The organism is Vogesella indigofera (assembly GCF_028548395.1).
GTDB classification, from domain to species: domain Bacteria; phylum Pseudomonadota; class Gammaproteobacteria; order Burkholderiales; family Chromobacteriaceae; genus Vogesella; species Vogesella indigofera_A.
Map to the genome: position 1 here is coordinate 679,034 of NZ_JAQQLA010000003.1, position 104,786 is coordinate 783,819.

The following is a 104,786-nucleotide window of genomic DNA, read 5'->3' on the forward strand; positions in this document are numbered from 1 at the left end:
GTGCTGGACATCCCGCTGTCGCCCAAGGTGACCAAGCCGGTACAACAGTCGCTGTTTGCCGCGCCCGGCGACGACACCCTGCCCGGCCTGCCACTGTTGGCCGCACCGAAGGAACAGGGCGAGCCGGTCTCCGCCGAGACGGTGGAGTACACCTCGCGCCTGATCGAACGCAAGCTGGCCGATTTTGGCGTCGACGTGAAAGTGGTCGCCGCCTACCCCGGCCCGGTGATCACCCGTTACGAGATCGAGCCGGCCATCGGCGTCAAGGGTGCGCAGATCGTCAACCTGATGCGTGACCTGGCACGCGCGCTGAGCCTGGTGTCGATCCGGGTGGTGGAAACCATCCCCGGCAAGACTTACATGGGTCTGGAGCTGCCCAACCCGAAGCGCCAGATCGTGCGCTTGTCGGAGATCGTCGGCTCCGACAGCTACCAGAACATGAGTTCGCGACTGGCGATGGCGCTGGGCAAGGACATTGCCGGCCAGCCGGTGTCCGCTGACCTCGCCAAGATGCCGCACGTGCTGGTGGCCGGCACCACCGGCTCCGGCAAATCGGTAGCCATCAACGCGATGATCCTGTCGGTGCTGTACAAAGCGACGCCGAAGGAAGCACGCCTGATCATGGTCGACCCGAAGATGCTGGAGCTGTCGGTGTACGAAGGCATCCCACACTTGCTGGCACCGGTGGTCACCGACATGAAGCAGGCCGCCAACGCGCTGAACTGGTGTGTCGGCGAGATGGAAAAACGCTACCGGCTGATGTCCAAGCTCGGCGTGCGCAACCTCGCCGGCTACAACCAGAAGATCCGCGACGCGGAAAAGGCCGGTGAAAAGCTGCCCAACCCGTTCAGCCTGACCCCGGAAACGCCGGAGCCACTGGAGACCATGCCGATGATCGTGGTGGTGATCGACGAGCTGGCCGACCTGATGATGGTGGCCGGCAAGAAGATCGAGGAACTGATCGCCCGGCTGGCGCAGAAGGCGCGCGCCGCCGGCATCCATTTGATCCTCGCCACGCAACGGCCGTCGGTGGACGTGATCACCGGCCTGATCAAGGCCAACATCCCGACGCGGATCGCGTTCCAGGTATCCAGCAAGATCGACAGCCGTACCATTCTCGACCAGATGGGCGCCGAGACCCTGCTCGGCCAGGGCGACATGCTGTACCTGCCGCCTGGCACCGGCTACCCGCTACGCGTGCACGGCGCCTTTGTGGCCGATGACGAGGTGCACCAGGTGGTGGAATTCCTCAAGACCACCGGCGAGCCGGACTACATCGAGGGCATTCTCACCGGCGGCACCGAAACCGAGGCCGGTGACGGCGGCGACGGCCTTTCCGGCAGCAACGACACTGAAGCCGATCCACTGTACGACGATGCTGTCGCCATTGTGCTGAAAACGCGCAAGGCGTCGATTTCGTCGGTACAGCGCCACCTGCGCATCGGCTACAACCGTGCCGCACGCCTGATCGAACAGATGGAAGCCAGCGGCATCGTCTCGGCCATGGAGACCAACGGCAACCGCAGCGTGCTGGTGCCGGCGCGAGAGGAATAAGCCGCGCCATTCGTGGAGCAAGGTTGGCCGCAGCGATGCGGCCATTGTCTTTCAAGGCTGCAAGGCAAGTTGCACCCTTATTTATTCGTACTGGAAAAAAACATGGCCGTACCGCTCACAGAACCGGCTTTCCGCCACAGCTACACGCCCAAAACCGGCGTGCTGCTGATCAACCTCGGCACCCCCGACGCGCCGACCGCCAAGGCCCTGCGCCCTTACCTCAAGCAATTCCTGTCCGACCAGCGCGTGATCGAAATTCCGAAGGCACTGTGGTGGCTGATCCTCAACGGCATCATCCTCAATTTGCGCCCGCGCAAGAGCGCCGAGAAGTACGCCAGCATCTGGAGCAGCGAAGGCTCGCCGCTGCTGGTGCATACCCGCAACCAGACCAGGCTGCTGACCGAGCAGCTGGCTGCCGCCGGACTGGAAAACCTGGTGGTCGATTTCGCGATGCGCTACGGCAACCCGTCGGTCGACAGCGTGCTGCGCGGCATGCGCGAGCAGGGTGTCGAGCGCCTGTTGGTGGTGCCACTGTATCCGCAGTACGCCGGTTCATCGGTGGCGACCGCGCTGGACGAGGTATTCCGCAGCCTGCTGCGCATGCGCAACATGCCGGAAATCCGCACCGTGCGCCATTTCCACGACTTTCCACCTTATATTGAAGCGCTGGCGCGACAGGTGGAGGCGCACTGGCTGGCAAACGGCCGTGGTGACAAGCTGCTGATGTCGTTCCACGGGGTGCCGCGTTTCACGCTGGACAAGGGCGATCCCTATCACTGTGAATGCCTGAAAACCGGTCGCCTGCTGGCAGAGCGGCTGCAACTGGACAAGGAACAGTATGTGGTGGCATTCCAGAGCCGCTTCGGCAAGGCAGAGTGGCTCAAACCCTACACCGTCGACACACTGACGGCACTGGCCAAGGCCGGCACGCAAAAACTGGACGTGATGTGCCCCGGCTTTGTCGGCGACTGTCTGGAGACGCAGGAAGAAATCGCCATGGAAGGCAAGGAGATTTTCCTGACCAATGGCGGCGGCGAATACCGCTATATTTCCTGTCTCAATGAAGATCCAAACTGGCTGAATGCGCTAACAGCACTGGTACAGCAGCATCTTGGTGGCTGGATAACAACACCGGATGATCCGGTGCTGCGTTTTCAGCGTGCGCAAGATTCAGGCGCAAACGGCTAGTAAAAACGATTTTTTCACCCCAATGGCGCACCAACATGGTGCGCCATTGTTCATTTTATACTTTATCCGCCTGGCAATCTGACCAATGCAGTGCAGCAAATATGTCATAACCTTTGACGTGTCCGACAATCTCCAAATTGGTGAAATCAAACTTCGTTGACACTGCATAGGGTGCTACGCATAATCAGTCCGCATCTGCTCTTTCCAAAAGAACTGAGCGGATCTTACAAGTCACATGACTAAGATCAGGGGAAACACAAGATGAATAAATTCGCACGCCTTAGCCTTTTTGCAGCAGCCGCCATCGCACTGACTGCCTGCGGCAACAAAGAAGAACAACCAGCTGCTGATGCTTCCGCTGCCGCGGCCGATGCCGGCGGTGAAGTGGTAGTCAAAATCGGTCAAGTATCGCCAATGACCGGTCCGATTGCTCACCTGGGCAAAGACAACGAATTTGGCGCGCGTCTGGCCATTGAAGACCTGAACGCCGAAGGCGTCGAGATCGGTGGCAAGAAAGTCAAGTTTGAACTGGTCTCCGAAGATGACCAGGCTGACCCGAAAATCGGCACCCAGGTTGCACAGCGTCTGGTTGATGCCCAGGTTGTCGGCGTGGTTGGTCACCTGAACTCCGGTACCACCATCCCAGCATCCAAGATCTACTCCGATGCCGGCATCCCACAGATCTCCCCTTCTGCGACCAACCCTGACTACACCAAGCAAGGTTACAAAACCACCTTCCGCGTGATTGCCAACGACGTACAGCAAGGCAAGGCACTGGGCGAGTTTGCCGTGGACAACCTGAAAGCGAAAAAAGTCGCCATCATCGACGACCGCACCGCTTACGGCCAGGGTCTGGCTGACGAATTCGAAAAAGCAGTTAAAGCCAAAGGTGGCGCGATCTCCAAGCGCGAGTTCACCACCAACACCGCTACCGACTTCAACGCCATTCTGACCTCGATCAAATCGACTCAGCCTGACGTGATTTTCTACGGCGGTATGGATGCACAGGCAGCACCACTGGCCAAGCAGATGCAGCGTCTGGGCATCAAGGCCAAGCTGATGGGCGGCGACGGCTGGCAGACTCCGGAGTTCATCAAGCTGGCTGGCGAAGCATCTGAAGGTCAGTACTCCTCCAGCTGCGGCGTGCCACGCGACAAGATGCCAGGTTTCGCGGCATTCAACGACAAGTTCAAAGCCAAGTTCAACACTGACGTACAGATCTATGCTCCTTACGAGTACGATGCTGTAAAAGTCCTGGTTGACTCCATGAAGCGTGCCGGTTCGACCGATCCTAAGGTCTACCTGCCAGAAGTGGGCAAGACCAAGCTGACCGGCGTGACCGGCGAGATCTCCTTTGACGAAAAAGGCGATATCAAGAACGGCGCAGTCACCGTTTACCAGGTTAAAGGCGGCAAGTGGGAAGTGGTTTCCACTGTTGGCGGCCCAGCCCAGTAAGCTGATCTGACAAGCTTGTTGCATGTGAAAATGGCGCCCTGACGGGCGCCATTTTTTATGCTTGCCATATCGCAGTGCACCATTTAAGATCATTGCAACACGCGTCGATTGTATCCAGTCGCCGCTCCCCTTTGTCTCCACGACTGCCACCACCCCGCGCGGTCCGGACACAATGTCACGACAACAGGCGCCCGAACCGGGCCCGGTTCGGCTGACCATAAAACCACCTGCATTTTACAAACAAAATGTTCCCGCTATGAGGAACAGGGACACGTTTTCACCATGAATCCATATCGCATCTCCGCTATCGCCGCGGCCGCACTGACGCTGGCCGCCTGCAACAATGCCGAACCACAACAAGACGCCGCTGCCAGCGCTCCCGCTACCGCACAGGAACACGTGGTCAAGATCGGCTCCGCCAACCCGCTGACCGGCCCGTTCGCACACTGGGGCCGTGACGCCGACAATGGCGTGCAACTGGCTGCCGAAGAAGCCAACGCGGAAAAGCTGACCCTGGACGGCAAGCCGGTCCGTTTTGAAGTGATCTCCGAAGACGACCAGGCCGACCCGAAAGTCGCCACCCAAGTTGCCCAGCGCTTTGTTGATGCCGGCGTTGCCGCCGTGATCGGCCATCTGACCTCCGGCGCCGCCATCCCGGCCTCGCGCCTGTACAACGATGCCGGCATCACCATGATCGCCGGTTCGGTGACCAGCCCGAAATTCACCGAGCAAGGCTACAACAACACCTTCCGCATCATCGCCAATGACCTGCAACAGGGGCAGGCGCTGGCCAAGTACGCGGTGACCGAGCTGAAGTCGAAGCGCATCGCCGTCATCGACGACCGCACCACCTACGGCCAGGGCCTAGCCGACGACTTTGCCAAGGCCACCGAAGCAGCCGGCGGTACAATCGTCAAGCGCGAATACACCACCAACAGCGCCACCGATTTCATGGCGATCCTGACCTCGATCAAGGGTGAGAAGCCGGAACTGATCTTCTACGGCGGCATGGATGCACAAGCCGGCCCGCTGGTGAAACAGATGCGCAAGCTGGGCATCACCGCAGTATTCATGGGTGCCGACGGGGTCAACACCGCCGAGTTCGCCAAGCTGGCGGGCAAGGATGGTGAAGGCGCCTACGCATCCAGCGCCGGCGCCTCGAAAGAGCTGATGCCGGGCTATGCCGCGTTCAACACCAAGTACAAGGCACGCTTCAACGGTGAAATCCAGGCCTACGCACCGTATACCTACGACGCGACCCGCGTGGTGATCGACGCGATGAAACGCGCCAATTCTGCCGACCCGAAGAAATACCTGGCCGAAGTCGGCAAGACCTCGCTGCAGGGCGTGACCGGTCCAATCGCCTTTGAAAGCAATGGCGACATCAAGAACGGCACCGTGACCCTTTACCGCCTGGAAGGCGGCAAGTGGGCCGGTGTGGCCAAGCCGGCCGGCGACGCTTCCGCCGCGCAATAAGCCCGACCGCAACGCAACAACGCCGTTCCCGCTACAGCGGGAACGGCGTTTTTTGTGGCCATATCAGCTTCGGCGCAGCGGCACCGAAATCGTCCGGCACCCCGTGCCCGCGCTTTAGCCGGTCAGATCCTTGACCGTGGTTGAGGTGCCGTTGGTCTTGACGCTGTCGATGCCGTTATCGCGTGCCGCCTCACTGCCATACATCTGGCTGCTGCCGATGACCTGGTAGTTGCCGGCCTTGAGATTGAAAAACGCCTTGCCGTTGGCCGCGGTCTTGCGCTCGTAGCGCTCCTCCAGCGGACTGTTGGCCTGCACCGAGGCGATACCGTTTTCCGCGGCGGCGCGGGTGTGGTATAGCTCGCTGCTAAGAATGGTTTCCGCATTGCCCGCCTTCAGCACGAAACGGAACTGCCCGTCGCTGCTTTTGCTCAATTCGAACCAACCTGCCATGTGACGACTCCTTGTTGTGACGTTGACAAACACCCCAAGACAAGCGGCGACTACCGCTCTGCGTACCACCGCCTGGCGGCAGTCCATGCCAAACAGCTTAGCAGAGCCGGCACGCCAGCACCAAGCCCGAGACACACCGCGAGCAAAGACACACCATAAAGAAGCCCACCATGAAAAACGCCCCGTGAGCACACGGGGCGTTTGGGCAGGCCAAGTTGGCCGCGATCAGGCTTTCAGCACTTCCGCCATCGCGTCGGCGACGTATTCCACGTTGCGGCTGTTGAGACCGGCCACGCACATGCGGCCGGAGCGCACCAGGTACACCGCGAACTCTTCGCGCAGGCGATCCACCTGTTCCGGCGTCAGCCCGGTGTAGCTGAACATGCCGCGCTGCTTGATGAAGTAGCTGAAATCGCGGCCCGGCACCTTGGCCGACAGCACCGCGTACAGCTTCTGGCGCATCGCCTTGATGCGCTCGCGCATCTCGGTCACTTCGCCTTCCCACTCCGCACGCAGTGCCGGTTCGGTCATCACCATGGCGGTCACCTGGCCACCGTGGGTCGGCGGGCTGGAGTAATTGCGGCGCACGGTGGCCTTCAGCTGGCCCAGCACGCGGCCGGCTTCTTCGGCATCGTGGCACACCACCGACAGGCCGCCACAGCGCTCGCCGTAGAACGACAGGTTCTTGGAGAACGAGTTGCTGACAAAGAAGCTGACGCCGGCGGCGGTCATCGCGCGGATGGCGAACACGTCATCCTCCAGGCTGTCGCCGAAGCCCTGGTAGGCGATGTCCATGAACGGTAGCAGGTCACGCTGCTTCACCACCTCGATTACCTGCTCCCACTGCGCATTGGAGAGATCGACACCGGTCGGATTGTGGCAGCACGGGTGCAGCAACACGATGGTCTTGGCCGGCAGCGCCTGGAAGCAGGCGATCATCTCGTCGAACTTCACCCCGCCGGTAGCCGCGTCGTAGTACGGATAGTCGTGCACCACGAAGCCGGCGCCTTCGAACATGGCGCGGTGGTTGTCCCAGGTCGGGGCGCTGACCCACACTTCGCTGTCCGGGAAGTAGCGCTTGAGCAGGTCGCCGCCGATCTTCAGCGCGCCGGAGCCACCGATAGTCTGGATGGTGGCGATGCGGCCGGCGGTGACCGCCTCGTGGCCGGCACCCCACAGCAGCTGCTGTACTGCAGTGCGATAGTTGGCGGCGCCTTCCATCGGCTGGTAGGAGCGTGCGCCGGCGCTGGCCACGCGCGCGGCTTCGGCTTTCTGCACCGACGGCAGCAGCGGGATACGGCCTTCCTCATCGTAGTACAGGCCGATGCCGAGGTTGACTTTCGGATTGCGGGTGTCCTTGTTGAAGGTTTCAACCAGGGTCAGGATCGGGTCGCCGGCGTAGGCTTCGACATGCTGGAACATAGTTTTCCTGTTTCTCTCTTGTCTGGATCGGGTGGCAAACAAGCCATAAACCTAACATAAAGCCTGCTTTTTCACAGCATCGACACCAACAAGCCGCCAAATCCGCAGCAACATTGCAGCAAACCGCATTTCCCCGCCACTAAATTGCCAGCCACCCGCCAGGCTCTTACACCGCGATGGGCCACGCCTGCTCGGCCACCGCCACCTGCGCCAGCGCCGCCACCTCGCCCAGCACGATCACCGCCGGGCTGGCCAGACCGCTGCGCGCCACATCGGCGGCCAACGTTTGCAGGCGGGTGACAATGTGGCGCTGCTCCGCACAGCCCGCACGATGCACCACCGCCACCGGCAGGCTGGCGGCAAAGCCGGCGGCCATCAGCTCGCTGGCCAGCGCCTCGACATCGCTCATACCCATGTAACAGACCACGGTCAGCTGCGATGCCTCCAGCGCCTGCCAGTCCGGGCGCGAGCCGTCCACGGTGTGCGCGGTGACCAGCGCCACGCCGCGGGCGACGCTGCGGTGCGTCAGCGGCAGGCCCAGCGCCGGGCCGACGGCCAGGCCGGCGGTGATGCCGCCGACGGCCTCCACGTCCACGCCGCGCTCCGCCAGCCACGCCCACTCCTCGCCGCCGCGGCCGAAGATGAACGGGTCGCCGCCCTTCACCCGCGCCACGGTCTTGCCCTGCCGCGCGTAACGCGCCATCAGGCGCAGGATGAAGGCCTGCGGCGTCGACTTGCAGCCGCCGCGCTTGCCGACGTGCACGATGCGGGTGCCGGGCCGGGCAAAATCGAGAATGTCGCGGCCAACCAGATCATCCACCAGCCAAGTGTCACAGGACTGCAGCACGCGCAGCGCCTTCAAGGTCAGCAATTCCGCATCGCCGGGACCTGCGCCGATCAACCATACCTTGCCATTCATGATGTTTCCTTTGCGTGTGCGGCCTGTTAGCCCTGAACCATACCCGAAACAAAAAACCGTTTTAGACCGATGCTTTATAAGCAAATGACGTGCCTTGGGCTGCCGCTACGCCGCCACCATGCGCACCAGCTCCGGCACGCAGGAGCCGCAGCCGGTGCCGCAGCGCAGCTCGCGCTTCAGCCCGTCCACGTCCAGCCCCTTGGCGATGCCGGCGCAGATCGCGTCCTCGCGCACGCCTTCGCAGGAGCACACCACGCGCGAACGCACCGCGCCGCGCGCCTGCCCGGTCAGCAGCGCCGACAGGCTGTCCGGTGCCGCGCCGCCGTCCAGCCAGCTGCTCAGTGCCTCGTCGGCGCGCACGTCACCTGCCAGCACGAAACCCAGCGGCTGTTTCGCCTGCAGCCACACCCGGCGCAGGATGCCGCGCGCCGGATCGTCCAGCGCCGCCGACAGGCTGCCGGCCGGCTCCAGCACGCTGGCCAGCTGCTGCAGCACGGCGACGTCCGGTGCCTCGCTGGCGGCCAGCCGCAGCCGCAGTGCTTCCACGCCACCGAGCATCACCGGCACCGCCACCGCGTACGGGAACAGTGCGCGCACCGCGTCCAGCCGCGCCCGTGCCGCCAGCGCGTCGCCCTTCAGTAGCAGCGTGGCGCGCCACGGCAGCTTGGCCGCTTCCACCGCCACCGCGGCGTGCTTCAGCTCCGGCTGCCGCGACAGCGGATCGCCTACGCGGGTGGTCAGCGCGTTGATGCCCTGCCCGCCCAGCGCGGCACCACCCCAGTGCATCGGGATGAAGGCCACGCCGGGGCGCAGCTTGTCGTCGGCCACCACCGGCAGGTAGATCGCGCCGCGCTTGTTGCGCACCTTGACCAGGTCGCCGCTGGCAAGGCGCTGCCGCTGCAGGTCGCGCGGGTGCATCGCCAGCTGCGGCTCCTCCACGTGGCGGGTCAGCGTCGGCACCAGCGCGGTGCGGCTCATGGTGTGCCAGTGGTCGCGCAGGCGACCGGTGGTCAGCCGCAGCGGGAAGTGCGCCGACACCTTGTCGCTGACCGTGCGCCAGGCGACATCGACAAACTGTGCGCGGCCGTTAGCGGTGGCGAACACGCCATCGCCGTACAGCCGGGCGGTGCCGTGACCGTCGCGGAACGGCCACTGCTGCGGCCCGCGCTGCTCCAGCACCTCGTAGCTGAGCGCGCTGTAATCCAGATCGCGGCCGGCGGTGGTGGTGGCGTGCTCGGCGAATACCGCGGCGGCATCGACAAAGCCGAACGCCGGCAGCCGCTCCGGCGCCAGGCTTGCGGCCAACCTTTGCGCCACGTCGTCAGCGATGCGCCAGTCTTCGCGCGCCTGCCCCGGTGCCGGCAGCGCGGCGCGCACGCGGCTGATGCGGCGCTCGCTGTTGGTGACGGTGCCGTCCTTCTCCGGCCAGGTGGCGGCCGGCAGCACGATGTCGGCGTAGGCCAGCGTCTCGCTGCTGTTGAAGGCCTCCTGCACGATCACGCAGTCCACCTGTTCCAGCGCGGCGCGCACCAGCGCCTGCTCCGGCATCGACTGTGCCGGGTTGGTGCACACGATCCACAGCACCTTGATCTTGCCGGCGGCGGCGGCCTCGAACAGCTCCACCGCCGCCAGCCCCGGCGTGGCCGGCAACGCCGGCACGTTCCACAGCGCGGCCACTTCGGCGCGGTGCGCGGCATTGCCCGGCTCGCGGTGGCCGGGCAAGGCGGTGGCAAGGCCGCCGACCTCGCGCCCGCCCATGGCGTTGGGCTGGCCGGTCAGCGAGAACGGGCCGCAGCCGGGACGGCCGATATGGCCGGTGGCCAGATGCAGGTGGATCAGCGCCGCGTTCTTGTCGCTGCCGTTGCTGTACTGGTTCAGGCCCATGGTGTAGCAGGACAGCGTGGCCGCGCTTTGGGCGAACCAGCGCGCGGCGGTGACCAGATCCTGCTCGCTGATGCCGCACAGCTCGGCGGCGGCGCGCGGGGTGAATTCCTGCAGCCGCTGCTTGAGCACGGCAAAGCCTTCGGTGTGCTGCGCGATATAGTCGCGGTCGATCAGCTCTTCCCAGATCATCACGTTGAGCATGCCGTGGAACAGCGCCACGTCGGTGCCCGGCAACACCGGCAGGTACAGGTCGGCGATGCTGGCGGTGTCGGTGCGGCGCGGATCGACGACGATGATCTTCATTGCCGGATTGGCGGCCTTGGCGTCTTCCAGGCGGCGGAACAGCACCGGGTGGGCGAACGCCATATTGGAGCCGGCGATCAGCACGCACTCGGCGTGATCGAAGTCGTCGTAGCAAGCCGGCGGTGCGTCGGCACCCAGCGTCAGCTTGTAGCCGGTGACGGCGCTGGACATGCACAGCCGCGAGTTGGTATCGACGTTGTTGGTGCCGACCAGGCCGCGCGCCAGCTTGTTGAACAGGTAGTAGTCCTCGGTCAGCAGCTGGCCGGACAGGTAAAAACCGACCGCGTCCGGGCCGTGCTGACGGATGGCGTCGGCCAGCTTGCCGCTGACCGCTTCCAGCGCGCTGTCCCAGCTGACTTCCTGCGCCGGCTCGTCCTTGGCAAGGCGCAAGGTTGGCCGCAACAGCCGCGCCGACGGCCGGCCGGTGGTGTCGCCCAGCGTGCGGCCCTTGCTGCACAGGCGGCCGAAGTTGGCCGGGTGGGCGCCGTCGCCGGTCACCGCCAGCACGCGCGAACCGTCGGTGGAGATCTCGACGCCGCAGCCGGTGCCGCAATAGCAGCAGATGGAGGAGACGGTGTGGTGGTGTCCCGTTGTTTCAGTCATGTTCTAGTCTCCTTGCGGCCAACCTTGTTGATGCAATGCTCAGTCCAGCGCCAGAAAGATGGCGCCCGCTTCCAGCTTCACCGGAATGTGGCCGCTACAGCCCTCGTCCGGCGCGCAGGCCTGGCCGGTGGCCAGGTCGATGTTCCAGTTGTGCAGCGGGCAGGTCACGGTGCGGCCGGAGACGATGCCCTGCGACAGCGGCCCGCCCTTGTGCGGGCACTTGTCGACCAGCGCGAACACCTGGTTGTCGATGGTGCGGAAGATGGCGATGTCGTCGCCGTCGTCACGCTTCAGCACGCGGGCGCCCTGCGCCGGGATGTCGTTCAGCTGGCAGATGGTTTTCCAGTTGCGGCTCATGATGTGATCCTTTTGGTGGTGGCCACGGCGGCGCGCTGCTGCCGTGGCCGATGGACAAGTCGCCGGTTCAGGCGGTGACCGTTTCGATGCTCAACGCTTCAAACTCGTGGCGGGCGACGCCGCCCTTGGTGCGCTCCGCCCAAGGGTCCTGCTCGAAGGTCAGCGCGAACTTCAGCCGTGCGTACAGCTCGTTGCGGCCAGCCTCGTCGGCCAGCACCCGCTGCTTGATGTACTCCATGCCGACGCGGTGCAGGTAGTGCACGGTGCGTTCCAGATAGAACGCTTCCTCGCGGTACAGCTGCAGGAAGGCGCCGCTGTACACCATCACCTCGTCGTGCGTTTTCACCTTGCACAGGAACTCGGCCACCTCGGTCTTGATGCCGCCGTTGCCGCCGATGTACAGCTCCCAGCCGGAGTCGACGCCGATGATGCCCACGTCCTTGATGCCGGCCTCGGAGCAGTTGCGCGGGCAGCCGGATACCGCCAGCTTGACCTTGGCCGGGCTCCACATGCCGAACAGGTCGTGTTCCAGGTCGATGCCCATCTGCGTCGAATCCTGGGTGCCGAAGCGGCAGAACTCGCTGCCGACACAGGTTTTCACCGTGCGCAGGCTCTTGCCGTAGGCGTGGCCGGACGGCATGTCGAGGTCGGCCCACACCTTCGGCAGGTCTTCCTTCTTCACCCCCAGCAGGTCGATACGCTGGCCGCCGGTGACCTTCACCATCGGGATGTCGTACTTGTCGGCGACATCTGCGATGCGGCGCAGCTCGGACGGGTTGGTGACGCCGCCCCACATCCGCGGGATCACCGAGTAGGTGCCGTCCTTCTGGATGTTGGCGTGCACGCGTTCGTTGATGAAGCGCGACTGCGGATCGTCCTTCGCCTCGCCCGGCCAGCTGGAGATCAGGTAGTAGTTGATGGCCGGACGGCAGCTGCTGCAGCCGTCCACCGAGCGCCAGTCCAGTGCGGTGAAGGTGTCCGCCAGCGAGGTCAGGTGCTGTTCGCGGATCGCCTGCCGTACCTGGCCGTGGTTGAGATCGGTACAGCCGCAGATCGCCTTTTCCGATTTCGGCTTCACGTCGGCGGCGCCGCCGACGCAGTTGATCAGGATCTGCTCCACCAGGCCGGTGCAGGAGCCGCAGGAGCTGGCCGCCTTGGTGTGCTTTTTCACTTCATCAACCGTGAACAGGCCCTTTTCCTGGATCGCCTTGACGATGCTGCCCTTGCACACGCCGTTGCAGCCGCACACTTCGGCATCGTCGCTCATGCCCATCGCGCGGTTCTGGCCGGCGTGGCCGACGTCGCCGATGGCGCCCTCGCCCAGCATCAGCTGTTCGCGCATTTCGTGGATCGCGTGGCCTTCGCGGATCAGGCGGAAGTACCAGCCGCCGTCGGCGGTGTCGCCGTACAGGCAGGCGCCGACCAGCTTGTCGTCCTTGACGATCAGCTTCTTGTAGATGCCGCCGACCGGATCGGACAGCGTGATTTCCTCGTGGCCGTCGCCGCCCATGAAGTTGCCGGCGGAGAACAGGTCCACCCCAGTCACCTTCAGCTTGGTGCTGGTGGCCGCCGGCACGTAGCGGGCGATGCCGAAGTTGGCCAGGTGGTTGGCCACCACTTTCGCCATGTCGAACAGCGGTGCCACCAGGCCGTAGCTGACGCCGCGGTGGCTGACGCACTCGCCCACCGCGTACACGCGCGGGTCGAAGGTCTGCATGAAGTCGTTGACCACGATGCCGCGGTCGCAGTAGATGCCGCTCTGCTCCGCCAGGCTGAAGTTGGGGCGGATGCCGACCGCCATCACCACCAGATCGGCCGGCACTTCCTCGCCGTCCTTGAAGCGCACGCTGGCGACGCGGCCGCTGCTGCCGGCCACCAGCTCGGCGGTCTGCTTCTGCAGCAGGAAGGTCAGGCCGCGTTCCTGCAACGTGTCCTGCAGCATGGCGGCGGCGGTGCGATCCAGCTGGCGGTCGAGCAGCCATTCACCGAGGTGCACCACGGTCACCTTCATGCCGCGTGCGGCCAGGCCGTTGGCGGCTTCCAGCCCCAAGAGACCGCCGCCGATCACCACCGCGTGCTGATGATTGGTCGCGGCGTCGATCATGGTGTTGACGTCGTGGATGTCACGGAAGGTGACCACGCCGTCCAGCTCCTTGCCCGGCACCGGCAGGATGAAAGGATTGGAGCCGGTGGCCAGCAGCAGGCGGTCGTACTCGGCGGTGGTGCCGTCAGCGGCGCGCACGATGCGGCGGCCGCGGTCGATGTCCACCACTTCCTTGCCCAGATGCAGGGTGATGCCGTGCTCGGCGTACCAGTCGACGTCGTTGAGCATGATTTCCGGCAGCGTCTGCTCGCCGGTCAGCACCGGCGACAGCAGGATGCGGTTGTAGTTGGCGTACGGTTCGGCACCGAACACGGTGATGTCGTACAGCTCCGGGGTCAGCTTGAGCAGCTCTTCCAGCGTGCGCACCCCGGCCATGCCGTTGCCGACCATTACCAATTTGAGCTTCTTCATGGTGTTTCCTTTGTCTGATTTGCGACGCATTGCGCGGCGTCCTGCCTGCGCCGCCCGTCGTCATTGCCGTAGCGGTGCCGAAACGAAAAAAGGTCCGCCGGTGTGACTTGCGCCACGCCGAACGGACCTCATTGTCCCTGTCCCGGTCACCGCCATTGGCGACCCGGACAATCTGATTGTGCCTGTCTTAATGCAAAGGCCGTGCCAGCCCGCAAACCCCTGTTTTTGCGGCCAACCCTGGCCGTGGCCGCCCTGATTTGCCTGCCTATGGTGCACGGCAGCACCAAAAACAGGCAGCCGCCCCATCAATGCAACAACAGCGCGTACAGCAACAGCAGATTCAGCAGCAGCGAAACCAGCGCCAGCGTGCGCCACAGCCGCAGCGGCGCCCGCTCCGCCCACGGCACGCGCTGCAGGCGGCGCTGCGGCACGCTGTCGCCGCGCTCCAGCGCCAGCTGCATTTCCTCGGAAGTCTCGAAGCGCTGCCCCGGCTCGCGTGCCACCGCCTTCAGCAGCAGGTTGTCCAGCCACAGCGGCACGTCCGGACGCTGGCGCGACGCCGGCTGCGGCGCGTCGAAATGCGGGTTCTGGAACGCCTCGATCTCGCCGTAGGGATAGCGGCCGGTCAGCAGCTGGTAGAGGGTGACGCCGGCGGCGTACAGGTCGCTGCTGCTGCTCGCCTTACCACCGGCGAAGCGCTCCGGTGCCATGTAGCTGGCGGTGCCGGGGCCGGGGCCGTCGTGCTCCGGCGTCAGCCCGGCACAGTAGGCGACGCCGAGGTCGAGCAGCCGCAGCTGACCGTCACGACCGAGGTGCACGTTGTCCGGTTTGATGTCGCGGTGCACGATGCCGAGGCGGTGCAGCGCCGACATCGCACGGCACAGCGCGAGGCCGATGGCGACCACCTCGCTGATGCCGAAACGCTGCTGCGCCAGCCTTGCGGCCAACGTTTCGCCGTCGTGCCAGCGCTGCAGGTAGTACAGGTGCTGGCGTTCGACGCCGGTGGCGACCTCGGCAAAGTACGGCGAGCTGATGCGTTTCTGCAGCCACTCCTCCACCAGCAGCGCCTGCTCCGCGCCCTGGTCGCCGGCCAGCAGCGGCGGCAGCGTCTTCAGTACCCAGTGCCGTCCGGCGGCGTCGGCGACGCGATAGGCCAGCCCGCCGGGCGAGGCGTGCAGGCTGGCCACCACCGTCAGCCCCTCGAACGGCTGGCCGTCGCGCAGTTTCGGCGGCAGCGGCAGGCTGTTAGCGCGCGCCAGCTCGTCGGCCAGTGCGCCCTGCGGCAGCGCCTCCACCCGCAGCACCAGCGCCGACAGGTTGTCCTGCGCGCCGGCGGCCAGCGCCGTCTCGCACAGCACGCTGGCGGCGCGCTGCACGTCCAGATGCAGGTGCAGGATCTCGTCGATGCGCTTGTCGCCCAGCGCCTGCCACACGCCGTCGCACAGCAGCACGAACACGTCACCGGCGTGCAGGTCGCCGTCGCAGAAATCCGGCATCACGTGCTCGTCCAGCCCCATGCCGCGCTTGAGCACGTGCGACAACGACGCCTCCTCCCACACGTGATCGACGGTCAGCTGCGTCAGCCGGCCCTGGCTTAATCGGTAGACGCGGCAGTCGCCGACGTGGGCAACGGTGTAGCGGTGGCCGCGCAGCACCAGCGCCGACAGCGTCGCCACCAGCGGCTTGCCCTGCGAGCGCAGCCAGCGGTTGTGCGCCGCCAGCAGCCGGTCCAGCGCCGACGACACCGCCCACGTTTCCGGCGTGGCGTAGTAGTCGGCGCACACCGCGCGGATGGTGGACTGCGCCGCCAGGCGGCCGTCGGCACAGCCGGAGACGCCGTCGGCCAGCGCGAACAGCGCGCCCTTGCTGGTCAGCAGCCCGTCCTGCGGCACGCTCCAGCCCAGCGCGTCCTCGTTGCGTTCACGGCGGCCGGCGTCACTGGCGTGGCCGACGGCAAGTTGCAAGCTCATGGTGCTTCCCTGCTAGAAATAATGCCCGCTTGAAGATGATGCCGTGCTCCAGCACGGCGTAACGGGGCGGGATCCGTGATCCCGCCCCGCTGATGGCTAGTGGTTGCCGCTTATACCCGCGCCGCGGTCACGTTGCTGGCGCCCCAGGTGGTGCGCCAGCGCAGTTTCACGCCGTGCAGGCCGATCCACGCCACCACGCCGAGGCTGGCGAACAGCCACAGCCCGAGCTGGTAGTTGCCGGTGTGCTGCTTGACGAGGCCGAGACCGGCGGCGAGCAGGAAGCCGCCGATGCCGCCGGCCATGCCGATCAGGCCGGTCATCACCCCGATTTCCTTGCGGAAGCGCTGCGGCACCAGCTGGAACACCGCGCCGTTGCCGCTGCCCAGTGCCAGCATCGCACCGACAAACAGCGCCAGCGCCACGTTGACCTGCGGCAGGTTGAAGCCGACCACCGCGATCAGCAGCGCCGCCGCGGTGTACATCACCAGCAGGGTGCGGATGCCGCCGATACGGTCGGCCAGCGCGCCGCCCAGCGGCCGCATCAGCGAGCCGGCAAACACGCAGGCGGCGGTGTAGTAGCCGGCGGTGACGGCGTTCAGGCCGTACTGGTCATGGAAGTAGCCCGGCAGCGCGCTGGCGAGGCCGGCAAAGCCGCCGAAGGTGACACAGTAGAAGAACATGAACCACCAGCTGTCCTTGTCGCCCAGCACGCGCAGGTAGTCGGCCAGCGCTTTGGGCTTGGGGCGCTGCGGCGCGTTCTTGGCAAACAGGCAGAACAGCACGAACACCACCCCCAGCGGCAGCACCGCGAGGCCGAACACGTTTTCCCAACCATAGAGTGCGGCCAACGTTGGCGCCAAGAGCGCGGCAAACACGGTACCGGAGTTGCCGGCACCGGCGATGCCCATCGCCTTGCCCTGGTGCTCGGGCGGATACCACTGCGACGCCAGCGGCAGCGACACCGCGAAGGCGGCACCGGCGACGCCGAGGAACACCCCCAGCAGCAACGCCTGTGACAGCGACTGGATGCCGTGCAGCCAGGCAAAGCCCAGCGCCAGCATCACCACCACCTGGCCGAGGATGCCGGCGAATTTCGGTGAGAAGCGGTCCACCAGCAGGCCCATGCCGAAGCGCAGCAGGGCACCGGCCAGGATCGGCGTCGCCACCATCAGCCCACGCTGCTGCGCCGACAGCTGCAAGGCCTCGGCGATCTGGATCGCCAAGGGCCCGAGGATGTACCACACCATGAAGCTGAGGTCGAAATAGAGGAACGACACCAGCAGTGTCGGGGTATGGCCTGCCTTCCAGAAGTCCTTGCTCATTGTCTTGTTCCTTGAAAGATGTCCGTGATCGATCAGGCGGCGCGCCGGGGGCGCCGCGGCGGTCCGTGCCGCAAAAAAGCAAAGAGGCCCGTTGCCCGCGGTATCGCACCACGCGCAACGGACCTCTTTGTCCAAGCCCGCATCGCCGCCATTGGCAACCGGGACAATCATCTGCAGCGCTATCACAGCAAGCGCCGTGCCAGCCAGACAGCGCAGTTTGGCCGCCAAAATGCCGGTTTTGCCGCCGCCGGCGCCTGCCGATGGTGCACAGCAGCACCAAAAGCAGGCGCCGCCCCGGCTGCGGCCAACCTTGCGCCTGCGCCGCCATGAAAAAACCGGGCCAACGGCCCGGTGTCAACAACGTGTCGCCACGTCAGGGGATGCAAGAGGGTGTGCCCGGTCAGGCTGCCTCTTTGCGGTGTTTCTGGTACAGGAAATCCAGCACCGCGCCGCGATAGCGGTGGTAGTCGGCGTCGCCCGCCAGCGCCAGCCGGTTGCGCGGCCGTGGCAGCTGCACTTCCAGGATCTCGCCGACGGTGGCCGCCGGGCCGTTGGTCATCATCACGATGCGGTCGGACAGCAGCACCGCCTCGTCCACGTCGTGGGTCACCATCACCACGGTACTGCCGGTGGCATCGACGATCTTCACCATCTCGTCCTGCAGGTTGGCGCGGGTCAGCGCGTCCAGCGCGCCGAACGGCTCGTCCATCAGCAGCACCTTCGGCTCCATCGCCAGCGCGCGGGCGATGCCGACCCGCTGCTTCATGCCGCCGGAGATCTCGTGCGGGTGCTTGTCGCGGGCATGGCCCAGCCCCACCAGCGCCAGCGCGGCGTCGGTGCGCGCGGCCAGCTGCGCCTTGCTCTCTTTGGCGCCGAACACGCGCTCCACCGCCAGCAGGATGTTGCCGTAGCAGGACAGCCACGGCAGCAGGCTGTGGTTCTGGAACACCACCGCGCGCTCGGGGCCGGGGCCGTCGATCTCGCGACCGTTGCACAGCGCGATGCCGTCGGACGGCTCCAGCAAGCCGGCGATGATGTTGAGCACCGTGGACTTGCCGCAGCCGGAGTGGCCGATCAGCGACACCACTTCGCCCTGGCGGATGGTGAGGTTGATATCCTGCAGCGCGACGAAGCGGCCTTTCTTGGTATCGAAGTGCTTTTGCACGTTTTCCAGCTCGACGAAGCGTTCCATGTCACTCTCCCTGTCCGAAGCTGGCCTTCTTCGCCAGCCATACCAGTGCCTGTTCCAGCGCCAGCCCCACCAGACCGACCACGAAGATGGCGATCAGGATGTGCTCCACATTCAGGTTGTTCCATTCGTCCCACACCCAGAAGCCCAGCCCCACGCCGCCGGTGAGCATCTCCGCCGCCACGATCACCAGCCAGGCGGTGCCGATCGCCAGCCGCACGCCGGTGAGCATGTGCGGCAGCACCGCCGGCAGCAGGATGACGCTGAACACCTTCCACTCCGACAGCCGCAGCACGCGTGCCACGTTCAGGTAATCCTGCGGCACCGCGCGCACGCCGGCGGCGGTGTTGAGGATCATCGGCCAGATGCTGGAGATGAAGATCACCCAGATCGACGCCGGACTGGCGGCCTTGAACACCAAGAGGCCGATCGGCAGCCACGCCAGCGGCGACACCGGGCGCAGCAGGCTGATCACCGGCGCCGTCATCCGCGACAGGAAATCGAAGCGGCCGATCATGAAGCCCAGCGGAATGCCGACCACGGCGGCAAGGCCGAAACCGACGCCGACGCGGCCCAGCGACATCAGGATGTTCCAGCCTATGCCCTGGTCGTTGGGGCCATTCTGGTAGAACGGATCGGCGAACAGCTCGGTGGCCGACGCCCAGGTGCTGACCGGCCCCGGCAGGCTGCCGCGGCTGACCTGCGACACCAGCGACCACAGCAGCACGAAGGCGATCAGCCCCAGCAGCGGCGGCACCAGCCAGCGGATGAAGCGCACCAGCGGTTGCAGCGACGGCGGCGCCGCGGCGAGCAGGGTCTTGCGCTTGCGCGGGCGGGCGCTGCGCGCAGCGGTGGCGACCGGGCCTGCGGCCAACGTTGGCGAGAAAGTTTCGGCAGTACTCATGATGTCGCTCCTCAGGCCTTGATCTTGAAGCTGGCGGCGTAGGCAGCCGGGTTCTTGCCGTCCCACACCACGCCGTCAATCAGCTTGCTGGCACGCATGTCGCTGGCCGGCAGCGCCACCCTGGCCATCGCCGCCGCGTCCTTGTAGATGGCGATCTGGTTGATCTGCTTCGCCACCGCCAGGTAGTCGGGGTCGGTCTTCAGCAAGCCCCAGCGCTTGTGCTGGGTGAGGAACCACATGCCGTCGGACAGGTAGGGGAAGTTGACCTTGCCGCCGTCGAAGAACTTCATCAGTTTCGGGTCCTGCCACTTCTTGCCGAGGCCATCCTCGTAGGCACCGGCAAAGCGGCCGGCGATCACCGCTTCCGGCGCATTGACGTAGGCCTTCTCTGCAATCAGCCTGGCGACGCTGGCGCGGTTCTTCACCTCGTCGATGTAGCGCGAGGCGTCCAGCAGTGCCGCCACCAGTGCGCGCGCGGTATTGGGGTACTTCTTCACCCACTCGCCGGTGGTGCCGAGCACCTTTTCCGGGTGATCCGGCCAGATCTGCTGCGTGGTGGCCACCGAGAAGCCGATGCCGTCGGCGATGGCGCGCGCGTTCCACGGCTCGCCGACACAGTAACCGTCCATATTGTCGACGCGCATATTGGCCACCATCTGCGGCGGCGGCACCACGATAGTTTTTACATCCGACAGCGGATTGACGCCGTGCGCCGCCAGCCAGTAGTACAGCCACATGGCGTGGGTGCCGGTGGGGAAGGTCTGCGCGAAGGTGTACTCACGCGGCTCGGCCTTGATCAGTTTCGCCAGCGCCGGGCCGCTGGTGGCGCCCTTCTCCTTCAGCTGGTTGGAGAGCGTGATGCCCTGCCCGTTCTGGTTCAGCGTCATCAGCACCGCCATGTCCTTCTTCGGGCCGCCGATGCCCAGGTGCACGCCGTAGATCATGCCGTACAGCGCGTGCGAGGCGTCCAGCTCGCCGTTGACCAGCTTGTCGCGCACCGCGGCCCAGCTAGCCTCCTTCGACGGCACGATGGTGATGCCGTACTTCTTGTCGAAGCCCAGCTTCGACGCGACGATCACCGAGGCGCAGTCGGTCAGCGGGATGAAACCGACTTTGACTTCGGTCTTTTCGGGTTTGCCGGTGGCCGCGGCAAAGGCGGAGGTGGCAAAGCCGGCAGGCAAGGCGGTTGAGGCCATCAGTGACAAGGCTCCCTTGAGGAAGTCGCGGCGTTCGTTGCCCGCCGCATGCGGGTGGAGATCGAGTTCGTGACGCTTTTCCATGTGCTGCTCCCAGAGTGAGTGGACTGCAAGTGCAAAAGAAAAAGCGCCCGTCACCCCTTCACTCAGAAAGGGCAACGGACGCCGTTGTCCGTATTACCAGGCCTGCGCCGCCGTTGGCACCTTCCTGCTAGTGTGACGCGTCTTCGCGTCTCGCCATTCATTTAGCAAGGGCCATGCCAGACATCAATTCATTGTTTTTAATGGATTTTTTATTTGGCGGCAGTTTTTTTGCACTGCAACAGCACGGCGCGGCACCAACCCGATACCGGCGCTGCACCATCAGCGCCGTCCCAGAATGCAAAAGGCCGCAACAGCATGCCTGTTGCGGCCAACCTTGCCCGACAGCGGCGGGCGGTTCAGCTTTTCAGCCACTCCGCCAAGCTGATGATCTCCTGCGCCACCTCGGCCAGCTTCTTCTGCTGCTTCATCGCCCGTTCGCGCAGCTGCTTGTAGGCGGTCGCCTCGTCCAGCCCCTTCATCTCCATCAGCAGGCCCTTGGCCTTTTCCACCACCTTGCGGTCGGCCAGCTGCTTTTGCGCGTCGGCCAGCTCGGCGCGGCGCGACACGTCGATCTGGTGACGCTCGATCGCCACCTCCAGCAGCGGCTGGATGCGGCTGCTTTCCACGTCGCCGACCACATAGGCGGCGACGCCGGCGCTGAGCGCGGCGCGGATGGTGTCGCGGCTGCCGTCATCGGTGAACATCACCACCGGCCGCTCGCTCTGCGCGCCCATCACGCACACCTGCTCCAGCATGTCGCGCGATGGTGCATCGCTATCGATCAGCACCACGTCCGGACGCGCCGCCGCCAGCACGTCGGCCAGATGCAGGTTCGCCTCCACCTCGGCCACCACGCGCACGCCAGCCTGCTCCAGCAGCGTCCGCAACGACGCGGCCTTGCCGGAACCGTCTTTCACCAGCATGACTGTCAGCACCTTGGATCTCCCTTTTAATTTGTTATTGCACCGGAGCGCAGCAATTGCCATGCCATGTACTGACAGCACGCTGGCAGCAGATCGCCATTACAATGCCGTCATGAACGGCAAACACAGGAATCCGCCACCATGACCACCCTGCAACGCTGCGGCTGGTGCAGCGACGACCCACTGTACATCGCCTACCACGACACCGAATGGGGACAACCGGTACACGACGACCGCAAGCTGTTCGAGATGCTGGTGCTGGAAGGCGCCCAGGCCGGGCTGTCGTGGATCACTATCCTGCGCAAGCGCGACAACTACCGCCGCGCCTTCCACCACTTCGATCCGCAGCGGGTGGCGGCGATGGACGAGGCCGACGTCGAGCGGCTGCTGCAGGATGCCGGCATCGTGCGCAACCGGCTGAAGATCAACAGCGCAATCCGCAACGCCCGCGTTTTTCTTGCAATGCAGCAAAAACATGGCAGCTTTGCACGCTGGTTGTGGGATCATGTCGACGGCCAGCCGCTGCAAAACCGATGGGCCAGCCTGGGCGAATGCCCGGCCAGCACCGAATTGTCCGACCGCATCAGCAAGGCACTGAAAAAGGAAGGTATGAATTTTGTCGGCAGCACGGTGATCTACGCCTTCCTGCAGGCCACCGGCGTGGTCAACGACCATCTCTGCAACTGCCCGCAGCACCCGCAACACCGCCAGCACGACGCGTAACACCCGAACACCCCGGCGGCCGCCACGCCGCCGGCCGCCCGACCCAGACTCTTCTTCCTGTTGCTGCGCACTTGGCGCGATAAGTTGATCAGTGCCGATCCCTCTATCGCCCGAAAGTGCCCATGCCCGGCTATCAGGTCAAATTCGAATCCGTGCTCATCGGAGACACCCGCTATCCCATCCGCTCGCTGCTGGATGGCAACCAGTACCACGATCCCGACGGCGCCGCCGCCGCGGCCGGCATTCCGGAAGCAGCGTGGCCGCTGTTCGGGCTGGTGTGGCCGTCGGCACGCATCATGGCCGACGCCATGCTCAGCAAGAACATCTGCGGCAAGCGCATCCTGGAAGTCGGCTGCGGCCTGGGGCTGGCCAGCCTGGTGCTGCAGCAGCGCGGCGGCGACATCACCGCCAGCGACTGCCACCCGCTGACCGACAGCTTCCTGCAGCACAACGCGCAGCGCTGCGGCCTGCCGGCGGTGCCGTACCAGAACGGTAACTGGGGCACCGCCAATCCGGCGCTGGGCAAGTTCGACCTGATCATCGGCAGCGACCTGCTCTACGACCGCGAGCTGCCGTCGCAGCTGGCCGGCTTTCTCGACCGCCACTGCGCCGATAACGCCGAGGTGATCGTGCTCGACCCCGGCCGCGGCAACAAGAATGCGTTCACCCGCGCGATGCAGGCACGCGGCTACCGCTTCAGCGAGCGCGCGGCGGCACGGCAGCAGAACAGCGGCGAGGCCTACAAGGGCCACTTCCTGACCTACACCCGCGGCCGCATCGACAGCTGAACGCCTGCGGCCAACGTTGGCCGCAGCCGGCAGCGGCGCACCAGATCGGCGCAGCGGCACGTTCCCGGTCATGGCACTGCACCACGGCAGCGCGGCCGGCGCAGCATTATTTATCGAAACAATGGCCTGATTCTTGCTGCAACACGGCATCCCCCTCCGCTGACAGGATCGCCATGACTGCACCAAGTCCTACCATGTCCCTGAGTCGCAAAGAACAACACTGGCTGCCGTGGTTTGGCTGCACCGGCAAGCTGGCCATGCGCTGGAGCTGCCTGCTCAACCGCCACCGCCACGACGCGATGGCGCAGATTTTCGGCAGCCTGGCCGCCAACCGCGTCGACATCCTGCAGCGCTGGGCCACCGAGCAATGGGCGCAGCTGGAGACGCTGGCGCAACAGTGCCGCAGCAGCGCGCAGCCGCAGGCGCTACTGGCGCGGCGCAAGCAGCTGGCGCCGGACTTCTCCGAACTGTTCATCGTCGACGCCGGCGGCGTGGTGCTGGCCTCCACCGCCGCGCAGCGTTGCGGCCAACGTTTGTCCCAGGGCGCGGCGCTGCAGCGCGGCCTGCGCCAGCGTTTCCTGCACGGCCCCTACAACGACCCCGTCACCGAACAGCTGGGGCCGTCCACCTCGCGCTTTCACGACGAAGTGACGCTGATGTTCTACCTGCCGCTGGACGATGGCAGCCGCTGCCTGTGCGGGCGGGTGCCCAACGACGTGATCGGCGACCTGATCCAGCGCGAGGCCGGGCACATCTTCCGTGACTCCGGCGACAACTACCTGTTCATGGCCAGGCCGGTGTTCGATCCCGGTGTGGTGCCGGGCACCGCGCTGTCGCGTTCGCGCTTCGAGGACAAGACCTTCAGCCTCGGCGACAACCTGAAGGACGGTGTCGCCACCCCGTTCGGCAGCGTGCGGGTGCAGAAGCACACCGAGCTGGAGCTGCGCTTCAACGACCCGTCCAGCGGCCAGCTGCACCCCGGCGTGCGCGAAACCATACGCTGCGGCGAAAACACCTTCGTCGGCTATCCCGGCTACGCCGACTACCGCTACATACCGGTGGTCGGCCGCGGCGTCACCTTCCGCCTGCCCGGCAGCGACGACACCTGGGGCATGATGTGCGAGGCCGATCTGGAAGAGGTATACCGCAGCCGGCCGCTGGGCTACCGCCTGACGCGTCTGTACCTGCTGACCGCCATTCCCGCCGGCCTTGCCGGCTGGGCCATCGACCACTTTGCCGGGCTGCCGGCGGCGCTGTCGCTGCCGGTGTTCTGGATCATGCAGGCACTGGGGGTGCTGGCGTTCTACCACCTGGGCGCCAAGCAGCTGACCGGGCGCGTCACCTCGCTGATCCGCGCCATCCGCAGCATCGCCGAGGGTGGCGGCGACCTGCGCCAGCGCCTGGCGCTGGACAGCCGCAAGCCGGACGAGCTGTCGACGCTGGCCAGCTGGTTCAACAGCTTCATCGACAAGCTGGAAGGCACCATCCGCCAGGTGGTACACGCCTCGCACGAGATCGGCATCGCCAACCAGCAGCTGCAGGGCAGCCGCCACGACACCCGCGACAGCGTGATGGGGGTGGTCGAGCGCATGGCGGAGATGCGCCCGCTGCTGGGCCAGCAACAGCAGCAGATCGACCACGCCAGCGACAGCGCCGCCAGCATCCTGCAGCGCATGGAAGCGCTGGCGCAGGGCAGCACGCAGCAGGTGGCGCTGATCCGCGAGCGCTCGCAGGGCATCCGCGAGTCGGTGCTCGGCTCGTCGCAGACCCTGCAACAGCTGCAGGCCAGCGCCAGCGAGATCGGCAAGATCGTGGCGGTGATCCGCGACATCGCCGACCAGACCAACCTGCTGGCGCTGAACGCGGCGATCGAGGCGGCGCGCGCCGGCGAATCCGGCCGCGGCTTCGCCGTGGTCGCCGACGAGGTGCGCAAGCTGGCCGACCGCACCGCCAGCGCCACGCTGCAAATCGGCGGCATGATCAGCGGCATCCAGCAGCAGGCGGCCGGCGCCGTCAGCAGCATGGGCAGCGGCATGAGCAAGATGGAAGACGGCCTGAAACTGGCCGAGGACGCCGCCCACGACAACGGCGACGCGCAGCAGCTGATCGCCACCCTGATCACCGCCATCGACGGCATCGCCAGCGCCAGCCGCGGTTATGGTGACAAGGTGCAGCACGTCGACGGCGCCACGCAAAACATCCGCAGCGTGCTGCTGCAAAGCGAGCACAGCGCCGAGCAGACCGCCGCCGCCAGCCAGCGCCTGGCCGCGCTGATGCAGCAGTTCAAGGTCGCCTGAGCAAGCCAGCAATTGAGCACGCCAGTAATGCGGCAGGCCACACCCGGCCACCCGCAACAGCTGCCGACCCGATCGGTCATGCAGCCAGCACCCGCCGGCCCACCTCACCGGCACCGCATCCGCCAAGGTTGGCCGCAAGCGATCCCGCGCCAGCCTGACCCCAGCAGTACCCGCCAGCAGCAGACGCCATGAAAAAACCCGCCGATGAGGCGGGTTTTTTCATGGGCGGGTGTGGCACACGGCCGGCCTTGCGGCCAACCTTGGCGAGCCGGCACCCCTTACATCGCTTCCAGCACCGCGATGCCGAGCAGGCCGAGGCCGGTTTTCAGCGTCTTGCCGGTCAGCGCCGCCAGCTGCAGGCGGCTGTGGCGCACCTCGCCCTCGCTCTTCAGGATCGGGCAGGCTTCGTAGAAGCGCGAGAACAGCGTCGCCACGCTGTACAGATAGCTGCACAGGTGGTGCGGCTGGCTGCCTTCGGCCACGGTGGACAGCACGTCCTCGAACTGCGACAGCGCCACCGCCAGCTGCTTCTCCGCCGCTTCGCTGATGACGATGGCGGCCGCCGGGTTGTAGTCCTCGGCCTTGCGCAGCACGCTCTGCACGCGGGTGTAGGCGTACTGCAGGTAGGGCGCGGTATTGCCCTCGAAGCTGAGCATCGCGTCCCAGTCGAAGATGTAGTCGGTGTTGCGGCTCTTGGACAGGTCGGCGTACTTCAGCGCGCCGATGCCGACCGCCTCGGCGATCTGGCGGCGTTCGCTTTCCGCCATCTCCGGGCTCTTGCCGCTCACCAGCAGGTAGGCGCGCTCGATGGCCTCGTCCAGCAGGTCGACCAGCTTCACGCTGTCGCCGGAACGGGTTTTCAGCGGTTTGCCGTCCGGGCCCATGATGGTGCCGTGGCCGATGTGCTCGAACTGCGCGTCGGCGCGCAGGAAGCCGGCCTTGCGCGCGGTAGTGAACAGCTGCTGAAAGTGCAGGCTCTGCCGCGAGTCGACCACGTACAGGCAGCGGTCCAGCCCGAGCTGGCGGGTACGGAAACGGATCGCTCCCAGATCGGTGGTGGCGTACAGATAGCCACCGCCCTGTTTCTGCACGATGTAGGCCGCCGGCTCGCCTTCCTTGTTCTTGAACTCGTCGAGGAACACCACCTGGGCACCCTGGCTCTCGGTCAGCAGCCCCTGCTGGCGCAGCTCTTCCACCAGCACCGGCAGGTCGTCGTTGTAGAAGCTTTCGCCGCGCACGTCGTCGTCGGTCAGCAGCAGGCCCAGCTTGCGGTAGATGGCATTGCAGTGTGCCAGCGACAGCTTGACGAACTGTTGCCACAGCGCCAGCACCTCGGCGTCGCCGGACTGCAGGCGCACCACGTAGTCGCGCGCCAGGTCGGCAAACGCCGGATCCTCGTCGAAGCGTTTCTTGGAGTGCTTGTAGAACACGTCCAGGTCCTTCAGCTCCAGCTCCGCCTCGCCGGCGGCGCGCGATTCCACCATGTGCGCCACCAGCATGCCGAACTGGGTGCCCCAGTCGCCGACGTGGTTCTGGCGAATGACGTCATGACCGATGAAGCTGTTCACCCGCACCAGCGCGTCGCCAATGATGCCGCCACGCAGGTGGCCGATGTGCATTTCCTTGGCCAGGTTGACCGACGAGTACTCGACCATCACCTTTTGCGGCGCCGGCTTGCTGATACCCAGCGCGTCGTCGTGCAGCGCGGTCTGCAGGCGGGCGGCGACATAGGCCGGCTCGAGGTGGATGTTGATGAAGCCGGGACCGGCGATCTCGATCTTGCTGGCGATACCGGCCAGGTCCAGCTTGGCCACCACCTGCTCCGCCAGCGCGCGCGGGTTGGTCTTCAGCGCCTTGGCCGCGCCCATCACGCCGTTGGCCTGATAGTCGCCGAATTCCGGCTTGGAGGCGGTCTGGATGGCAGCATTGGCGCCCTCGACGCCGACGGCGGCCAGCGCGGCCACCACACGGTCATTGATCAGTTGCTGAATGGTCATATCGGTCCTGAAAAATCAAAGGCCGGACGCAAGGGGCGCCCGGCTGGGATGCAATACACAAATTGTACGGGCTAACCGTGGCTGCGGCCAACCTTTGCACCACCAAGGTTGGCCGCAACGGCGGGGATACGGCTCAGAACAGGCGCGCCAGCAGCGCCTTCTCCATGCCGGCCATGCCGGGGATCTTCACCTTCACGCCGTTGCCCGGCGCCACGCTGGCGGCTTCGCCATTGCGGGTCATCGCGGTGAGTTCCACGGTGCGATTGCCGCTCGGGTGGATGATTTCCACGCGGTCGCCGACGGCGAAGCGGTTTTTCACGTCGATCAGCGCCCAGCCGTCGGCGTCCACTTCCACCACGTCGCCGACGTACTGGCTCTGCTTGGCAATGGAATGGCCAGACAGGTAGTTCTGGTGCTCCTGCGTCTGGTGACGCTCAAGGAAGCCCGGGGTGTAGCCGCGGTTGGCCAGGCCTTCCAGCTCGGCCAGCAGGCTGTAGTCGAACGGGCGGCCGGCCACGGCGTCGTCGATGGCGCGGCGGTAGGTCTGCGCGGTGCGCGCCACGTAGTACAGGCTCTTGGTGCGGCCTTCGATCTTCAGCGAATCCACGCCGATCTTCACCAGCTTCTCCACCTGCTCCACCGCGCGCAGGTCCTTGGAGTTCATGATGTAAGTGCCGTGCTCGTCCTCGATGATCGGCATCATCTCACCTGGGCGGTTGGCTTCCTCGATCAAATAGGTCTTGTCGGCCAGCGGGTGGCGTTCTTGCCCGCCACAGGACGAGAAATTCTGGTTGGCTTCTTCCAGCGCCTTGCCGAAGTCGAAGTCGATCTTCTGCGGCTTCACGTCGCCGGCGTCGTCGCCCTGGGTGTCGTGCACCTTGTAGTCCCAGCGGCAGGCGTTGGTACAGGTACCCTGGTTTGGGTCGCGGTGGTTGAAGTAGCCGGACAGCAGGCAGCGGCCGGAGTAGGCAATGCACAGCGCGCCGTGCACGAACACTTCCAGCTCCATGTCCGGGCACTGCTGGCGGATCTCGGCGATCTCGTCGAGGGACAGCTCGCGCGACAGGATGATGCGCTCCACGCCCATCTTCTGCCAGAACTTCACCCCCATGTAGTTGGTGGTATTGGCCTGTACCGACAGGTGGATGGGCACGTGCGGCCAACGTTCGCGCACCATCATGATCAGGCCGGGGTCGGCCATGATCAGCGCGTCCGGCTTCATCTCGATCACCGGCTCCATGTCCGACATGTAGGTCTTGATCTTGCTGTTGTGCGGCAGGATGTTGCTGGCCACGAACAGCTTCTTGCCGCGGGCGTGCGCTTCTTCGATGCCGATACGCAGCTCTTCCAGCTTGAAATCATTGTTGCGCGCGCGCAGCGAGTAGCGCGGCTGGCCGGCGTACACCGCATCGGCACCAAAATCGTAGGCGGCACGCATCTTGTCCAGCGTGCCGGCAGGCAGTAGCAGCTCGGGAGCTTTCATCGGGGAGGCTTCTTCAGTGGTTCAGTGCAACAGACAGGACATCGGCAGTGGCGCGAGGTCGGGCTCGACAAAAGCCCGGCGCGCGATGTCGTCGTTGAGTTTGTGTTCGGAATAGTGCTGCCGCAGCAGCGCCGGCAGGCCGTCGAGCAGGTCGGGGTTGGCCGCAACAAAATCCTGCCAGTTGCCCAGGCACTCCGGCATGGTGTCGAGACGGTCGTAGACCAGCGTCAGGCTGGCCATGGTCAGCGTGTGGTGGTACTTCTCCGCCGCACCTTGTGCCATCGCGTAGCGCGACAACGCGCGCGCGCAGCGGGCCGCCGCCTCGCGTGCCGGATAAAACTGGCGGTACGACCACGCCGCCAGCAGGTGCGCGCGATGATTGAACTCGGCCGCTGGCAGGGTGTTGCTTTCCAGCTGCAGCAGAAACGCCTGTGCATCCATGTTTGATTGTCCCGGAGTCAAGCCAAAGCAAAAGGCCCCGCGACGGAGCCTTTTGATGAATTTTTTGTTGCGCTGCGATTATGCGCGCCGCCCTGCGCAGCGTCAAGCTGGCCACACGGCGTAGTGACAGCATCAAGTTACTGTTTTTGTAGCATTTTTAGCGCTTTCCACTACGCATCAGCGCCAGCAGGCCCAGCATCTGGCCAGCCACGCCCAGCACCATCAGCACGATGGATAGCAGCAGCAGCGGCACATTGCCGGCCGCCGCTTGTTGCAGCGCAGAAGCCAGCACGAACAGCAGGCTGCCGATGATCATGCAGCCGATGGCCAGCGGCCGTCGTGCGCACAGGTGACGAAACAGTTGTTGCAGCATGGCATTACGCTCCGGCTGAAAGGCGCCGCCGGGTGACGGCAAAGTCTTCCAGCATCGCCAGTTCGAAATCACTGAAGCCCGCCGCCCGGCGCGCCTCCCAATTGTAAGCACCGCGCAGGTTATCGACTTCGTAGTCGATCAGCAACTGGCGGAAGCAGGCCAGCGGTTCGATGCCGCGCGCGTCGCACAGCGTGGTGAACCAGTAGTTGCCGATCTGCACGTGACCGATCTCGTCCTCGAAGATCTGGTCGAGGATGGCCACCGTCGCGGCATCACCCAGCGCCGCCAGCTTTTTCTGGATCGGTGGCACCGCATCGAGGCCGCGCGCCTCCAGCACCCGCGGCACCAGCGCCATGCGCACCATCACGTCGTGGTCGGTGTCCACCGCCATCTGCCACAGGCTGTTGTGGCCGACAAAATCGCCGTAGTCGAAACCCAGCTGCTGCAGCCGCTCGCGCAGCATGTTGAAGTGCTTCGCCTCTTCCGCCGCCACCCGCAGCCAGTCTTCGACAAAGGCGTCCGGCATGTCGCGAAAGCGCCAGACCGCATCCAGCGCCAGATTGATGGCATTGAATTCGATATGGGCGATGGCGTGGATCAGCCCAGCACGCCCGGCGACGCTGCCCAGCCCCTGGCGCGGCACCTCGAACGGCGGTACCAGCTGCGGCAGTGCCGGGCGCCCCGGTGCCGGCAGCGGGTATGGCAAGGGCAGCGCGTCCGCCACGCGCGGCAGCTGTCCGGCCAGCCACTGCTGATGACACTGGCTGGCGAGCCGCGGTTTGGCGTCGATATCGCTGCTGCACAGCGCCTGATAGACGGCAGGATAGAGAGAGGAAGTCATGGCGCGGCATTTTACCTGTTGCCGGCTGACATTTGTCAGCCAACAACGCCCGCAGCTATTGCATAATGCCGGTTCACGATGTCATGAGGAGACGCACCATGCTGTTCAATTCCAGCCTGCTCGGCCAGGTCGAAGTCGATGAAAACACCATCATCACTTTCGAGGCCGGCCTGCCCGCCTTCGAGAACTGCACCCGCTTCAAGCTGTTCCACGAAGCCGACAGCAACAGCCCCAGCGTGTTCTGGATGCAGTCGCTGGACAACCCCGACGTGCTGTTCAGCGTGACCGACCCGCAGAAACTCGGCATCCGCTACGAGATCGAGTTGAGCCAGGACGAAGTCGCGGCGCTGGCGCTGAGCCGCCAGGAAGACGCCGCCATCCTGCTGACCATCTACCGCGAGCTGCCGAGCGACGAAGCCAATCCGGCGCTGTCGCAGCTGCGCGCCAATGTCCGTAACCCGCTGATCATCAATCTGGCGACGCAGAAAGCGTTGCAGAAAACCGGCCTCGCCTGCGACATCGTGTTCCACAACCGCTGAGCCGGATCGCCGGCGCAGGACAAGGTTGGCCGCAACGCTTGCGGCCAACCTTGCGCCCGCTGCCATAAAAAAACCGCCCGACAGGCCAGGCCTGTCGGGCGGTTTTGCTGGCAGCCGGGAACCGTTGCCGGTTCCGGCCAGCCATTTAGTTGGCGGCAGCCTTGTTCATGCGGCGACGATCGGATTCGTTCAGGAAACGCTTGCGAATACGGATCGACTTCGGCGTGATTTCCACCAGTTCGTCGTCGTCGATGAATTCCACGGCCGATTCCAGAGTCATCTTGATCGGGGTGGTCAGGCGCACGGCTTCGTCGGTACCGGAGGCACGCACGTTGGTCAGCTGCTTGCCCTTGACCGGGTTCACCACCAGGTCGTTGTCGCGGCTGTGGATACCGATGATCATGCCTTCGTACAGCTTGTCGCCTGGCGACACGAACATGCGGCCGCGGTCTTCCAGCTTCCACAGTGCGTAGGCCACGGCATCGCCGTTTTCCTGCGAGATCAGCACGCCGTTGTGACGGCCTGGCATATCCGGCTTCACCGGTGCGTAGTCGTCAAACACGTGGCTCATCAGGCCGGTGCCGCGGGTCATGGTCATGAAGTCGGACTGGAAGCCGATCAGGCCACGTGCCGGAATATGGTATTCCAGACGGGTACGGCCCATGCCGTCCGATTCCATGTTGGTCAGTTCGCCACGGCGACGACCGATTTCTTCCATCACGCCGCCCTGGTGGTTGTCTTCCAGGTCGATGGTCAGGTTTTCGTACGGCTCGCACTTCTCGCCGTTGATGTCCTTGTACACCACACGTGGCTTGGCCACGGCGATTTCAAAGCCTTCACGACGCATGGTTTCCAGCAGGATGGTCAGGTGCAGTTCGCCACGACCGGAAACGCGGAACACGTCGGAGTCTTCGGTGTCTTCAACACGCAGTGCCACGTTGGTCAGCAGCTCTTTGGTCAGACGGTCGCGGATCTGGCGCGAAGTCACGAACTTACCTTCGGTACCGGCCAGTGGCGAGGAGTTGACCATGAAGTCCATGGTCAGGGTCGGCTCGTCCACACCCAGCACCGGCAGGCCAACTGGCTGGTCCTTGTCGCAGATGGTCACGCCGATACCGATATCCTCGATACCGGAGATGATGATGATGTCGCCAGCTTCGGCGCTTTCAACCGGTACACGCTCCAGGCCGCGATAGCCCAGTACCTGGTTGATACGACCGGCAGCAACCTGATCTTCGTGGTTCATGACCACCACTTGCTGGCCCGGCTTGATGCGGCCGTTCAGCACGCGACCGATACCCATGCGACCGGTGTAGGTCGAGTAGTCCAGCGCGGAGATCTGGAACTGCAGCGGAGCGTCGGCATCGCCGGCCGGAGTCGGCACGTGCTTAAGCACGGTCTCGAACAGCGGACGCATGTTGTCGGAGACTTCTTCCAGTTCCAGCTTGGCAAAGCCGTTCAGGCCGGAAGCGTAGATCACCGGAAAGTCCATCTGTTCGTCGTTGGCGCCCAGCTTGTCGAACAGGTCGAAAGTCTGGTCCACCACCCAGTCCGGACGTGCGCCCGGACGGTCTACCTTGTTGATCACCACGATAGGACGCAGGCCCAGGGCCAGTGCCTTCTTGGTCACGAAACGGGTTTGCGGCATCGGGCCTTCAACGGCATCCACCAGCAGCAGTACGCCATCCACCATGCCCAGAACGCGCTCTACTTCACCACCGAAGTCGGCGTGACCAGGGGTGTCAACGATGTTGATGTGCACACCTTCGTACTCGACGGCGGTGTTTTTGGACAGAATGGTAATGCCACGCTCTTTTTCAAGATCGTTGGAGTCCATTACACGTTCGTCAACTTGCTGGTTTTCACGGAAAGTACCGGATTGACGCAGTAGCTGGTCAACCAGCGTGGTCTTGCCGTGGTCAACGTGGGCGATAATGGCGATGTTACGAATTTGTCGGGTCATGGGGATACGTAGTTTTAGAAAGTCGCGCGAATAATAGCACAAACAGGGTTGCAGTTCACCGCCTGGGGCGGCTTTATTTCGGTACACTGGCGGCGTTTCATCAGGAGAGCAACACAATGTACGACTGGAATGCGCTTTGGCACACCCATGCCGGCAAACAGCAGCGTTTTGCGAGCGAGACGCTGGACATCAACCAGCTGGCCCCGGAACTGGGCGCCAGCCTGCATCGCGCCGCACGCAACCCGCACGACATCGCCGTCTATGATCACGGCGACCACTACAGCCTGTTGCGCCACGACCAGGGGCTGCAGCTGCTGCGCCTGGAAAAACGCGTCCTGTTCGACATTGCCATCCGTCTGGTCACCGCCGACGAGGGTCAGCCACTGGCGCTGCCCTACCTGGAAGTGCTGGTCGACAACCTCGCCACCGGCGAAGCCGGCAGCTGGCGCGCAGAAGTCCGCTGCAGCGAGGATGGCGAACTGCTTGCCAACGACGCCCTGCTGCAACACGAGCAGCCGCCGGCAATGAGCTGGCCCGAGCTGAGCTTTGCCGACGACGCCCGCTTCGCCGCCGCGCTGCGCGCCAGCTGGCAGGAGGCCGCCGAAGCCGTCACCCTCGACGCCGCCGCCTGGTTCAACGCCGAAGCGCTGGAGCAGCACGCGACCGAACCGCCGCTGGACGCCCGCATCCAGCAGATGTGCGAACGCTACGCCGAGATCGTCCGCCGCGAACAGGCGCTGCTGTCGCGCCAGTTCAGCGACGAGGAATTGCTGCTGATTGCCGAGGTGTTGCGCGGCGTGACCTTCGAATCCGCCGAGTCCTGCCGCGGCCTGTGGCTGGCGGTGGAAAACCGGCTGTTGCAGGACGAACTGGACCGCAAGCACGGCGTCGATGGTGCCGCGCTGCTGCGCCAGCTGCAACAGCTGAGTTACACCCAGGAAGTGGCGCTGATCGAGGCGCTGGCACCGGCGCAGGACTGAGCAAAAAAAACGGGGCAATCCGTCCAAAGATTGCCCCCACCCCTATCCATTCAGCAGAAAGTGAACACCATTTGCTGATGCACTGCATGATAGGGGCGCCAGATTACGCCGCCGTGACAGGGAACAGCGTCAGCACCACCTTGCCGAGATTGCGATTGTCGGCCAGATACTGGTGCGCCTCGGCCACCGCCGCCAGCGGATAGCTGCTGTCCAGTGTCACGTGCGCGCGACCGGACTGCAGCGCCGGCAGCACCTGCGTTTCCAGCGCCTGCGCCAGCTGGGCGCGGCGCGCCAGCGGCTGGGTGCGCAAGGTCGAGCCTTGCACCCGCAAGCGCTTCATTAGTAGCTGCGCCAGATTGATCTCGCCCTTGCTGCCGCCCATCACCCCGATCAGCAGCAGCCGACCGTCGGCACGCAGGCTGGCCAGATTGTCGGCAAACAGCGCCGCCCCCACCGGGTCGAGGATCACGTCGACACCGCCGGCGGCCTTGAGGTTGGCCGCAAAGCCCGGCTGCCGGCTGTCGATGGTCAGCATCGCGCCCAGCGACTGGCAGTAACTGCGCTTCTCCTCGCTGCCGGCGCTGGCCACTACCTCGGCACCGAGCAGGCCGGCCAGCTGGATCGCCGCCGCGCCGACACCGCTGGCACCGGCGTGAATCAGCGCCCGTTCGCCCTCCTGCAGCTCGGCCAGCTCGACCAGGTTCAGCCACGCCGTCATCCACGCCTCCGGCAGGCTGGCGGCCTCGACCCAGCTCAGCCAGTCCGGCTTCGGAATCGCTACCGCGCTGTCCAGCAGCGCGTATTCGGCATAGCCGCCACCCGCCACCAGCCCGAACACGGCATCACCCTGCTGAAAGCGCGACGGGCCGTTGACGGCATCGACAATGCCGGCCACCTCCAACCCCAGCAGCGGCGACGCGCCCGACGGCGGCGGATAATGCCCTTCGCGCTGCACCAGATCCGCGCGGTTCACCCCGGCGGCCAATACCCTGACCCGCAGCTGGCCCGGCTGCGGCTGCGGTTTTTCGATCAACGCCAGTTCCAGCGTTTCCACCCCGCCCGGGGCCTGTTGAATCACGGCCTGCATAGACATCATTGACCCTCCGCAAGCTAAGCATGTGCACTTGCATTACAATAGCACGCCATGAGCGCACCCTGTTTCCACTGCGGGCTTCCCGTCCCCGCCGATGCCGACTATCCCGTCCGTTACCGCCAACTCCACGAGCACACCTGCTGCGCCGGCTGCCAGGCCGTGGCGCAGACCATCATCGATGCCGGGCTGGATGACTACTACCAGCACCGCACCGAAGGCGGCCGCCAGGCCGAGGCGCTGCCGGCCGAGCTGCTGCAACAGATGCAGCTGTACGACAACGACGAACTGCAGAAAAGCTTTGTCCACCTCGAAAGCGAACAGGTCCGCGAAGCGGCGCTGATGCTGGAAGGCATTACCTGCGCCGCCTGCGTCTGGCTCAACGAGCAGCAACTGCGCCGCCTGCCCGGCGTGCTGACGGTGGACATCAACTACGCCACCCACCGCGCCCGCGTGCGCTGGGACAACGACCGGCTGCAGCTGTCCGCCATCCTGGAGGCCATCGCCGCCATCGGCTACCGCGCCCACCCCTACGACGCCTCGCGCCAGGAAGCGCTGCACCAGAAGGAGCGCAAGCAGGCGCTGAACCGGCTGTGGGTCGCCGGGCTGTCGATGATGCAGGTGATGATGTACGCGGTGCCGGTGTACATGGCGCCGGACGGCGAGATCGAGGCGCAATACCTGTGGCTGCTGCACTGGGCCAGCTTCGTGCTGACCGTACCGGTGGTGATCTACTCCGCCATCCCGTTCTACCGCGCCACCTGGCGCGACCTGAAGACACGCCGCGCCGGCATGGACACACCGGTCACCATCGGCATCCTGACCGCCTTCTTCGCCAGTTTCTGGGCGCTGATCAACCGCATCGAGCACGGCATCTACTTCGACTCGGTGTCGATGTTCGTGTTCCTGCTGCTGGGCGGGCGCTACCTGGAAAGCGTGGCGCGGCGCAAGACTGGCGAGGCCACCGAACGGCTGGTCAAACTGCTGCCGGCGTTCGCCCACCGCCTCGACAACTGGCCGGCCTCGCGCGACAGCAGCGAGGTGGCTGCGGCCAACCTTGCGCTGGGCGACCTGCTGCTGGTCAAACCCGGCGAAACCATCCCCGCCGACGGCATCATTCGCGACGGCCAGTCCAGCATCGACGAATCGCTGCTCAGCGGCGAGAGCCTGCCGGTCGCACGCCGCAGCGGCGAGGAAGTGGTCGCCGGCAGCGTCAACAGCGCCAGCCCGCTGGTGATCGAGGTCAACCGCATCGGCCAGGGCACCCGCCTGGCCGGCATCGTGCGGCTCTTGGACCAGGCGCTGGCGGAAAAACCGCGGCTGGCGCTACTGGCCGACCGCTTCGCCAGCGTGTTTGTCGCCGCGCTGCTGCTGGTGGCGCTGGCCACCTTTGCCGGCTGGTACTGGTACGAGCCGGCGCGCGCGCTGTGGATCACCGTCGCGGTACTGGTGATCTCCTGCCCCTGCGCGCTGTCGCTGGCAACACCGGCGGCACTCACCGCCGCCACCGGCCACTTGGCGCAGTTGGGCGTGCTCACCGCCCGCGGCCATGCACTGGAAACGCTGAGCAAGATCAGCGACGTGGTGTTCGACAAGACCGGCACCCTCACCCACGGCCGCATGCAGCTATTGCAACTACAGACCTTCGGCGCGCTCGACAACGACGCCGCGCTGGCACTGGCGGCGGCGATGGAGTCCGGCTCCGAACACCCGATCGCGCGGGCGCTGCTGGCCGCCAACCAAGCGCCGCTGCCGGTACTCAGCGAACTGGGCAACACCCCCGGTCAGGGCATCACCGCCCGCCTGCAGGACACCGTCTGGCGCCTGGGGCGACCGGAATTCGTCAGCAGTCGCGCACCAATCATCCCGGCCGACTGGCCGACGACGGCGACCTGCATCGCGCTGGGCCACGATGACGAGATCGTCGCCCTGTTCGCCATCGGCGACCAGCCGCGCGCCGAGGCCGCCGCCGTGGTGCAGCAACTGCAGCGCCGCGGCCTGACCCTGCACCTGCTGTCCGGCGACGCCGCCCCTGCAGTCGAACACCTTGCGGCCAACCTTGGCCTGGATCACGCCCGTGCCGCGGCCACGCCGGAAGACAAGCTGGCCTACGTCAGCCAGCTGCAGCAACAGGGCCGCCGCGTGCTGATGATCGGCGACGGCGTCAACGACGCGCCGGTGCTGGCGCGCGCCGACGTGTCGTTGGCGATGGGCGGCGGTACCGATGTCGCCCGCGCCAGCGGCGACCTGATCCTGATCCACGACGAACTGGGGCGCTTGCCGGCGACGCTGGCGCTGGCGCAGCGCACCATGCACATCATCCGCCAGAACCTGTGGTGGGCGGCACTGTATAATCTGCTGGCGCTGCCGCTGGCCATCGCCGGCTGGATCACGCCGTGGCTGGCCAGCCTCGGCATGGCGCTCAGTTCCTTACTGGTGGTGGGTAACGCCCTGCGCCTGATCAAACGGGATAAATGATGGAAAGCCTGTATTTACTGATACCGATGAGCATCGTGCTGGTGTTTTTCATCGGCGTGCTGTTCTGGTGGTCGACCCGCTCCGGCCAGTTTGACGATCTGGAAGGCCCGGCGCACCGCATCCTGATGGACGACGACGACACCAGCGACGACGCCGGCACCCCGCCAGCCGCACGCTGAGCACCGTCTCACCCATGACGCCACGCCGAGGCCTCGGCGTGGCGTCGTGCTTTTCTGTCATGCCGCCGCGCGGCGTGAAAAAAAACGGGGGAGCAAGCTCCCCCTCGAAAACCGCGCCGCTGCAGGGCACGCAGCCGGCACGGTCACAACCCCCGATCGCCGCCGCGTCACGGCGGCCAGCGGCTTGTCGCCATTGTGCGCAGCGGCCCACCATTCGGCCAATTAATTGTCACCAAATTGATGATTATGTTTTTCAATCACCCTGCCGCGTCACAAGGCGGCAGGCAGCCGCTAAAATGGCCGGCCCGGCGCGATGATGCCAATGGCGTCACCGCGCCACACCCCACCAACACAGCGCCGTCGCGATCGCGGCCAGCAAGGACACGACACGGATGAGAATCCTGATTCTGGGAGGAGGACAAGTTGGCGCCAGCGTGGCGGAAAGCCTGACCAACGAAGGCAACGACGTCACCGTAGTCGATCAGGACGCCAACCTGCTTAAGCTGCTGCAGAACCGCCTCGACATCCGTACCGTGCTCGGCAATGCCGCCCATCCGTCGGTGCTGCTCAATGCCGGCGCCGAAGACGCCGAGCTGCTGCTGGCGCTGACCCGCAACGACGACACCAATCTGCTGGCCTGTGCGCTGGCCCGCACCCAGTTCAACATCCCCACCTGTATCGCGCGCATCCGCGCCAGCGATTACGTGGAGGGCCGCCACGCGGTGCTGAAGCAGTTCTCGGTCGATCACGCCATCTGCCCGGAGCAGATCGTCACCAACAATCTGTACCAGCTGCTGTCCTACCCGCGCGCGCTGCAGGTACTGGACTTCGGCCACGGCATCGCCCAGCTGGTGGTGGCCCGTGCCGGCAGCGACGGCAAGCTGGTCGGCCGCCCGCTGAAGCAGATCCGCGACGACATGCCGGACAGCGACTCGCGCATCTGCGCCATCTACCGCAACGACAAGCTGATCGTGCCGGACGGCAACACCGTGATCGAGGCCAACGACGAGGTGTTCTTCATCGCTGCCAAGGCCGACGTGCCGGGCATGCTCGGCGAGCTGCGCAGCAGCGAGAAGCCGGTACGCCGGGTGATGATCGCCGGTGGCGGCAACATCGGCTACCGTCTGGCGCGGCTGCTGCAGGACGACTACGAGGTCAAGCTGATCGAGGCGCGCGGCGAACGCGCGGTATGGCTGTCGGAAAACCTGGACCGGGTGCTGGTGCTGCACGGCGAGGCCACCGACGAGGCACTACTGGAAGACGAGAACATCGACGAGATGGACGTGTTCTGCGCGCTGACCAACGACGACGAGGACAACGTGATGTCCACGCTGCTGGCCAAGCGCATGGGCGCCCACCGTGTCATCGCGCTGGTCAACCGCAGCAGCTATGTCGACCTGCTGGAAGGCAACCGCATCGATGTGGTGATTTCGCCGCACCTGTCCACCATCGGCTCGGTACTGGCGCACCTGCGCCGCGGCGACGTGGTGGCGGTGCACCCGTTGCGCCGTGGCGCCGCCGAGGCCATCGAGGTGATCATTCACGGCGACGAGCACACCTCGCGTCTGGTTGGCCGCAAGGTGGAAGACATCAAGATGCCGCCTGGCTGCACCCTCAGCGCGGTGATCCGCGGCCAGCAGGTGCTGATGGCGCACCACGACCTGGTGCTGTGCAGTGAAGACCACCTGATCATCTTCGTGTCGCGCCGCCGCCAGCTGCGCCAGATCGAGAAGCTGGTGCAGGTCAAGATGGGGTTCTTCTGACATGCTGCTGCAAGGCATCCACCACGTGGCGCTGATCTGCCGCGACTACGCGCAGAGCCGTGCCTTCTATCACGACATCCTGCGCCTGCCCATCATCAGCGAGCACTACCGCGCCGAACGCGAGTCGTGGAAGCTCAACCTGGCGCTACCCGACGGCAGCCAGCTGGAGCTGTTCAGCTTCCCGTCGCCACCACCCCGCCCCAGCCGTCCGGAGGCCTGCGGCCTGCGCCACCTCGCCTTCCGCGTCGCCGACCTCGACCACGTCATCGCCACGCTGGCTGCGGCCAACGTGGCCAGTGAAGCGGTGCGCACCGACGAATACACCGGCCGTCGCTTCACCTTTATCGCCGATCCGGATGGCCTGCCGCTGGAGCTGTACGAAATGCCGTCGCCATGCTGAAAATCCTGCCCGTCATTCACGTCCTCGCCAAGCTGATCATGCTGTTTTCCGGCACCTTCGCCTTTCCGGCGCTGGTGTCCTGGTATTATGACGACGGTACGCTGCCCTACTTTGCCCGCGCCGCGGCCGTCAGCGGCATCGCCGGCCTTCTGCTGTGGATCGCTACCGCCCGCTTCGAACGCGAACTGAAACCGAAGGACGGCTTCATCCTGGTGACGCTGCTGTGGGTCACCTTTGCCGTCACCGCCTGCCTGCCTATGCTGTTCTACCTGCCGGGCATGTCGGTGACCAATGCCTTTTTCGAGTCGATGTCGGCGCTGACCACCACCGGCGCCACCACCATGCAGGGACTGGACCGGCTGCCGCCGTCGATCAACTTCTGGCGTCACTTCCTGACCTGGCTTGGCGGCATGGGCATCATCGTGCTGGCGGTGGCGGTGCTGCCGCTGCTGGGCATCGGCGGCATGCAGCTGTACAAGGCGGAAACCCCCGGCCCGATGAAGGACAACAAGCTGGCACCGCGCATCGGCCAGACCGCGAAGAACCTGTGGTATGTGTACTCGGCGCTGACCCTCGCCTGCTACGCCAGCCTGCTGCTGGCCGGTATGGCACCGCTGGACGCGCTGTGCCACGCCTTTACCGCGGTGGCGCTGGGCGGCTTCTCCACCAAGGACAGCAGCATCAGCCACTTCGATTCTTGGCAGATCGAGGCGGTGCTGTGCGTGTTCATGATCCTGGCGGCGATGAACTTCGCCACCCACTTCCTCAGCTGGCAGCGCCGCAGCCTGAAAAGCTACTGGCACGACATCGAGGCACGCTACGTGGTGCTGTTGCTGCTGGGCAGCATCCTGGCGATGAGCCTGTACCTGTGGTGGCAGCAGATCTACACCTTCACCACCGCGCTGCGCTACGTGTCGTTCAACCTGATCTCGGTGGCCACCGATACCGGCTACGCCAGCACCGACTACGCACAGTGGCCGATATTCGTGCCACTATGGATGCTGTTCCTGTCCTGCCTCACCGTCAGCTCCGGCTCCACCGGCGGCGGCATCAAGATGATCCGCACCCTGATCCTGACGCGACAGGGCTACCGCGAGATGAGCACCCTGCTGCACCCGAAAGCGGTGCTGCCGCTGAAGATCGGCAACCGCGTGATTCCAGAGTCGGTCGCCTTTTCGGTGCTGGGTTTCATCTTTGTCTACTTCATGAGCGTGGTGGTGTTTACCTTCGTGCTGATCGGCAGCGGGCTGGATTTCATCACCGCCTTTACCGCCAGCCTGGCCTGCATCAACAACATCGGCCCCGGGCTGGGGCAGATCGGCCCGACCGGGAACTACGCCGGCCTCAGCGATTTCCAAACCTGGGTGTGCACTCTGGCCATGCTGGTGGGCCGCCTTGAGGTGTTCAGCGTCCTGATTTTGTTTACCCCTACTTTCTGGCGAAAATGACCATGCGACATTCCTTATCCCTGCTGGCTTTCGCCCTGCTGCCCTGCTTTGCCAACGCCATCAGCGACAACACGCTGCTGACCGCGCGCGAAGCCTTCCGCAACAACGACAGCGCCCTGCTGGCCAGCCTCGGCAACGACAGCGGCGAGCGCGACCCGCTCGCCGCGTGGCCGGGCTACTGGCAGGCGCGACTGGCGCTCGACAACGGCGACGACAACCCGAGCCGCGCCTTCATCAGCAACGGCGGCAACGCCTTCCTGCGCGAGCGGCTGCTCAACGACTGGGTACAGTCGCTGGGCAAGCGCGGCGACTGGGACGGCATCCTGCGCGTGGCGCCAGCACTGGCCAGCGAAGCGCGCGACGCCGACAGCAGCTGCTGGCTCGACGTGGCCACCCTCAACCGTCGCCAGACCGTGGCCAGCGCGCCGGACCTGTGGCAGAACGTGCGCCTGTCCGACGGCTGCGCGCGGCTGGTGGAAGAACAGGCCGCCCGCGGCATCCTGACCCCGGCGCAGACCGAGGCGCGCATGCGCCTGCTGCTGGCCGGCAACTATTTGACCGTAGCACGGCGACTGGCCGCTGCGGCCAACCTTGGCGAACGCTTCTTCGCGACGGGCGGTGCCGAACAACTGGTGCAGCAACTACTGACCCTCGGCAAGAACAACCCGGTGGCCGCGCTGGAGCGGGCCGCCGCCAGCGAGGCGATGTTCAGCAAGGCGCAAAGCGGCTTCCTCTACGGCCAGCTGGCACTGCGCAGCGCGCAGCGACTGGACATGCCGCAGGCGCTGGATGCTTTCGAGCGCGCCGACCCGCAGCAGCTGACCGGCGAACAGTGGGAATGGTGGCTGCGCGCCGCGCTGCGCCAGCAGGACTGGGGCCGGCTGGAGCAGCTGAGCCGCCGCCTGCCAGAAGAACTGGCCGGCAAGGGCGCCTGGCAGTACTGGCGCGCGCGCAGCCTGCAGGCGCTGGGCCGCGGCAACGAGGCCACGCCGCTACTGATCAAGATCAGCTTCGAGCACAACTACTACGGCCTGCTGGCCAAGGAAGAACTGGGCACCACGCTGGAAGCCCCGCTCAGCCGCAGCCCGACCCCGCTGGCACTGCAGCGCCAGCTGCTGGCCGACCCCGACATCCAGCACGCACTGGCGCTGTTCGAGCTGGCGCTACGCAGCAACAAGCCGGAGTGGCGCGAAGACGGCCGCCGCGTGTGGCGCTGGGCGCTGCGCGGCCGCAACGACGAGCAGCTGCTGGCCGCCGCCGAGATCGCACTGGAGCGCAACCTCTACGACATGGCGATCTACGCCGCCGAGCGCACCGTGCGCACCCACGATTTCAGCCTGCGCTTCCTGACCCCTTACCGCGACACCACCCGCCGCTACGCCAGCCAGCTGGAGATCGACGAAGCCTGGGTTTACGGCCTGATCCGCCAGGAAAGCCGCTTCCTCAACGTCGCCCGTTCCGGCGTCGGCGCCAGCGGCCTGATGCAGCTGATGCCGTCGACCGCAAAATGGGTGGCCGGCAAGATGGGGCTGCCGAGCTACCAGGTCAACGACGTGGACACCAACATCCGCCTCGGCACCTGGTACCTGCGCCACGTGCTGGACAACCTGTCCAGCCACCCGGTACTGGCCACCGCCGCCTATAACGCCGGCCCCGGCCGTGCCCGCGGCTGGCAGGCGGCGATGCCGCTTGAAGGCGCCATTTACGCGGAAACCATTCCGTTTAGCGAAACCCGCGACTATGTTCAGAAGGTGATGGCCAATGCGGTCTATTACGCCGGCGCGTTCCGCCAGCCCGGCAACACGCTGAAATCGCGACTGGGCACCATCCCGGCACGCTGACCGGCATTCCGACAGGGAGACAATATGCACCAATTCAACAGAATCGCCGTGATCGGTGGCGCCGGCTTTGTCGGCAGCTACATTGCCGAAGAGCTGACCCGCTACGGGGCGCAACTGAGCATCGCCACCCGCCGCCGTGAGCGGCACAAGGGCCTGCTGCTGCACCTGCCGAGCGCAGACCTCGTCGAAACCAACGTCCACGACGCGGGCCAGCTGGAACAGTTTCTCGCCGGCCACGACGCGGTGGTCAGCATGGTCGGCATCCTGCACGGCTCGCGCAACGACTTCGAAAAGGCGCACGTGCAGCTGGTTGGCAAGATCATCGCCGCCTGCAAGAGCCAGGGCATCCGCCGCGTCGTCCACATCAGCGCACTGGGCGCCGGCGAAACCGCGCCCAGCGACTACCAGCAGACCAAGGGCAAGGCCGAGCGCCTGCTGCGCGACAGCGATCTGGACGTCACCATCCTGCGCCCGTCGGTGATTTTCGGCGCCGGCGACAGCTTCCTGACCCTATTTGCCCGCCTAGCCGCCGTCGCGCCGGTCATCCCGCTGGCCGGCGCCGACACCCGCTTCGCGCCGGTATGGGTCGAGGACGTCGCCCGCGCGGTGCGCGTCTGCCTGGAGCAGGATGCCAGCATCGGCCAGACGCTGGAGCTGACCGGCCCCAAGACCTACACCCTGCGCCAGCTGGTGGCCTATGCGGCCAACCTTGCCGGCCATCCGCGCACGCTGATCGCGCTGCCGGAAAGCCTCGCCATGCTGCAGGCGACGCTGATGGAGCTGCTGCCCGGCAAGCCGCCGCTGAGCCGCGACAACGTGCGCTCGCTGCGGGTCGATAATGTCAGCCAGCAGCCGTTCCCGGCGCTGCTCGGCTTCAGCCCGACGGCACTGGAGGCGGTGGCGCCGCTCTACCTCGGCGAGCAGGAATTCAACCGTCAGCTCGACCGCTACCGCAAACAGGCCGCCCGCCGATGAAGTGCTACATCGTCGGCGGTGCCGTGCGCGACCGCCTGCTCGGGCTGCCGGTAGCCGACCGCGACTGGGTGGTGGTCGGCGCCACGCCGGAGATGATGCAGGCGCGCGGCTTCCGCCCGGTGGGCAAGGATTTCCCGGTGTTCCTGCACCCGCAAACGCAGGAGGAGTACGCGCTGGCGCGCACCGAACGCAAGAGCGGGCGCGGCTACCACGGCTTCGTGTTCCACACCTCGCCGGAGGTGACGCTGGAGGAAGACCTGATCCGCCGCGACCTCACCATCAACGCCATCGCCGAGGACGAGCACGGCGCGCTGACCGACCCCTACGGCGGCCAGGCCGACCTGCAGGCGCGGCTGCTGCGCCACGTCAGCCCGGCCTTTGCCGAAGACCCGGTACGCATTCTGCGCCTGGCGCGCTTCGCCGCGCGCTTCGACTTTGCCGTGGCGCCGGAGACCATGCAGCTGATGCGTGACATGGTGGCCGCCGGCGAGGCCGACGCGCTGGTGGCGGAGCGGGTCTGGCAGGAGCTGGCCAAGGGGCTGATGACGGCCAAACCTTCGCGCATGCTGCAGGTACTGCGCGACTGCGGCGCGCTGGCGCGACTGCTGCCGGAGCTGGACGCGCTGTTCGGCGTGCCGCAACGCGCCGACTACCACCCGGAAATCGACACCGGCGACCACGTGATGCGCGTGCTGGATTACGCCGCCGCCTGCGGCCAACCTTTGACGGTGCGCTTTGCCGCGCTGATGCACGACCTGGGCAAGGCGCGCACGCCGGCGGAGATCCTGCCGCGCCACATCGGTCACGAGGCGCGCGGCGAGCGGCCGCTGCTGGCGCTGTGCGAGCGGCTGCGGGTACCGGCCGACTGCCGCGATCTGGCACGACTGGCCACCCTCTACCACACCAAGATCCACCGCGCCGCCGAACTGCGCGCCGATACCGTGCTGCGCCTGCTGCGCGACTGCGATGCGCTGCGGCGGCCGGAGCGCTTCCTGCAACTGCTGGACACGTGCGTCGCCGATGCCCGCGGCCGCCTGCACTTCGAGACCTGCGACTACCCGCAGGCCGAGTGGCTGCGGCAACTGCTGGCCGCGGCGCAGTCGGTCGATGCCGGCGCCGTCGCCCGCGACTGCGCCGACAAGCGCGACATCCCGCAGGCGGTGGACCGCGCCCGCGTCGCCGCCATCGCCGCTTGCCGCCGGCAGCTGTTCCCCGCCGCAAGCCAGCCGTGAGCACGCTCGATGTCACGCTGCTGCGCGGCGGCACCAGCAAGGGCCTGTTTTTCCGCCACGACGACCTGCCGCCGGCCGGCGCGGCGCGCGACGCACTACTGCTGCGCGTGCTGGGCAGCCCCGACCCCTACGGCAAGCAGATCGACGGCCTCGGCACCGGCATCTCCACCACCAGCAAGGTGGTACTGCTGCGGCCGTCGCAGCGTGACGACCACGACATCGACTACCTGTTCGGCCACGTGTCGATAGCCGAGCCGCTGATCGACTGGTCAGGCAACTGCGGCAACCTCAGCGCGGCGGTGCCGCTGTTCGCGCTGCTGCAGGGCATGGTGGCGCACGCGCCGCGCGACGGCGCCGTCAGCGTGCGCATCTGGCAGGCCAATATCGGCAAGACCATCATCGCCGAGCTGACCATGCGCGACGGCCAGCCACAATGGGAAGGCGACTACCGCATCGACGGCGTCACCTTTCCCGGCGCGCCGCTGACGCTGCGTTTTCTCGACCCCGCCGGCGGTGCCAGCGGCCGGCTGTTCCCCACCGGCCGCGTCTGTGACCAGCTGAGCCTGCCGGACGGCAGCACCCTGGCCGCCACGCTGATCGACGCCGGCAACCCGACCGTGTTCGTGCGCGCCGCCGATGTCGGCCTCGCCGGTGACGAGCGCGGCGACATTGCCGATACCGCGATCAACGGGCGGCTGGAGTGGGCGCGCGCCGCCGGCGCGGTGGCGATGGGCCTCTGTGCAGACATCGACAGCGCCAGCCGCGAGCGGCCGGCGACGCCGAAGGTGAGCTTTGTGTCGCCCGGCACGGAACCCGGCGTGGCACTGACCGCGCGCATCCTGTCGATGGGCCGGCTGCACCACGCCTATACCGGCACCGGCGCCATCGCGCTGGCGGCGGCGGCCGCGATCGACGGCACGCTGGTGGCCGAAGCCTGCGGCGGCGTGGTGCGCGGCGCGGCGCTGCGCTTCGGCCATGCCAGCGGCCAGCAGCAGCTGGAGGCACGACTGTCGCCGGGCGCCGCCGGCTGGCACATCGACGAGGTGGTGATGACGCGCACCGCGCGGCCGCTGCTGCAGGGCAGCCTGTTCCTGCCGAGCCAGTACTGACTATTGCGGCCAACCTTGCGCCAAGGTTGGCCGCAACGGCGCCCCATTAGCTCCTTGTCATCACATGCTGGCATACTGCGGCTTTCCCCCTGCACCAGGAGCCACCATGGCCATCCTTATCCTGTTCGGCCTCATCACCCTCATCGTCATCGCCGGCCTGCGCGTCATCGATCAGCAGACGCTGGCCATCGTCGAGACCTTCGGCAAGTTCGCGCGCGTGCTCACCCCGGGCCTGAACTGGATCATCCCCGGCGTGCAACGCATCGCCTGCCTGATGGACCTGCGCGTGCAGGAGCTGTCGGCGCAGGTCGAAGTCAAGACCCGCGACAATATGTTCGTCGCCCTGCCGGTGGCGATCATGGTGCGGGTTATTCCGGAGCGCGCCGCCGATGCCTTCTACCAACTGGCGTCGCCGCAGGAGCAGGTCAAGACCTGGGTGCTGAACACCCTGCGCTCGTCCACCGCGGCGATGACGCTGATGAACATGTACGAGGACCGCGACGAGCTGGCGCAGCAGATGCAGGCCAGCCTCGCCGAGCGCATGGGCACCTACGGCTACGAGATCGTCAGCGTACTGATCGACCAGCCGACGGTGTCGGAAGAGGTGCAGCACGCGTTCAACAGCGTGATCGCCTCCGAGCGCAAGCGCGAGGCGGCGGTGCAGGAAGCGGAGGCCAAGCGCATCCTGATCGTCGGCGAAGCCCGCGCCGAGGCCGAATCGCAGCAGCTGCGCGCCGAGGGCCTCGCCCGCGCCCGCACGGTGCTGGCCGCCAGCCTGACCGAGGCCATCGCCCAGGCCAAGGGCAGCGGCATCAGCGAGAACGACATCATGTACCTGCTGCTGGAAACCAACCGCCTCGACACCGTGAAATACGCCAGTGAAAAGGGCAAGCTGGTGCTGATGGACCTGCGCGCGCCGGCCAGCCAGGCCGGGCTGCAGATTCCGCTGGATTAAGCCGGCCCCGTCCGCATCACAGACCAAGCTTGGCCGCAATATTGCGGCCAAGCTTTTTTGCGTTTCGGCCGCTGCCACGATGCGGCAAGCTTATTGACGTTGCACCGCGGCAGCGGGCATGATGCCAGAGCGCAAAACAGCGGGATTCACCCGTGCTGCAGACAAAGGAATCGGAGAAACCATGAGTCAGTTCGACAACGTCAGCGTTGTAAAAGAAGCCAATGTTTATTTTGACGGCAAGTGCGTCAGCCACGGCATCATCATGCCGGACGGCAGCCGCAAGTCCGTCGGCGTGATCCTGCCGGCCAAGCTGCTGTTCAGCACCGGCGCCCCGGAAATCATGGAAATCCTGGCCGGCGAGTGCAAGGTCACCCTCGCCGGCGAAACCAGCGCCAGCAGCTACAAGGCCGGCGACTCGTTCAAGGTGCCGGGCGAAAGCTCGTTCCAGATCGAGGTCAGCGACACCGTGCACTACGTCTGCCACTTCGGCTGAGCCGTACGCCGGCACGACCAGCGGGGCCACTTCGGTGGCCCTGTTTTTTTTGCGGCCAACCTCGACTACGCCATTGGGGGTGGCCGCTTCCGCCGGATGGTCGCCCTTGACCCAGGACAAGGCCGCCCGCCCTGCCGCTTGCTACTGTGCGCCGGTCCCGACTGACGGAAACACAGCATGCAACGTCTTCCCGAACTGATCTGCCCGGCGGGCAGCCTGCCCGCGCTGAAGGCCGCCATCGACAATGGCGCGGACGCGGTCTATCTCGGCCTCAAGAATGATACCAACGCCCGCAATTTTGCCGGGCTGAACTTCGACCACCGCAGTGCCAGCGAGGGCATCCGCTATGCCCGCGACCGCAAGCGCAAGGTGCTGATGGCGATCAACACCTACGCCCGCGGCGGCGACAGCCTGCGCTGGCGCGCCGCCATCGACGAGGCCGCCGCGCTGGGCGTCGACGCGGTGATCCTCGCCGACCTGGGGCTGCTCGCCTACGCGCACGAACGCTACCCGGCGCTGCGCCTGCACCTGTCGGTACAGGGCTCGGCCACCAACTACGAAGCCATCAATCTGGCGCAATCGCTGTTCGGCGTGCAGCGCGCGGTATTGCCGCGGGTGCTGACGCTGGATCAGGTGCGCCACGTGATTGCCAATACCAGCGTCGAAATCGAGGTGTTCGGCTTCGGCAGCCTGTGCGTGATGGTGGAAGGCCGCTGCCTGCTGTCCAGCTACGCTACCGGCGAATCGCCGAACAGCCACGGCGTCTGTTCGCCGGCGCGCTTCGTGCGCTGGGAAGACAACGGCCAGGGCATGGACGCCCGCCTCAACCACATCCTGATCGACCGCTACGGCGCCAGCGAAACCGCCGGCTACCCGACGCTGTGCAAGGGCCGCTTCGAGGTGGAGGGCCACACCGATTACGTGCTGGAACAGCCATCCAGCCTCAATGTGCTGGCGATGCTGCCGCAGCTGCTGGACGCCGGCGTCGCCGCGATCAAGGTCGAAGGCCGCCAGCGCAGCCCGGCCTATGTCGCGCAGGTCACCCGCGCGCTGCGCGAAGCACTGGATCAGGCCGGCCAGAGCGCACAACGCTTCAGCGTCAAGCCGGCCTGGCAACAGGCGCTAGCCAAGGTGTCGGAAGGCCAGCAGGTCACGCTCGGCGCCTACGACCGGCCGTGGAAATAACAAGGAGACGCTTCAGTCATGTCACATCCCGCCATGAGGCTCTCGCTCGGGCCGCTGCAGTACTTCTGGTATCGCGACCAGGTGATGGAGTTTTACGCCGAAGCGGCCGGCTGGCCGCTGGACATCATCTATCTGGGCGAAGTGGTCTGTTCGCGGCGCCAGCAATTGCGCACCCGCGACTGGATCGCCCTCGCCGACGATCTTGCCGACAGCGGCAAGGAGATCATCCTCTCCAGCCAGGTCTTGCTGGAGAGCGAAAGCGACCTCAAACGCCTGCGCCAGCTGATCGAACACGGTGCCGTGCGGCTGGAGGCCAACGATCTGGGCGCGGTGCGCCTGCTGCACGAGCGCCAGCTGCCGTTCGTCGCCGGTCCGCACCTTAACATCTACAACCGCGACACCCTGCGCCTGTTCCAGCAACTGGGCGCCTACCGCTGGGTCTGCCCGCTGGAATGCAGCGCCAGCCTGCTGCGCGACATCCTCGGCGACGAGGAAGACCTGCCACAGACCGAGCTGTTTGCCTGGGGCCGGCTGCCGCTGGCCTACTCCGCACGCTGCTTTACCGCCCGCCACTACCGGCTGAACAAGGACGACTGCCAGTTCAAGTGTCTGGAACATCCGGAAGGCATGACCATGCACACTCAGGACGGCCAGCCCTTCCTCGCCATCAACGGCATCCAGACCCAGTCCGCGGCACGGCAATCGCTGCTGGCGCACTACCCGGCACTGCAGCACAGCGGCGTCGACATCCTGCGCCTCAGTCCGCAGGCCGACAACATGGCCGCCATCGTGCAGCAGTTCCGTGACGTGCTGACCCAGCCTTCCACCGCGGCTGCCGCCGCGAAGCACCTGCAGTCGCTGTCCGCGATGCCGCTGGCCGACGGCTACTGGCGCGGCGAGGCCGGCATAGCCTACCAGGGAGACCACCATGCCTGTTCCTGACTTTACCCTGCCGCCCTTAGGCCGCCGCTGGCTGCAACGCCTGCCGGCAACGCCACCGGCGTGGCTGCTGGTGCACAGCCTCAACCAGCTGCAGAAGCGGCAAGTGCTGGCCGCCGACATGAGCCTGCTCAGCGGCAAGACCTTCGCGGTGGAGATTTGCGACGCCGGCCTGACGCTGATCTTTTCCGCCGATGACGAGCGCTTCCACACCGGCAGCAGTGGCGACGCGCCCGACCTGCGGCTGGCCGCCAATCTGGCCGACTTCCTGCGGCTGATGCTGCGCGAGGAAGACCCGGACACGCTGTTCTTCTCGCGCCGGCTGCGCATCGAGGGCGACACCGAGCTGGGGCTGATCGTGAAAAACCTGCTCGACAGCGTCGACTGGGACAGCACGCCGCTGCGCCGCTTCATGCAGCACTAGCGCTGTAACCCCGCTATGGCAAAAGGTTGGCCGCAACGCCGTGCAGCGTTGCGGCCAACCTTTTTGTGCTCGTCAGCACTCCACGACTAGCGGATGTGCGGCAAGCCTTCGCCACTGGCAATGCGCTGGTGCACCACGGCATTGAAATGGCCGATCCAGCGCCGGTCGAACTGCGACTCGCAGGCATTCAGCTCCGCCACCGCGCGCAGCAGCGAACGGACTTGCTGCCGCTGGCTGTGCTTGAGGATCACCGCCTCGAACGCGTCGACGATCGCGATCAGCCGCGCGCCGTCGCAAATGCTGTCGCCGCCCAGCCCGGCCGGATAGCCCTTGCCGTCCAGCCGCTCGTGATGCTGGCGCACCATCAGCGTCGCCTCTTCCCAGCCCGCCATCCGCGCCAGCAGGTCGGCGCCCCACTGCGGGTGATGCACCAGCTGCGCCCGCTCCTCCTCGCTCAAGCGCCCCTGTTTCAGCCACAGCGCTTCAGGCAGGAACATCATGCCCAGATCATGGAGGTAGATCGCCGCCTCCAGTTGCAGCGGGTTGACTGCGAAACCAGCCGCCTCGTTGCAGGCGCGCGCCAGCAGCAGGTTGCGCTCGGTACGCCCCTGGAACAGCAGCGAACGCTGTTCGAACTGCATCGCCAGCTGGTGGAACAGGCGCAGGTCATCGCGCTGGCTGGCACTGAGTGCGGCGGCACGGGCATCGGCCTGATACGGCACCACCGGCTTGTAGCCGGTCACCGTCTCGATCAGGTGGGCGATGGCACCGTCCAGCGCCGCCGGCGCCGTTTGCGCGACCTGCGTCAGCTCATGGCACAGCAGGTGAAAGTCGGCCAGCGTCGCCTCGCTGTGCAGCTCTAGCGTCTGCATCAGCAACTCCAACCGGTCCAGCGCCAGAAACAGCACCTGCTCGATGTTGTAGCTGAACAGCAGCTCGCCGCTGCGCACCCGTACCAGCACTTCCTCCATGCCGTGCAGCAAGGGCGCCACGAAACCCAGCCGGCACAGCCCGGCATCGCCCTTGATAGTGTGCAGCAGGCGCATCAGTTCGCCCAGCAGCGCCGTGTCGCCCGGTTTTTGCCGCAGGGCAGTCAGCAGATGGGCGATCCGCGGCGCGTAGTCCTCCAGCGCATTCTGGAAATCGGTAAAGCTTTCTTCGTCTTCGATGCGGTAATACGCAGGTAAATTGGTCACGCCACGCCCCCGGAGAATGTCGGTCTTGTTTGGCTTATCGATGCTGTATAGCCAATGACAGGCCAATGTGCCATAGCCGGCGGCAACGCGCCGCCAAAGCTTGACCAGACGCAATGATTGCCGCCTTCCGCCCCGGATTTCCGACAATTTTCTCCCCGCATGCCAAAAAACACTTGCCGAGGACGGCACCAACAGGCAGACTGCGTTCTGCAGTTTTTCAAGATGTGATCTGTCAGTTGTTGTAGTGGCCCTGCCCGTACCACAGTTTGTCATTTCTCTTGATTGACATGCGCTTTTCTCAATTTACCTATTCTCCAAAGGGAACAGAACATGGCAACCGGTACCGTTAAATGGTTTAACGACTCCAAGGGCTTCGGCTTCATCACTCCAGACAACGGCGGTGACGACGTTTTCGCTCACTTCTCCCAGATCAACTCCAAAGGCTTCCGCACTCTGGCTGAAAACCAGCGCGTAAGCTTCGACATCGTTGACGGCCCTAAGGGCAAGCAAGCTTCCAACATCCAGCCAGAATAATTCTGCCGCTGGCTGAACGAAAGCCGAAAAAAACCCGGATCATGTCCGGGTTTTTTGTTTTGTTACTGCGCGCAAGGCACTGCCATGAACACCAACGACCAAGACGTCTTTCTTGATGCAACTCGCCGCTGGCTGGAAAACGCCGTCATCGGGCTGAACCTGTGCCCGTTTGCCAAGTCGGTCTACGTCAAGAACCAGGTGCGCATCATCGTCAGCGAGGCACGCGATCCGGCCACCCTGCTGGAACAGCTGATGCTGGAACTGCGCCTGCTGCAGGAAACTGACCCGCAGGAAATCGACACCACCCTGCTGGTGCACCCGCACACGCTGCAGCGTTTTCTCGATTTCAACGACTTCCTGGAAATCGTCGATGCCGCGGTGGCCGATATGGGCCTGGAAGGCGAAATCCAGGTCGCCAGCTTCCACCCGAAATTCCAGTTTGCCGACACCACCGTCAACGATATCGGCAACTTCACCAACCGCTCACCCTACCCGACACTGCACCTGATTCGCGAAAGCAGCATCGCGCGGGCAGTAGAGGCCTTTCCGGAGGCGGAGGCGATCTTCGAGCGCAATATCGAAGTACTGGAAGAGCTGGGACACGCCGGCTGGGCGGCATTGGACGTCGGCCCCGAGCGCAAGAAGCCATAAAAAAACATCACGCCTAGCGTGATGTTTTTTCATTTCCGCCCGCCGGTGGCGCCGCTTACTGCTTGTGCGGGTGCCTGCCGGTGATGTCGCGGTAAAAGGCGCGGATCTGCGGCATGTCCGCCGCGATATCGCCGCCAGGCTGATTCAGCGCCAAGATGCCGCCACGTTTGGTGGGGTAATCGAGATACGCCAGCGCAATCGGCACGCCGGCGCCCTGCGCGATGTAATAGAAACCGCTCTTCCACTCCGTCACCCGGCCACGGGTGCCCTCCGGCGGCACCGCCAGCACCAGCGCGTCACGCTGGCGGAACTCGGCCACCATCTGCTCCACCAGCGAATTGTTCTGGCGACGGTCAACCGCCACACCACCCAGCCAGCGCATCAGCGGCCCGAACGGCCCGCTGAACAGGGTGTGCTTGCCCATCCAGTAGATCCGGGCACGGGCGGCAAAGCAGAACATCAGGGTGAGCGGAAAATCCCAGTTGCTGGTGTGCGGCGCACCGATCAGCACGTACTTCTGCAGGCGGGGAAAATCGCCGTCCAGCCGCCAGCCGAGCAGGCGCAGGGTGGCGACGGAGAACCAGCGACAAAGGGTACGCACGACCGGCGTATCGAAAATGGTGTAGTGCATGCAACGCCCCAAATGCGATAACCGCAGGGGCTAGCGCAATCCGATCAGCTTGCCGGCCACCAGGGTGGCCGGCGCAAAGAGGGCGAGAGTGTACACCATGTGTCGCGGCACAGGCTTATTGCGACGTCAGTTGCCCGGAGACGATCAGCTCGATGATGCGCTCGGCGGTATCCATGTCCGCCTGCTGGTATGCCGACTTAACGTAGGGCAACAGGCGCGCCAGTTCCGCTTCGCTGGCATTCGCGGTCAGCGCCGACATGTCGTAGATGAAGCGCACGAACAGCACGCCCGGCTCCGGCTCCTCGATGCGCATGATGCGCGAGCCGCCCGGATGCAGCTCCGTGGCCTGCGCGTGGTAGCGCACCTCCTGCTCCAGCTCCAGCTCGATACGCTCTTGCACGATCAGTGTGCCGAAGGCGATTTCGCGCTGCCAGACACTGCCCTCGCGCGCCACGATGCGGGCGCTGGTGATGTTTTCGTCGAACTGCATCGGCAGCTCGGCGCGCAATACCAGCCCCAGCCACAGCTGCTGCCGGGTCAGCGCCGGCGCCTGGCTGCTATCGGCGGGAGAGATGCGAATCAAATGTTCAAACTGCATGACAACAATCCTCACAGTGGCGGTTTCGCCGGTGATGTTCTGATGCCGGCCATTGTAGCTTGGTTGCAATTTCGCAACATAAAAAGCCGGCACACAGCGCATTCTTTAATCAAACAACACAGCAGCTTAAAGCGATTAATTACACATTATTAAGCAATCCCGATAACGCCATTAAATAAGCATTTAGGCATGCTTTAATTGCATACGCTATGCCATAACAGAGCATGCCCATAAGGCCATGTTGTGGCGCCAGCCAGCCGGCCATCAACCGCAGCGGCCGGCCATAGCGGCACAGAAGATCAACCCCACACCAACATCGAGACACGGGTTCGCTTCTTCCCATGATTGCACCATTACAAAAAGCGTCGTACCTCGGCAATGCCAGCGTCAGCCAGTTTGTGGCCCAGCTGGCCAGCTGGCTGGATGGCGAGGCGTTTGGCGAACACCAGTTCTACATCCGCGACAAGATCCTGCCGGATGGTTACGACCGCGCCTTCCGTGCCGACACCCTGCAGCAGGCCTTCCAGCGTTTTTACTGGAATGGCCGCCACTACGACCAGCATCTGGCGATCCAGCAGTCGTTGCGCGAACGGCTGAGCCTGGCGCTGAGCCAGCAACACGACGCGCTGGTCGACATCATCGACGACACCCTGCTGTGGGCATCCGGCGGCAAGGTGATCAAGCTTTACACCCTGAACCGCGACTGGGCTCGCAGCCATGCGGCCAACCTTGCCGCCAAGCTGCAGCGCAGCCTGGCCATTTTCGCCAGCGACACACCGGATTGCAGCGCCTTCGACGGCGAGCTGCGCATGAACGCCGGCTTCACCAAAGTGTACACCCTGGCCGCGCCGCAATTGCTGGCTTATGACGGCCGCACCGGCGCCGCGCTGGGCTATCTGGTGCGCCAGTTCTGCGAAAAGAACCGCCTGCTGCTGGACCCGAACCTGTGCTTCCCGTGGGCGCCGGGCGCATCCACCATGAACCGCAACCCCAGCACCGAGCTGCTGCACTTCAAGCAACTGGCCAATCGCAGCCGCTTCCACGCCGAATGGAAAATCCGCGCCGGCTGGGTGCTGGGTGCCGCCTGCGACGCCGCCAGCAGCGACTGGTGCAAGGGCGACGCCGGTCTGCGCCGTGTCGAGGCCGCACTGTTCATGATCGGCTACGACATCCCGCTGGCCAAGAAACCGGCCCGCTCCGGCCGCAGCCTGCTGGTCGACTGAGGCGGCCCCGCCTGCACGCCCCCCGCGTTTCTGGCATGATCGGAGCATGGCGACCGCACGGTCGCCCTGCCTGCCGACCCCAAGGACCATGCCGCCGTGACTGATCATGTAATGAACTGGGAAGCACTGCTTTCCACCCGCCGTTTCAAACTGCAGGCCGGCAAGGTGCTGGCGTCGCAGGCGCCCGCCACGCTGGAGGCCGCGGCAGGCCTGCGCAGCGACTTTCACATCGACCACGACCGGCTGGTGTTTTCCAGCGCCTTCCGCCGCCTCGGGCGCAAGACCCAGGTGCACCCGCTGGCCAGCCACGACCACACCCACAACCGCCTCACCCACAGCGTGGAAGTCGCCAGCGTTGGCCGCAGTCTCGGCAACCGCGTCGGCGCCATGATGCAGCACGCCGAGCTGCTGCCGGCCGGCTACACGCCGTTCGATATCGGCAGCGTGGTGCAGGTCGCCTGCCTGGCCCACGACATCGGCAACCCGCCGTTTGGCCATACAGGCGAAGACGCGCTGCGCGAATGGTTCCGTGACCCGCGACATGCCCACCTGCTGCACGGCCTGTCCGCGGCGGAACAGGCCGACATCCAGACCTACGAAGGCAATGCCCATGGCCTGCGCATGGTCGCCAGCCTGGAGATGTATGGCAGCGAAGGCGGCATGCGGCTGACCTCTGCCGCGCTCGGCGCGCTGATCAAGTACCCGTGGACCTCGGACGCGCCGCGTGCGCAGGCGCGCGGCAAGTTCAACATCTACCGCACCGAGCTGGCCTACTTCGAGCATGTCGCCGCCGAACTGGGGCTGATCCGCAAGGGCGCGCACGAGTGGGCGCGTCACCCGCTGTCCTATCTGATGGAGGCCGCCGACGACATCTGCTACGCCATTCTCGACCTGGAAGACGCGGTGGAAATCGGCATTCTCGACGTGCGCGAGTTCGAGGCGCTGTTCAGCCACTTCGGCGAAACCGAGCGCCTGTGGCACACCGACGATCCACGCCAGAAGTGCGCGATGCTGCGCGGCATCGCCATCGGCCGCTGCGTCGCCGAGGTCGCCGAGAAGTTCATGGTGCATCAGGACACCCTGCTGCGCGGCAGCTTCCCCGGCAAGGACCTGATCGACGTCTGCGCGCCGCAGATCAAGGAAACCCTACTCGCCGCCAAGTTACTTGCCAGCCACAAGGTGTACCGCCACCGCACCAAGCTGGTCACCGAGCTGGCGTCCTACCCCTGCATCGGCACGGTGCTGGACGTGCTGGTGCCGGCGATCCACACCTACCTGACCCAGGGCGAAGACGCGCTCAGCGCCCGCCACCAGCTGGCGCTGAACCTGCTGCCCGCTCCACTGCACGCCGAACAGGGGCTGTACCACGCCTACATGCAGGTACTGGACTATGTCGGCGCCATGACCGACAACTATGCGGCCAACCTTGCCCGCGAAATCTCCGGGGTCGGCATCCTGTAATTCCGCCATCGCTGGCAGAACACGCTGTTCTGCCAGCAGCGCCCCACACAAGGGTTTACCCTCGCACACGGTGTCCGGGCGCTGCGCCACAATGTTTGCCCCACCCTCGCGAGTCCGTCCATGTTCGAACGCATCCTTACCATCATCCTGCCGGTACTGGTCATCGTGCTGATCGGCGGCGTGTACGCGCGCCGCGTGCGCCCGGACATGCGCGCCGCCAACAAGCTGAACATGGACGTCTGTGTGCCGCTGCTGGTGTTTTCTGCACTGGCGGCCAAGGATTTCGACCTGCTGGCGCACTGGAAGCTGGTGCCGGCCGCGGCACTGATCGTGCTGCTGTCCGGCGTGCTGAGCTGGCCGGTGGCGCGGCTGTGCCGCATCGACCCGCGCACCCTGCTGCCGGCAATGATGTTCAACAACTGCGGCAACATGGGTCTGCCGCTGGCGCTGCTGGCCTTCGGTCAACAGGGCTTCCAGGCCTTCGTAGTGCTGTTCATCGTCTCCAACCTGCTGCACTTCACCCTCGGCGCCTTCATTTTCAGCCATCACACCAGCCTGGCCGGGCTGCGCCGCAACCCGATCGTGATCGCCACCCTGCTCGGTCTTGTCTTTGGCCTGAGCGGCATTGCCCTGCCGGGGTGGCTGATGGCCGGCATCAAGATGCTGGGCGAGATGACCATTCCGCTGATGCTGTTCGCGCTGGGTGTGCGCATGGTGGATGTCAGCCTTGCCGGCTGGCGCGTCGGCCTGCTCGGCGCCGTGCTGTGCCCGCTGACCGGCCTGGCCAGTGCCGCGCTGGCGATCCCGCTGCTGCAGCTGGCGCCGGAGCAGACGGCGCTGGTGGTGCTGTTCGGCGCACTGCCGCCGGCGGTGCTGAATTTCCTGATGGCCGAGCTGTACCAGCAGGAGCCGGAACGCATGGCGTCCATCGTGCTGATCGGCAACCTTGCCAGCCTGCTGTTTGTGCCGTTAGGCTTGGCCTTTGCCTTGCGCTAGAGTGCCACCGACATGACCGTTACCCGCATCTGCCTGGTTCGTCACGGCGAAACCGACTGGAACGCCGAACGGCGCCTGCAAGGCCAGCTGGATATCCCGCTGAACGACAACGGCCGGCAGCAGGCTACCCGCCTCGCCGCCGCCCTCAAGCAGGCCGCCCACCCGTTTGCCGCGCTGTACAGCAGCGACCTGCAACGCGCCGCCAGCACCGCGGCGCCGATCGCGCAGCAGCTGGGGCTGGCGGTGTCCGCCCTGCCGGAGCTGCGTGAGCGCCACTTCGGCGCCTTGCAGGGCGTCACCCTCGATCAGGGGCCGAGCCAGCAGCCGCACGCCTGGCACGGCTACAGCCAGCGCGAACCGGCGCACGACCTGGGCGGCGGCGAAAGCCTGCTGGCGTTCTCCGCGCGCGTGCACCACGCGCTGGCACGGCTGGCGGCGGAACACCACGGCCAGAGCATCCTGCTGGTCTCCCACGGCGGGGTGCTGGACATGGCCTACCGCCTGGCCAGCGGCCAGCCGCTGACGGCGCAGCGTGCGGTGCCGATCCCCAATGCCGCGCTCAACTGGCTGGGCGTCGATGCCGCGCAATGGTCTATCATCGAATGGGCCGACCAGCGCCATCTGGCACAAACCCTGGACGAGCTGTAAGAAAACCGCCTCCGGCGCGACTATCAGCCAGTGCTCAAGAAGTCCCCAAGGTTGGCCGCAAAGGAGATTCATCATGCCCGACAAGCTTTTCAAGACCCCGGCCGAATGGCGCGCCATCCTCACGCCGGAACAATACTATGTCACCCGCGAGGCCGGCACCGAGCGCCCGTTCAGCGGTGATTACTACCTGCACAGCCAGGTCGGCAATTACCACTGCGTGTGCTGCGACGCTTTGCTGTTCGAATCCACCACCAAATTCGACGCCGGCTGCGGCTGGCCCAGCTTCTGGGAAGAAGCCGTCAAGGGCAGCATCCGCCGCATCCGCGACACCAGCCACGGCATGACCCGCACCGAAGTGCGCTGCAACCGCTGCGACGCCCACCTAGGCCATGTCTTCGATGACGGCCCGCCCCCCAGCGGCGAGCGCTTCTGCATCAATTCCGTGTCGCTGTACTTCATCGCCAACGAGCAGGCCGAACTGTAGCAACGCAGGGATAGTGCCAGCGCGAAGCGGAGATAATGAAATGCCGCAAATGGCGCACGCGTCATTTCTCCGCACCGAGCCCTAGCCAACACATCAAGACCATGGTTTGTTGCGCCTGACGCCGATTCGGTAAGGCATCGCGGCCAGCCCGCCGCGGTCCCTTCCCCATGTTGAATACCCTTGAACAGGCCCGTGCAACGATGACTGCGCACCGTGAAGGCCCATGGGCAGCGATTCAGCGCCTGCACCGGCGCTACGCACCAGGGAAAGCGGCTTTGCACGCCGAATCCGGTTCATGCAACAAGGCCGGCCGGGCTCAGGCTGCGCCGCGATCGCGCCTCAGACTTCCCAGTATTCCTTTTCCCTGCCCTGCACGCCCGGATTGAGCTGCTCGCGCAGACTGCGCAGTTTTTCCGGTTCGCCACGCACGCGGAACCAGCTGCCGTCTTCCTCGGCACGCTCTTCCAGCACCTGGCAATGGCTGTAGATGTCACCGCGCAGCTGTTGCGCCGACCACGGCAGCAGCAGCTCGTCTTCCACCAGATCCTGCTGGAAGAAGGAAACGATGGTCGCGTGCAGGCTGGCCACCTCCTCCGGACGACGCGCACTCATCACCACGCAGCCCGGATAGCGCTGCTGCAGTTCGGTAGTCCAGGCAGCCTGCTCGGCTTCATCTCCGACATGGTCGATCTTGTTGAACACGCGAATGCGCGGCACCTCGTCGGCACCGATTTCCTGCAGCACTTCGTCGGTCACCTCCAGCTGGCGCAGGAAACCGGGATCACTGGCATCAATCACGTGCAGCAACAGTGCCGCATCCAGCGCTTCTTCCAGCGTCGACTTGAAAGAGGCCACCAGTCCGTGAGGCAGGTTCTTGATGAAGCCGACGGTATCGCTGACCAGCACGCGTGGCACGCTTTCCGGGTAGAGGGCACGCACCGTGGTGTCCAGCGTGGCGAACAGCTTGTTGGCCACCAGCACCTCGCTACCGGTCAGCGCCCGCATCAGCGTGGACTTGCCGGCATTGGTATAGCCCACCAGCGACACGCCGCCCAAGCCCAGACCCTGACGTTCCAGACGGCGTGCGCGCTGGGTCTTGCGCTCCAGCTCCATGGCGATGATTTCGCGTTGCAGCTCGGCGATGCGGTCTCGCACCTTGCGACGGTCCAGCTCGGTATGCGATTCACCGGCACCACGCCCACCCATGCCGCTACGCTGCCGGCCTTGCGGACCGGCCAGCTTGGCCGCTTCGCGCAGGCGCGGGGCCATGTAGCCGAGGCGGGCGATTTCCACCTGCGCACGTGCCGCGCGCGAGCGGGCATTGCGATGGAAAATCTCCAGAATGACCATGGTGCGGTCCATCACCGGGCACCCCACGGCCAGCTCCAGATTGCGTGCCTGCGACGGCGAGATTTCGTGATCCACCAGCAACACGTCGAACTCGACGGTATCGGACTCCAGCGCTGGCGAGCCGGCTTCCAGATCGCCGCTGCAGACGCCGCGATTGACGAACGTGCTGACTTCTTCCAGCTTGCCCACGCCCAGATAGGCGGTGCGGTCGAAGCTGCTGCGCTTTTGCACAAAGGTCTGCACCACCTGAAAACCCAGCGTCTTGGCCAGTTCGCTCAGTTCGGCGAGCGACGCCTCGAACTCGACATCACTGACATCCGGCAACTGGACCGATGCCACCAGGGCGTAGCGGGGCTTCTCTTTGACTTCTGTTTGCATGTGCAGATTGCTTTAACTTGATGGCGAGCCCAGATAGTACTCACAAATGGCACCGTCCGTTGCCCGAATGCGTGGCAGGCAATCGCTAGCCATCAAATCCGGACGCGCGTGGAGAGAGTCCCACTTGGCGCGCACAGGCTTCATAAGCCGACGCTGTTCCTTCATCAATGACAATTTGGCAGCGCCGATGAGAATCGCCACCGAGACGAGAAGATGCAGTCATACCCCGCTCTTCTTTACCTGCCCATCGCCTTGCAACCCGAGCTGGCTTTGTCAGTGGCCCGTGCTTCGGCACCAGTGCGACATGGCGCAAGGTAAAGATATTCGCCAGAAAGGCCGCCAGAGGTTGACGCCACCGCTCATCGCGGCCGCCAGGTCATTGGCCGGCCACGGTCGGGGCGCTACTTGCCGCGATACTCGATGCGCGCGGTCATTTCCTCGATCGCCAGCGCCAGTGCCTTGGCCGTACCCGCCGCATCGCCGGCGACATCGGCGTAGTCGGTCCATTCGCCGTAACGCAGCTGCCAGCCACTCGCCGCGGCACCCTCTAGCCGCAGGATGTACTCCGGCACGGAGAACTGTTCGCCGGCCGCGGTGGTCAGCAGACGGTACTGCACCGCGTCGCCCCAGCCGTTCATGACCGGCCCTCCGCCGGAACGGGCGCCGTGCATGGCCGCCCGAAGAGATTAAAATGGTTCATCGGCCGATTCTAGCAAGCCGCCGCCGTGCCGGCTGCAGCGGTAGCGTGATGTCTGTTATGCCACGATGCGAGCGCTAGCTGACCACCGGCAACTCGTCCCAGCAGGTGGTCCAGCGCGGCGAGCGTTGCGCCTGCCGCATCTGCCAGCCCGCGCTGACCGCTTCCGACGCCAGTCGCAGCGTGCCGCTGCCATAGTGGCGGTTTACCTTATCCAGCGTTTGCAGCAAAGCGGCGCGCCGTGGATCGGTACTGACGGCAAACAGGTCCGGCTGCCGCGCCTGGGCGGCGCTTATGCCCAACAGCACCACGCCCGCCTTCTTGTAGCCATGGCCGGGCAGGTAGATCGCCTCCAGCCCGGCCAGTGCCGCCTTGACCAGCACAAAGGTGTCGGCGGCGGGGCCGGACAGCGGCACCACCGTCCAGCCGCGCTGCGGCGGCGCGTCGCCAAATGGGTTGCCACGGATACTGACGCCGACCAGCTGCGCCACGCTGCGCTGCTGGCGAAGTTTCTCGCCGACGCGGGTGGCGTGATGGGTGACCGCCGCCGCCAGCGTGGGCAGCTCGCTCACCGCGCGCGCAAACGAGCGCGACGAGATCAGCTGCTGCCGTGGTGCGGCGATGTCGTCCAGCTCGAGACAGGACACCCCGTTCAGCTCGGCCACGGTACGCTCCAGCACGATGCCGAAATGGCGCTGGATCAACTGCGGCGCGGCACGCTGCAAGTCCAGCGCGCTGTGGATACCGAGACGGGCGAGCTTGTCCGCGCTGCGCCGGCCCACGCCCCAGACCCGGCTTGCGGCCAACCTTGCCAGCAGCTTTTCCTGCCAGTCGCGCGCAAGCCAGTCCCAGGCGAACACGCCGTTGCAGCGCGGATGGGTCTTGGCCACGCTGTTGGCCAGCTTGGCCAGCGTCTTGCTGCGGCCTATGCCGACACAGGTAGGGATGCCGACGCGCTGCAACACGTCGGCGCGCAGGCCGGCCGCGTGGTGGCGCAGCTCGGGGATGCCGTCGAGAGTGATGAAGCTCTCGTCGATGGAGTAGATTTCCTGTTCGATGCCCCAGCGCGCCACCACCTGCATCATCCGTTGCGACATGTCGCCATATAGCGCGTAATTGCTGGAAAACACCGCCACACCGTGGCGGCGGCACTGTGCCGCGACCTGGTAGTACGGCAGGAAGGCGTCGATACCGAGTGCCTTGGCCTCGGCCGAGCGCGCGACGACGCAGCCGTCGTTATTGCTGAGCACAATGATGGGCTTGCCGGCCAGATCAGGACGGAACACCCGCTCGCACGAGGTGTAGAAGCTGTTGCCGTCGACCAGTGCAAAGGTACTCATGTGAAGCGCTTCACGCAGGCGGTGACCACGCCCCAGATGCACAGCTCCTGCTCGCCGCCCAGCTCCAGCGGCGCATAGGCGGCATTCTCCGCCAGCAGCGCCACGCGGCCATCGCGGCGGTGCAGGCGTTTGACGGTGAACGCACCGTCGATGGCGGCCAGTACGATGTGGCCGTGCAGCGGCGGCAGGCCGCGATCGACCACCAGCAGATCACCATGATGGATGCCGGCATCAGCCATGGAATCACCACTTACCCGCACCATGAACGAGGACGCCGCGTCACGGATCAGGTAACGGTTGAGATCCAGCAGGCTGTCCTTGTAGTCGTCGGCCGGCGACGGAAAACCGGCCGGCACGCTGACACCGAACAGCGGCACGCTCTGCGGCAACGGTGCCGCGACCGGTAGATAAAGCTGCATGCTGGCTCTCCATAATCGATCTTTTGATTGTGTACGATTTCAAATAAACTGCAAAGCCTGCTGTTGCCGTGCGGCAAGCAGCCCCTCCCACTACCCATGGCCGGAGAGCGAGAGAACCGCCGCCGCAGACCGACATCGCGCCAGCCATCACGCTGCCGCACCCCGCCTGCGGCCAACCTTGTTCACTCCACCGGCCGCACAGCGCACCATGGTGGGCACTGCCCGCCCCTGCCGCCGCCAGCAGCCGCAACAACGCACCGCGTCAAAGCGCCTATAAATCAACTATCTAGCCCGCAACGGAGACAGGCATGAAGCCGGTTCGGCGCAAACAGTTCGTCAGCTTTGGCAGCGGCTCGTCGTGGCCGCACGCCACGCCGCCGCTTGCCAGCGCGCCGCCCTCTGTCGCCCTCACCCGACCGCAACTGGGGGCGGAGTATCTGGCGTGGGCGCACTGGCTGGATGCGTTGCACAAACGCGCCAGCCTGGGCAACGAGGCCGATGCCTGGGCACTGGCGGAAGGCAAGCTGGCCTTCGTGCTGCGCCGCAGCCTGCTGCTGCGCGAAAAGGTCATGCTCGGCGGCAGCCTGTCACGGGCGGTGACCGAGGAAACCACGGCGCTGGTGCAGGAACTGGAGCAGGTGATTGGCGAGCTGACCGGGCGCGAGATGGCGCCGGTAGACGACTGGCCGCTGCCCTACCGCCTCTACCGTCGCCAGGGCGAAGCCAGCAGGCAGAATGCCGCCCCCGCCGCCGGTTACGACCGCCGTCAGGGCAGCCGCCAGCGCAAGAACCTGCTGTCGGTGCAGGCCCAGCAGGACTGCCAGCAGGCAGTGGGTTGCCTGCGGCTGGCGCTGGAGATCCTGCATCGCCAGCCGCCACTGGCCAAGTCCGACGCCTGGCAGGCAGCCAACCTCGGGCTGGCGCGGGTGATCGTGCTCGGCCACCTCAGCAGTCAGCCTAGTCACAAGCTGGCGAGTAGCTAAACTGATATTCTGCAATGGCAGCAGTTCGGCAAACCCGCGCCCAAGCTTGCGCTGCCAGCAAACTCTCCTTGCCATTGAGAGGCTTTATCTGTAAAATGTCTTTCCTCAATGGCGGGTCTCCCCGCATTGTGCGATGGTCAACCTGGTCAGGTCCGGAAGGAAGCAGCCACAGCCGTTTAGCGCAAGTGCCGGGGGTCGGGCTCGCCACCCCAATTTACCCCGTTGCCGATAGCTCACTATCGGCAACGGGCGTTTCGCATAAATTACACTGTCCTTTTTCTCGCAATCCTGCTATCATACTGATGCAAGTCAAATAAGGCTGGGCAAAGACTCGGCCATATGTTTTATTTTTTGCAAAAGTCACGCGGACACTACCCCGTCCATGATTAACAGAACTCATATGCGAGGAACGCCATGAAATTGTTTGATAAAATCCCCAATCCGCGCGAAATCCGCCGCAAGCTTGGCTTGAACCAACAGGAATTCTGGAGCCGCATCGGCGTGACCCAGTCCGGTGGTTCGCGCTATGAAAGCGGTCGCAACATGCCAAAGCCGGTACGCGAATTGCTCCGTCTGGTGCATGTCGAGCAGATCGACCTGGCAAAAGTCCGTCGTGAAGACTTCGAGATCGTTGAATATCTCAAGGAAACCCACCCGGACCTGTACAAGAGCCTGCGTAAAGCGGTTCGCGCCCGCCTTGACACCCAAGGCGAAGCAGAAGGCACCGTTGCCGAAGCCTGAGCAAGCGGCTGACGCAACCATAAAAAAACGCCCCGGTTCTCCGGGGCGTTTTTCGTTGCCTGAAGCACGACAAGGTCGGCACTGCAGGCGGCAAACGTGATCAATCTCCGGTATTGCGCACCAGCAGCACCGGCACATCGGCGATCTTCAGCACCCCTTCGGCGACACTTCCCAACAGCAGGTGCATCAGGCCGCCAATGCCATGGGTGCCCATCACCAGCAGGTCCGCTCCCCACTTGCTGGCGTCGTCCATGATGACACTGGCGATACGATCACCCCAGCTTTCGATGATGGCGGTTTCCGGCACCACACCCAGCGCCTCGGCGCGCGTCCGTGCCTGCGACAACACCTGTTCGCCCGCCTCACGAATCGAACCCTGCAACTCCGCGGCATCCAGAAACTCGGCTCCCCCCCAGCCAAACTGCGCCAGATCCACCACGTGCACCATCTTCACGGCAGCACCAACCTCCTTGGCCAGCTTGCACGCTTCAGCCAGGGCCAATGCCGATGTTTCGCTATCATCAACCGGCACAAAAATACGCTGATACATGGTGACCTCCCGTCTCGACACACGATTGAATTGCTGTATTCATACTAGATTACCGGCGCCGAGGAAAGTATTGATAAAGATTAACAGCGGGTGCAGTATGACAAAAACCCTCGCAACAGGTTAACGCATGGCACGCCTCACCTTGCCGGAGATCGACAACCCGGTGTTCGACTGCCGGCTCGACATCCGCATCAGCGATATCAATTATGGCGGCCATCTGGGCAACGATGCCGCGTTGCGCTTCGCCCACGAGGTCCGGCTGCGGTTCCTGCAAAGTCTTGACTGCACCGAGATGGATGTTTACGGTGCCGGCATCATCATGAGCGACGCGGCGGTGATCTACCGCAACGAGGCCTTCCATGGTGACACGCTGGCATTCAGCCTCGGCATCACCGACTTTAGCCGCTGCGGCTGCGATTTCATTTACCAAGCCCGACGCATGAGCGACAATGCCGCAATACTGCATATCAAGACCGGCATTGTCTTCTTTGACTACCAGCAGCGGAAAGCAACCGCTGTACCAGCCGCCTTTGCCGCGCAATTCAGACTGAAACAAGAAGGAGTCGCGACATGAAGAACTACCCCACGAACAGTCCGGAAGCCCTTGCCCGCATCCTTGCCATGTTCATGATTACCGATGGCGAAATGGAAGCGCGCGAGATCGAATCCATGGAAAGCCTGAACGTCTATGAAATCATCGGCCTGTCGCGCAAGCGCTTCATTGAGGTACTGGCCAAGTACTGCGACGACGTCTCCGACGAAGCTGAAAACGACGGCACCATCCATCTGCTGTCGCCACAGCGCGTCAACGAGGTGCTGGACTTGATCACCGATCGCAGCAAGCGCCTGCTGTGCTGCGCCATCGCGCTGGACATCTGCAAGGCCGACAGCGCGATCAGCGACCCGGAAATGCTGCTGCTGCGCCACATGATGCAGCACTGGCAGCTGTCGCTGGAAGACCTGGAAAACGAATTCATCCGCCAGTAACACCCTGGCGCGCCCTGTAGCTGAACCATAATCAGCGCAGGCACTGCTGCACCGCAACGGCCACCCTGAGTGGCCGCTTTCGTTCGGCAACTACCATCCAACACGAGCCCATCACATGCACCAGAAATTCACCGGCAGCGAGCAGTACATTGCCACCCCCGACCTGATGACCGCGGTCAACGCCGCCATCACCCTGGAACGTCCGCTACTGATCAAGGGCGAGCCCGGCACCGGCAAGACCATGCTTGCCGAACAACTGGCGAAGGCGCTGGGCAAGCAGCTGATCGTGTGGCCGGTCAAATCCACCACCAAGGCGCAGCACGGCCTGTACGAGTACGATGCCGTATCGCGCCTGCGCGACTCGCAGCTCGGCAACGAGCGCGTGCACCACATCAGCAACTACATCGTCAAAGGCAAGCTGTGGCAGGCGTTCGAGGCCAGCGAGGCACCGGTGCTGCTGATCGACGAAATCGACAAGGCCGACATCGAGTTCCCCAACGACCTGCTGCGCGAACTGGACCAGATGGAGTTCTTCGTGCACGAGACGCAGGAGCAGATCAAGGCCCACCAGCGTCCCATCATCGTCATCACCTCCAACAACGAGAAAGAGCTGCCCGACGCCTTCCTGCGCCGCTGCTTCTTCCACTACATCCGCTTCCCCGATCAGGACACCCTGCAGCGCATCGTCAACGCCCACTTCCCGACGCTGCGTGACAGCCTGCTGCGCAGTGCGCTGGAAGGCTTCCTCGCCATTCGCGAGCTGCCCGGCATCAAGAAGAAACCGTCGACCTCGGAGCTGCTGGACTGGCTGCGTCTGCTGCAGGCCGACGGCACGCCGGACGATGCCATCCAGAATGGCGGCGTACCGCCGTTTGCCGGCGCCCTGCTGAAGAACGAGCAGGACATGTCGCTACTGGAGCGCATCCTCAACGCCACCCGCGCGCGCCGCAACTGACCATGAATGAAGCCTGGACCGCCAAGCTGCAGCAGTTCGACCAGCAACTGCAGTTGGCCGCAAGGAGCGAGCACACGCGCGAGGCCTACGCGCGCGATATTGCCTATCTCGCCAGGCTGACCCGGCTGGAGCAGCCGGAACAGGTCAACACCCTCGCCGTGCAGCGGGCGCTGGCGCAGTTGCGCCACCAGGGGCTGTCGCCGCGCTCGCTGGCGCGCATCCTGTCCAGCTGGCGCAACCTGTTCCACTGGATGATCCGGCAGGAGCACATTGCGGCCAACCCTTGCGCCGGCCTGCGACCGCCACGGGCACCGCAACGCCTGCCCAAGGCGCTCAGCGTCGACGCTACCATGCAGCTGCTGGACCAACCCAGCGAGGGGCGACTGCAATGGCGCGACCACGCCATGTTTGAATTGATGTACTCCTCCGGCCTGCGCCTGAGCGAAACCACCTCACTCAATGTTGCCGACCTCGACCTGTCACAACAGCTGGTCAAGGTCAGCGGCAAGGGCAAGCGCGAACGGCTGCTGCCGGTTGGTCGCAGTGCCGCCGACGCGCTGCGCCGCTGGCTGGAAGTGCGCGGCAGCACCCAGGATGACGCGCTATTCGTGTCGGAACAGGGAACACGGCTGTCGTCGCGGCAACTGGCACGGCGACTGGAAAAATGGCGACTGCAAAGCGACTGCGAGCAGCACGTGCACCCGCACATGCTGCGCCACTCGTTTGCCAGTCACATCCTGCAGTCATCCGGCGATCTGCGCGCGGTGCAGGAAATGCTGGGCCACGCCAACCTGGCCACCACCCAGATCTACACCAGCCTCGACTTTCAGCATCTGGCCAAGGTCTACGACGGCGCCCACCCGCGCGCCAAGAAGACACCGGACAACTCGTAACGCGCGGCGCTCAGTACTGCGCGCCGAGGCTGAAATAGCCGGTCCACTGCCCGCCCTTTGCATTGCCGACCCCGACCGACCACGGCCCCAGCACGGTGTCCGCACCCAGAAACAGCGTCATACCCGGCAACCAGCTGCTATTGCGCTGATCCCACACCGTGCGCCACGCCTTGCCGGCCTCGAACGACACCCCGGCATACAGCCCGGAGCCGAGCGCCGACGGCAAGCCGGCGGCACGCCAGTACAGCATGCTGCGCAGCAAGGCGGTGCGACTGGCCAGCAGCTCGCCCGGCTGATAGCCGGACAGGTTGTTGAAGCCGCCCAGCGCATAGACCATGCCGTCGCCGCGCCCGAAGGAGCCGTCAAACCGCGCGGTGGTGCGCAGCGTGACATCGCGCGGCAGCAGCTGCGCCGCGTCTAGACGGATGCCGATACTGTGATAGCGCTCATCCAGCGCCATGGTGTACGGCGCCGACAGCGAGAACTGTGCCGCCATGCCCTGCCGCGGCCAACGTGGATTGTCCAGCTGGTCGTAGTTGAACAGCATCCGCACGCCGCGCGCACTCTGCCGCTCGCGCGCATCGTCGTAGACCGCCGCGCCGGTTTTCAGCCGCAGCGCGGTGCGGCTCTGGTACACCCCCAGCCGCAATTCACCGAACTGCCGGAAATCCCAGCCCAGATCGGCATTGGCCTGCGTGGTACCGAAGATGAAATCCGCCTCGCGCCGGTGGCCGGGCGAGTACAACGAATACAGCCGGTCCTCGTAACGCGCCGACAGGCTGGCGAACAGCTGGCTGTCGGTCGCCAGCGGCTGGTACCACTCGCTGCGCAGCATCGGCTCCTCGCCCAGCCGCAATTCGTTGAGCCACATGCCGCCGGCCGCGTTCAGCCAGCTGCGCTTGTGCTCGCCCAGCAGCGCAAAGCTGGCACGACCATGGGTGGCGCTACTCAGACTCAGGCCGGCGCGCAGGTAATTGGGGCCGACAAAGCGCTCTTCCGCCGTCACCCGTGCCACATTCTGCCCCTGCTCGAACGCGGTACGGTAGGACAGCCGCTCCAGGTCGCCATCGGCAAACACCTCGGTCAACCGACGGTGAAAGGTGTCCAGCGGCAGCGCGGTGGAAGCGGCCGACAGCCGCTGCTGCAGCGCCTGCGGGTCGACAAAGTCGAAATTGCCGGCCACCTCGACGCGGTCGATGCGCGCCGACAGCGGCGCCCGCCTCGTCGCCTGCCTGGCGGCATAGTGCTCTGCCGGCAGCGCGAACGGCGCCAGTTGCGCGGCGATGCCCTGCGCCGCGCGCCGGCCGGCTTCGACGATGTCGGCATTGCGCGCAAAATCGGCGGGAGAAAAGCCGTCCAGGATTGGCCGCAACAGCAAGTCCTGCGGCCGCATCTTCGCCAGCTGCTCCTTGCTGTTGCGCGCCACCATCAGGTAGCTGGTCTGGTCCAGCACATTGATGAAGCTGCGCAGCTGCTCCGCCTTCAGCGGCGGGGTGCCGACATCGATCACCAGCAGCACGTCGGCGCAGCCACCGAGCAGCTCTTCCACCGGCAGCTGCCGCGCCAGGCCGCCATCCACCAGTAGTCGACCGTCATGCTCCACCACATCGAACAGCCCCGGCACCGCCATGCTGGCGCGCATCGCCAGGCTCAGGTCACCACGGTCAAACACCACCGCATCGCCGCTTTCCAGATCGGTGGCCACCGCGCGAAACGGGATCGACAAGCGGTCGAAGCTGGGCTCGTCGCGGGCGCGGGTCAGCTCGCGGATGAACAGGTCGATGGCCTGAGAATTGATCGCGCCGCGCGGAATGCGCAGCTCACCGTCGCGCACGCCAAAGGACAGATCGAAGTAATTGACCAGATCGCCCTGCTTGCGCAGGTAGGGTACGTCCTGCCGTGCCGGCTTGCCCGACAGCAGTACATCCCAGTCGGCATGGCGAAACAGCCCGGCCATCTCGTCCAGAGCACGACCGCTGGCGTAGGCGCCGCCGATCAGGGCGCCGGCACTGGTGCCCGCGATGCAGGCCACCGGCACCCGCAAGCGCTCCAGCTCCTGCAGCACGCCCAAGTGGGCAAAACCGCGCGCCCCGCCCCCACCGAGTACCACCCCCAGCCGTGGCGGAGTGGCGGCATGAACCAGCAGCGGCAACAGCAGCAAGACGACGGCCAGGTGCAAGCGCCAAGATCCGGAAAAAAGCATAGGCAGTAATGACTCTTTCTGTTATTGGTCCGAGATACGATAATATAGCGGGATAATCACGTTACCCTGGCCTTCAACCTCGCCGAGTCCATCTCCACGTAATGATCGACAACATTAAAACCATTCTGGGATCCCTGGTCGGGAAGAAAAAACCCAGCGACAGCACCGTCTCCGCCACCTTGCTGGTGAAAAACCTGCCAAGTGACGAGTATTACACGGCGCTGATCGAGGTCATCAAGGCGGTCAGCAAGATCAACAAGGATGCCACGGTCACCCTGAAGGACCGCATCAGCACCCTGCTCTACGTCGACGGCCAGTCCGTGGGCATGCACAGCAAGCTGTGCAGTGAATTCCTGCGCGGCTCGCCGCGTTCAAAATCGTTCCTGCCCAGCATCCTGTCCTACTGGACCGAACTGTCCAACGGTTACCAGCTGTGCCTGCGCCAGATGCACAGCGCCAAGAATTTTGTCGTCGACGGCAACATCGAGCTGGCCACCGCCCGCGCGCTGCACCACCAGCTAAGCCTGGTGAAATGGAGCGCGCTGCGCTACATCTCGGCCGAGGGCAACACCTGGCAGCAAGCCTATCACCTGTACCAGTTCGCAGAGCAGGAACAGTTCCACACCAAGCGCATTGCGCTGTACGACCGGCTGAACAGCAGCATTTCCCCGGAAGAGCTGCTGATCCAGGCGGCGATGCTGCACCTGGCGCAGACCGACAACCTGCTGCCGCAGGAAATCGAGGCCATCCACCTGCTGCTGGAACGACTGGTGGAAGGCGTGCAGCTGGAACTGCAGGCCACGCAAAGCGAATTCCAGTACGTGATCAACCTCGACATGCCCGCCGCGCCGCAACTGCTGCGCCGCGGCGTGCTGGGTAAGGGCTGCCGCTACTGGTCCGGCGACCACGTCGTCAACCGGCTTGCCGACCTGATCCTCGATTTTGACCAGGGCATCCCGGAAGCCTTTGCCCGCGCGCTGCCGGAAATGAGCCTGGATCTGTGGCGCGACATGCTGCAGAAACTGTCGACGCGCTGGTCACAGGATGGCGGCAAGTCGATGCGCCGTCACGAACGCCTGTCGTCGACCGGCCAGGCGCGGGTGGAAGTCGGGTTTGAGCGCATCGCCCACCACCTGAAAGTCAACCGCACCCTGCCGCTGGGCGACGACAACCTGGTGCCGGAATGGCGGGTCAACGACACCAGCGAAGTCGGCATGGGGCTGATCTACATCGGCCGCGCGGTGGAAAGCCTGATCATCGGCCGCAGCATCTGGGTGTCGCAAAAAGACCGCCCCAACCAGCTCGGCATCATCCGCCGCGTGCAGCGCCTGCCGGAAGGCGGCACCCGCATCGGCGTGGAGCTGCTTGGCAGCCTGCCATTGCCGGTGATCCTCAGCGAAAACGAGCGAGAGGCAATCTCCAACCACAACGGCCTGTACATCACGCAGACCAATGCCCAGAAAGGCAAGCGCGTCTTCATCGTGCCCAAGTCCTTTGCCAAGCCGGGCAAGCTGCTCAATTTCCTCGCCAACGGCAAGTCCTACCAGATCCGCATCAGCAGCGTGATCAGCCAATTCGAGGACTGCCACCAGGTCGAATTCGAGACCCTGGAACGGCTCAGCGACTGAACTTGGTTTCCATCCGGCCAAAAAAGGCGGTCACCACTGGTGACCGCCTTTTTCATGCCCGCCTGACAGCAAGCCTGCTCACGCCGCCCGCCCCAGTACCGCGTCCAGCCAGCGCGTCGGCAGCAGCCGCTTCAGCCACCAGAACAGGTGCGTCGGAAAGGTGACCCGGTAGCGCGCCGCCGGCCGTGCGGCCAGCAAGGCCCGCTCCACCTTGGCCAGCACCGCCGTCGCCGGCAAGGTGAACGGCGCGGCGTGGCCTTCCTTCTTCAGCCGCAGCAACTGCTTTTCGTAAGAGGCGCGGTGCGCACTGTGCGCGATGTCGATGTTGGCCAGAAACTTGGCCAAGGCATTGGGACGGAAGCGGCTCTCGATCGGGCCCGGCTCGATCAGGCTGATATGGATGCCGCTCCCGGCCAGCTCCAGCCGCAGGGTGTCGCACAATCCTTCCATCGCGTACTTGCTGGCGTTGTAGGCGCCGCGATACTTCATCGCGGCAAACCCCAGCACCGAGCTGTTGAACAGTACGCGGCCATACCCCTGGCGCCGCATCACCGGTAACACCGCATTCAGCAGCTCCCAGGCGCCGAACAGGTTGGTCTCGAACTGCGCCCGCATCGCGTGGCGCGGCACGTCCTCGGCAGCGCCGGGCTGGCCGTATCCGGCATTGTTGAACAGCGCGTCCAGCGTGCCGCCGGTGCGGCGCAGCACCTCGGCCACCGCGGCGTGGATGCTGGCGCTGTCGTCCACATCCAGCGACAGCGCTTCCAGCCCCTGCTGCTGCAGACGGCTGACGTCCTCCGCCTTGCGCGCGCTGGCGAACACGCGCCAGCCCTTTGCGGCCAACCCTTGTGCCACCACCAGACCAATGCCGGACGAACAGCCGGTAATCAAGATGCTTTTGGCCGCCACGCTGCCACCCTTTCGTCAATCATTCAGGCCGCCACGATAAACAGCCGCTCGCCGGGGGTCAAACGCAACAGGCGTGTTGCCATGCGTCGCGCACGGGCAAACACAGGCGCCACTTTGTGCGGACGCAGAAAACACCTACAATGGCGACCGGTAAACCGAACAATGCATGAGGAATAAGGTAATGGCCAAATCCGCCAAGGCGCCGGCAAGCTTCGAAAGCTCGCTGGCACAACTGGAAGACATCATCCAGGCAATGGAAAGCGGCGACATGCCGCTGGATGCGGCACTCGCCTCCTACAAGCAGGGCATCGAACTGATGAAGTTCTGCCAGGCCAAGCTGGCCGATGCCGAACAACAGCTGCGGGTGCTGGAAAACGGCGAACTCAAGCCACTGGACATCAGCCATGAGCAATGAAAACTTTGTCGGCTGGATGACCGCCACCCAGCAATACGTCGAAAGAGCACTGGAAGCGGCACTGCCGGACGAACAGCGCGCCCCGCAGCAACTGCACCAGGCGATGCGCTACAGCACGCTGCAGGGCGGCAAGCGCGTGCGCCCGCTGCTGGCGTTCGCCGCCGGTGAGCTGGTTGCCGCCGATGCGGCCAACCTTGCCCGCGTGGCCTGTGCCGTGGAGATGATCCACGCCTACTCGCTGGTACACGACGACATGCCGTGCATGGACGACGATGTGCTGCGCCGCGGCAAGCCGACCTGTCACGTCGCCTACGACGAGGCCACCGCACTCCTGGTCGGCGACGCCTTGCAGACACTGGCCTTTGAACTGCTCAGCCGGCCGATGGACGGGGTACTGCCGCAACAGCAGCTGGCCATGGTGACCACCCTCGCTACCGCCTCTGGCCACGCCGGCATGGCCGGCGGCCAAGCCATCGACCTCGCCAGCGTTGGCCGCAGCCTGAACCAGACCGAGCTGGAGTTCATGCACTGCATGAAAACCGGCGCCCTGATCCGCGCCGCGGTGCTGCTCGGCGCCATGTGCGGCCAACCTCTGAGTGCCGAGCAGACCGACAGCCTCGACCATTTCGCCAAGCGCATGGGGCTGGCCTTCCAGGTGGTCGACGACGTGCTGGATGTCGAAGCCGACACCGCCACCCTCGGCAAGACCGCCGGCAAGGACGAGGCCAACGACAAGCCGACCTACGTCAGCCTGATGGGCCTGCAGGAAGCCAAGCAGTTTGCCCGCGAACTCTACAACGACGCGCTGGCCGCGCTGGCACCGTTTGGTGACAAGGCCGCGCGTCTGAAACAGCTGGCCGACTACATCGTCGCCCGCTCGTTCTGAACGACAACACAACACAACAACAATATGACCACACTGCTCGACACCATCCACAGCCCGGCGGACCTGCGCCAGCTGAAACGCGGCGACCTACCGCAGCTTGCGCGCGAGCTGCGCGAATTCATCGTCGAATCGGTGAGCAAGACCGGCGGACACTTCGCCTCCAACCTCGGCAGCGTGGAGCTGACCGTCGCCCTGCACTACGTGTTCAACACCCCGGACGACCGTCTGGTGTGGGACGTCGGCCACCAGACCTATCCGCACAAGATTCTCACCGGCCGCCGCGAGCGCATGGGCAGCATGCGCCAGCAGGGCGGCCTCGCCGGCTTTCCCAAGCGTGACGAATCCGAGTACGACACCTTCGGCGTCGGCCATTCGTCCACTTCCATCGGCGCCGCGCTGGGCATGGCGGTCGCAGCACAGCTGCAGGGCATCGAGCGCCACTGCGTCGCCATCATCGGCGACGGTTCGATGACCGCCGGCCAAGCGTTCGAGGCGCTGAACAACGCCGGCGCGATGGACACCAACCTGCTGGTGATCCTCAACGACAACGACATGTCGATCTCGCCCAATGTCGGCGCGCTCAACAACTACCTGGCCAAGATCATGTCCGGCCGCTTCTATGCCGCCGTGCGCCAAGGCTCCAACAAGGTGCTGAGCGGCATCGCCCCGCCGCTGCGCGACATCGCCAGCAAGGTGGAAGAACACGTGAAGGGCTTTTTCACGCCCGGCACGCTGTTCGAGGAGTTCGGCTTCAACTACATCGGCCCGATCGACGGCCACGATGTCGACGTGCTGACCGACACCCTCAACAACATAAAGAGCCTGAAAGGCCCGCAGTTCCTGCACATCGTCACCAAGAAGGGTCAGGGCTACAAGCTGGCCGAAAACGATCCGGTGAAATACCACGGCGTGACCAAGTTCGACCCGGCCAACGGCCTGGTCGGCAGCAAGAGCGGCGGCAAGCCGCAGTACACCCAGGTGTTCGGCGACTGGATCTGCGACATGGCCAAGCTCGATTCGCGCCTGGTCGGCATCACCCCGGCGATGCGCGAAGGCTCCGGCCTGGTGCGCTTCGAGCAGGAATATCCGCAGCGCTACTTCGACGTCGCCATCGCCGAGCAGCACGCGGTGACCTTTGCCGCCGGCCTCGCCTGTGACGGCCTGAAGCCGGTGGTGGCGATCTACTCCACCTTCCTGCAGCGCGCCTACGACCAGCTGATCCACGACGTGGCGCTGCAGAACCTGCCGGTGGTGTTCGCCATCGACCGCGCCGGCCTGGTCGGCGCCGATGGCCCGACCCACGCCGGCTCCTTCGACCTGTCCTTCCTGCGCTGCATCCCCAACATGACGGTGATGGCGCCCTCCGACGAGAACGAGTGCCGCCAGATGCTGTACACCGCGTTCACGCTGGATGGCCCGAGCGCGGTGCGCTACCCGCGCGGCACCGGCCCTGGCGCCGCCATCGTGCCGGAAATGTCGGCACTGCCGCTGGGCAAGGGCCACATCCGCCGCCAGGGTCAGGGCAAGGTGGCGATCCTCGCCTTCGGCAGCATGGTGACGCCGGCGCTGCAGGCGGCCGCAGCGTTCGACGCCACCGTCGCCGACATGCGCTTCGTCAAGCCACTGGACGCCGAGCTGGTGAAACAGCTGGCCGCCAGCCACGAGCTGATCGTCACCGTCGAGGAAAACGCCATCATGGGCGGTGCCGGCAGTGCCTGTGGCGAAGTGCTGGCTGCGGCCAACGTACAGGTGCCGCTGCTGCACCTGGGCTTGCCGGACGACTACGTCGAGCACGGCGACCCCGCCATGCTGCTGGCCGGCTGCGGTCTCGACGCCGCCGGCATCGAAGCCAGCATCGCCGCCCGTCTGGGGCAGTAACCCGCATCGCCGGAGGGCGCGCGCATGAGTAACTGGGATCTGGGCAGCTGGCTGTCACTGGCCGATTCGCCGTATGCCGCGCTGCCGGCCATCGTCACCAGCCTCGGCATCGGCCTGCTGATGGGGGTGGAACGCGAACGCAAGAAGCGCACGCTGGCCGGCATCCGCACCTTCCCGATGACTGCGGTGTTCGGCTGCCTGCTGGCGGTGCTGTCGCAGCACGGCAGCCCGAACTGGCTGCTGCCGGCGCTGGGCCTGCTGGTGATCGCCAGCCTCGGCTTCCTGCCGCTAGGCCGCGAGGCGGAGGAAAACGAGCCGCGCACCACCACCGTGGTGGCGCTGGTCGTGGCCTACGGTCTGGGCCTGCTCTCCGCCAACGGCCTGGAAGAACTGGCCGTCGCCGTCGCCATCATCGTCACCGCCTTGATGTACCTGAAGCCGGAGTTGAGCGGCATCAGCCAGCGCCTAGACCGCCGCGACCTGCTGGCGCTGCTGCAGTTCGCCGCCCTCACCTTCATCGTGCTACCGGTGCTGCCGAACCAGGGTTTCGGCCCCTATGCCGCCTTCAATCCGTACCGGGTCTGGCTGATGGTGGTGCTGATCGTCGGCGTCGGCCTTGCCGGCTACTTCGCGGTGCGCATGCTCGGCGAGCGCGTCGGCACCCCGGTACTGGGCATCCTCGGCGGCCTGGTATCCACCACCGCCACCAGCCTGGTCTATGCCCGTGCCGCGCGCGACAATCCGGCCTCGGTGATGCTGTCGGCACGGGTAATCCTGCTCGCCAACCTGGTACTGTTCGTGCGACTGGCGCTGATCACCATCGCAGTGGCGCCGGCGGCACTGGAAGGCGCCATCCTGCTGATGGCACCGCCGCTGCTGCTCGGCCTGCTGACGGTGATGCTGCGCCCGCGCCATCCCGCCAATGACCAGCAAGAGACGCCGGCGCTGCAGCTGAGCAACCCGGCGGAGCTGAAACTGGCGCTCAGCTTCGCGCTGGTGTTCGCCATCGTGCTGGTGTGCAGCGCGTGGCTGAACGACCTGTTCGGCCAGCGCGGTGTGTACGTGATCGCGCTGATCTCCGGCCTCAACGACGTCGACGCCATCACCCTGACCGCGCTGGAGATGCTGGGCAAGCAGCAACTGGCGCTGATGCCGACGCTGCTGGCGATCAGCATCGCCATCACCAGCAATACCCTGTTCAAGTTCGGGCTGATCTCCAGCCTCGGCGGCCGCCTGCTGGCGCTGCGCTGTCTGCCGACCTTCGTGGTGATGCTGCTGGGGCTGGGCATCGGGCTCTGGCTCAACCTGATCGCGGGCTGAGCCGGCCCGGCGCTCAGAACCTGTTCAAAGTCTCGCGAGCTAGAGCGAGACAAGGCGAAAACGGCTGAGGAAGCGGAGTTGACATGGGGTCAATGAGCATTCCGAAGCCGTTTTCAACGCGGTATCGCCCCATGTTGAGATCAGTCGCAGCAGACATTGAACAGGTTCTCAGGCGTCGGCGCCAACTGCGCGCAGCCGCTCGCGGATCGCCTCCGGAATCGACACCGTCTTGCCGGCCTGGTAATCGACCCACACCAGCGTCGCCTCGCCCACCGCGTAAACGGTGTCGGCATCGCCCTCGATCCTGAAGTGGTGACGCAGCTTCAGGCTGCTGCGGCCAACCTTTTCCACCTCGATACTGATCAGCACCGTCGCCGGATAGGTCATCTCGCGCTTGTAGACACAGCTGGTGCTGCCCAGCACCGGGCCGATGCCCTGCGGGTCGATCGGGTAGCCGATGTCGTCCAGCCACTCGACGCGGATCTGCTCCATGTAGCGGAAGTAGCAGGTGTTATTGAGGTGGCCGACCGCGTCCATATCGCCCCAGCGCATGCTGATGCGGCGGGTGTCGAGCAGTGGCAGGATTTTTTCCATAGTGGGCTCCGGTATCAGGTTGCATTGCAGCATGCGATCATAGCGCGCTACTGACGTTAACGTCAGCACGCCACCGTGCAACACAGTGTTCCGCATGCGCTAGAATGGCCGGCTTACTCGCCTTATGCTCATCATGGCCAAACTCTTCTTCCGCTACGCCGCTATGAACAGCGGCAAAAGCACGCAACTGCTGCAGATCGCCAACAACTACGAATCGATGGCCAAGACGGTGCGGCTGTACACCGCCGCCATCGACGACCGCTTCGGCGTCGGCAAGATCACCTCGCGCCTCAATATCCAGCGCGATGCGCTGACCTACGACGACAATTTCGATTTTCTGGGCGCAGACTATGCCGACATCGCCTGCGTGCTGATCGACGAGGCACAGTTCCTGACACCACAGCAGGTACAACAGCTGCACCGGCTGGCCCATACCCGCCACGTGCCGGTGATCTGCTTCGGCCTGCGCAGCGATTTTCGCGGCGAGCCCTTCCCCGGCGCGGCCTGGCTGCTGGCGCTGGCGGAAGATATCGAAGAGATCAAGACCATCTGCCACTGCGGTCGCAAGGCCACCATGCACATCCGCCGCGACGGCGACGGGCGGCGCATCAAGGAAGGGCCGCAGGTGGAGATCGGCGACGAGGCCCGCTACCACGCGGTGTGCGCCAAGTGCTTCTACGCCTGAGCGTCAACTCCACACCTCTCCGGCAATCTCGCCAGCGCCCAGCGCTGGCGTTTTTATTGGCCACATCCCGCGCGCGGCCACGCCGCTAACCGGCCGGCGCGAGTACTGATTACGGGGTACGCGTCTCGCTTGCGGCCAACCTTGCCCGACCCCGTGCACCCGTCACACCCCCTCCCACCCGAACCATCATCGCGCGCCGATGCCGTCGCCAACCGGCTTTTCCTGAGCCCGCCGCAGTCTCGCCTTTCTGTGGCGCCGGCCTTGGCACTATAAAGAACTGCCACCCCGTTCCCCGTCACAAGGAGCGTCCCATGTTGCCAGCCGGTAGTCAGGATGCGGTCGACAGTTTCTATCACCTGCACGGCGAGGACCCGGCCGCACTGCCGTGCCAGGGGCTGGCCTGCTTTGCCGCCCGCGCGCAGGCACCGGCGGCGTGGCGCGCGGCGCAGCAGCAGGACCGCGGCCTGTACTGCCACGGCCTGTGCCACCTGCCACCGGGGGCACCACCAGTGCGCCCGCATATCGCCAGCCTGCTGCCGCATAGCGTGCTGCTGGACAACGTGCTGGCCGGCGGCATCCACGACTTCGGCGCCTACCTGGCGCGCGGCGGCGGCGTGGCGCTGCAGCAGGCGCGCCGCATGAGCCAGGTGGCGCTGCTGCAGGCGCTGGACGACAGCGGCCTGCGCGGTCGCGGCGGTGCGGGTTTTCCGGCCGGCCGCAAGTGGCGCGCCGCGGCGGCGGCCAGCGGCAGCCGCAAATACCTGGTGGTGAACGCCGACGAAGGCGACCCCGGCAGCTTTTCCGACCGCTACCTGCTGGAAGACGACCCGTATTGCCTGATCGAAGGCTGCCTGATCGCGGCGCAGGCGATTGGCGCCCGCCATGGCGTCATCTACCTGCGCAAGGAGTACCCGCACGCCGCACGCGTGCTGCAGGTCGCGCTGCAACAGGCACGCGATGCCGACTGGCTGGGGACGGATTTCGAGCTGACGCTGCACATCGGCGACGGCAGCTACCTGTGCGGCGAGGAAACCGCGCTGCTCAATGCGCTGGAAGGCAAACGCCCCGAGGCGCGGCTGCGCCCGCCACAAATCACCACGCACGGGCTGCATGGCCAGCCCACGCTGCTGCACAACGTGGAAACCCTGTGCGCGGTACCGTGGCTGATCCGCCACGGCGCGGCGGCCTACGCCGCACTGGGGGTTGGCCGCAGCCGTGGCAGCAAGCTGTTGTCGCTGAACGCCAGCTTCAACCGCCCCGGCCTGTACGAGGTGCCATTCGGCCTGCCGCTGCACGCCATCGTGACCGAGCTGGGACAGGGGCTGCGCCACGGCCAACTGCGCGGACTGATGATAGGCGGGCCGCTGGCCGGCCTGGTACCGCCGGCACTGCTGGACACACCGCTGGACTACGAGGCGCTGCACGCCATCGGCTGCGCCGTCGGCCACGGCGGCGTGATCGCCTTTGCCGACGATACCCCGCTGCTGGCCATCATGGCCGAGGTGTTCCGCTTTGGCGCGCGCGAGTCCTGCGGCAAGTGCACCCCCTGCCACTACGGCGCCGCCGAGCTGGCGCGGCAGTTTGCCGCCGCGGCCAACGGCCAGGCCATCGACGGCGCCCGCTGCCGGGCACTGCTGGACAACCTGGCGCAGGCCAGCCTGTGCGGCCACGGCCGTGGTCTGGCCGAGTTCGCCCAAGCCCTGCAACGCCACTACCCGGAGGAGCTGCGCGCATGCCTCGCCTGATACTCAACGGCCAAGCCCATGACGTGCCGGCCGGCACGCTGCTGCTGGACGCACTCGCCGCTGCCGGCAGTCCAGTGCCGCAGTTGTGCCACGACGCGCGGCTGGCGCCCGGCGGTGGTTGCCGGCTGTGCCTGGTCGCCATCGACGGCCAGCCGCTGCCCCAGCCCGCCTGCGCCACCCGCACCGAAGACGGCATGGTGGTGCACAGCCATACCCCGACGCTGGAAACGCTGCGCCACAGCAACCTGCAACTGCTGGCAGAGCGCTACCCGACCGGCGCGGTGGTAGCGCATCCGGAACTGCCCTTTCATGCCCTGCTGCGCCAGTACCACATCCAGCCCGGCGGCAAAGTGACCGGCAACGGCTTTCACGACGACAGCCATCCCTATATCGGCGTGGACATGGACCGCTGCATCCACTGCCAGCGCTGCGTGCGTATATGCGACGAGGTGCAGGGCCAGTTCGTGTGGGCGGCGTGGGCGCGCGGCGAGCAGACCCGCATCGCCACCGCGCACGGCAACAGCATGCTGGCCGATGGCTGCGTCAGCTGCGGTGCCTGCGTCGACAGCTGCCCCAGCGGCGCGCTGTTCGACAAACCGGCAACGACCGCGCAGCAATGGACGCGCACCACCTGCGGCTACTGCGGCGTCGGCTGCCAGATGGATGTCGCCAGCGCCGATGGCCGCGTGGTGGCGGTGCGCCCGGCGCAGCACCCGGTGAACCGTGGCCACCTGTGTCTGAAGGGGCGCTACGGCTTCGAATTCAACCACGCCGCCGACCGCGTCACGCAACCGATGATCAGGCAGCACGGCGAGTGGCAGCCGGTGAGTTGGGACGAGGCGCTGAGCTTTGTCGCCAACCGCCTGCTGGCCATCCGCAGCCAACACGGGCCGGACGCCATCGGCGTGCTGGGCTCGGCGCGCGCCAGCAACGAGGAAAACTACCTGGCACAGAAGTTTGCCCGCGTGGTGATCGGCAGTAATAACGTGGACTGCTGCGCCCGCGTCTGCCACACCCCCAGCGCCAAGGCGCTGAAAACCATGCTCGGCACCGGCGCGGCCACCAACCACTTCGACGACATCGAGCAGGCCGCCACGATCCTGCTGTGCGGCTGCAACCCCACCGAGAACCACCCGGTGATCGGCGCCCGCATCAAGCAGGCGGTGCGCCGCGGCGCCCGGCTGGTGGTGATCGACCCCCGCCGCACCGAGCTGGCCGCCATGGCTGACCTCCACCTGGCGGTGCGCCCCGGCCATAACGTGCCGCTGCTCAACGCGATGGCCGCCACGCTGATCGAGGAAGATCTACTGGACCACGACTTCATCGCCGCGCGGGTGACCGGCTACGCCGAGCTGGCCGATTTCCTGCGCGACTACACACCGGAACGGGTCGCCTCCGGCTGCGGTGTGGCCGCCACCGACATCCGCGCCGCGGCACGGCTGTACGCGACACAAGGCCCGACGATGTGCCTGCACGGCCTGGGCGTCACCGAGCATCTGCAGGGTACCGAAGGCGTGATGTGCCTGATCAACCTGGCTCTGCTCAGCGGCAACCTGGGTAAACCCGGCAGCGGCATCAACCCCTTGCGCGGGCAGAACAACGTGCAGGGCGCCGCGCACATGGGCTGCGACCCGGTCACCCTGACTGGCGCGCAATCGTTTGCCGACGCCGGCGAGCGCTTCGTCGCCTACTGGGGCACGCCGCGGCCACAGAGCCGCGGACTGGACCTGCTGCAGATGATGGACGCCGCCCGCGACGGCGGCCTCAAGGCGTTGTGGGCGATGGGCTACGACATCTACCTGACGCTGGCCAACGAGGCCGCCACTGCGGCCTCGCTGGCGCAGCTGGAGCTGGTCATCGTGCAGGACCTGTTCCTCAACGAAACCGCGCGCCGCTTCGGCCACGTGTTCCTGCCGGCAGCCTCCTTCCTGGAAAAGGACGGCACCTTCATGAATGCCGACCGCCGCGTGCAGCACATCTGCCAGGTGGTACCGCCTCCCGGCGACGCGCTGCCAGACTGGCAGATCATCTGCCGCCTGGCCGCCGCCATGGGCCAGCCGGCAGGCTTCGACTTTGCCGATCCGCAAGCCATCTGGGACGAGATCCGCGCCCTGTGGCCGGCCGGGGCCGGCCTGAGCTACGCGCGGCTAGCGCAGGAAAGCCTGCACTGGCCCTGCCCGGATGAACAGCACCCCGGCACGCCGGTGCTGCACGGCTCGCAGTTTGCCACCAGCCAGACCGCCACGCTGGCGTGCATCCCGTTCCTGCCCAGCAGCGAGCAGCCGGATGACGACTATCCTCTGCTGCTGGTCACCGGCCGGGTGCTGACCCACTTCAACGCCGGCACCATGAGCTATCGCGGCCGCAATGCACTGCTGCGGCCGTCGGACACGCTGGACATGGCGCCGACGGACGCCGCGCGACTGGGCCTGCAACAGGGCGAGCGCGTGCGCATTCACAGTCGCTACGGCAGCGCGGTGCTGCCGCTGAACATCAGCGACGCACAGCAAGCGGGGCAGCTGTTTGCCAGCTTCCACCGCCCGGACCTGCTGCTGAACCGGCTGACCTCCGGCGTGCGCGACCGGCTGGTGCACGCCCCGGAGTACAAGCTGACCGCGGTGCGGGTGGAAAAGGCGACGGATTAACCGACAGGGGGAAACGCCATGGCGCTGTACGGTTTTGACGCCTTCTCGCCGGCACAGATCGCCGAGAAGATCGAGCAGGTCGGCGTCAGCAAGGCGCGGCTGCCGCTGCTGCAGATGGTGCTGCTGGGCATGCTGGCCGGCGCCTTCATCTCGCTGGGCGCGCTGTATTTCGTGCTGGTCGCGAGCGACAACACGCTGGGCTTTGCCGCCAGCCGCGTGCTGGGCGGCGTGGTGTTTTCCTTGGGGCTGCTGCTGGTGGTGGTGGCCGGTGCCGAGCTGTTCACCGGCAACAACCTGCTGATGATGGCCTGGGCCGATGGCCGCATCAGCAGCCACGCGCTGCTGCGCAACTGGGTGGTGGTGTGTGCGGCCAACTTTGCCGGCGCCGCCGGCATGGCGCTGCTGGTGTGGCTGTCCGGCCACCCGGCGATGAACAATGGCCGCGTGGCGGCGCTGGTGGTGACGCTGGCCGGCGCCAAGTGTGCGGCGCCGTTGGCTGCACTGTTCTGGAAGGGGGTGCTGTGCAATATCCTGGTGTGCCTGGCGGTATGGATGGCGATGGCCGGGCGCAGCGTCACCGACAAGTTCATTGCCGTCGTGTTCCCGATTTCGGCCTTTGTTGCCGCCGGCTTCGAGCACAGCATCGCCAATATGTATCTGATCCCGCTGGCGATGCTGTTGCAGGACAGCGTGCCGCCAGCGCTGGTATCGCCGGCACTGGGCGTGGCCGGCCTCTTGCGCAATCTGGCGGCGGTGATCGCCGGCAACATCCTCGGCGGCAGCGTGCTGGTGGCGCTGGTCTACCACCTGATCTACCGCCGCGACCAGCCGCCGCCGGCAGCGTAGCGCGCCGGCCGGCCGTGATCGCGGGCAGCGCCGCGACCATGATCTGGCGCCGGCGTTGCCCGGAATACCCCACTACAAAAGAAAAACGCCATCGCGGTGCGATGGCGTTTTGACTTGTATGCCGCAAACTTGCGGCCAACCTTGTCAGGCGGTGCCGCCGACGGTGAGGCCGCCGTCGATACGCAGCGTCGGCTGGCCGACGCCAACCGGCACGCTCTGGCCTTCCTTGCCGCAGACACCAACGCCCTCGTCCAGCGCCAGATCGTTGCCGATCATCGACACGTAGCCGAGCACGTCCGGGCCGTTGCCGATCAGGGTGGCGCCCTTCACCGGATAGGTCAGCTTGCCGTTCTCGATGCGCCACGCCTCGGAGGCGGAGAACACGAACTTGCCGCTAGTGATGTCGACCTGACCACCGCCGAAGTTGGCCGCATAGATGCCGTCCTTGACCGAGGCGATGATCTCTTCCGGCGCCTTGTTGCCAGCCAGCATGTAGGTATTGGTCATCCGCGGCATCGGGATGTGGGCGTAGGATTCGCGGCGGCCGTTACCGGTCGGCGCCACCCCCATCAGCCGCGAGTTCATCGCGTCCTGCATATAGCCCTTGAGGATACCGTCCTCGATCAACACGGTGCGATTGGTGGCGTTGCCTTCGTCGTCGATCGACAGCGAGCCGCGGCGTGCCGACAGCGTGCCGTCATCGACCACGGTGACGCCGGCGGCGGCCACGCGCTGGCCGATCATGCCGGAGAACGCCGAGGTGCCCTTGCGGTTGAAGTCGCCCTCCAGACCGTGGCCGATGGCCTCGTGCAGCAGCACCCCCGGCCAGCCGGAGCCGAGCACCACCGTCATCTGTCCGGCCGGGGCCGGCCGTGCTTCCAGATTGACCAGCGCCTGTTGCACCGCCTTCTGCGCGTGATGCTCGATCACCGCGTCGGTAAACTGCGTCAGGTCGTAACGGCCACCGCCGCCACTGCTACCCATCTCGCGACGGCCGTCCTGCTCGGCGATCACCGTCACCGAGATGCGCACCAGCGGCCGCACGTCGGCGGCGCGCACGCCGTCATGACGCGCGACGTAGACTACGTCGTACTCTGCGGCCAAGCCGGCCATCACCTGGATCACGCGCGGGTCGATGGCGCGCGCCAGCCGCTCGATGCGCTCCAGGATCGACACCTTGGCCTCTGCCGGCAGGCTGCCGACCGGGTCGATCGCCGGATACAGGCCGCTGCCGCGACGCAGTGCCACCGCGCCGGCATTGCCGTGGCCGCCGACGGCGCCGATGGCGCGCACCGCATCGGCGGCCTCGCCCAGCGCAAAGGCGCTGATGTCGTCGGAGTAGGCAAACGCGGTCTTGTCACCGGACACCGCACGCACGCCGACACCCTGGTCGATGCTGAAGCTGCCGGCCTTGACGATGCCCTCTTCCAGGCTCCAGCCTTCGCTGCGCGTGTACTGGAAATACAGGTCGGCATAGTCGACCTGATGCTGCAGCATGCGGCCGAGGGTGGCCTCGATCACCTGTTCGTTGACGCCGTACGGCGCCAGCAGCAGGCTGTCTGCGATGGAAATGGCGTTGCTCATGACTTTTGCTTTCAGGAAAAAACGCGGTGCGACAGCGCCGGCAGCCGGGTGCGCACCGAGTGTATGATTTCGGGGTCGATCTCGGCGATGACCACGCCTTCGCCCTTGTCCAGCTGGGCGACAATGCGCCCCCACGGGTCGATCACCATGCTCTGGCCATGGGTCTTGCGGCCGTTCTCGTGGCTGCCGCCCTGTGCCGAGGCCAGCACGTAGCACTGGTTTTCGATGGCGCGGGCGCGCAGCAGCACTTCCCAGTGCGCCTCGCCGGTCTGTGCGGTGAACGCCGCCGGCAACACCAGCAGGTCAAACGGCGCCATCTGGCGGAACAGCTCGGGGAAGCGCAGGTCGTAGCAGATGCCGAAGGCGATGTCGGCCAGCGGCGTTTCCGCGCGCAGCGGCTGGCTGCCGGCGACGATGCTGTCCGATTCGCAGTAGCGCTCGCCGTTGCCGGTAAAGCCGAACAGGTGGATCTTGTCGTAGCGGCTGTGCACGCTGCCGTCCGGCGCGAACAGCAGCAGGCTGTTCAACACCTTGTTGTCGGCATCACAGGCCAGCGGCAGCGTGCCGCCCACCAGCCACACGCCATTGTCGCGCGCCATCGCCGCCAGCTGCTGCTGGATCGGCCCGTCACCAAACGGCTCGCGGAGGCGCACCTTGTCGCCTTCTTCGCGCCCCATCAGGCAGAAATACTCCGGCAGCACCACCAGTTGCGCGCCGTCAGCGGCCGCCTGCGCCACCAGGCGGGCGGCGGTGTCGAGGTTCTGTTGCGGCTGGGTGGTGGACACCATCTGGATGGCGGCGACCTTGAAAGCTGTCTTCATCTGTGGTCCTCAGGGCGTCTTGGCCGGCGGCACGGGGGTGACATTCTCCCCCACCTTGCTGACCTGCGGATCGGTCAGGCTGCCGCTGATCTGGTATTCAAAGGAAAATACCTGATTAATCGGGTCTTGCAATATTTTTTGCGTCAGTAGCGTCGCCGCGCCCAGCAGCGGGTTGACCAGGGTAGCACCGGCCAGCAGCGACACGCTCTCGGAAATGTGCGGCGTGATGCGGGCGCGCACGCTCTGCTGGTTGCGCGGCAGGTCGGCCTCGCCGCGCAGGGTGACCTGCGCCGCCGGCCCGGTCATGCGCACATCGTCGGAGGCAAACACCCCGTCGCGGACGACGGCGGAGCCGGTGATGGCATCAAAGGCAAAACCGCTGCTGAACACATCGGTGAAGTCCAGCCGGATGCGGCGCGACAGCGACTGCAGGCTGAGGATGCCCAGCAAGCGCGCCACGCCAGGGTTGACCTGGGCAAAGCGGCCGTCGCGCACATCCAGCCGCAGCTGGCCGCCGAGGCGCGCCAGCTCGAAGTCGTGCAAACGCCCCGGCCACGTCAGCTGGCCGTCCAGCCGGCCGCGACCACCGTACAGCGCATCCACGATGCCGAAGCGCGTCAGCACGCCGCCGGCATTCTCTGTATCGAAGGCAACGTCAACCCGCGTCTGCGGCTGGCTGCTGCCCTCGCGCGGTGCTACGCCGGTGACCTGCATGCGCCCTTCCGGCATCTGCAGCGTGACCTTGTCCAGCTGCCACTGCTCGCCGCGCGGCTGTGCCTGCAGCGTCAGCTGGCCGAGCTGGTACTGCTCCCAAGACAGCTGCGTCACCGCCAGCTCCAGCGCCGGCACGCTGACATCGGCCAGCTGCGGCCCGGCATTGCTACCGCCGGTAGCCAGCGCGGCGGAATCTTCCGGCAATGGCAGGATCAGTCGCGACAGCTGCGCCTGCACCCGCCCGCCATCGGCCGCACTGTAGCGCAACTGCCCGGCGGCCTCGCGACTGTCCAACTGCAGCTGCAGCGGCGCATCACCGCCATGCCAGTCGAGGCGACTGTCGACGTCGTGCAACCGGTAACTGGCCAGTTGCAGCAGCGGCGTCGCCAGCTGCAGTTGCAGCGGCAGGTCGGCACCCCCCGTGCCGCCGCCCGTACTGATGGCCGTTCCGAGCTGCTGCACCACGCCCAGCCACGGCAGCAGGTCCAACTGCGGCTGGCGGATGGCGATGCCGATCTGTTGCGGACTGGCCGGCACCTCGGCGCCGACGCCAACGCCGACACCACGCAGATTGCCGTGACTATCCAGCGTCACCGTGCCCTGCGCCCGTTCCTGCTGTTGCCAGGCCAGCTGCCAGCCCTGCAAGGTTGGCCGCAAGCGTAGCTGCAGCGGCCATTCGGCGTCGGCCGGCTTGGCCAGCGGCTCCGGCGCCTGGATCGCCACCCCGCGCAGGCTCAGCAGCAGCTGCAGGTCATCAAGATTATTGCTGATGTCGAAATTGGCCTGGTACGGCGTGCGGCCAGACACCAGCGGCGACAGCAGCGGCACATACTGCTGCAGCACCGGGGTGATGGCGGCGTCGCCCTGCACCGAAAACTGCATCACGTCATCGCGACGCTGCGTCGCGGTCAGCCGCCCCTGCCCGCCAAAGGCGGCAAAGCTGATCCCCGGCGAGCTCACGCCGCGCTCGTTGAAATTCAGCACGCCGCGTACCGCCTGCAACGGCGGCAGCGGCAGCTGGCGGAACTGCAGACTGTTGCCGGGTAGGCTCACCTCACCGCGCACCTTGCTCTGCAGCAACGCCGACAGCGGAATGTCCAGCCCCAGCTTCAGCGCGGCCTCGCCCTGGCTGTCGATGGTCGACAGGAATCCGCCCAGCCAGTCGTCCACCAGGCTGCTGCGGGTGTAGGCCAGCATCTGCGGCAGCGCGCCGCGCGCCTGGCCGTCGATCAGCAGGTGCGCCGGCTGCGTCATCAGGTCCGGCAGCCGCACCTTGACCGCCTGCAGCGCCACGCCGGCGGTGCGCGCCGTGGTGGCATCGACCAGCACGTGGTCGTTGCGCATCGCAAACTTGCCGTCGATGGCGGTGATGTCAGGCCAGGCGCGATCAAAGCGCAACACGCCGCTGGCCACCTCGGCATCGACATCGAAACGGCCGCCGGCATCATTGCCGAACGGGAAGCGGCTGAAGTCGCCCTCCACCCGCGCAGTGACGTTGCGCGCCGTGCCGCCGACCAACGCCATGTCCAGCCAGTCCAGCGTGCTGCGGCCGATCACCGCCGGCAGGTAGCGGCTGACGCGGGCCACCGCCACCTGCGGCACGCGGATGTCGAGCAGCCCCTGTAGCGCGCCCTGTGCCGGCAGCAGCCCCTCGCCGCTCAGATCGGCTTTCAGATCGGGGGTTTGCAAGCGTAGCGCCGGCAGCGTGAACTGCCAGCCTTGGCCCTGCCGCTGCCAGCGTAGCTGGCCGGCCAGCTGCTGCAAGGCCAGCGGCTCGGTCAGTTGCTGCGGCCATGCCAGCGTCAGCCCCTGTCCGGACAGCGACAGCTCGCCGCCATCACGCGCCAGCTTCAGCTCGCCGTTGAGGCCGCCCTGCAGTGCCGGGCTGGTGCTCAAGGTTGGCCGCAGCTGGCGGAAGGCCGTGCTCAGCCGGTAATCGCGCGGCGCCCGCCACGACCCCTGCCACTGCCAGCTGGTCTTGCCCAGCTCACCGTCCAGCGACGTCAGCGGCAGCTCGCGCAGCGCGCTGACGCGTTGCTGCAGCACGGGCCACAGCCCCGCCAACGACACCCCGGACAATTGCACGCGTCCGCCGCGCTGTTCGTGCCAGTTGGCGTCGACCGTCGCGTCGCGCAGCAGCGGGCCGAATTCGCCGGACAATGTCAGATGGCTGGCCTGCAGCTGGTGCTGGCCCGCTGCCGCACTGCGGTAGTCCACCTCGCCCGCCAGCCGCGGCAAGGGCAGATCGCGCCGCTGCAGTGCCAGCGACACGTCGTCCACCTGCCAGCGTCCCTGCAGCGCGGTGATGCGGCCTTCGGCAAACGCCGCCGTCAGCCGCGAACTGGCGCGCCCCTGGCCGGCAAACGGCGCCGTCGGCCAGTAGCGCTTGAGCAGCGACAGCTCGCCGCTACCTGCGGCCAGAGTCAGTTCGCCCTGCCATTGCCGCCAGTCGGCGACGGCACCGCCCTGCCAGCCGGCATCCAGCAGCAGTCCCGGCAGCAGCGGGCTGTCCGGACGGCCGTGCAGTTGCAGGCGATGGCCGCGCCAGTTGTCCTGCAGCTGCAGGGTCAGCCCTTCCAGTTGCAGCACCGGCAAGGCCAGCAGCTGGTCATGCCAGCTCAGCTGCTTCAGGCTCAGCGTGATGCTGTCCTGGCGCAGCAACCAGTCCAGCAGCCGGTTGTCGCCCTTGCCGCCGGACAGCGCGATGCCGTTCAGGCTCAGCCGTCCCTGACGGTCGCGCTGCAGCGCCAGCTGCAAATCGTCCAGCTGCAGGCTGGCCAGCCGCGGTTCGAGATAGAGCCAGCTTTTCCACGCCGGAATCATCTCCACCCGCGACAGGCGGATGGCGCTGGCGCGCGATACCGGCCGCACCTGCACGTCGTGCAGGGTCAGCACCGGCGCCCACCACTGCCATTCGCCGTCGATGCGGCCAACCTTGATCGCCATGCCGCTGGCGTCACCCAGCGACTGCTCCAGATACGGGCGCAAGCGGTCCAGGTTCGGCAGCAGCAGGAAGCGAAAACTCAGAAAGGAAACGGCCAGCAGCAGCAGTGCCGCGGCCAGTAGCCAGGCAGCGGCACGCAGGATGCGACGGGCAGTCCGCAGGATGCGCCAGCTGCGGTCAAGCTGCGTTACATCGGACGGGGAAGTGGGGGTAGAATGGTCAGTCACGATTTCGTCATAGCGTTGAAAGCGCATTATGCCAGCAAATACCGCCGCCATCGCCTCTGCGCGCGCATTCAGTTATTACCTCGACCGCCTGCTAGGTGCCCGTCCCGAACAATTCGAAAGGTTGGCCGCAAGACTGGATCTCTGTTTTGACTTGGCGGAGATGACGGCGTTCGCCGACTGGCCGGCTTTCGACAGCATCGACACGCTGATGCCGGCGCTGCGCCAGCTGCGCGCCGCGGTGATGGCGCGGCTGATCACCCGCGACCACGCCGGTCTGGCCGATCTGCATGAAGTCGTCACCACCATCAGCGCGCTGGCCGATTTTGCCGTGCAGCAGGCGCTGCCGGTGGCACGACGCAGCCTGGCTCAGTTCGGCGACCCGATCGGCGAGGAAAGCGGCGAGGTGCAGCAGCTGATCGTGATCGGCATGGGCAAGCTCGGCGGCTTCGAGCTGAACGTGTCCTCCGATATCGACCTGATCTTCATCTATCCGGAAGACGGCGACACCAACGGCCAGCGCAAGACCTCCAACCACGAGTACTTCACCCGCCTCGGCAAGGAGCTGATCCGCGCCATCAACGACCTCACCTACGACGGCCAGGTGTTCCGCGTCGACATGCGCCTGCGCCCGTACGGCGATTCCGGCCCGCTGGTGATGAGCCTAGCGGCGCTGGAAAACTACCTGCTGAGCCAGGGCCGCGAGTGGGAGCGCTACGCCTGGATCAAGGCACGGGTGATGAGTGGCGACGATAGCTACTTGTCGCAGCTGGTACGCCCCTTCGTGTACCGCAAGTACATGGATTACGGTGCCTACGGCGCCATGCGCGAGCTGCACGCGCAGATCCGCCGCGAGGTGGCGCGCCGCGACATGGCGGAAAACATCAAGCTGGGGCCGGGCGGCATCCGCGAGGTGGAGTTCATCGCCCAGGTGTTCCAGCTGATCCGCGGCGGCCGCGAGCGCCGCCTGCAGCTGCGCAGCACGCGCGAAACCTACGCCGTGCTGGCCGAGTTGCGCCTGCTGGAGCCGGAAACGGTCGGCGAGCTGCTGGAGGCGTACACCTTCTTGCGCAACCTGGAACACCGCCTGCAGTACCTCGACGACCAGCAGACGCAAAACCTGCCGACCAGTGAAGACAACCAACAGCGCATCGCCGCCAGCATGGGCTTTGCTGACTGGCACGGTTTCCTCGACGTGCTCAACCAGCACCGCCGTCGCGTCACCCGCCACTTCGAGCAGGTGTTCTTCCTGCCGACCGAAGGCGCTGCCGCCCATCCGCTGCAGGCGCTGTGGCAGGAGCTGGCCGACAACGACATCAGCGCCACGCTGCAGCAGCTCGGCTACCACGACGCCACCGACGTGCAGCGCCAGCTACGCAGCCTCGCCGCCAGCCAGCGCTACCAGCAGATGCCGGACAGCAGCCGCAAGAAGCTGGACGCGCTGATCCCGCCGCTGATCGAGGTCGCCGCCGGTTTCGACAATCCGGACCTGACGCTGTCGCGCATCCTGACCCTGCTGGAAAGCATTAGCCGCCGCGCCTCCTACCTGTCGCTGCTGCAGGAGTATCCGCAGACGCTGCAGCGGCTGGCCTCGCTGTACTCGGCCAGCGCCTGGGTGTCGGCTTACCTCAACCGCCATCCGATCCTGCTCGACGAGCTGCTGGATGCGCGCGTGCTGTACGCCAGCCCGGACTGGCCACAGCTGGCGGCGCAACTGGAACAGCAGCTGGCCGACTGCCAGGGTGACGTCGAGGCGCAGATGGACACCCTGCGCCACTTCCAGCATGCGCAGACCTTCCGCCTGGTGGCGCAGGATCTGGCCGGGATGTGGACGCTGGAAGCGCTGTCCGACGAACTGTCGGCGCTGGCCGACATGGTGCTGGACGCCACGCTGCGCCACGCCTGGCTGGATCTGCCCAAGCGCCACTGCGAGGTGCCGCGCTTCAGCATCATCGGTTACGGCAAGCTGGGCGGCAAGGAACTGGGCTACGCCTCCGACCTCGACGTGATCTTCCTCTACGATGATGACCACCCGGACGCCGCCGAGCTGTACTCGCGGCTGGCACGCAAGCTGACCACCTGGCTGACCAGCGTCACCGCCGCCGGCTCGCTGTACGACATCGACCTGCGCCTGCGCCCCAACGGCACCAGCGGTCTGCTGGTCAGCACCGTCGACGCCTTCCGCCAGTACCAGCAGAAGGATGCCTGGCTGTGGGAGCACCAGGCGCTGACCCGCGCCCGCTTTGTCTGCGGCGACGCGGCGATCGGCCAGCAATTCGAGGCCATCCGCCATCAGGTGCTGACTCAGCCGCGCGACATCGCCCAGCTGCGTGACGAGGTGCTGGCGATGCGCGACAAGATGCTGGAAAGCCATCCGGCCCGCGACGGCGACGTCAAGCATGCGCGCGGCGGCATTGTCGATGTCGAGTTCATCACCCAGTTCCTGATCCTGGCGCACGCCAGTCAGCACCCGGAGCTGACCCGCAACAGCGGCAACATCGCCCTGCTCGGCGTTGCGGCCAACGTTGGCCTGATTCCGGCCGAGCTGGCCAACCAGGGTCAGAGCGCCTATCGCCACTACCGCCGGCTGCAGCACGCGGCGCGGCTCAATGACAGCCAGACCACCGACGACATCCCGCAGGAAGACTACCGCCATGTGCGCGCACTGTGGCAGTGCACACTGCAGGATGAAGCTTGAAAACACAAGCGCAACACTCGGCGCTATAATTGCGCCACATTAAAAACAGGACTACAGCGGAGAATTCACCATGTCGATGGCAGATCGCGATGGTTTTATCTGGTACGACGGACAGCTGGTTGACTGGCGCAATGCCACTACCCACGTGCTGACCCACACCCTGCACTACGGCATGGGTGTGTTCGAAGGCGTGCGCGCCTACGAAACACCGAAGGGCCCGGCCATCTTCCGTCTGCAGGACCATACCGACCGCCTGTTCCGCTCCGCCAAGATCCTCGGCATGGACCTGCCGTTCAGCAAGGAGCAGATCAACCAGGCGCACATCGACGTGGTGCGCGCCAACCAGCTCAAGTCCTGCTACTTCCGCCCGATGGCGTTCTACGGCTCCGGCAAGCTCGGCATCGCGCCGAAAAAGGACGACGTGCAGGTCATCGTCGCCGCCTGGCCGTGGGGCGCCTACCTAGGCGAGGAAGGCCTGGAGCAAGGCATCCGCGTCAAGACCAGCTCGTTCACCCGCCACCACGTCAACATCACCATGTGCAAGGCGAAGGCGAACGGCAACTACATGAACTCCATCCTCGCCAACAACGAGGCGACGGCAGACGGTTACGACGAGGCGCTGCTGCTAGACGTGGACGGCTTTGTGGCCGAAGGCTCCGGCGAGAACATCTTCATCGTCCGCAAGGGCAAGCTGTACACCCCTGACCTGACCTCCGCGCTGGAAGGCATCACCCGCGACACCGTGGTGCAGCTGGCGCAGGAAATGGGGCTGCAGATCATCGAAAAACGCATCACCCGCGACGAAGTCTATACCGCCGACGAAGCCTTCTTTACCGGCACCGCGGCCGAAGTGACCCCGATCCGCGAGCTGGATCGCCGCAGCATCGGCGAAGGCAAGCGCGGCCCGATCACCACCGAGATCCAGAAGCGCTACTTCGATTGCGTCAAGGGTCTGGATGCCGGCAAGCAGCACTGGCTCACCTACCTCGATTAACCCATTGGCTAGCCGCCCCGGCACGGGGCACACAAGAAAGTACCGAACATGGCAGAACTGAAAGAAAACACCGCTCGCTTTATCGAAGTCACGGCAAAAGACCTGCCGCTGCACTGCCCGACACCGGACATGCTGAAGTGGAACTCGCACCCGCGCGTATTCCTGCCGATCGTGAAGAACGGCGGCGAGGCACTGTGCCCGTACTGCGGCACCCACTACAAGCTGACCGGCCCGGTTAGCGGCCACCACTAAGCCTTCCTGCCCAATGGACAAAGGTGCGGCTTGCGCTGCACCTTTTTTGCTTGATACATGATCAAAAAGCTACTGGTAATCGGCCCTTCCTGGGTAGGTGACGGCGTGATGGCGCAGCCGCTGTACCGTCGGCTGCACGAGCGCCACTCCGGCCTGGAACTGCACGTCTTCGCCCCCGCCTGGACCCTGCCGCTACTGGCACGGATGCCGGAGGTGGCCAAGGCGCACCTCAACCCGTTCGGGCATGGCCAACTGCGCCTGCGCGAGCGCTGGCGCGTGGCGCGCGCACTGCACCGCGAAGGTTTCGACCAGGTGGTGGTGCTGCCCAATTCGCTCAAGGCGGCGCTGATCCCGTTCCTGGCCGGCATTCCGCTGCGCACCGGTTTTACCGGTGAACTGCGCTACGGCCTGCTCAACGACACCCGCGAGCTGAACGAGCAGGAGCTGCCGACCATGGTCGAGCGCTTCTGCATCCTGGCCGAGGAACCGCGCCACGCGCTGCACCGCCCGATTCCGCACCCCAGCCTCAGCTCGCAGCCGGCCGCCCAGCAGGCTGTCGCCGCGCGCCTCGGCCTGTCGCTGGACAAGCAGGTGGTCGCGATGTGCCCCGGCGCCGAATACGGCCCGGCCAAGCGTTGGCCGCCGCGCCACTTTGCCGCACTGGCGGCGGCACTCGACAGCCACGGCTACCAGGTGTGGCTGTTCGGCTCGGCCAAGGACCAGGACATCGGCGAAGAAATCGGCCGGCTGGCACAGGGCAAGGCGCTCAACCTGTGCGGCAAGACCGGCCTCGACGAAGCCATCGACCTGATGGCGCTGGCCAAGCTGGCGGTGTGCAACGACTCCGGCCTGATGCACGTCGCCGCCGCCCTGCACATCCCGCTGGTCGCCCTCTACGGCTCGTCCAGCCCGGACTTCACGCCGCCGCTCAGCGACCACGCCGAAATCGTCAACCTAAACCTGGACTGCAGCCCCTGCTTCGAGCGCACCTGTCCCTATCAGCACATGCGCTGCCTGGAAGACATGCTGCCGGAACGGGTACTGCAGGCCTGCCTGAAACAGCTCGACACCCGGCCATCCGGCCCATCACAAGAAACGGCGACATCATAATGAGCAAAGAAAACGCCACCGAAGACAACAGCCGCCGTATGGAGCTGGTGCGCGCCGCCGCCCGCCTGTTCCGCGACCAGGGCTACGAGCGCACCACCGTGCGCGATCTGGGCAATGCCGTCGGCCTGCAATCCGGCAGCCTGTTCTACCACTTCCGCACCAAGGAAGAGATTCTGGTCGCGGTCATGGCGCTGGGCATCACCGCCACCACCGAACAGTTGGCCGCCGCGCTGTCCCGCGCCAAGACGCCGCGCGAAAAGCTAACGGCACTGTTCCACGTTCACCTGCACTCGCTGCTGGGCGATAACCAGGCCGCGCTGGAAGTGATGCTGTACGAATGGCGCAGCGTGTCCGCCACCGCCAAGCCCGGCCTGATCGTGCTGCGCGACCGCTACGAAGCGCTGTGGCAGGAGGCGCTGGACGAAGCCGCCGCCGCCGGCCTGGTCAAGCCGGACACCCGCCTGCTGCGCCGCACCCTGCTGGGCAGCCTGCACTGGACGGTACAGTGGTATCACGGCAACGGCGAACTCTCCGTCGCCGAACTGGCCGACCGCATGCTGGAGCTGACCGTCATCGCCTGAAACCGGGGCCCCCACGCACTTGCAAATGGTGCGCGGATGGCATTGAATCAAGGCAGGACTACTTCGGGATCACCACATGAAACTGCGGTTGCAAAGAATGCTGTGGCTGGTAGCCGGCTGGCTGTGCCTGCTGCTGGCCCTGATCGGCGCGCTGCTGCCGGTGATGCCGACCACCGTCTTCGTGCTGATGGCCGCCGCCTGCTTCGGCCGCAGCAGCCCGGCGCTGCTGCACTGGCTACACCGCCATCCGCGTCTGGGCCCACCGCTGCTGCAGTGGCAGCGCCACCACGGCATGACCGCGAGAACCAAGGCCGTGGCGCTGGGCACCGTCGCCCTGTCATTCTGCTTCAGTATCTATGCCACGCTGCAACAACCCTGGCTTACTGCCCTGCTGTTACTGGTGTGGGCGGGACTCAGCCTGTGGATGTGGCGGCTGCCGACAATTCCAGCAACATCAGCATGTTGTGCTATGCTTGACAGCAAATCATAGCCCTTTGTCGTAATGGAGCCCCCGCATGGATGCCATTAATTCCGCCGCATCAGCCAGCAGCAGCGCCAGCATACTGCGCGAGGCCGCGGAACAGCGTCGCCTGCAGCAGGAGCAGCAACAGGAAAGCCAGCTGGCGCCCGCGCCGGCCGCCGAAGCGGTTGCCGCCAGCACGCTGCCGACCGCCCGCCCCAGCCAGGCTGTCAGCAATACCGAACAGGCACTCCAGGCGCAGTTGCTCGACTCGCGCCGCGTCAACCAGCCAGAGCCGAACACCACGCTCGCCGCCAGCGAACGCAGCCCGGGCAACCGGCTGAACGAGCCGCAACCACGCCGCGACACCTCGGAGCAGTCCGCACCCGCCGCCAGCACCGAGCGCACGGTTCCGGCAGAGGCCCGCGTGCCCGTCAACGCCTCGCAACAGGCCATCACCCAATACCAGGTCAGCCAGTCCTTGCTGCAGGATGCCAGCAGCAGCACCCGCATCCGTACCGAAGCCTGAGCAGAACCACTGCACAAAAAGAAACGGGAGCCTTGGCTCCCGTTTCTTTTTACCGCATCACACCCGTGGCATCAGGCCCGCACGTCGATATGGTTACCCAGATGCGGCGGATTATTACCTTGCATCGCAGCGGCGTCCGTTGCCGTTGCCAGCAAGGCCAACGCCGCACTCTCGCTGACTTCCATCGTTTTCTTCAGCATCAGGATTTGCGCCACTTGCGCCACCTGATTATCTGCCGCCGCCGAAACTGCCGCCATCACCATCCCCCGAGCGCCGAGCGCCGATTACCGTAAACTATCCGCCGCGTTGAAACACTCAATCAGAATTGTCACCCATTCCTGATAGAATACGCACTATCGTCTCTGCCAGACAGGAAAAAGACAAACATGAGCCAAACTCGTCACTGCCCTCTGCTTATCCTTGGTTCCGGCCCTGCCGGCTACACCGCTGCGGTCTATGCCGCCCGCGCCAACCTGAAACCGGTACTGATTACCGGCATGGCCCAGGGCGGTCAACTGATGACCACCACCGATGTCGACAACTGGCCTGCCGATGTGGCCGGCGTGCAGGGCCCGGAGCTGATGCAGCGCTTCCAGCAGCACGCCGAGCGTTTCGGCACCGAAATGATCTTCGATCACATCCACACTGCCAAGCTGGATGAAAGACCGTTCCGCCTGATTGGCGATTCCGGCGAATACACCTGCGATGCACTGATCATCTCCACCGGCGCCTCGGCCAAATACCTCGGTCTGCCATCGGAACAAACCTTCTCCGGCAAGGGCGTATCCGCCTGCGCCACCTGCGACGGTTTCTTCTACCGCAACCAGGACGTTGCCGTGGTCGGCGGTGGCGATACCGCCGTGGAAGAGGCGCTGTACCTGGCCAACATCGCCAAGCACGTCACCCTGATCCATCGTCGCGACACCTTCCGCGCCGAAAAGATCATGATCGACAAGCTGAACGCGCGTGTAGCCGAAGGCAAGATCAGCCTGAAGCTGAAAGCCAACCTGGACGAAGTGCTGGGCGACGACAGCGGCGTGACCGGCGCGCGCCTGAAGTTCAACGACGGCAGCAGCGAAGACATCAAGCTGATGGGCGTGTTCATCGCCATCGGTCACAAGCCGAACACCGACATCTTCAAGGGTCAGCTGGAGCTGGACGAAACCGGCTACATCGTGACCCGCGGTGGCCGCGACGGCAATGCCACCGCCACCAGCGTACCGGGCGTGTTCGCTGCCGGCGACGTGCAGGATCACATCTACCGCCAGGCGATCACCAGCGCCGCATCCGGCTGCCAGGCAGCCCTGGATGCCGAGCGCTTCCTGGATCACTGAGCCCGGCTGCATTGAAGTCGCTCAAGGAGCAACTCAAGCCAGTCAAAGCACAGGCAAGACCCGCGAGGGTCTTGCCTGTTGCCGTTGCGGCCAACCCTGAGCCAGAGCCGGACTTCCGCCAGTTGATGCGGGACGTGCGTCCGCTCAAGCAGGATGGCCGCGTCCGCTACTCCCCACCACTACCCAAGCCGCGCCCCCTGCCGCAACATCGCACCAGCCAGACTCCACTGACGCCGCAAGCGGAGCAGGCGCTGTTCGCTCAGATGATAGGCTGGTTCGAGCCGGCACAGATCGACAGCCAGCACCGCAGCCCCGGCACCCCGAGCAATACCCTGAAAAAACTGCGCGCCGGACACTGGCCGGTCTGCGCCGAGCTGGACCTGCACGGGCTGGACCGCTTTGCCGCTCATGAACAACTGTCCGTATTCCTGCATCGCGCCCGCCACCTGGGCCAGTGCGTGCGGGTGATTCACGGTAAAGGCCTCAGCTCGCCGGGTGAACCGGTACTGCCGAAGATGGTCAGAGCCTGGCTCAGCCACCACCCGGATGTGCTGGCTTTCTGCGAAACCCGCATCGAACAAGGCGGCAGTGGCGCGGTACTGGCCCTGCTGCGCCGCCCGCACGGCTAAACCCGAGGAACCCACCATGGACACCACCCGCATCACCCCTTTCACCGCCGCAGCCACCAGCGGCGAGAGCGCTACCCTGCCACAAGGGCTGACCGTGCTTTACTTCTACCCGAAGGACAACACACCCGGCTGCACCAACGAGGCGATGGCTTTCCGCGATCTGCATCCACAATTCCAGGCTGCCGGCGCCCGCATCCTCGGTGTATCGCGCGACAGCCTGAAATCGCACGAGAATTTCAGGGCCAAGCACGAATTGCCATTTGAATTGATCAGCGATCCGGACGAAACTGTATGTAACCTGTTCGGTGTCATGAAACTGAAAAACATGTACGGCAAACAGGTGAGAGGGATAGAACGCAGCACTTTTGTCATCAATAGCGATGGCGACATCCTGCGCGAATGGCGTGGACTGAAAGTCCCCGGACACGCCGAAGAAGTGCTGACGTTCGTCAAGTCGCTTTAAGCGCCAGGTCCGGCACCCTGCCGGACCCCGCTTCAACAAGGGGGTCTTTCTCATGGCAAGCCACAGCAAGAGCAACGTCTGCAAACTGTTCGTCCTCGACACCAACGTCCTGCTGCATGACCCGACCTGCCTGTTCCGCTTCGAAGAGCACGACGTGTTCATCCCCATCATCACCCTCGAGGAGCTGGACACCCACAAGAAAGGCATGTCGGAAGTGGCCCGCAACGCCCGGCAAGCCAGCCGCTTTCTCGACGAAATCGTCAGCAGCAGTACCGATGACATCGAGGATGGCATTTCGCTGAAAGGCCCCAGCCGCGACGCCGCCAGCGGCAAGCTACGCCTGCAGACCGAAGCGCTGCACGCGGTACTGCCCTCCTCGCTGCCGGTCGGCAAGGCCGACAACCAGATCCTCGGCATCGTGATGGCACTGAAGCAGGCCGACGCCAACCGCCCGGCCATCCTGGTGTCGAAAGACATCAACATGCGCATCAAGGCGCGCGCGCTGGGACTGGACGCCGAGGACTACTTCAACGACAAGGTGCTGGAAGACACCGACCTGCTGTACGGCGGCACCCGCGAGATAGACGGCGACTTCTGGGAGCGCAACGGCCGGGATCTGAAATCGTGGCAGGAAGGTGGCCGCACCTACTACCAGTTCAAGGGCCCGGACGCCTCCAAGCTGCTGCTGAACCAGCTGTTGTGGCAGGAAGGCGAGCAGCCGATGCAGGCACGGGTGCTGCGCCTCGACGGCAAGGAAGCGGTGCTGGAGACACTGAAGGATTACAGTCACCAGAAGAACAATGTGTGGGGCATCGTCGCGCGCAACCGCGAACAGAATTTCGCACTGAACCTGCTGATGAACCCGGACATCGACTTCGTCACCCTGCTCGGCCAGGCCGGCACCGGCAAGACCTTGCTAACGTTGGCCGCGGGCCTGGCGCTGACACTGGAGCAGAAGCTGTACAGCGAGATCATCATGACCCGTGTCACCGTGCCGGTCGGTGAGGACATCGGTTTTTTGCCAGGCACCGAAGAGGAAAAGATGCTGCCGTGGATGGGCGCACTGGAAGACAACCTCGATGTACTCAACAAGAGCGAGGACGACGGTGGCGACTGGGGTCGTGCCGCCACCCGCGACCTGATCCGCTCGCGCATCAAGGTCAAGTCGCTCAACTTCATGCGCGGCCGCACCTTCCTCAACAAATACCTGATCATTGACGAGGCGCAGAACCTGACGCCGAAACAGATGAAAACGCTGATCACCCGCGCCGGCCCCGGCACCAAGGTGGTCTGCCTCGGCAACATCAGTCAGATCGACACCCCGTACCTGACCGAAGGCAGTTCCGGCATCAGCTACGTCGTTGATCGTTTCAAAGGCTGGGAACACTCCGGCCACATTACCCTGCAGCGCGGCGAACGCTCGCGCCTGGCAGACCACGCAGCGGAAGTCCTTTGACCATCAAACTTGAACTGATCCACACCCCGGCAGCAGGGGCGGCATCGACGATGCCCCCCCTACTTTTTGTTCACGGTGCCTTCAGCAGCGCCAGCTGCTGGCAGCAACACTTCATGCCCTGGTTCAGCGCACGCGGTTACGACTGCTGGGCGCTGAGCTTCGAGGGCCACGGCAACAGCGACGGCCACGCCTACCTGGCCGCCATCAGCATCGACGACTACATCGGCAACCTGCAGCAGGCGATCCGACAACTGCCGCGGCCGCCGATCGTGATCGCCCACTCCATGGGCGGCTTTGTGCTGCAGCAATACCTGACCCGCCACGACCTGCCCGGCGCCGTGCTGCTGGCCTCGGTACCGCCAAGCGGCCTTGCCGGCTCCAGCATGCGGCTGATGACCCAGGCGCCGAAACTGTTCATGCAGCTGAACCTGTTCCAGCAGGGCAATTACCAGCCGGAACTGAACGAACTGCGGCACATGCTGTTTTCCGACGACGCCGATCTCGCCGCGGTGGACTGGGTGGCGCACCACAGCCAGACCGAAAGCCAGCGCGCGATCATGGACATGACCCTGGTGCCGCCCTTCCTGCAGCGCCGCATCGCCCCGCTACCCAACCTGGTGCTGGGCGCGGCGGCGGACCAGCTGATCTCGCCGGAGGACGTCACCGAGACCGCGGCACGCTTCGGCAGCACCCCGGAAATCCTGCCGCACATCGGCCACATGATGATGCTGGACAATCGCTGGGAGCAGTGCGCGCAACGCATCGAGACGTGGCTGGCCGGCACCACCCTCGAATGACAAAAGGTTGGCCGCAGCGTTGCGGCCAACCTTTCGGCGTCCATCCGGGCAGCCTCTCCTCAGAAAGACAGGCCATCCACCCACTCAGGCATACAGCAACTTGATCGCCTGCGCCTCACCGAAGAACAGCTCGCCTTCGCGACGCAGGCCGATCGCCTCCAGCACCCGGATCGATCCCGTGTTGGCCGCATCGACAATGGCGGTAATCCGCGGCAGGCGCAGCACCTTGCGCCCGTAGTCGAGGCTGGCCTGCGCCGCTTCGCGCGCATAGCCCTGGCCGCGATACTGCGGCAGGAAGGTGTAGCCGACATCCGGATCCGGCAGCCCCTCGCGGCGAATGATGCCGCACAAGCCCATCAGCGCGCCATCGGACTTGCGCACCACGCACCATAGTGCATGGCCATGCTGCGCGTAGGCCGCCAGTGGTCCTTCCTGCAGATAGCGGCGGGCGTCGTCCAGCGTACGCACGCCGCGGTCGATCACCTTGCGCACGAAGTCGGGGTCATTCAGCGCCGCCAGCACGAAGGCGGCATCATCCAGCGTCAGCTCGCGCAGCTGCAGCCGCTCGGTGTCCGCGATCAGCATGCGACCGCCAGACCGAACGGGTCGTCGATGCTGTGGCTGGGTTGAGTGAACCAGCGCGGCCCCTGCTCCGTCATGTAGAAGTGATCCTCCAGCCGCACCCCGAACTCGCCGGGAATGCAGATCATCGGCTCGTTGCTAAAGCACATGCCGACCTCCAGTGGCGTGCGGTCGCTGGACACCAGGTACGGCCATTCGTGAATGTCCATGCCGATACCGTGACCGGTACGGTGCGGCAAACCCGGCAGCGCGTAGCCGGGGCCGAAGCCGTCGGCCTGCAATTGCTGGCGTGCGGCCAGATCGACCTCGCCGCACGGCGTGCCCAGCTGCGCCGCCGCGAAGGCTGCAGCCTGAGCCGCCTTCTCCGCCTGCCACACCTCGCGCTGCCGCGCATCCGGCTCGCCAAACACATAGGTACGGGTGATGTCGGAAATATAACCGTGCAGGGTGCAGCCAGTATCGATCAGCACCATGTCGCCCTGCTTCAGGACTTGCGGATTCTTGACCCCGTGCGGATAGGCGGTCGCCTCACCGAACAGCACGATGCAGAAGTAGGAACCGGCGGCACCGACACGACGGTGCGCCTCGGCGATGAACGCCTCGACCTCGGTGGTGGTGATGCCCTCATGCAGGATACCGGCCGTGGCCTGGTGTACCGCCAACGTCATGTCCTTGGCACGTTGCATCAGCGCGATTTCCTGCGGCGACTTGCCCATGCGGCAGTGCGCGGTCACCTCGCGGGCATTGACCAGCTGGTAGCCAGTGGCGTGCTGGCGGATGCCGTCGGCGATGAAAAACGCCGCGCTTTCGTCGATGCCGATGCGTGGAGGCTGCTTAAGGTTGGCCGCAATGCCCATCCGCGCCAGCGTCGCCACAAACAGCGCATACGGGCTCTCGTGTTCGTGCCAGGCGTTCACCTCGCCCTGCAGCTGCATGTAGTCGTGCAGCGTGCCGACCTCGAACCAGGGGGCGATGAATTCCAGCGCGCCGTGCGCCGGCAGGATCGCCCCCACCATGCGCTCGCTGGCGTACCATTTCAGACCGGTAAAGTAGTTGAGGCTGGTTCCCGCGTTCAGATACAGCGCCGCGATGCCGTTGGCCTGCATATAGGCCTGCGCCTTGGCCAGCCGTACGCGATACTCGTCCAGCCCGATCGGCTGCGCGCTCTGTGTCATGTCCTGCAGGCCTGCCAGTGCCTGCTCCTTGCTCACCCCACCCACGCCTATCGTCATCGCCTGCTCCCGCTCCGGTTTATCACTGCTGGCCTGTCGCCAGTCCACACCAAAGCAGCAATCTATGACTGCGCCACCACAGGGTCAAGCATTTTTTAGTCACACTAAAATTTTACTGTTCAGCAAGGCAATGATTCTCACGTACAATCAGCGCTCACCATCAGGAACCCTTCCCCATGTCAGAGGAAACCCTCGGCCAGCGCCTGCGCCGCTACCGTCGTGCCAGCGGCAAGACCCTGGTACAAGTGGCCAAAGAAGCCGGCTTGTCGGCTGGCTTCCTGTCGCAGGCAGAGCGCGACATCACCGGCCTGTCGCTGTCGTCACTGGCCAACATCGCCCAAGCCGTCGGCGTGGCGGTGAGCGAGCTGTTCGAATCCCCGCGCCAGGACGCCCCCGACTCCCACGAAGGCCAGCGCCAGAGCTACACCGTCGCCAACATGCCACAACGCTACGAGCGGCTGACCACCACCTACAGCGGCAGCGTGCTGAACGCCGTCAAGCTGACACTCCCCCCCGGCTATCGCTCGGAGGTGGTCGCCCACAGCGGCGACGAGTTTGTCTATGTACTGAGCGGCACCGTCATCTATCAGGTCAACGGCCGTGACTATGTGCTGACCCCAGGCGATTCGCTGCACTTTGATCCGCAACAGAAACACGCCATCCGCAATGACGGCAACAGTAGCACCGAGGTGATTTCGGTTGGCACCTTGCAATTGTTTGACACTGACGACAAGCAGCACGACTAAATCAGTCCCGGAGCGTTTTCAACCCATCCCGATATAGGCACACATCCAACCGGTGACTTGTCATTCATAAGGCATATAGTGGCTGCGTCGTGCTTGGCAGTCAGGTAAAGCACGTCACGGGAAATGGCAACAGAAGAGGCAGAGGCCATCAAGGTTGGCCGCAACGGCGTTGTGCAAGCAGCCACACACGCGGGGCGGCTCCATTGGATCAGCGGCATGAGAAGACGGGAGATTGAATGGCGGCAGCTAGGCTTGCTGCATTGGCCGCCCACAAAGCACAAAGCCCAGCTTGATTTCTCAAGCTGGGCTTCATTATGGGGCGTCTGGCGGTGTCCTACTTTCACACAGGTATCTGCACTATCATCGGCGCTAAGGCGTTTCACGGTCCTGTTCGGAATGGGAAGGCGTGGGACCACCTCGCTATGGCCACCAGACATAAACTGTCACAAATCAAAGAAGCCTACGCTGAGTTTTGGTTATTTTCTCAGCCTGGTAGAAGATTTCGTATTCTGTATCG

General features: G+C 65.4%; 94 protein-coding genes, 1 rRNA gene and 1 other RNA gene (1 of these 96 cut by a window edge). 59 read left to right on the top strand and 37 right to left on the bottom strand.

The window, feature by feature from the left end; translation table 11 throughout:
* From PQU89_RS05155 to PQU89_RS05170, 4 genes are all read left to right on the top strand, one after another.
* Positions 1–1,554: the 3' portion of a DNA translocase FtsK gene (locus tag PQU89_RS05155; protein WP_272764919.1), read on the top strand. Its footprint begins 744 nt before the window's first position; the window shows 1,554 of its 2,298 coding nt (coding positions 745–2,298); its start codon lies off the left edge, out of view; its stop codon occupies positions 1,552–1,554.
* Positions 1,555–1,656: 102 nt separating this feature from the next.
* Positions 1,657–2,742: a ferrochelatase gene (gene hemH / locus PQU89_RS05160; protein WP_272764920.1), complete on the top strand. Its 1,086-nt coding sequence runs from the start codon at positions 1,657–1,659 to the stop codon at positions 2,740–2,742.
* Between the two features lie 261 nt (positions 2,743–3,003).
* On the top strand, positions 3,004–4,197 hold the full coding sequence (locus PQU89_RS05165; protein WP_272764921.1) for a branched-chain amino acid ABC transporter substrate-binding protein: 1,194 nt from the start codon (positions 3,004–3,006) through the stop codon (positions 4,195–4,197).
* Between the two features lie 282 nt (positions 4,198–4,479).
* On the top strand, positions 4,480–5,673 hold the full coding sequence (locus PQU89_RS05170; RefSeq protein WP_272764922.1) for a branched-chain amino acid ABC transporter substrate-binding protein: 1,194 nt from the start codon (positions 4,480–4,482) through the stop codon (positions 5,671–5,673).
* A gap of 114 nt (positions 5,674–5,787) precedes the next feature.
* On the opposite strand, the gene PQU89_RS05175 is transcribed toward PQU89_RS05170, so the two are convergent.
* The 12 genes from PQU89_RS05175 to PQU89_RS05230 form a co-directional block, all read right to left on the bottom strand.
* Positions 5,788–6,123 (bottom strand): YegP family protein, encoded by a 336-nt coding sequence (locus PQU89_RS05175; RefSeq protein ID WP_272764923.1) that lies wholly within the window; start codon positions 6,121–6,123, stop codon positions 5,788–5,790.
* Positions 6,124–6,348: 225 nt separating this feature from the next.
* Positions 6,349–7,545, bottom strand: a complete 1,197-nt coding sequence (locus tag PQU89_RS05180; RefSeq protein ID WP_272764924.1) for an amino acid aminotransferase — start codon at positions 7,543–7,545, stop codon at positions 6,349–6,351.
* A gap of 166 nt (positions 7,546–7,711) precedes the next feature.
* On the bottom strand, positions 7,712–8,464 hold the full coding sequence (gene cobA / locus PQU89_RS05185) for a uroporphyrinogen-III C-methyltransferase (RefSeq protein WP_272764925.1): 753 nt from the start codon (positions 8,462–8,464) through the stop codon (positions 7,712–7,714).
* A 105-nt stretch (positions 8,465–8,569) separates the two neighbouring features.
* Positions 8,570–11,254 carry a nitrate reductase gene (locus tag PQU89_RS05190; protein ID WP_272764926.1) on the bottom strand — a complete coding sequence of 895 codons (2,685 nt, stop codon included), beginning with the start codon at positions 11,252–11,254 and terminating at the stop codon, positions 8,570–8,572.
* A gap of 39 nt (positions 11,255–11,293) precedes the next feature.
* Positions 11,294–11,611 carry a nitrite reductase small subunit NirD gene (gene nirD / locus PQU89_RS05195; protein ID WP_272764927.1) on the bottom strand — a complete coding sequence of 106 codons (318 nt, stop codon included), beginning with the start codon at positions 11,609–11,611 and terminating at the stop codon, positions 11,294–11,296.
* Positions 11,612–11,678: 67 nt separating this feature from the next.
* Positions 11,679–14,126, bottom strand: coding sequence for a nitrite reductase large subunit NirB (nirB, locus tag PQU89_RS05200; protein WP_272764928.1), 2,448 nt, complete (start codon positions 14,124–14,126; stop codon positions 11,679–11,681).
* Between the two features lie 305 nt (positions 14,127–14,431).
* Positions 14,432–16,096, bottom strand: coding sequence for a bifunctional protein-serine/threonine kinase/phosphatase (locus tag PQU89_RS05205; protein WP_272764929.1), 1,665 nt, complete (start codon positions 16,094–16,096; stop codon positions 14,432–14,434).
* 110 nt (positions 16,097–16,206) lie between these two features.
* Positions 16,207–17,418 (bottom strand): nitrate/nitrite transporter, encoded by a 1,212-nt coding sequence (locus PQU89_RS05210; protein WP_120809789.1) that lies wholly within the window; start codon positions 17,416–17,418, stop codon positions 16,207–16,209.
* Positions 17,419–17,818: 400 nt separating this feature from the next.
* Positions 17,819–18,610: an ABC transporter ATP-binding protein gene (locus PQU89_RS05215; protein ID WP_272764931.1), complete on the bottom strand. Its 792-nt coding sequence runs from the start codon at positions 18,608–18,610 to the stop codon at positions 17,819–17,821.
* Position 18,611: 1 nt separating this feature from the next.
* Positions 18,612–19,511, bottom strand: coding sequence for a nitrate ABC transporter permease (gene ntrB, locus PQU89_RS05220; protein ID WP_189373616.1), 900 nt, complete (start codon positions 19,509–19,511; stop codon positions 18,612–18,614).
* A gap of 11 nt (positions 19,512–19,522) precedes the next feature.
* Positions 19,523–20,791, bottom strand: coding sequence for a CmpA/NrtA family ABC transporter substrate-binding protein (locus PQU89_RS05225; protein ID WP_272764932.1), 1,269 nt, complete (start codon positions 20,789–20,791; stop codon positions 19,523–19,525).
* A gap of 356 nt (positions 20,792–21,147) precedes the next feature.
* Positions 21,148–21,726 carry an ANTAR domain-containing response regulator gene (locus tag PQU89_RS05230; protein WP_272764933.1) on the bottom strand — a complete coding sequence of 193 codons (579 nt, stop codon included), beginning with the start codon at positions 21,724–21,726 and terminating at the stop codon, positions 21,148–21,150.
* A 129-nt stretch (positions 21,727–21,855) separates the two neighbouring features.
* Here PQU89_RS05230 and PQU89_RS05235 point away from each other — a divergent pair, with 129 nt between their 5' ends.
* The 3 genes from PQU89_RS05235 to PQU89_RS05245 all read left to right on the top strand — a co-directional run bounded on the left by PQU89_RS05235 (position 21,856) and on the right by PQU89_RS05245 (position 25,522).
* Complete coding sequence (locus tag PQU89_RS05235) at positions 21,856–22,437, top strand: DNA-3-methyladenine glycosylase I (RefSeq protein WP_308446587.1); 582 nt, start codon at positions 21,856–21,858, stop codon at positions 22,435–22,437.
* Positions 22,438–22,559: 122 nt separating this feature from the next.
* Entirely contained in the window at positions 22,560–23,225 is a 666-nt protein-coding gene (locus PQU89_RS05240; protein ID WP_272764934.1) for a class I SAM-dependent methyltransferase, read from the top strand.
* A gap of 194 nt (positions 23,226–23,419) precedes the next feature.
* Positions 23,420–25,522 (top strand): methyl-accepting chemotaxis protein, encoded by a 2,103-nt coding sequence (locus tag PQU89_RS05245; protein WP_272764935.1) that lies wholly within the window; start codon positions 23,420–23,422, stop codon positions 25,520–25,522.
* A 278-nt stretch (positions 25,523–25,800) separates the two neighbouring features.
* On the opposite strand, the gene argS is transcribed toward PQU89_RS05245, so the two are convergent.
* The 5 genes from argS to PQU89_RS05270 form a co-directional block, all read right to left on the bottom strand.
* On the bottom strand, positions 25,801–27,519 hold the full coding sequence (argS, locus tag PQU89_RS05250; RefSeq protein WP_272764936.1) for an arginine--tRNA ligase: 1,719 nt from the start codon (positions 27,517–27,519) through the stop codon (positions 25,801–25,803).
* Between the two features lie 133 nt (positions 27,520–27,652).
* On the bottom strand, positions 27,653–29,002 hold the full coding sequence (gene trhP, locus PQU89_RS05255) for a prephenate-dependent tRNA uridine(34) hydroxylase TrhP (RefSeq protein ID WP_272764937.1): 1,350 nt from the start codon (positions 29,000–29,002) through the stop codon (positions 27,653–27,655).
* Positions 29,003–29,023: 21 nt separating this feature from the next.
* Positions 29,024–29,443 carry a hypothetical protein gene (locus tag PQU89_RS05260; RefSeq protein WP_047965295.1) on the bottom strand — a complete coding sequence of 140 codons (420 nt, stop codon included), beginning with the start codon at positions 29,441–29,443 and terminating at the stop codon, positions 29,024–29,026.
* Between the two features lie 157 nt (positions 29,444–29,600).
* Positions 29,601–29,816: a hypothetical protein gene (locus PQU89_RS05265; protein WP_272764938.1), complete on the bottom strand. Its 216-nt coding sequence runs from the start codon at positions 29,814–29,816 to the stop codon at positions 29,601–29,603.
* 4 nt (positions 29,817–29,820) lie between these two features.
* A complete protein-coding gene (locus PQU89_RS05270) occupies positions 29,821–30,657 on the bottom strand; it encodes a ferritin-like domain-containing protein (RefSeq protein ID WP_272764939.1) in 837 nt (278 codons plus the stop codon).
* Positions 30,658–30,755: 98 nt separating this feature from the next.
* On the opposite strand from PQU89_RS05270, the gene fliW reads away from it, so the two are divergent.
* A complete protein-coding gene (gene fliW / locus PQU89_RS05275) occupies positions 30,756–31,196 on the top strand; it encodes a flagellar assembly protein FliW (protein ID WP_047965292.1) in 441 nt (146 codons plus the stop codon).
* A gap of 145 nt (positions 31,197–31,341) precedes the next feature.
* On the opposite strand, the gene typA is transcribed toward fliW, so the two are convergent.
* Positions 31,342–33,159 carry a translational GTPase TypA gene (gene typA, locus PQU89_RS05280; RefSeq protein WP_189351884.1) on the bottom strand — a complete coding sequence of 606 codons (1,818 nt, stop codon included), beginning with the start codon at positions 33,157–33,159 and terminating at the stop codon, positions 31,342–31,344.
* Positions 33,160–33,275: 116 nt separating this feature from the next.
* Here typA and PQU89_RS05285 point away from each other — a divergent pair, with 116 nt between their 5' ends.
* Positions 33,276–34,139 (top strand): hypothetical protein, encoded by an 864-nt coding sequence (locus PQU89_RS05285; protein WP_272764940.1) that lies wholly within the window; start codon positions 33,276–33,278, stop codon positions 34,137–34,139.
* 103 nt (positions 34,140–34,242) lie between these two features.
* Here PQU89_RS05285 and PQU89_RS05290 read toward each other — a convergent pair whose 3' ends face one another.
* Positions 34,243–35,235 (bottom strand): NAD(P)H-quinone oxidoreductase, encoded by a 993-nt coding sequence (locus PQU89_RS05290; protein ID WP_272764941.1) that lies wholly within the window; start codon positions 35,233–35,235, stop codon positions 34,243–34,245.
* Between the two features lie 48 nt (positions 35,236–35,283).
* On the opposite strand from PQU89_RS05290, the gene PQU89_RS05295 reads away from it, so the two are divergent.
* From PQU89_RS05295 to ubiT, 14 genes are all read left to right on the top strand, one after another.
* Positions 35,284–37,707, top strand: coding sequence for a heavy metal translocating P-type ATPase (locus tag PQU89_RS05295; RefSeq protein WP_272764942.1), 2,424 nt, complete (start codon positions 35,284–35,286; stop codon positions 37,705–37,707).
* The gene (gene ccoS / locus PQU89_RS05300; RefSeq protein WP_120809774.1) at positions 37,707–37,886 is read left to right on the top strand and encodes a cbb3-type cytochrome oxidase assembly protein CcoS; all 180 of its coding nucleotides are present in this window, start codon (positions 37,707–37,709) and stop codon (positions 37,884–37,886) included. The genes PQU89_RS05295 and ccoS overlap by 1 nt, the downstream gene beginning before the upstream one ends.
* A gap of 392 nt (positions 37,887–38,278) precedes the next feature.
* Positions 38,279–39,649, top strand: coding sequence for a Trk system potassium transporter TrkA (gene trkA, locus PQU89_RS05305; RefSeq protein WP_272764943.1), 1,371 nt, complete (start codon positions 38,279–38,281; stop codon positions 39,647–39,649).
* A 1-nt stretch (position 39,650) separates the two neighbouring features.
* The gene (gene gloA2 / locus PQU89_RS05310; RefSeq protein WP_272764944.1) at positions 39,651–40,049 is read left to right on the top strand and encodes an SMU1112c/YaeR family gloxylase I-like metalloprotein; all 399 of its coding nucleotides are present in this window, start codon (positions 39,651–39,653) and stop codon (positions 40,047–40,049) included.
* Positions 40,043–41,497: a TrkH family potassium uptake protein gene (locus PQU89_RS05315; protein WP_272764945.1), complete on the top strand. Its 1,455-nt coding sequence runs from the start codon at positions 40,043–40,045 to the stop codon at positions 41,495–41,497. The genes gloA2 and PQU89_RS05315 overlap by 7 nt, the downstream gene beginning before the upstream one ends.
* A 2-nt stretch (positions 41,498–41,499) precedes the next feature.
* On the top strand, positions 41,500–43,338 hold the full coding sequence (locus PQU89_RS05320; protein WP_272764946.1) for a lytic transglycosylase domain-containing protein: 1,839 nt from the start codon (positions 41,500–41,502) through the stop codon (positions 43,336–43,338).
* A 24-nt stretch (positions 43,339–43,362) separates the two neighbouring features.
* Positions 43,363–44,313, top strand: a complete 951-nt coding sequence (locus tag PQU89_RS05325) for a complex I NDUFA9 subunit family protein (protein ID WP_272764947.1) — start codon at positions 43,363–43,365, stop codon at positions 44,311–44,313.
* On the top strand, positions 44,310–45,545 hold the full coding sequence (locus tag PQU89_RS05330) for a multifunctional CCA addition/repair protein (RefSeq protein WP_272764948.1): 1,236 nt from the start codon (positions 44,310–44,312) through the stop codon (positions 45,543–45,545). Before PQU89_RS05325 ends, PQU89_RS05330 begins: the two co-directional genes overlap by 4 nt.
* On the top strand, positions 45,542–46,654 hold the full coding sequence (locus tag PQU89_RS05335; protein ID WP_272764949.1) for a 2-methylaconitate cis-trans isomerase PrpF family protein: 1,113 nt from the start codon (positions 45,542–45,544) through the stop codon (positions 46,652–46,654). The genes PQU89_RS05330 and PQU89_RS05335 overlap by 4 nt, the downstream gene beginning before the upstream one ends.
* 106 nt (positions 46,655–46,760) lie before the next feature.
* Positions 46,761–47,609: an SPFH domain-containing protein gene (locus tag PQU89_RS05340; protein ID WP_272764950.1), complete on the top strand. Its 849-nt coding sequence runs from the start codon at positions 46,761–46,763 to the stop codon at positions 47,607–47,609.
* Positions 47,610–47,790: 181 nt separating this feature from the next.
* Entirely contained in the window at positions 47,791–48,102 is a 312-nt protein-coding gene (gene ppnP, locus PQU89_RS05345) for a pyrimidine/purine nucleoside phosphorylase (protein ID WP_120809766.1), read from the top strand.
* Between the two features lie 177 nt (positions 48,103–48,279).
* Entirely contained in the window at positions 48,280–49,287 is a 1,008-nt protein-coding gene (gene ubiU, locus PQU89_RS05350) for a ubiquinone anaerobic biosynthesis protein UbiU (RefSeq protein WP_272757266.1), read from the top strand.
* Positions 49,288–49,305: 18 nt separating this feature from the next.
* Positions 49,306–50,229 carry a U32 family peptidase gene (locus PQU89_RS05355; RefSeq protein ID WP_272764951.1) on the top strand — a complete coding sequence of 308 codons (924 nt, stop codon included), beginning with the start codon at positions 49,306–49,308 and terminating at the stop codon, positions 50,227–50,229.
* Positions 50,216–50,650, top strand: a complete 435-nt coding sequence (gene ubiT, locus PQU89_RS05360; protein WP_272764952.1) for a ubiquinone anaerobic biosynthesis accessory factor UbiT — start codon at positions 50,216–50,218, stop codon at positions 50,648–50,650. The genes PQU89_RS05355 and ubiT overlap by 14 nt, the downstream gene beginning before the upstream one ends.
* An 86-nt stretch (positions 50,651–50,736) precedes the next feature.
* On the opposite strand, the gene PQU89_RS05365 is transcribed toward ubiT, so the two are convergent.
* Positions 50,737–51,846 carry an HD-GYP domain-containing protein gene (locus PQU89_RS05365; protein ID WP_272764953.1) on the bottom strand — a complete coding sequence of 370 codons (1,110 nt, stop codon included), beginning with the start codon at positions 51,844–51,846 and terminating at the stop codon, positions 50,737–50,739.
* A gap of 330 nt (positions 51,847–52,176) precedes the next feature.
* Here PQU89_RS05365 and PQU89_RS05370 point away from each other — a divergent pair, with 330 nt between their 5' ends.
* A complete protein-coding gene (locus tag PQU89_RS05370) occupies positions 52,177–52,380 on the top strand; it encodes a cold-shock protein (RefSeq protein ID WP_047965275.1) in 204 nt (67 codons plus the stop codon).
* An 84-nt stretch (positions 52,381–52,464) separates the two neighbouring features.
* Positions 52,465–53,031 carry a DUF1415 domain-containing protein gene (locus tag PQU89_RS05375; protein ID WP_272764954.1) on the top strand — a complete coding sequence of 189 codons (567 nt, stop codon included), beginning with the start codon at positions 52,465–52,467 and terminating at the stop codon, positions 53,029–53,031.
* Between the two features lie 55 nt (positions 53,032–53,086).
* On the opposite strand, the gene PQU89_RS05380 is transcribed toward PQU89_RS05375, so the two are convergent.
* Positions 53,087–53,662, bottom strand: a complete 576-nt coding sequence (locus tag PQU89_RS05380) for a lysophospholipid acyltransferase family protein (RefSeq protein WP_272764955.1) — start codon at positions 53,660–53,662, stop codon at positions 53,087–53,089.
* A 115-nt stretch (positions 53,663–53,777) separates the two neighbouring features.
* Complete coding sequence (locus tag PQU89_RS05385; RefSeq protein ID WP_272764956.1) at positions 53,778–54,260, bottom strand: AtaL-like protein; 483 nt, start codon at positions 54,258–54,260, stop codon at positions 53,778–53,780.
* A 341-nt stretch (positions 54,261–54,601) separates the two neighbouring features.
* Here PQU89_RS05385 and PQU89_RS05390 point away from each other — a divergent pair, with 341 nt between their 5' ends.
* The 5 genes from PQU89_RS05390 (at position 54,602) to msrB (ending at position 59,072) form a co-directional block, all read left to right on the top strand.
* On the top strand, positions 54,602–55,483 hold the full coding sequence (locus PQU89_RS05390) for a hypothetical protein (protein ID WP_272764957.1): 882 nt from the start codon (positions 54,602–54,604) through the stop codon (positions 55,481–55,483).
* 111 nt (positions 55,484–55,594) lie between these two features.
* Positions 55,595–56,944: a deoxyguanosinetriphosphate triphosphohydrolase gene (locus PQU89_RS05395; protein ID WP_272765005.1), complete on the top strand. Its 1,350-nt coding sequence runs from the start codon at positions 55,595–55,597 to the stop codon at positions 56,942–56,944.
* A gap of 120 nt (positions 56,945–57,064) precedes the next feature.
* Positions 57,065–57,940: an AEC family transporter gene (locus tag PQU89_RS05400; RefSeq protein WP_272764958.1), complete on the top strand. Its 876-nt coding sequence runs from the start codon at positions 57,065–57,067 to the stop codon at positions 57,938–57,940.
* 12 nt (positions 57,941–57,952) lie between these two features.
* Complete coding sequence (locus PQU89_RS05405; RefSeq protein WP_272757257.1) at positions 57,953–58,588, top strand: histidine phosphatase family protein; 636 nt, start codon at positions 57,953–57,955, stop codon at positions 58,586–58,588.
* A 73-nt stretch (positions 58,589–58,661) separates the two neighbouring features.
* Complete coding sequence (gene msrB / locus PQU89_RS05410; protein WP_272764959.1) at positions 58,662–59,072, top strand: peptide-methionine (R)-S-oxide reductase MsrB; 411 nt, start codon at positions 58,662–58,664, stop codon at positions 59,070–59,072.
* Positions 59,073–59,411: 339 nt separating this feature from the next.
* Here the strand turns inward: msrB and hflX are convergent, their stop codons facing one another.
* From hflX to PQU89_RS05430, 4 genes are all read right to left on the bottom strand, one after another.
* Positions 59,412–60,800, bottom strand: coding sequence for a GTPase HflX (hflX, locus tag PQU89_RS05415; RefSeq protein ID WP_272764960.1), 1,389 nt, complete (start codon positions 60,798–60,800; stop codon positions 59,412–59,414).
* Between the two features lie 401 nt (positions 60,801–61,201).
* On the bottom strand, positions 61,202–61,438 hold the full coding sequence (locus tag PQU89_RS05420) for a hypothetical protein (protein WP_272764961.1): 237 nt from the start codon (positions 61,436–61,438) through the stop codon (positions 61,202–61,204).
* Between the two features lie 136 nt (positions 61,439–61,574).
* The gene (locus tag PQU89_RS05425) at positions 61,575–62,837 is read right to left on the bottom strand and encodes a Y-family DNA polymerase (protein WP_272764962.1); all 1,263 of its coding nucleotides are present in this window, start codon (positions 62,835–62,837) and stop codon (positions 61,575–61,577) included.
* Complete coding sequence (locus tag PQU89_RS05430) at positions 62,834–63,256, bottom strand: LexA family protein (protein ID WP_272764963.1); 423 nt, start codon at positions 63,254–63,256, stop codon at positions 62,834–62,836. The genes PQU89_RS05425 and PQU89_RS05430 overlap by 4 nt, the downstream gene beginning before the upstream one ends.
* A gap of 308 nt (positions 63,257–63,564) precedes the next feature.
* Between PQU89_RS05430 and PQU89_RS05435 the strand changes: the two genes are divergently transcribed.
* The 3 genes from PQU89_RS05435 (at position 63,565) to PQU89_RS05445 (ending at position 64,980) form a co-directional block, all read left to right on the top strand.
* Positions 63,565–64,239, top strand: a complete 675-nt coding sequence (locus PQU89_RS05435) for a hypothetical protein (RefSeq protein ID WP_272764964.1) — start codon at positions 63,565–63,567, stop codon at positions 64,237–64,239.
* A 110-nt stretch (positions 64,240–64,349) separates the two neighbouring features.
* An RNA gene (gene ffs / locus PQU89_RS05440) (signal recognition particle sRNA small type) lies at positions 64,350–64,448 on the top strand.
* A gap of 205 nt (positions 64,449–64,653) precedes the next feature.
* Positions 64,654–64,980 (top strand): helix-turn-helix domain-containing protein, encoded by a 327-nt coding sequence (locus PQU89_RS05445; protein ID WP_047968489.1) that lies wholly within the window; start codon positions 64,654–64,656, stop codon positions 64,978–64,980.
* A 100-nt stretch (positions 64,981–65,080) separates the two neighbouring features.
* Here PQU89_RS05445 and PQU89_RS05450 read toward each other — a convergent pair whose 3' ends face one another.
* Complete coding sequence (locus tag PQU89_RS05450) at positions 65,081–65,530, bottom strand: universal stress protein (RefSeq protein WP_272757584.1); 450 nt, start codon at positions 65,528–65,530, stop codon at positions 65,081–65,083.
* A 127-nt stretch (positions 65,531–65,657) separates the two neighbouring features.
* Here PQU89_RS05450 and PQU89_RS05455 point away from each other — a divergent pair, with 127 nt between their 5' ends.
* The 4 genes from PQU89_RS05455 to PQU89_RS05470 all read left to right on the top strand — a co-directional run bounded on the left by PQU89_RS05455 (position 65,658) and on the right by PQU89_RS05470 (position 68,365).
* Positions 65,658–66,104: an acyl-CoA thioesterase gene (locus PQU89_RS05455; RefSeq protein WP_272764965.1), complete on the top strand. Its 447-nt coding sequence runs from the start codon at positions 65,658–65,660 to the stop codon at positions 66,102–66,104.
* Positions 66,101–66,517, top strand: a complete 417-nt coding sequence (locus tag PQU89_RS05460; protein WP_272764966.1) for a hypothetical protein — start codon at positions 66,101–66,103, stop codon at positions 66,515–66,517. The genes PQU89_RS05455 and PQU89_RS05460 overlap by 4 nt, the downstream gene beginning before the upstream one ends.
* A 115-nt stretch (positions 66,518–66,632) precedes the next feature.
* Positions 66,633–67,472, top strand: a complete 840-nt coding sequence (locus tag PQU89_RS05465; RefSeq protein WP_272764967.1) for an AAA family ATPase — start codon at positions 66,633–66,635, stop codon at positions 67,470–67,472.
* A 2-nt stretch (positions 67,473–67,474) separates the two neighbouring features.
* Entirely contained in the window at positions 67,475–68,365 is an 891-nt protein-coding gene (locus PQU89_RS05470; protein WP_272764968.1) for a tyrosine-type recombinase/integrase, read from the top strand.
* A 10-nt stretch (positions 68,366–68,375) separates the two neighbouring features.
* On the opposite strand, the gene PQU89_RS05475 is transcribed toward PQU89_RS05470, so the two are convergent.
* Positions 68,376–70,544 (bottom strand): patatin-like phospholipase family protein, encoded by a 2,169-nt coding sequence (locus PQU89_RS05475; protein WP_272764969.1) that lies wholly within the window; start codon positions 70,542–70,544, stop codon positions 68,376–68,378.
* Positions 70,545–70,669: 125 nt separating this feature from the next.
* Between PQU89_RS05475 and PQU89_RS05480 the strand changes: the two genes are divergently transcribed.
* The gene (locus PQU89_RS05480) at positions 70,670–72,196 is read left to right on the top strand and encodes a cyclic-di-GMP receptor FimW-related protein (protein WP_272764970.1); all 1,527 of its coding nucleotides are present in this window, start codon (positions 70,670–70,672) and stop codon (positions 72,194–72,196) included.
* Between the two features lie 78 nt (positions 72,197–72,274).
* Here the strand turns inward: PQU89_RS05480 and PQU89_RS05485 are convergent, their stop codons facing one another.
* Positions 72,275–73,105 (bottom strand): SDR family oxidoreductase, encoded by an 831-nt coding sequence (locus tag PQU89_RS05485; protein ID WP_272764971.1) that lies wholly within the window; start codon positions 73,103–73,105, stop codon positions 72,275–72,277.
* A gap of 181 nt (positions 73,106–73,286) precedes the next feature.
* On the opposite strand from PQU89_RS05485, the gene PQU89_RS05490 reads away from it, so the two are divergent.
* Genes PQU89_RS05490 through PQU89_RS05505 form a run of 4 tightly spaced genes read left to right on the top strand, consistent with a single transcriptional unit; the run spans position 73,287 to position 77,604 of the window.
* On the top strand, positions 73,287–73,520 hold the full coding sequence (locus PQU89_RS05490; RefSeq protein WP_047968401.1) for an exodeoxyribonuclease VII small subunit: 234 nt from the start codon (positions 73,287–73,289) through the stop codon (positions 73,518–73,520).
* Entirely contained in the window at positions 73,510–74,406 is an 897-nt protein-coding gene (locus PQU89_RS05495) for a polyprenyl synthetase family protein (RefSeq protein WP_272764972.1), read from the top strand. The genes PQU89_RS05490 and PQU89_RS05495 overlap by 11 nt, the downstream gene beginning before the upstream one ends.
* Before the next feature lie 24 nt (positions 74,407–74,430).
* Complete coding sequence (gene dxs, locus PQU89_RS05500; protein WP_272764973.1) at positions 74,431–76,284, top strand: 1-deoxy-D-xylulose-5-phosphate synthase; 1,854 nt, start codon at positions 74,431–74,433, stop codon at positions 76,282–76,284.
* Positions 76,285–76,308: 24 nt separating this feature from the next.
* Positions 76,309–77,604, top strand: coding sequence for an MgtC/SapB family protein (locus PQU89_RS05505; protein WP_272764974.1), 1,296 nt, complete (start codon positions 76,309–76,311; stop codon positions 77,602–77,604).
* 168 nt (positions 77,605–77,772) lie between these two features.
* On the opposite strand, the gene PQU89_RS05510 is transcribed toward PQU89_RS05505, so the two are convergent.
* Entirely contained in the window at positions 77,773–78,198 is a 426-nt protein-coding gene (locus PQU89_RS05510) for an acyl-CoA thioesterase (protein WP_272764975.1), read from the bottom strand.
* A 133-nt stretch (positions 78,199–78,331) separates the two neighbouring features.
* Between PQU89_RS05510 and PQU89_RS05515 the strand changes: the two genes are divergently transcribed.
* The 4 genes from PQU89_RS05515 to PQU89_RS05530 all read left to right on the top strand — a co-directional run bounded on the left by PQU89_RS05515 (position 78,332) and on the right by PQU89_RS05530 (position 84,119).
* Entirely contained in the window at positions 78,332–78,883 is a 552-nt protein-coding gene (locus tag PQU89_RS05515; protein WP_272764976.1) for a thymidine kinase, read from the top strand.
* A 311-nt stretch (positions 78,884–79,194) separates the two neighbouring features.
* Positions 79,195–80,628 (top strand): complex I 51 kDa subunit family protein, encoded by a 1,434-nt coding sequence (locus PQU89_RS05520; RefSeq protein WP_272764977.1) that lies wholly within the window; start codon positions 79,195–79,197, stop codon positions 80,626–80,628.
* Positions 80,616–83,273 carry a formate dehydrogenase subunit alpha gene (gene fdhF / locus PQU89_RS05525; RefSeq protein ID WP_272764978.1) on the top strand — a complete coding sequence of 886 codons (2,658 nt, stop codon included), beginning with the start codon at positions 80,616–80,618 and terminating at the stop codon, positions 83,271–83,273. Before PQU89_RS05520 ends, fdhF begins: the two co-directional genes overlap by 13 nt.
* Positions 83,274–83,291: 18 nt before the next feature.
* Positions 83,292–84,119, top strand: a complete 828-nt coding sequence (locus PQU89_RS05530) for a formate/nitrite transporter family protein (RefSeq protein ID WP_272764979.1) — start codon at positions 83,292–83,294, stop codon at positions 84,117–84,119.
* 144 nt (positions 84,120–84,263) lie between these two features.
* Here PQU89_RS05530 and tldD read toward each other — a convergent pair whose 3' ends face one another.
* Genes tldD through PQU89_RS05545 form a run of 3 tightly spaced genes read right to left on the bottom strand, consistent with a single transcriptional unit; the run spans position 84,264 to position 90,409 of the window.
* The gene (gene tldD / locus PQU89_RS05535; protein WP_272764980.1) at positions 84,264–85,703 is read right to left on the bottom strand and encodes a metalloprotease TldD; all 1,440 of its coding nucleotides are present in this window, start codon (positions 85,701–85,703) and stop codon (positions 84,264–84,266) included.
* Between the two features lie 11 nt (positions 85,704–85,714).
* Positions 85,715–86,524, bottom strand: a complete 810-nt coding sequence (locus PQU89_RS05540) for a carbon-nitrogen hydrolase family protein (protein ID WP_272764981.1) — start codon at positions 86,522–86,524, stop codon at positions 85,715–85,717.
* A 9-nt stretch (positions 86,525–86,533) separates the two neighbouring features.
* On the bottom strand, positions 86,534–90,409 hold the full coding sequence (locus PQU89_RS05545) for a YhdP family protein (protein ID WP_272764982.1): 3,876 nt from the start codon (positions 90,407–90,409) through the stop codon (positions 86,534–86,536).
* A 28-nt stretch (positions 90,410–90,437) separates the two neighbouring features.
* Here PQU89_RS05545 and glnE point away from each other — a divergent pair, with 28 nt between their 5' ends.
* From glnE to PQU89_RS05580, 7 genes are all read left to right on the top strand, one after another.
* On the top strand, positions 90,438–93,104 hold the full coding sequence (glnE, locus tag PQU89_RS05550; protein ID WP_272764983.1) for a bifunctional [glutamate--ammonia ligase]-adenylyl-L-tyrosine phosphorylase/[glutamate--ammonia-ligase] adenylyltransferase: 2,667 nt from the start codon (positions 90,438–90,440) through the stop codon (positions 93,102–93,104).
* 70 nt (positions 93,105–93,174) lie between these two features.
* The gene (locus PQU89_RS05555) at positions 93,175–94,098 is read left to right on the top strand and encodes a branched-chain amino acid transaminase (protein ID WP_047968281.1); all 924 of its coding nucleotides are present in this window, start codon (positions 93,175–93,177) and stop codon (positions 94,096–94,098) included.
* A gap of 48 nt (positions 94,099–94,146) precedes the next feature.
* Complete coding sequence (locus tag PQU89_RS05560; protein ID WP_189351934.1) at positions 94,147–94,350, top strand: zinc-finger domain-containing protein; 204 nt, start codon at positions 94,147–94,149, stop codon at positions 94,348–94,350.
* A gap of 57 nt (positions 94,351–94,407) precedes the next feature.
* Positions 94,408–95,460, top strand: coding sequence for a lipopolysaccharide heptosyltransferase II (gene waaF, locus PQU89_RS05565; protein WP_272764984.1), 1,053 nt, complete (start codon positions 94,408–94,410; stop codon positions 95,458–95,460).
* On the top strand, positions 95,460–96,041 hold the full coding sequence (locus PQU89_RS05570) for a TetR/AcrR family transcriptional regulator (RefSeq protein ID WP_272764985.1): 582 nt from the start codon (positions 95,460–95,462) through the stop codon (positions 96,039–96,041). Before waaF ends, PQU89_RS05570 begins: the two co-directional genes overlap by 1 nt.
* A 97-nt stretch (positions 96,042–96,138) precedes the next feature.
* Positions 96,139–96,531, top strand: a complete 393-nt coding sequence (locus tag PQU89_RS05575; RefSeq protein ID WP_272764986.1) for a YbaN family protein — start codon at positions 96,139–96,141, stop codon at positions 96,529–96,531.
* Between the two features lie 25 nt (positions 96,532–96,556).
* The gene (locus PQU89_RS05580) at positions 96,557–97,030 is read left to right on the top strand and encodes a hypothetical protein (protein WP_272764987.1); all 474 of its coding nucleotides are present in this window, start codon (positions 96,557–96,559) and stop codon (positions 97,028–97,030) included.
* 71 nt (positions 97,031–97,101) lie between these two features.
* Here the strand turns inward: PQU89_RS05580 and PQU89_RS05585 are convergent, their stop codons facing one another.
* Positions 97,102–97,287, bottom strand: a complete 186-nt coding sequence (locus PQU89_RS05585; protein WP_272764988.1) for a putative motility protein — start codon at positions 97,285–97,287, stop codon at positions 97,102–97,104.
* Positions 97,288–97,416: 129 nt separating this feature from the next.
* Between PQU89_RS05585 and trxB the strand changes: the two genes are divergently transcribed.
* The 5 genes from trxB to PQU89_RS05610 all read left to right on the top strand — a co-directional run bounded on the left by trxB (position 97,417) and on the right by PQU89_RS05610 (position 101,709).
* Positions 97,417–98,364: a thioredoxin-disulfide reductase gene (trxB, locus tag PQU89_RS05590; RefSeq protein WP_272764989.1), complete on the top strand. Its 948-nt coding sequence runs from the start codon at positions 97,417–97,419 to the stop codon at positions 98,362–98,364.
* Between the two features lie 71 nt (positions 98,365–98,435).
* Positions 98,436–98,993 (top strand): Smr/MutS family protein, encoded by a 558-nt coding sequence (locus PQU89_RS05595; RefSeq protein ID WP_272764990.1) that lies wholly within the window; start codon positions 98,436–98,438, stop codon positions 98,991–98,993.
* Positions 98,994–99,009: 16 nt separating this feature from the next.
* On the top strand, positions 99,010–99,456 hold the full coding sequence (locus PQU89_RS05600; RefSeq protein WP_272764991.1) for a peroxiredoxin: 447 nt from the start codon (positions 99,010–99,012) through the stop codon (positions 99,454–99,456).
* 52 nt (positions 99,457–99,508) lie between these two features.
* Entirely contained in the window at positions 99,509–100,912 is a 1,404-nt protein-coding gene (locus tag PQU89_RS05605; RefSeq protein WP_272764992.1) for a PhoH family protein, read from the top strand.
* Positions 100,909–101,709: an alpha/beta hydrolase gene (locus PQU89_RS05610; RefSeq protein ID WP_272764993.1), complete on the top strand. Its 801-nt coding sequence runs from the start codon at positions 100,909–100,911 to the stop codon at positions 101,707–101,709. Before PQU89_RS05605 ends, PQU89_RS05610 begins: the two co-directional genes overlap by 4 nt.
* Positions 101,710–101,793: 84 nt before the next feature.
* Here PQU89_RS05610 and PQU89_RS05615 read toward each other — a convergent pair whose 3' ends face one another.
* The gene (locus PQU89_RS05615) at positions 101,794–102,294 is read right to left on the bottom strand and encodes a GNAT family N-acetyltransferase (RefSeq protein ID WP_272764994.1); all 501 of its coding nucleotides are present in this window, start codon (positions 102,292–102,294) and stop codon (positions 101,794–101,796) included.
* Entirely contained in the window at positions 102,288–103,523 is a 1,236-nt protein-coding gene (locus PQU89_RS05620) for a M24 family metallopeptidase (RefSeq protein ID WP_272764995.1), read from the bottom strand. The genes PQU89_RS05615 and PQU89_RS05620 overlap by 7 nt, the downstream gene beginning before the upstream one ends.
* A gap of 176 nt (positions 103,524–103,699) precedes the next feature.
* On the opposite strand from PQU89_RS05620, the gene PQU89_RS05625 reads away from it, so the two are divergent.
* On the top strand, positions 103,700–104,269 hold the full coding sequence (locus tag PQU89_RS05625) for a helix-turn-helix domain-containing protein (RefSeq protein ID WP_272764996.1): 570 nt from the start codon (positions 103,700–103,702) through the stop codon (positions 104,267–104,269).
* A 321-nt stretch (positions 104,270–104,590) separates the two neighbouring features.
* On the opposite strand, the gene rrf is transcribed toward PQU89_RS05625, so the two are convergent.
* Positions 104,591–104,703: ribosomal RNA gene (gene rrf, locus PQU89_RS05630) — 5S ribosomal RNA — on the bottom strand.
* Between the last annotated feature and the right edge of the window lie 83 nt (positions 104,704–104,786).

Excerpts from the sequence above, each read along its gene's own strand:
- gloA2 (WP_272764944.1), top strand. The coding sequence starts at position 39,651 with ATGCTGCTGCAAGGCATCCACCACGTGGCGCTGATCTGCCGCGACTAC.
- PQU89_RS05225 (WP_272764932.1), bottom strand. The coding sequence starts at position 20,791 with ATGGAAAAGCGTCACGAACTCGATCTCCACCCGCATGCGGCGGGCAAC.
- PQU89_RS05520 (WP_272764977.1), top strand. The coding sequence starts at position 79,195 with ATGTTGCCAGCCGGTAGTCAGGATGCGGTCGACAGTTTCTATCACCTG.
- PQU89_RS05285 (WP_272764940.1), top strand. The coding sequence starts at position 33,276 with ATGTACGACTGGAATGCGCTTTGGCACACCCATGCCGGCAAACAGCAG.
- PQU89_RS05235 (WP_308446587.1), top strand. The coding sequence starts at position 21,856 with ATGACCACCCTGCAACGCTGCGGCTGGTGCAGCGACGACCCACTGTAC.
- PQU89_RS05265 (WP_272764938.1), bottom strand. The coding sequence starts at position 29,816 with ATGCTGCAACAACTGTTTCGTCACCTGTGCGCACGACGGCCGCTGGCC.
- PQU89_RS05460 (WP_272764966.1), top strand. The coding sequence starts at position 66,101 with ATGAAGAACTACCCCACGAACAGTCCGGAAGCCCTTGCCCGCATCCTT.
- PQU89_RS05625 (WP_272764996.1), top strand. The coding sequence starts at position 103,700 with ATGTCAGAGGAAACCCTCGGCCAGCGCCTGCGCCGCTACCGTCGTGCC.
- PQU89_RS05340 (WP_272764950.1), top strand. The coding sequence starts at position 46,761 with ATGGCCATCCTTATCCTGTTCGGCCTCATCACCCTCATCGTCATCGCC.
- PQU89_RS05405 (WP_272757257.1), top strand. The coding sequence starts at position 57,953 with ATGACCGTTACCCGCATCTGCCTGGTTCGTCACGGCGAAACCGACTGG.
- msrB (WP_272764959.1), top strand. The coding sequence starts at position 58,662 with ATGCCCGACAAGCTTTTCAAGACCCCGGCCGAATGGCGCGCCATCCTC.
- ppnP (WP_120809766.1), top strand. The coding sequence starts at position 47,791 with ATGAGTCAGTTCGACAACGTCAGCGTTGTAAAAGAAGCCAATGTTTAT.
- PQU89_RS05375 (WP_272764954.1), top strand. The coding sequence starts at position 52,465 with ATGAACACCAACGACCAAGACGTCTTTCTTGATGCAACTCGCCGCTGG.
- trhP (WP_272764937.1), bottom strand. The coding sequence starts at position 29,002 with ATGAAAGCTCCCGAGCTGCTACTGCCTGCCGGCACGCTGGACAAGATG.
- PQU89_RS05290 (WP_272764941.1), bottom strand. The coding sequence starts at position 35,235 with ATGATGTCTATGCAGGCCGTGATTCAACAGGCCCCGGGCGGGGTGGAA.
- PQU89_RS05370 (WP_047965275.1), top strand. The coding sequence starts at position 52,177 with ATGGCAACCGGTACCGTTAAATGGTTTAACGACTCCAAGGGCTTCGGC.
- PQU89_RS05395 (WP_272765005.1), top strand. The coding sequence starts at position 55,595 with ATGAACTGGGAAGCACTGCTTTCCACCCGCCGTTTCAAACTGCAGGCC.
- PQU89_RS05450 (WP_272757584.1), bottom strand. The coding sequence starts at position 65,530 with ATGTATCAGCGTATTTTTGTGCCGGTTGATGATAGCGAAACATCGGCA.
- PQU89_RS05495 (WP_272764972.1), top strand. The coding sequence starts at position 73,510 with ATGAGCAATGAAAACTTTGTCGGCTGGATGACCGCCACCCAGCAATAC.
- PQU89_RS05390 (WP_272764957.1), top strand. The coding sequence starts at position 54,602 with ATGATTGCACCATTACAAAAAGCGTCGTACCTCGGCAATGCCAGCGTC.
- dxs (WP_272764973.1), top strand. The coding sequence starts at position 74,431 with ATGACCACACTGCTCGACACCATCCACAGCCCGGCGGACCTGCGCCAG.
- PQU89_RS05600 (WP_272764991.1), top strand. The coding sequence starts at position 99,010 with ATGGACACCACCCGCATCACCCCTTTCACCGCCGCAGCCACCAGCGGC.
- PQU89_RS05465 (WP_272764967.1), top strand. The coding sequence starts at position 66,633 with ATGCACCAGAAATTCACCGGCAGCGAGCAGTACATTGCCACCCCCGAC.
- PQU89_RS05605 (WP_272764992.1), top strand. The coding sequence starts at position 99,509 with ATGGCAAGCCACAGCAAGAGCAACGTCTGCAAACTGTTCGTCCTCGAC.
- cobA (WP_272764925.1), bottom strand. The coding sequence starts at position 8,464 with ATGAATGGCAAGGTATGGTTGATCGGCGCAGGTCCCGGCGATGCGGAA.
- PQU89_RS05430 (WP_272764963.1), bottom strand. The coding sequence starts at position 63,256 with ATGCAGCTTTATCTACCGGTCGCGGCACCGTTGCCGCAGAGCGTGCCG.
- PQU89_RS05540 (WP_272764981.1), bottom strand. The coding sequence starts at position 86,524 with ATGAAGACAGCTTTCAAGGTCGCCGCCATCCAGATGGTGTCCACCACC.
- PQU89_RS05210 (WP_120809789.1), bottom strand. The coding sequence starts at position 17,418 with ATGAGCAAGGACTTCTGGAAGGCAGGCCATACCCCGACACTGCTGGTG.
- fliW (WP_047965292.1), top strand. The coding sequence starts at position 30,756 with ATGCTGTTCAATTCCAGCCTGCTCGGCCAGGTCGAAGTCGATGAAAAC.
- PQU89_RS05555 (WP_047968281.1), top strand. The coding sequence starts at position 93,175 with ATGTCGATGGCAGATCGCGATGGTTTTATCTGGTACGACGGACAGCTG.
- fdhF (WP_272764978.1), top strand. The coding sequence starts at position 80,616 with ATGCCTCGCCTGATACTCAACGGCCAAGCCCATGACGTGCCGGCCGGC.
- PQU89_RS05245 (WP_272764935.1), top strand. The coding sequence starts at position 23,420 with ATGTCCCTGAGTCGCAAAGAACAACACTGGCTGCCGTGGTTTGGCTGC.
- PQU89_RS05445 (WP_047968489.1), top strand. The coding sequence starts at position 64,654 with ATGAAATTGTTTGATAAAATCCCCAATCCGCGCGAAATCCGCCGCAAG.
- PQU89_RS05455 (WP_272764965.1), top strand. The coding sequence starts at position 65,658 with ATGGCACGCCTCACCTTGCCGGAGATCGACAACCCGGTGTTCGACTGC.
- PQU89_RS05320 (WP_272764946.1), top strand. The coding sequence starts at position 41,500 with ATGCGACATTCCTTATCCCTGCTGGCTTTCGCCCTGCTGCCCTGCTTT.
- PQU89_RS05270 (WP_272764939.1), bottom strand. The coding sequence starts at position 30,657 with ATGACTTCCTCTCTCTATCCTGCCGTCTATCAGGCGCTGTGCAGCAGC.
- PQU89_RS05215 (WP_272764931.1), bottom strand. The coding sequence starts at position 18,610 with ATGGAACGCTTCGTCGAGCTGGAAAACGTGCAAAAGCACTTCGATACC.
- glnE (WP_272764983.1), top strand. The coding sequence starts at position 90,438 with ATGCCAGCAAATACCGCCGCCATCGCCTCTGCGCGCGCATTCAGTTAT.
- ubiT (WP_272764952.1), top strand. The coding sequence starts at position 50,216 with ATGCCTGTTCCTGACTTTACCCTGCCGCCCTTAGGCCGCCGCTGGCTG.
- PQU89_RS05435 (WP_272764964.1), top strand. The coding sequence starts at position 63,565 with ATGAAGCCGGTTCGGCGCAAACAGTTCGTCAGCTTTGGCAGCGGCTCG.
- tldD (WP_272764980.1), bottom strand. The coding sequence starts at position 85,703 with ATGAGCAACGCCATTTCCATCGCAGACAGCCTGCTGCTGGCGCCGTAC.
- PQU89_RS05330 (WP_272764948.1), top strand. The coding sequence starts at position 44,310 with ATGAAGTGCTACATCGTCGGCGGTGCCGTGCGCGACCGCCTGCTCGGG.
- PQU89_RS05420 (WP_272764961.1), bottom strand. The coding sequence starts at position 61,438 with ATGAACGGCTGGGGCGACGCGGTGCAGTACCGTCTGCTGACCACCGCG.
- trxB (WP_272764989.1), top strand. The coding sequence starts at position 97,417 with ATGAGCCAAACTCGTCACTGCCCTCTGCTTATCCTTGGTTCCGGCCCT.
- PQU89_RS05260 (WP_047965295.1), bottom strand. The coding sequence starts at position 29,443 with ATGGATGCACAGGCGTTTCTGCTGCAGCTGGAAAGCAACACCCTGCCA.
- argS (WP_272764936.1), bottom strand. The coding sequence starts at position 27,519 with ATGACCATTCAGCAACTGATCAATGACCGTGTGGTGGCCGCGCTGGCC.
- PQU89_RS05240 (WP_272764934.1), top strand. The coding sequence starts at position 22,560 with ATGCCCGGCTATCAGGTCAAATTCGAATCCGTGCTCATCGGAGACACC.
- PQU89_RS05325 (WP_272764947.1), top strand. The coding sequence starts at position 43,363 with ATGCACCAATTCAACAGAATCGCCGTGATCGGTGGCGCCGGCTTTGTC.
- nirB (WP_272764928.1), bottom strand. The coding sequence starts at position 14,126 with ATGAAGAAGCTCAAATTGGTAATGGTCGGCAACGGCATGGCCGGGGTG.
- hflX (WP_272764960.1), bottom strand. The coding sequence starts at position 60,800 with ATGCAAACAGAAGTCAAAGAGAAGCCCCGCTACGCCCTGGTGGCATCG.
- PQU89_RS05615 (WP_272764994.1), bottom strand. The coding sequence starts at position 102,294 with ATGCTGATCGCGGACACCGAGCGGCTGCAGCTGCGCGAGCTGACGCTG.
- PQU89_RS05470 (WP_272764968.1), top strand. The coding sequence starts at position 67,475 with ATGAATGAAGCCTGGACCGCCAAGCTGCAGCAGTTCGACCAGCAACTG.
- PQU89_RS05175 (WP_272764923.1), bottom strand. The coding sequence starts at position 6,123 with ATGGCAGGTTGGTTCGAATTGAGCAAAAGCAGCGACGGGCAGTTCCGT.
- PQU89_RS05505 (WP_272764974.1), top strand. The coding sequence starts at position 76,309 with ATGAGTAACTGGGATCTGGGCAGCTGGCTGTCACTGGCCGATTCGCCG.
- PQU89_RS05205 (WP_272764929.1), bottom strand. The coding sequence starts at position 16,096 with ATGAGCTTGCAACTTGCCGTCGGCCACGCCAGTGACGCCGGCCGCCGT.
- ntrB (WP_189373616.1), bottom strand. The coding sequence starts at position 19,511 with ATGAGTACTGCCGAAACTTTCTCGCCAACGTTGGCCGCAGGCCCGGTC.
- PQU89_RS05180 (WP_272764924.1), bottom strand. The coding sequence starts at position 7,545 with ATGTTCCAGCATGTCGAAGCCTACGCCGGCGACCCGATCCTGACCCTG.
- PQU89_RS05400 (WP_272764958.1), top strand. The coding sequence starts at position 57,065 with ATGTTCGAACGCATCCTTACCATCATCCTGCCGGTACTGGTCATCGTG.
- PQU89_RS05480 (WP_272764970.1), top strand. The coding sequence starts at position 70,670 with ATGATCGACAACATTAAAACCATTCTGGGATCCCTGGTCGGGAAGAAA.
- ccoS (WP_120809774.1), top strand. The coding sequence starts at position 37,707 with ATGGAAAGCCTGTATTTACTGATACCGATGAGCATCGTGCTGGTGTTT.
- PQU89_RS05575 (WP_272764986.1), top strand. The coding sequence starts at position 96,139 with ATGCTGTGGCTGGTAGCCGGCTGGCTGTGCCTGCTGCTGGCCCTGATC.
- PQU89_RS05620 (WP_272764995.1), bottom strand. The coding sequence starts at position 103,523 with ATGACGATAGGCGTGGGTGGGGTGAGCAAGGAGCAGGCACTGGCAGGC.
- PQU89_RS05580 (WP_272764987.1), top strand. The coding sequence starts at position 96,557 with ATGGATGCCATTAATTCCGCCGCATCAGCCAGCAGCAGCGCCAGCATA.
- PQU89_RS05570 (WP_272764985.1), top strand. The coding sequence starts at position 95,460 with ATGAGCAAAGAAAACGCCACCGAAGACAACAGCCGCCGTATGGAGCTG.
- nirD (WP_272764927.1), bottom strand. The coding sequence starts at position 11,611 with ATGAGCCGCAACTGGAAAACCATCTGCCAGCTGAACGACATCCCGGCG.
- hemH (WP_272764920.1), top strand. The coding sequence starts at position 1,657 with ATGGCCGTACCGCTCACAGAACCGGCTTTCCGCCACAGCTACACGCCC.
- PQU89_RS05315 (WP_272764945.1), top strand. The coding sequence starts at position 40,043 with ATGCTGAAAATCCTGCCCGTCATTCACGTCCTCGCCAAGCTGATCATG.
- PQU89_RS05585 (WP_272764988.1), bottom strand. The coding sequence starts at position 97,287 with ATGGCGGCAGTTTCGGCGGCGGCAGATAATCAGGTGGCGCAAGTGGCG.
- PQU89_RS05425 (WP_272764962.1), bottom strand. The coding sequence starts at position 62,837 with ATGAGTACCTTTGCACTGGTCGACGGCAACAGCTTCTACACCTCGTGC.
- PQU89_RS05385 (WP_272764956.1), bottom strand. The coding sequence starts at position 54,260 with ATGCAGTTTGAACATTTGATTCGCATCTCTCCCGCCGATAGCAGCCAG.
- PQU89_RS05510 (WP_272764975.1), bottom strand. The coding sequence starts at position 78,198 with ATGGAAAAAATCCTGCCACTGCTCGACACCCGCCGCATCAGCATGCGC.
- PQU89_RS05295 (WP_272764942.1), top strand. The coding sequence starts at position 35,284 with ATGAGCGCACCCTGTTTCCACTGCGGGCTTCCCGTCCCCGCCGATGCC.
- PQU89_RS05190 (WP_272764926.1), bottom strand. The coding sequence starts at position 11,254 with ATGACTGAAACAACGGGACACCACCACACCGTCTCCTCCATCTGCTGC.
- typA (WP_189351884.1), bottom strand. The coding sequence starts at position 33,159 with ATGACCCGACAAATTCGTAACATCGCCATTATCGCCCACGTTGACCAC.
- waaF (WP_272764984.1), top strand. The coding sequence starts at position 94,408 with ATGATCAAAAAGCTACTGGTAATCGGCCCTTCCTGGGTAGGTGACGGC.
- PQU89_RS05530 (WP_272764979.1), top strand. The coding sequence starts at position 83,292 with ATGGCGCTGTACGGTTTTGACGCCTTCTCGCCGGCACAGATCGCCGAG.
- PQU89_RS05560 (WP_189351934.1), top strand. The coding sequence starts at position 94,147 with ATGGCAGAACTGAAAGAAAACACCGCTCGCTTTATCGAAGTCACGGCA.
- PQU89_RS05380 (WP_272764955.1), bottom strand. The coding sequence starts at position 53,662 with ATGCACTACACCATTTTCGATACGCCGGTCGTGCGTACCCTTTGTCGC.
- PQU89_RS05490 (WP_047968401.1), top strand. The coding sequence starts at position 73,287 with ATGGCCAAATCCGCCAAGGCGCCGGCAAGCTTCGAAAGCTCGCTGGCA.
- PQU89_RS05165 (WP_272764921.1), top strand. The coding sequence starts at position 3,004 with ATGAATAAATTCGCACGCCTTAGCCTTTTTGCAGCAGCCGCCATCGCA.
- ubiU (WP_272757266.1), top strand. The coding sequence starts at position 48,280 with ATGCAACGTCTTCCCGAACTGATCTGCCCGGCGGGCAGCCTGCCCGCG.
- PQU89_RS05355 (WP_272764951.1), top strand. The coding sequence starts at position 49,306 with ATGTCACATCCCGCCATGAGGCTCTCGCTCGGGCCGCTGCAGTACTTC.
- PQU89_RS05515 (WP_272764976.1), top strand. The coding sequence starts at position 78,332 with ATGGCCAAACTCTTCTTCCGCTACGCCGCTATGAACAGCGGCAAAAGC.
- PQU89_RS05170 (WP_272764922.1), top strand. The coding sequence starts at position 4,480 with ATGAATCCATATCGCATCTCCGCTATCGCCGCGGCCGCACTGACGCTG.
- trkA (WP_272764943.1), top strand. The coding sequence starts at position 38,279 with ATGAGAATCCTGATTCTGGGAGGAGGACAAGTTGGCGCCAGCGTGGCG.